The following is a 111855-nucleotide window of genomic DNA, read 5'->3' on the forward strand; positions in this document are numbered from 1 at the left end:
CTGCTGGGATTTACCTTCTGCGGCCCATTGCAGGATCTCTTTTTCCCGGGTCGACAGGGTGGGCGTTGACAGTGCCTTGGTCAGCAAACCGGATTGCATGACAGTGTCGTGTGCCTGAACCGCCGCCATCTGAAGGTCCCCCATTACATGGTTCTTCAGTTTTCCCCATTCGGTATCCGAGCAATCCCGGGTGACGTTCAGCAGGCCGCATTCTCCGTAGGGTCCGCGGATGGGAACGGTCAGACCGCGTGCGGTTATTCCGAAATCATGCGCGTCCCGGAAGACGGCGTTGAATTTTTCGTCGTGGTTGAAGCGTCCCCAATCGACCGGCGCAATGCTGAGCATCGATTGGTAAATGGTGGGGTCAAAGTGGTGATACCCATGACTTCCATAGTGAATCTTCCACTCATCCGGGTAATTCGCATAGCCCTGAACGTCCCCTTTTGTGGGGTTGAGGGTGGCGTAGGATGCATAGTCAAAACCCAGTTCATCGCAGACAGCATTAATGATGTCGGCGGCCGACTTTTCCTCATGATCAATAGCGGCCAAGTCTACGAGTTTCACCTGTCCAACCTTTTTGGCGGCAGTTTTCCCCAGAAAATCGCCTTATCTGTCCGTATCGCAGTGAAGGTTGCGTCAACACTGGTAGCGTTGCAAGGTATTTGTGCAAACCGTACCGGTAAATTGCGTGTTCAAAGCAACAGTTCACGCTGCGATATATGGCGATCTAGGGAATGGTTCCGTGTTTTGACGCCATCACGCGTCGACTACATTTTGCTTAAGACGATTGAGGCGGTCTGCCTATTCAGATCTCAGCCCGGTTTCGACCAGCATTCCCCGTGCTTTGGCTTCAGGATAAAATCCCTTGGCGTAGAGGAATATCGCGCGTTGCTGATCTCCGTCCGAAAGAAGCCACGCGCCGCGGAGGTACTTTCCGGCGAACTCGAGGTTTGTATCGGCATCCAGCAGCCCCTGCGCGTTTCCGGTGTATCCCATTGAGCGTGCCGTCGCAGGAAGGATTTGCAGCAGACCGTAGTAGGGACGATTGACAGCCCAGGGACGATGTGTGCTTTCCCGGATTGCAAGCTTGTGAACCAGCTCGCGCGGCAGTTCATAGTGATCCGCCCACTTGTTGATCGAAGCCCGCAGTTCAGGCGTTTCGTTTGGATAAAGCGGGGGAGAGAACGGCTCGGCTTCTCCGCGTGTGACGTCTGACGTACTGCAGGCGGCAAGGGTTGCCATCAGGCCAAGAGCGATAAAATTGCGGCGCGCGAATAGAGCCATGTGAAATCTCCAGAGTGAGAGTGGCGATGATACGGGACGAAGAGTCAATCGCAAGCTTAGGTGCGAAATCTGGCTGAATTTTGCTCGCGCCCGGTGAGCAAAGAAAAAAAGGGCCACGCAAATTGCGAGGCCCCGATTTTGGTCAAACCGCAACCCTATCAGGCTTTGGCTTCGTCCTCTTCGGCTGCCGTGTCTTCAGCAGGTGCGTCTTCGGTGATCAGATCTTCGTCTTCTGACGCAGCGGAACCGATGTCATCGAACAATTCCGCGATCTCGAATTCCGCTTCGGCTTCTTCTTCAGCGGCCAGTTCCTGAATCGACTTGCCCGAAGCCTGCAGTTCGGCTTCTTCCTGCGAACGGGCGACATTCATCTTGATCTCAACTGCGACCTCGGGGTGCAGGTTCACGGCGACCGCGTGCAGACCCAGTTCCTTGATCGGTGCGACCAAGGCGATCTGCTTCTTGTCGACGGTGAAACCTGCTTCGGTTGCGGCCTCAGCAGCGTCACGCGGGGTGACAGAGCCGTACAGGGCACCAGCGTCCGATGCCGAACGAATCACGATGAACTGCTGACCGTCCAGCTTTTCAGCCAGCGCTTCAGCTTCTGTCTTGGTTTCCAGGTTGCGGGCCTCAAGCTGCGCTTTCTGGGCTTCGAACGAGGCAATGTTGGCCTCGGACGCGCTCAGCGCTTTGCCTTGGGGCAGCAGGAAGTTGCGGGCAAAGCCGGGCTTGACGTCGACGACGTCGCCCATCTGACCCAGTTTCGCAACGCGTTCCAGAAGGATAACTTGCATGTCAGTCTCTCCTTACTTCACGGCGTAGGGCAGCAGGGCGAGGAAGCGCGCGCGCTTGATCGCACGGGCCAGTTCACGCTGCTTTTTCGCCGAAACGGCGGTGATGCGCGAAGGTACGATCTTGCCGCGCTCAGAGATGTAGCGCTGCAGCAGACGAGTGTCCTTGTAGTCGATTTTCGGCGCGTTCTCACCCGAGAACGGGCAGACCTTGCGGCGGCGGAAAAATGGTTTTGCGGCCATGGTTTATGTCCTTTCGTCAGGCGTTGATCAACGGCGCTCGCGGCGGCCTTCGCGCTCATCGCGCTTCTGCATCTGGACCGAAGGGCCCTCGTTGTGCTCGTCGACCTTGATGGTCAGAACGCGCATAACATCGTCATGCAGGCGCATCAGGCGCTCCATTTCCTGAACGGCGCCAGCGGGGGCGTCGGTCTTCAGGAAGGAATAGTGACCCTTGCGGTTTTTGTTGATCTTGTAGGCCATTGTCTTGACGCCCCAGTACTCGCTGTCGACGACGTTGCCGCCGTTGTCAGCCAGAACGGTGCCGAAGTGTTCGACAAGGCTTTCTGCCTGCGCGTTGGACAGATCCTGACGCGCAATCATTACATGCTCATACAGTGGCATGTGCACTCCTGTTTATATCAAGGCGCATTTCAAAGGCGGGGCCTGTTCACCCTTCGCGACCCTGCCACGAGAGGCTGCGCGATTCATACGTGATGCGAAGGATGGCCCCGTATACACGTTTGAGCGCCCGGCACAAGCCCCGCCACATATGCCTTTGAGACGCCGCCCAATTTCCTTTGGGGTGCCCAAATCCTGACGCTTTTCGGCTCAAAGTTGTTTGCAACACCGGGGACTAGCCGGAGTATCCAACCCCAAGGACGGCCACCTCAGACAGGGCAAAAGTTATGACCGCGATGAACACGAATACTTTCCAAGAACAGGCGACAGACGCACGCTTTGAAAACTCTGTGCCGGTCAAGATCGCGTTTGCGGCAAACTGGAAGGCCAGGATCGTATTGGCGAGAGCGATCGGTGCATTTCTGATCATCTCGGCCTTTTCCATGTGGCTGATGCCGGGTTCGGTGATCGGCGCCGATGTCTGGCCGATCAAACTGGCGGCCTCGATGCTGTTCCTGATTGTGGGTGTCAGCCTGCTGACTATTGAAGTCATGGATCCGCGCCCGGATGCCTATTTTGATCCGATCCGCCGTGAGGTTCGGGTGCTGCAAAAGAACGAGAATGGGCGTCCCCAAACCGTGTTGCGCCGCAGCTACGACACGCTGGGCGGTGCCCGGTTCGAGGATGATGAGGTGCAGCTTTATGATGTTGACGGCAGTCTGCTGATGAAACTGCCGCTGCAGTCGGCGGATGTCAGCCGAGCGCTCAAGGGTCAGCTGAGCCAAAGCGTAACAATTTTCGCCTGAATTTTATTCTGTTCAAAAAGGAACAGAATTTGTGAATCAAAAAAACTTGTGTGCCGCCGGTAGGCGGCACATTTTCTGTTTTGAGCAACCCAACAGGTTTGCATTCACAAAACTGCGGAGATTGACATGAAACCCATCCTTCTTGCTGCTGCTCTGGCCGTTACAGCCACCACGGCGCTCGCCAGCGCCGAAAAATACGTTCTGGACCCCAGCCACAGTCAGGTTCTTTTCAGCTACGACCACCTTGGCTTCTCCACGACCTACGGCATGTTCTCGGGGTTTGAGGGCGAGATCATGTTCGACCAGGAAAACCCGGCCGCCTCGAGCGTGAGTGTATCAATGCCGGTGCTTGAAATGATCACGGGCTGGAAGCCACGCGAGGATCATTTCATGACCGAAGATTTCTTTGGTGCTTCCGAAGGTGATCTGATCACGTTTACCTCGACCGCAATCGAAGTAACCGGTGAGGACACGGCCAACATTACCGGCGATCTGACCATGAACGGTGTGACCAAATCCGTGGTTCTGGACGCGAAGTTGAACAAGGTCGACCAGCATCCGATGGCGAACAAGCCCTGGGCCGGGTTCAACGCGACAACGACCCTGACACGCAGCGAATTCGATTTGGGTCAGTTCGCGCCATTTGTTGGTGACGAAGTTCAGGTCCAGATTTCTGTCGAAGCGCAAAAGGCTGACTAGGCCCGCACGCATTTATTTAGAAAAACCGCCGGTGGCATTTGCCCCGGCGGTTTTTTTGCGCACGTTACTGTGCGCGGGTCGCTGTCAATTCGACCGCGACACTCACCGCAAATGCGAGGGAATCTTCGGCTGGCATTGATGCGCCGATGTCGAAATTCAACCGATTAAGCTCTAGGGACCCCACCATGGTTGCCGTACCGTCCTGAACGTCCAGAGCAAACGGCATCACCACATCAATTGTTTTGTCCCGGATTGTCAGCGGTCCTCTTGCCTCATAGCCAGCTTCGGTTTTGAACAGATCTGCAGCAAAGCGCGCTGTGGGGAATTTTGCGCTGTCAAAAAAATCTGCCCCCATGGCCTGATCGGTCACGGTTCCCAGGCTCAGCGATCCGATCGCCACGGTGACATCAACAGCGCCTGCGAGCCCCGGCTGGGGTGGTTCGTCATAAGTAATTGCGGCGGTCCAGTCCGCAAATGTGCCGGCGACCGGACTGCCCAATTGGGTGATGGTGATTGACAGGTCGCCGTCTTGGACCTGCCAGTCGGATTGAACTTCGGTCAGTTCGGCAGTTTCAATGCCCGCATTTGAGTGGTTCGAAAAGACACCGATCACCCAGCCTCCCATCAGCACCGCGCCCCACAGAGCCAATGCGGCAAAAGCGGGAAAAACCGAGTGTTCCTGCGCCGGAGGTTCAGGCGCGCCAGAACGCCCGGGCAGCATTCGACGCAGCGTGCCGTCCCTGTCCACGACGTGATGTTTGAGCGCCCCCATTACATGCAACGCAAGTGACCCGACCAGGGTCCATATGAACAACCAGTGCAAGCCGGCTGTGAGCTCGGCCAGATGGGCCGACTTGGGGACAAACGGCAGGTTCTGACCAAACGGCCACAGGATTGGTGCAAACCCTTCGGCTGCGGCGTGGTGCAGCCAACCGGTCAACGGCACGAGAACCAGCGACGCGTAGAGCATCCAGTGCACCGTTTCGGCCGCAAAGGCTTCGGGCTTGTTTTCCGCATTCAGAAGGCCGGGCTTTGGCTGCGTCACCGCCCACAATATCCGCGCAAGGGCGACAAAGAACACTGTGACACCGACCGTTTTGTGGACCGAGAAGAGGCGGGCGGCCCACGCAATGTCCGCTTCGGTGGTCGGGATCGCCGGATCGAAAACGTCATGGGCAATATCGTTGGCGACCCAGCCCAATGGCAAGGCGGTCAAGATCAGCAACGCGGTCAGCCAATGGAAGGCTTTGGTGACACTGCCGTAGCTGGAAAAGGTATTTGAGGTGGGCATTGATTGAACGCTCCAGGCTTGGTTGGCAGGCACCAACCTATAGCCGCTTGGATATGACACAAGTCTGAGGATACGCACAGAATTGGTGCCGGAATGCAGAGCGCACGCAGCGCTTGTGCCGCGTCTTCAGTCAGTTTACACCCCGCCGCAACCAAACGTCATCCAAGAGGTTGCAATGACACTCGCGTTCGTATTCCCGGGGCAGGGCGCCCAGACCATCGGAATGGGCAAGGCTCTGGCCGAAGCCTACCCAGCGGCGCAGTCTGTATTCGACGAAGTGGACGAAGCGTTGGGCGAAAAGCTGAGCAACCTGATCTGGGAAGGTGACATTGCGGACCTGACACTCACACAGAACGCACAACCTGCACTGATGGCAACTTCGGTGGCAGCGATGCGCGCGCTGGAGGCCGAGGGGATTTCGGTCACAAAGGCGTCGTTTGTTGCTGGGCACTCTCTTGGTGAATACTCGGCACTGGCGGCGGCTGGCGCGTTGTCCGTTGCTGATACCGCGCGGCTTTTGCGGACACGCGGCCAGGCAATGCAAAGTGCCGTACCGGTGGGTGAAGGCGCGATGGCTGCCATCCTGGGTTTGGATCTCGATGCTGTGCGCGCCGTTGCGGATGAAGCCGCCCAAGGAGAAATCTGCCAAGCGGCAAACGACAACGACCCGACACAGGTCGTAGTTTCGGGGACCAAGGCCGCTGTGGAACGCGCGGCGGAAATCGCCAAGGAAAACGGAGCAAAACGCGCGGTTATGCTGCCGGTCAGCGCACCGTTTCATTGCGCGCTGATGCAACCTGCGGCGGATGCGATGGCCGAGGCACTGGCTGAGGTCGAGATCAAGGCACCGGTTGTTCCGCTGGTGGCCAATGTCCGTGCTGAGGCCGTGACAGACCCGGACCTCATCCGGCAATTGTTGGTCGAGCAAGTCACAGGATCGGTGCGCTGGCGCGAGAGTGTTCGGTTCATGGCCGAGCAAGGCGTGACCGAAACTTGGGAAATTGGCGCGGGCAAGGCCCTGTCCGGGATGATCCGCAAAATCGACCGCTCCATTGCTGGAAAAGCGGTAGGTACACCGGAAGATGTTTTAAACGCCATCGGGGCCTGATCATAGTCTCGAAACGCGTCACAATGAACGAACAAAAAGGGAAGCCGAATGTTTGATTTGACAGGGAAGAACGCGCTGATCACAGGGGCGTCGGGTGGAATTGGGGGTGACATTGCGCGTGCCCTTCATGACGCGGGCGCGACCGTCGGCTTGTCCGGAACAAGGGTCGAACCTCTACAGGCTTTGGCGGACGAACTGGGAGAACGTGCGCATGTGCTGCCCTGCAACCTGAGCGACCCCGAAGCGGTCGCGTCTTTGCCGAAACAGGCCGCCGACGCAATGGGGTCGGTGGATATTCTGGTCAACAACGCCGGGATCACGCGAGACAACCTGTTTATGCGGATGTCTGACGAAGAGTGGCAGAGCGTCATTGACGTCAACCTGACGGCCACAATGAAGCTGTGCAAGGGCGTGATCCGGGGCATGATGAAGGCGCGTTGGGGCCGGATCGTAAACATATCTTCTATCGTGGGCGCAACCGGTAACCCGGGACAGGCCAACTATGCCGCGTCCAAGGCAGGAATGGTGGGCTTTTCCAAAGCGTTGGCGCACGAGGTTGCCACGCGGGGCATCACCGTCAACGCGGTTGCGCCAGGGTTCATCACCACGGCCATGACAGAAAAGCTGACCGACGAACAGCGGGCCGGTCTGCTGCAGCAGGTTCCCGCCGGACGCATGGGCGAACCGTCCGAGATTGCGGCCGCCGTCCTGTACCTTGCCAGCCCCGAAGCAGGTTATGTGACCGGCAGCACCTTGCATGTGAACGGTGGCATGGCCATGTTGTGAGCGCTAATAGAGGCGGATGCGAAAGCGTTTGCCTCTTGCGTCGACTGTGCTATAGGCGGCTGCATCTATGCAGGGGCCGGTCGTTCAGGTCGGCCTTCTACTTTCCCGGAAAGCCGGGACCCAAACCGCCCGGAACGGGCAAACCAAGGCCATCCCGAGCGGGCAAGGGCAGAACCGGGCGGACCGCCCTGAAAAGGAATGAGGAATAGACATGAGCGACGTCGCAGATCGCGTAAAAAAGATCGTTGTTGAACACCTGGGTGTTGAAGAAGACAAAGTAGCGGAAAACGCGTCCTTCATCGATGATCTGGGCGCAGACAGCCTGGACACCGTGGAACTGGTGATGGCCTTCGAAGAAGAGTTCGGCATCGAGATTCCCGATGACGCAGCCGAGACCATCCAAACGTTTGGCGACGCCGTCAAATTCATCAGCGAAGCGTCCTAAACACTTCGAATCCGAGAAAAAGCGGCGCTTCCTGGCAACGGAAGCGCCGTTTTTTGTGCGCGGCCCGAATTCGCCCTTGCGCGGGGCCAGTTCCGTTCGCACTGTTTCGCCTGAGGCTATAATCCAAGCGGGCAGGGCATGATAAGAACCACCCCGATGATAAACACTGCTCGTTTGACGCTGTGCGCCATGCGGCCAGAAGATTTCGACCGGTTCGCCGAGATTTGGCGGGACCCCTGCGTGGTGCGTCACATCGGCGGGGCGCCTCGTTCGCGCGGCGAAGCGTGGGATTCTTTTTTGCGCAACGCCGGACACTGGCAGATGGCCGGATTCGGGCAATGGGGTGTCCTGCAGCAATCGAATCGAAAGCTGATCGGGCAGGCCGGGTTTTTCTACGGCAATCGCAATATGGGCGAGGATTTTGATCGTTTCCCCGAGGCCGGTTGGGTTCTGGCACCCGAAGCGCAAGGCCAGGGTTTAGGTTATGAAGCAGCGCAAGCGGCCCATGACTGGTTCGACCGCATCATGCCCGGACCGCTGGTTGCGATGGTTGATGCGACCAATTCCGCCTCGCAAAAGCTGGCCAAAAAGCTGGGCTACGTGCTGTTGCGCGAAAGCGAGTACAACGACACCGCAGTTCATTTGCTGCGCCGCAACGGACCGCCAGCCCGAGCGTGATTTCGCCGCTCTCCGGTTATGCCGCAAAACGTCCAAACTGTGCCGATCTTGATAGAATCAAGGCGTGTCGATGCGTGTATGGTACTCTGGATTTTCAGAGCGATTGAGCGGAGGAACAAGCTCATGAGGATTTACCCCACCATGGAGTTGCAGAACGGCCGGTGTGTTACACTGGACAAAGGCCGCCTGGAAGATGCGATGATCTGGCACGTGAATCCGACCGACACGGCGCGCAGCTGGTCTGCGGCCGGGGCCGAATGGATGCACCTGACGGATTTTGACGCGATCGAGGGCCGGGATACCAATACTGAACTGGTCGAAGAAATCATCCGCACCGCGGAAATGCCGGTGCAACTGGCCGGCGGTATGCGTACCCGCGAACAAGTTGAGCACTGGATCGACAAAGGGGCGGGCCGGATCGTAATCGGAACCCTTGCCGCCTGGGACCCGAACCTCGTGAAGGAACTGGCCAAGCTCTACCCCGATCAGATCGTACTGGCGGTTGATGTGTGGCGGGGCTTTGTGATGACCGAGGGATGGCGCAGCCAAAGCGCTTTCACTCCAGAAGCCTTCATCGATGCCTTCGCGGATGTCCCGTTTGCGGCCATACTGATCACCGATATCGATAGCGATATGGAAGATGTCGAGGCGCAGTTGGGCCTGATCTCGGGTCTTGCGCAGCATTCCCGCACACCCGTGATCGCAAGTGGTGTCGTTCGCACGGCGGACGACATTTCGAGATTGGCGTACATTCCGAACATTGCCGGAGCTTTGGTTGGTCGGGCGTTGTTCCGCAAGGCCATTGACCTGACCGAAGCGCTGGAGGTGGCGCGGGCCGCACACGAACCGGTTGCGCAGTTTCAGTAACATCTGATCCGTTGCTCCGATCCGCGTCTCACAGACAATGTGTAGAGGCGGATCGGGCGTTATTTCGGCATTTGCATTGTCTTGCGCTGTGTTTAGCGCAAGACCATCGGCAACAGGATGCCGGTGCGGAAGCGGCCGTTGCTCTTGCCCCCGGACCCCGGGCCGGGGTATGAGCGGTTCTCATAACAGGAAGCAGGCAAGAGGCACTTCATGCGCAGAGTCGTTGTAACCGGTCTTGGATTGGTCACTCCTTTGGCCAGCGGGGTCGAAGAAACCTGGTCGCGGCTGCTGGACGGAGAATCCGGCGCGGGACCGATCACCCAGTTCGATGCCGAAGCAAGTGGGGTCACCACGACCTATGCCTGCGAAGTCCCACGCGGTGACGGGACCAACGGGACGTTCAACCCCGATGACTGGATGCCGCCGAAAGAACAGCGCAAGATCGAAGACTTTATCCTTTATTCTATCGCGGCTGCTGAAATGGCGTGCAAAGATGCCAATTGGTTGCCGGAAGACGAAGAAGATCTCCTGAAGACCGGTGTCCTGATCGGGTCCGGTATTGGTGGCCTTGGGTCGATTGCTGACACTGCGAACCTGATCCGGGACAAGGGCCCGCGTCGCGTATCGCCCTTCTTTATTCCAGGTGCGCTGATCAACCTCGCCTCGGGCCAGGTGTCGATCCGGTTTGGGTTCAAGGGTCCGAACCACTCGGTTGTGACCGCATGCTCGACCGGTGCGCATGCCATTGGTGATGCGAGCCGCATTATTCGGGCGGGCGATGCGGATGTCATGATCGCTGGCGGAGGGGAGGGCTGTATCTGCGAGATCGGGATTGCCGGGTTCAACGCCTGCAAAGCGCTGTCCACAAAGTTTGCGGACGATCCCAAGGCGGCCAGCCGTCCGTATGACATTGATCGCGACGGCTTTGTCATGGGCGAAGGGTCCGGGATTGTTGTTCTGGAAGACTACGAGCACGCCAAAGCCCGTGGTGCGAAGATCTATGCTGAAGTTTTGGGCTACGGCATGTCCGGCGACGCTTATCACATCACCGCGCCCAGCGAAGATGGGGATGGTGCCGAGCGTTCGATGAAAGCGGCTTTGCGCAGCGCGGGGCTGGAACCAAAGGATCTGGACTACATCAACGCCCACGGCACGTCGACCATGGCGGATACGATTGAGCTGGGTGCAGTAGAAAGACTGCTGGGAGAGCATGCCAGTAGCGCGACCATGACGTCGACCAAGTCCGCGACAGGCCATTTGCTGGGCGCAGCAGGTGCGATCGAGGCGATCTTCTCGATCCTTGCCATTCGCGATCAGGTTGCGCCGCCTACAATCAACCTGGACAATCCGGCGGTGGAAACGCCCATCGATCTTGCACCCAACGCCAAGCGTGAACGTGAGATCAACGTCGCCCTGTCGAATTCCTTCGGATTTGGTGGTACCAATGCCAGCGTGATCTTCGGAAAGGTCGAGTAGATGTGGCGGGCTCTTGCGTCGAACATGCTGACCATTCTTGTGATCGGCCTGTTTCTGGGGGCCGGTCTGATCTTGTGGGGGCAATCGCAATACAAATCGGAAGGCCCGCTTGAGACGGCGATCTGCCTGCAGGTCAAGAGCGGAACCAATATGACAAATGTCAGCCGCGACCTCGAAGAACAGGGCGCAATCAGCAGTGCCACGATCTTCCGCATGGCGGCCGACTATACCGACAAGGCGCAGCAGCTGAAGGCGGGGAGTTTTCTGGTACGCGAAGGCGCCTCGATGCAACAGATCATCGATGACATCACCCGCAGCGGCGCCAGCACTTGCGGATCCGAAATCGAATACCGCATCGGTGTGACGCGGGCGCAAACCCGTGTGCGCGAGTTGAACCCCGCGACGCTGGACTTTGACGAGATCGCTTCGTTTGACGCCGTCGAAGAAGAGGCTCCGGCGGTCTACACCGAAAAACGTGCCGAACCCGATACACGGTATCGGGTTTCGCTGGCCGAGGGTGTCACGTCGTGGCAGGTGGTCGAAGCCTTGAAGGCATTCGAAGCATTGACCGGCGAAGTCGCCGAGATCCCGGCCGAGGGGATGTTGGCGCCTGACAGCTATGACATTTCCGCCGGTCAGGATCGAACCGAAGTATTGCAGGCGATGCAGGACAGGCAGCAGTTGCGGATCAACGCGGTGTGGGAAAGCAGGCGGGATGGCTTGCCGCTGGAAAACCCCGAAGAGATGCTGATCCTTGCATCAATAATTGAAAAGGAAACGGCGGTCCCCGAGGAGCGCGGACAAGTTGCCAGTGTCTTTGTCAATCGCCTGAATCAGGGCATGAAACTGCAAACGGACCCAACCGTGATCTACGGTGTCACCAAAGGCCAGGGCGTGTTGGGGCGTGGTTTGCGGCGAAGTGAATTACGTCGCGCAACCCCCTGGAATACTTACGTGATTGATGGGTTGCCGCCGACCCCGATTGCCAACCCGGGGCAAGCGAGCCTTGAGGCGGCTGTGGCTCCGGATGATACAAACTACGTGTTCTTTGTGGCAGACGGAACAGGCGGACACGCCTTCGCCGAAACGCTGCAGGAACACAATCGCAATGTTGCCAAGTGGCGTGAGATCGAAGCCGAGCAAAACTCTGGCAACTGATCCGGTTTTTTGAATTCGCACAGTGGATCGGTGTCAGATTGCTGACGCCGGTCCACTGCTGTTTTGAGCGGTTGTCACTTCATGACAAATCGGGCGACTAGGCTGCGGATTTACGCCCGTGGCGACGACGTCTGGATTGCGTCGGTTTCGCTGGCCCGTTGGCGGCCTTCGGTTTTGGTCCCCGACGCCGGTTTGTCTGACGTCGTGCGGGTTTTCTGACCTCGACGGCTTCCGGCATGGTGCCGCTGGCCACCGGAATCTCGATCTTCATCAGTTTTTGAATTTGACGCAGCAGGTCGACCTCTTCGCCCGAGCAAAAGGCGATGGCCTCGCCCTCGCGCCCGGCACGCGCGGTGCGGCCGATCCGGTGAACATAGTTGTCGGGCACCTCGGGCAGGTCATAGTTGATCACGTAAGCCACACCCGGAATGTCGATGCCGCGTGCGGCAACGTCGGTGGCAACGAGGACGTTGATTTCACCAGCCCGGAAGGCCTTGATCGCGCGGTCGCGCTGGCCCTGGCTTTTGTTGCCGTGAATCGAGGCGGCGTTGAAGCCGTCAGCGACAAGACCTTTCATCAGTTTTTCAGCGCCATGTTTGGTGCGGGAAAACACCAGTGTGAGAGCGCTCATGTCCTGTGACAGGATCTCACGCAGCTTTGCGGGTTTCTCTGGCTTACTGACGAAGTGGATCGATTGGGTGATTTTGTCTGCTGCTTTGCCCGGAGGCGAAACCTGCACCCGCTGGGGGTTGGTCAGGTAAGCGCGGCTGAGCTCTTCCATCTGTTTTGGCATGGTTGCCGAGAACAGCATGGTCTGGCGTGGCGTTCCCAACTCTGGCGCGATACGGCGCAAGGCGTGGATAAAGCCCATGTCGAGCATCTGGTCGGCCTCGTCCAGCACCAGATGGCGGACCGAACCGAGGTTGACCGCGCCGCGATCCATCAGGTCGATCAGGCGGCCCGGCGTGGCGACGAGGATGTCGGTCCCGCGCGACAGAAACATGATCTGTTTGTTGATCGATTGGCCGCCAACTACGGTTGCGACACGTAACTTGGTTTTCTTGGTCAGGTTGCGCAGGCTATCGGCGATTTGATTGACCAGTTCGCGGGTAGGGGCAAGGATGAGTGCCTTGGCGGTTTTGGGATCCGGCTTGCCGGGCTGGGCGAGCAGGTGGTCGATCAATGGCAGGCCAAAAGCCAGCGTTTTGCCGGTCCCGGTTTGGGCGAGGCCAAGGATGTCGTGACCGTTCAGCGCCAGTGGGATGGCTTGGTTCTGGATCGGGGTGGGTTGGGTGAAATTGGCGCGTTTCAGCGCGTCGTTCAGAGCCGGGGCGAGGCCCAGCATGTCAAAGTTGAACAAGTCATATTCCTTTGTGACCCGTGGGATTGTCCCGCGGATGAATCGTAACTGGCCACGCGGTATGCGTGACCGGCAGGGGTTGTGCGCGGCCTCGGGATGGGCAGGCGGGTCCTGCGGCATCCGGCCGTCGCGTCAAGAACCCTGCGTGAAGGGGAACTGGAGAATTCAGAGCGCTGTGGGACCAATGTTGTGGTCCGCCGATGCTCACGCGTCAGCGCCGTGTTGCGGTGCACATGAGGCTTGCGCAGAACTTTGTCAAGCGATGGTTGCGTGAATGCGGAGCTATTGGTCGGTGTCTTGTTGCTGTTGTGCACCCTTTGACAGGGTTGCATGAAGGCGCCATTCGCGGAGTGGGACGATCTTGGGAACGGACGTTTCGGCCTTTTCAGTCGAAGGCGCGAGGGCGATCACGATGCGGCGCAGATCGTCAGTTGCATCAAGATCGATCATCAGGCGCTGGATGCCCGTGTTCGGGTTCTGATCGGCGCAATGAGCATCATAGGCGGTGTCGCAGGGATTTGCCGAGCGTAGCGTGAACCGAGCGCCAGCGGGCGACAGGATCGACGCCGTCATCTTCTGGCCGTCCTGTTTCAAATGCGCGCGCTGGGCGTCTAGTGTGATATCCGCGCGGGTATGCATCGTCCAGGACAGCGGGCCCGGCTGCGCATTGGTGATTTCATCCTGGATCAGCACGGTTTCACCATCGACAAGGGCGATGCCACGTTTGACGGAACCGGTCTGCGACCCGTAGGGATCAGACAGGTCTGCAACGGCGTATTTAAAGTCTGCGAATTGGGCAAAATCAGTAATCAGGGCGCGATTGCTGACGTCCTGATTGGTTGCGTTGAACATAAGCGTATTCTGCCCGATGGTGGCGGTGCGATAATAGTCGAACCGGTTTTTGGTGAAATAGCCGGGCAGATGATAGTTCCCGATGCCAAGATCAATGGCCCACCGTACGCCTTTCGCGTCGATCACAAAGGTTCCAGCGTCGAGATTGTTGTGGTGGCTCAGCAACGGTCCGGCCTTGAACCCGACATAGGTCGCCTCGGGATCGTCCCAGGCCGAACGCATTGTAACCAGTCCCAGTCCGCCGAACCACAGCGCAGTCGGTTGCAGCACCGATGGGCTCCGACCACCGCCATGCCGCCAGATCAGATCGAGCGCGGGGTGGACCGGCGCGGGCGCGCCGGTGTCGCGCCAGTTGTAGTCCGGACGTCCGAAACGGGTCGACAACCAGGTCAGTGCGACAAGGTCGGTGCTGGTGTCGCTGTCGCCATAATTGAACAGCAGCCCGGTTGGGCCGGTCGCATGCATCAAGTAGTCGCCCGTGGAAGGCAGTCCGACCGCTTTGGAGAGATCAAAGTCATGCCCAAGCGTGCTTTCCAGGGACGACACCAGGATTGCTGTATCACGTGCAGACAAGGCGCCATACATGGGGCCTTCGGGCCAGGCACCGTCAGGGGCGAACATGGCCAGCCCGTTGCGCAGCGACACTTGCGCACGTGCAATGATCTGGTCGGCAAGATCAGGGTTCGTCCCTGAAACCGCAAGCGCAGCCGTGATCATGCCAGTGTTGCAAAGTATGTTCCAGTTGAAGGACGCCACCGGCCAAGTGATATCGGCTGTGGCGGTGCCGTCCGGCAGGGTATCGGGGACCGGCGTCGGATGCATCCAGCGTTGCGGCAGGACCCACCCTTTGTCGAAGTAATAGGAATCAAGAGCGTAAATCTCAGCCGCAGGATGCAGAGCTTTTGAGATCAGGGCAGACCTTATCGTCCCGTGGTCGTCAGAGCTTAGGGTCTCGCTTATCCAACTATAGCCAAGCGATACGGCGAGGGTGACGCGGCTGAGCCCGAGGAAATGCTCGGGATGCCAGGTCTCAAGCTGCGCAAGCTGCAACAGTTCGGTTCTGGCGCGTCGCGCGTAACGGGTGTCACTGGTCAGCCGCCAGGCCATGCCCAGCGTCGTCAGCCGCCGGACGGATTTGTGACCGAAAGCCTCCGGTGCCGTATTTGATCGGATATCCATCGCATCGACGAGTGTGGGCTGGTCAAAATAGGCATCTGCCGCTGTTATCAGCGCCTCGTAGTCCGCCTGAAGGTCGGCATCCTGCAAACGCCCTGTCTGTATCTGGTCTACGATCTGATCAGTCAGCATGATCCTGGGCACGTGATCGGCGGCCCGCGCCGCGAGAGGTGCGATAGCGGTCAGGAAGACCAAGGCGCCCGTACGAAAGTGCAAAAGAAACCGCCGGGATTTTGTGGGCATGAACTGCTCTGCTCTTGCTTGACCTGCGTCTTCACTCTGCCCGCCGATCCTCGCCGTGTCAAAGAACGAGGCGGGTTGGGATGATCAGGTTTCTACCGCACGGTTGGCGGCTGCCAGGAGTGGACCGGTGTACCGGGGTGTTCCTGTCCAGTTGATCAGAATTAAGTAAAAATTGACAATCACAGTGCGTTACCTGTTGCGCCTGTTGCGTCAAAGCTTGACATTGCGGTCGTTTTCACGTATAAGTTGTGCCATGCTAGAAGAAGTGGGCAGCGGCCCCGGGGAAACCCGGTGGCCGTTTTTCGTTTCTCTCGTGCGGAAACACTCACGCATGAGGTCACAAGCAAACATGACTTTGATTACCCCGGAAGAGCGGATTTCTCAGACGGCTGACTTGCTGCGGTCGCTTGAGACATCCATTCGCGATCTGCGCCAAGCAGCGGAAGAACTGCGTAAACAGATCGGTGCCGGGGAGGATGCAGACCTTGCCGGAACAGGCAAGCAACTGGGTCAGCTAGAGGGGCTGATCCGAAGTTGCCAGAAAGTGGAGACAAGTTTTGTCGAACAACATCACAGACAAGCCGGAATTGCCCAAGGGGGATATGCGCTCGACCTTGACCGGGCTCGGTTTGAGGTCGGGTGCAGGCTGGCTCGCCTCCGCACCTGTTGCGGTGCAGGACAGATTTCTGAGTGAGATCGGGGAGGGGGGGCTGTGTGCCCTCCCTTTCCTGTTCGAGTTCTGGGCGCTGCCGCATCAGTTGCCACCCGAGGGCGACTGGCGGTCCTGGGTGATCATGGGTGGTCGTGGCGCGGGTAAGACGCGGGCCGGGGCCGAATGGGTGCGGTCGATGGTCGAGGGGTCTTTGCCGTTGGATAAGGGTGAGGCCGGTCGCGTGGCTCTGGTGGGTGAGACCTTCGATCAGGTGCGCGATGTGATGATCTTTGGCGATAGCGGGATTTTGCAGTGCTCGCCGCCGGATCGGCGGCCTACATGGAAGGCATCGGAGCGCAAGCTGGTCTGGCCCAACGGGGCCGAGGCGCAGGCGTTTTCGGCGCATGATCCCGAGGGGTTGCGAGGGCCGCAGTTTGATGCGGCTTGGGTAGATGAACTGGCCAAGTGGAAAAAGGCGGGCGAGACCTGGGATATGTTGCAATTTGCTTTGCGATTGGGGGATCGTCCTCGGGTCTGTGTGACGACTACGCCGCGCAATGTGAAGGTTCTAAAGGACTTGCTGGCGTCGCCGTCCACCGTGCAGACCCATGCGCCGACTGAGGCGAACCGGGCCAATCTGGCGGGCTCGTTTCTGGAAGAAGTACGCGCGCGCTATGCAGGCACGCGGCTCGGGCGGCAGGAGCTGGACGGCGTTCTGCTGTCGGATGCCGAGGGGGCGCTGTGGACAGGCTCGATGCTGGAGGCGGCGCGCTGTGCGCATTTGCCCGCGTTGGATCGTATCGTGGTGGCGCTGGACCCGGCGGTGACGGCGGGATCGGATGCGGATGCCTGCGGGATCGTGGTGGTCGGTGCGCAGCTGCAGGGGCCGCCCGAGGAGTGGCGCGCCTATGTGTTGGCCGACCGCACGGTGCAGGGTGTTGGCCCGGCGGGCTGGGCGCAGGCGGCGATTGATGCGATGGATGAGTTCGGGGCCGAACGGCTGGTGGCCGAGGTCAATCAGGGCGGGCAACTGGTGGAAGAGGTCGTGCGGCAGGTGGACCCTCTGGTCCCATTCCGCGCGGTGCGGGCCTCACGCGGCAAGGTCGCGCGGGCTGAGCCTGTGGCGGCGTTGTACGAGCAGGGTCGGGTATCGCATGTGGCCGGGTTGGATGCACTGGAGGAACAGATGTGCCAGATGACTGCGCGCGGGTTCGAGGGGCAGGGCTCGCCCGACCGGGTCGACGCGCTAGTCTGGGCGCTGCATGAGTTGGTGGTGGGGCCTGCGGGGGTATATCGGCGGCCTAGGGTGCGGAGTTTGTGAGGGTAACCTCAACTGCAAAGTTCAGGCTACTGCTACGATTCCAAGAAGCGAACAAAGCCACCCGAGAAAAAGGTTGTGTTTGTTCGAATTATCGCGAGGCTTGGTTTGTCACAAAAAGAACCAACTCCGCTTCTACTCGTGTAATGAGAGACCTAAGAATTGGCTTTCGATAACTTTTTGAGAGATGTCTGAGTTGAAGAAGAAGTGTAACTTGGTAATTCTGTTGTCTTGCTTCCTAAGCGTACAGACAGAAGTACTTGCAAATCCATTGGATAAATCCGAAGTTTATGAGGACATCATAGGACGATGTGAAAATGTTGTGAGTTCGCGCAATACAGGCGCTGTTTTGGATTTGGAGCAGTTCTCCAAACGAAAGCAGTTTCCACAATTGAGGTTGCCTGGCAAAAACTTGCATCAAACGTTGTTCAAACACCCAAGTCACGAAACGTCGATAGTGGTTGTCGAGCGAGAAACTGATGGCTCGACCATTGAGTGGTCCTGCGGTTTTCTCACGGACTTTATGGATGACACAGAGGTCGAAGAACTTTCTCAATGGGTCTTCGAGTATTTTGAGAAAAAAGTTGAAGCGGGCACCTACGACCACTTGCCCAAGGAGAGAAAGTCTTCCATCAGCACCATCGGCAGCTGTGATCTTGGTTATTTGGTTGATGTCTGGCAGACGCGCAAATTCAAGGATTCAAGTGCACTTAAAATCGATGTCACTGAGCTAAGTTGTCCTTTAATGTCCTGATTTGGTACTGGTATTTCCTCTTCCTTTTTTTTTCGCCTGCATCTCGGTGAATTTGTGCCCCTGCCTTGAAAAAGACTGCTTAAGTTTCGTGCTTTATCCGTTTCAAAGCGGAAATTTCGCCGTTGCCCATCCCCCGTACGCCCCGTTCCCAAGCCCTAAACTTCTTTCCCTCATAACTCCTTTCAACAAGCCGGGCAGAGCGGCGGCAGAAAGGAGCACAGATGGTATTCGATTTCTTGCGTCGTGGATCGGCTGGCGAGGCGCCCGAGGCGAAGGCGAGCGCGGCGGGGCCTGTGGTGGCCTGGCAGACGGGGGGACGCGTGGCGTGGAGCCCTCGGGATGCGGTGTCGCTGACGCGGACGGGGTTTTCGGGGAACCCGGTGGGGTTTCGGTCCGTCAAGTTGATTGCCGAGGCGGCGGCGGCGTTGCCTCTGGTGCTGCAGGATCAGGCGCAGCGCTATGACGTGCATCCGATCCTGTCCCTCATGCGGCGTCCAAATGCGGCGCAGGGGCGGGCAGAGTTGATGGAGGCACTGTTTGGGCAGTTGCTGCTGTCGGGCAATGCCTATGTCGAGGCTGTCCAGACTGATGAAAGTCTGCCGGTTGAGCTGCATGTCTTGCGCTCGGACCGGATGAGTGTCGTGCCGGGTGCAGATGGGTGGCCCAAGGCGTATGATTACGCGGTCGGCGGCAAGAAGCACCGGTTCGCGGCGGAAAACATCTGTCATATCAAATCGTTCCACCCGCAGGATGACCACTATGGGTTTTCGCCGATGCAGGCGGCGGCGATGGCGATTGATGTGCATAACAGCGCGTCTCGGTGGTCGAAATCGCTGCTGGACAATGCGGCGCGGCCTTCGGGGGCGCTGGTGTGGAAGGGCGATGGCCATGGGGTGATGGCCGAGGATCAGTTCCGCCGGCTGTCCGATGAGATCGAGCAGAACTATCGCGGGGCGCGCAATGCGGGGCGACCGATGGTTCTGGAAGGAGGGCTGGATTGGAAGCCGATGGGTTTCTCGCCCTCGGATATGGAGTTTCAGAAGACCAAGGAAGCCGCCGCCCGCGAGATCGCGCTGGCCTTTGGGGTCCCACCGATGTTGCTGGGGATTCAGGGCGACGCGACCTATTCGAACTATCAGGAGGCTAACCGGGCGTTCTATCGCCTGACCGTTCTGCCCCTAGTGACGCGGGTGGCGGCGGCGGTGTCGGAGTGGCTGGCGGGTTTTACCGGTGAGGAACTGGCGCTGAAGCCCGATCTGGATCAGGTGCCTGCGTTGGCCGCCGAACGGGATGCACAATGGGCGCGGGTCAATGGGGCTGAGTTCCTGAGCGATGCCGAGAAGCGCGCATTGCTGGGGCTGCCGGAGCGTGCGGATGGGTGACGGGTATCCTCCGTTCGACTGCGCGCCGGGTCTGCGTCTGGCCGCGCATGAGCGGGTGGCCGAGATCCAGCACGCGCATTTGTGCAGGCGGTTGGATCAGATCGAAGAGATGATGGAGCGGTTGGAGCGGCGGTTATGGCTGACAGTCTATGGAGTGGCGGCGGTGATCCTGGCGCAGGCGTTTCAGTCATTCCTTGTGGTGTCGCCATAAAGTCAATGGGTTACATGGAGAAGTTCATGGATTTGGAACACAAGTTTGCACGGTTCGGAGACGGGCTTTCGGTCACCGATGATGCGGTGATCGAGGGGTATGCCAGCCTGTTCGGGCAGGTCGATCAGGGCAGCGACGTGGTGCAACGCGGGGCGTATCGCGGCTCGCTTGAGGGGCTTAAGGCCGCTGGTCAGCGGGTCAAGATGCTGTGGCAGCATGACCCGGCGCAGCCCATCGGTATCTGGGACGAGGTGCGCGAGGACAACACCGGCCTGTGGGTCAAGGGGCGTCTGTTGGAAAGCACCCAGAAGGGCCGCGAGGCGGCGGAGCTGATCCGGGCGGGCGCGATGGATGGCCTGTCGATTGGCTATCGCACCAAGCGGGCTGTGAGGAATGACAAGGGCCAGCGGGTCCTGACCGAACTGGAGCTGTGGGAGGTGTCGCTAGTGACGTTCCCGATGCTGCCCAGTGCGCGGGTGGCGGCAAAGGGGAGCGACCCTGAAGCCGAGGACACCTGGCGCAGTATCGCCGAGGTGTTTGACCACGCCCGGCAGGAGCTGGCGCGGATCTAGCGCGCCTCAAACCCCACCGAAAAACAGGACATGCTGATGAGCAAGACCGAGAGCCCGGCCTTGACCGGAGAGGGTGCGCCCCTGGTTCAGGAGGTGAAGCAGGCGATGGCTGGCTTCGTGAATGAATTCAAGGGCCTGAAGGCCGAAGTTAAAACCAAATTGCAACAGACAGAAGAGCGACTGACCATGTTGGATCGAAAATCAATCACTGCGGCGCGCCCGCATCTTTCGGCTTCGATGGAAGACGGTGCGCCGCATCAAAAGGCCTTTGACGCTTATGTGCGTTCAGGCGATGACGACGCGTTGCGCGGCCTCGAGATGGAGTCCAAGTCCCTGTCGAGCACGGTCAACAGCGAGGGTGGCTATCTGATAGACCCGCAAACCGCCGAGACCATCAAGTCAGTGCTGAATTCTACGGCGTCCATCCGGTCGATCGCGTCTGTCGTTAACGTCGAGGCGAACTCGTTCGACGTTCTGATTGACCACACCGATCTCGGAGCCGGCTGGGCGGATGAGACCTCGGCCTCTGCCGAGACCACGACCCCGATGATCGACCGTATCTCGATTCCGCTGCATGAGTTGAGTGCATTGCCCAAGGCCTCGCAGCGGCTGCTGGATGACAGTGCATTTGACGTCGAAGGCTGGCTGGCGGGTCGCATCGCCGACAAGTTCGCCCGGGCCGAGGCGGCCGCCTTTATCGCTGGTGATGGCGTGGACAAGCCCAAGGGCCTCATGATTCACCGCGCTGTGTCCGAAGACACCTGGTCCTGGGGCAGCCTCGGCTATGTTGCCACGGGCATTGACGGCGGCGTTGATGCCGATGCCATCGTTGATGTGGTTTATGCGCTGGGCGCACAGTACCGCGTCAATGGCACATTTGTCATGAACTCGAAAACCGCCGGCTTGATCCGCAAACTGAAGGACAGCGACGGCCGCTTCTTGTGGTCGGATGGTCTGGCGGCCGGCGAACCGGCCCGTTTGATGGGCTATCCGGTTCTGATCGCCGAGGATATGCCGGACGCGGCAACAGACAGTATCTCGATTGCCTTCGGCGACTTTCAGGCAGGTTACACCATTGCCGAACGCCCTGATCTGCGCGTGTTGCGCGATCCGTTCAGCGCCAAGCCGCATGTTCTGTTTTACGCGACCAAGCGCGTGGGTGGCGACGTGAGCGATTTCGCTGCGATCAAGCTGGTGAAATTCGGCATCGCATAAGCGGTGGCGAAGCCGGGGCGCGGGCAATCTGCGCTCCGGACGGCGGGCGCGGGCCGGGGTGAGATCCCCTGCGTTGTCTAGCTGCTCCCCTCCGTCCGAGCAACGTGGGGCGGCGCGTGCCCGTCATTTTCCAAGGATGCGGCCCCTGGAGGGGACCGAGATTGCGGAGTGAATGGATGATGTTGATCGAAGAGACCGCCATCGCGGATGCGGCGCTGCCGGTGGATCAGTTCAAGGCGCATCTGCGGCTGGGCACAGGGTTTGCCGAAGATAACGTGCAGGATGACGTGCTGAAGGGTTTCCTGCGCGCGGCGATGGCGGCCATCGAGGCGCGCACGGGCAAAGTGCTGATTACGCGGGAGTTTTCGTGGACCCTGAACGCGTGGCGCGATCGGGCCGGCGAGGTCTTGCCCGTGGCGCCAGTCAGGTCTGTCGATGACGTAACGATGAGCGATGCGTCGGGCAGTATAAGTGCCCTGGAAGACAGCGTCTATCGGCTAGAGCAGGACAGTCAGCGCCCGCGGTTGCGACCGATGAGTTCGGCTCTGCCCGCGATTGCCACCGGCGGATCAGTCAAGATTACGTTCACCGCCGGTATGGCGCCAGACTGGGACGGGTTGCCGGCGGATCTGGGCCAGGCGGTGCTATTGCTGGCGGCACATTACTATGAATATCGCGACGAAACAGCGCTGAGCGACGGGTGTATGCCGTTTGGCGTGACCAGCCTGATTCAGCGGTACCGCCTGGTGCGCTTTGGCGCCGGTGTAACGCAATGAGCGCGCCGAATTTGAACCGAAAACTGGTGCTGGAGGCACCGGTCAGGGTAGCCGATGGTGCGGGCGGCTATACGGAATCCTGGCAAGCCCTGGGAACGCTGTGGGCCGAAGTGACCGCGCGGAGCGGCGCGGAACGTGCAATCGCAAGTGTTCCGGTGTCCCGGGTCGGCTACCGCATCGTGGTGCGTGGTGCACCTGCGGGATCAAGCATGCGCCCGGCAACGGATCAACGGTTTCGCGAAGGAGAGCGCCGCTTTGTTATCCGCGCCGTGGCGGAACATGACCTGCGCGGTCAATACCTGACCTGCTTTGCAGATGAAGAGGTGGCGTCATGAGTTACGGAGTTTCAGCTGCTTTGCAGGCTGCGGTGTTTCAGCAGCTAACGGCGGATACCGAGGTCGACGCACTGTCCGGCGGCGCGATTTACGACGCAATGCCTGCAGGGGCCATCCCCCAGACCTACGTCATGTTGGGCCCAGAAGAGGTCCGAGAGGCCTCAGATCGGTCCGGAGCAGGTGCGATACATCGGTTCACGGTGTCCGTGGTTACCGAGGTCGCAGGATTCAGCGTGACCAAAACACTGGCCGGAGCGGTCTGCGATGCGCTGGAAGACGCGCCTCTGAACCTCAGCCGGGGTCGCCTGGTCGGGCTGTGGTTCGAACGCGCCTCGGCCCGGCGGACGGGAACCGGCGGTGCGATCCGCCAGATCGACCTGAGATTCCGCGCCCGCGTGGAAGACGACTAAGCAATCATTGGAGAGAGCATATGGGTGCCCAGAACGGAAAAGACCTGTTGGTCAAAGTGGATATGAATGGCTCGGGCCTGTACGAAACCATCGCGGGGCTGCGCGCGACGCGGGTCAGTTTTAACGCGGAAAGCGTGGACGTCACCAGCCTTGAAAGCCAGGGCGGCTGGCGCGAGCTGCTGTCCGGTGCGGGTGTCAAATCGGCGGCAATTTCGGGCTCCGGCGTGTTCAAGGACGCGGGTACCGATGAACGGGCGCGCCAGTTGTTCTTTGACGGCGAGACACCCGGTTTTCAGGTGATCATCCCCGATTTTGGCATCGTTGAGGGGCCGTTCCAGGTGACCGGCATCGAATACGCGGGCTCGCACAACGGGGAAGCCACCTATGAGATGAGCCTGGCAAGTGCCGGTGCTCTGACCTTTACGGCGCTTTGATCAGATGGCCAATCCGTGGACGGGCGAGGTGGCGCTGACCATCGATGGGGAACGGAGGGTGCTCAAGCTGACGCTGGGTGCCTTGGCGGAATTGGAACAGGAACTGGGTGCAAGTTCGCTGATTGAGCTGGTTCAGCGGTTCGAGGGCGGAGCCTATTCCAGCAGCGATGTGTTGGCTCTGATCGTGGCGGGACTAAAGGGCGGTGGGGTCCCGGTCAGCCGAGCCGATTTGCTGTGTGCGGACATCGAGGGCGGACCGATGGCGGGTGCGCGAGCGGCCGCTGAACTGCTGGCCCGGGCATTCATGGTAACGGCGCAATCATGAGCGGGTTCGACTGGCCTGCGCTGATGCGTGCCGGATTTGTGGGGTTGCGTCTGACGCCGGAGCAATTCTGGCGTCTGACCCCGGCTGAGTTGCGACTGATGCTGGGGCAGGGCGCGGGGATGCCCGCAATGAATCGTGCCGGTCTGGATGCGCTGTTGGCGGCCTACCCGGACAAGACAAAAGGAGAACATGATGACGGATCGTGACGGGTTTGACGACCTGCAGGAACGGGGCGATGCGCTGGGCGATTCGCTGGCGGATGCGGCGTCGATGGCTGCCGCTTTTGATGGGCAGATGAAGCGGATCAGTGCGGCCTTTGAAGAGACCGGCAAGGATGTTGCCACGCTTGAGCGTGGCATGTCCGGCGGGCTGCGCAAAGCGTTTGATGGCGTTGTCCTGGACGGAATGAACCTCTCGGATGCGCTGGATGTATTGAAGAACTCGATGATCCGAACGGCCTATTCGGCGGCCATCAAACCGGTGACGGACCATTTCGGCGGGATGCTTGCGAATGGGATTGGCGGTCTCGTGCAGGGGATTTTGCCCTTCGCCGATGGCGGCAGCTTTTCCCAGGGACGCGTCATGCCGTTTGCCAATGGTGGCGTGATCAGCGGGCCGACCACGTTTCCGATGCGCGGCGGCACGGGTCTGATGGGCGAGGCGGGACCAGAGGCGATCATGCCATTGGCGCGCGGGCCAGACGGCAAGCTGGGTGTGCGCAATTCCGGCGGGGGCCGGGCCGTGAATGTTGTGATGAACATCACCACGCCCAACGTGCAGGGGTTTCGCCGCAGTCAGGGCCAGATCGCGGCGCAGATGAGCCGTGCACTGGGCCGCGGCAATCGCAACAGGTAATTCCGGGAGACAATCATGAATTTTCACGAGGTGAGATTTCCGGCCAGCCTGAGCTTTGGCTCGGTTGGTGGGCCGGAACGGCGCACGGACATCGTGACGCTGGCCAATGGGTTCGAAGAGCGCAACACGCCCTGGGCACATTCCCGTCGGCGTTACGATGCGGGTCTGGGAATGCGGTCTCTGGACGATATTGAAGCGCTGATCTCGTTTTTTGAGGCGCGCCAGGGTCAGATGTTCGGGTTCCGCTGGAAGGATTGGTCCGATTTCAAATCCGGGGCCGCGACCGCAGATGTCGACAAAGGGGATCAGGTTATTGCTCGCGGCGATGGCACGCGCACCGAGTTCCAACTGGTCAAGACCTACAGTTCTGGCGGGGTCAGTTATGTCCGGCCTATTGCCAAACCGGTACTGGGCACGGTTCGGCTGGGCATCGATCAGGATGAGATGCGCGAAGGGGTTGATTTCGAAGTGGATCTGAACCGAGGGTCAGTCATTTTCTCCGATCCGCCGCCGGAGCAGGTCGAGATCACCGCCGGGTTTGAGTTTGACGTACCAGTGCGGTTCGACACGGACAAGATTCAAACCAGCGTGGCCAGCTTTCAGGCGGGCGACGTTCCGAATGTGCCGGTGGTCGAGGTGCGGGTCTGATGAGCGGGGACACTCAAGGATTGCAGGCCCATCTGCAAAGCGGGATGACCACCGTCTGCCGGTGTTGGGCGATCACGCGCTCCGATGGGCAAACGTTCGGCTTTACCGATCACGATCTGGAGCTGCGCTTTGAGGGGGTGTCGTTCAAGGCCAGCACGGGCCTGACTGCGGCTGCAATCGAACAGGCCACGGGACTGTCGATTGACAATTCCGAGGCCATGGGCGCCTTGTCGGATGCGGCGGTCCGCGAGGAGGATATTGAAGCGGGTCGGTTTGACGGGGCCGAGGTTCGGGCGTGGCTGGTCAATTGGGCGAACACCGATCAGCGCACGCTGCAATTTCGAGGCTCGATTGGTGAACTGCGTCGCGCCGGTGGCGCATTTCACGCCGAACTGCGCGGGTTGACCGATCTGCTGAACCGCCCGCTGGGGCGCGTGTATCAGAAGCCCTGCACTGCAGTGCTGGGAGACGAGGCCTGCGGGTTCAACACGGGTGCACCGGGTTATTGGGTCGAGGCGGAGATATCCGGTTTTGACGGTGGAACGCTGCTGCGCCTGACAGGCGGCGAAACCGCTGATGATGGCTGGTTCGAGCGCGGCAGGCTGGACGTTGTGTCGGGTCAGGCAGCCGGGCTTTGGGCGTCGGTGAAACAGGACCGTCGCATTGAAAGTGGGCGCGAGATTACCTTGTGGTCCGGTATCGGCGGCGGTCTGGCTGTCGGAGATCGTGTGAAACTCACTGCAGGTTGCGACAAGCGCATGGAGACCTGCCGGTTGAAGTTTAACAATTTGCTGAATTTTCAGGGTTTTCCGGATCTTCCGGGCGAAGACTGGGTGATGGCTGTTCCAAAGAAGAACAGCCCGAACACGGGGGGCAGCATTCGGTGACGATACGAAGACAGGATATTGTGGATGAGGTGCGTCTTTGGTTGGGAACGCCTTATGTGCATCAGGCCTCTCTCAGAGGGGCTGGTGCGGATTGCCTTGGCCTGCTGCGCGGGGTGTGGCGCGCGCTTGTCGGGGATGAACCGGAGACCGTGCCAGCATACAGCATGGATTGGTCCGAGCCGCAGGGTGAAGAGCGCATGTGGGCGGCCGCGCGACGCCATTTGATCGAAAAACCGGCCCAAACAATTGCGGCAGGAGATGTGTTGCTGTTTCGCATGCGGGACAGGAGCGTGGCCAAACATGTTGGGATTGTCAGCGACGCGGGTCCTGAGACTCGCTTTATCCACGCTTATTCCGGGCACGGCGTCGTCGAAAGTGCCCTGAGCGAACCCTGGCGGCGCCGGGTCGTCGCCTGTTTCGAATTTCCGTTGGGGGAACTCTGATGGCTACAATTCTTCTTTCTGCCGCTGGTGCCGCCCTTGGGGGCTCGATCGGGGGCACGGTGGCCGGTCTGTCGACCGCGATCGTTGGGCGCGCGGTTGGAGCTACCTTGGGCCGTGTCATCGATCAGCGGTTGATGAGCCAGTCCGTGATGGGTGGCGGCAGCGACGTGGTCGAAACCGGGCGACTGGACCGGTTTCGTCTGACAGAAACCGGCGAAGGTGCCCCCGTGGCCACCATTTTCGGTCGCATGCGCGTTGGCGGGCAGGTCATCTGGGCGTCGGACTTTTTGGAGACCCGCAGCACCTCGACCACCACTCAATCAAGCGGCGGGGGCAAAGGGAAACCAAAACCGCCAGAGGTCACTACCGTTACCTACAGTTACTCAATTTCGCTGGCCATCGCTGTTGGTGCCGGTGAAATCGCCGATATCGCGCGCATTTGGGCCGATGGTGAGGAGTTGGAGCGCGTTGGCCTGAACATGCGCGTCTACAATGGGACGAAAGATCAGTTGCCCGATCCTCTGATCGAGGCGATTGAAGGCGCAGGCAGTGTCCCGGCGTATCGCGGGACAGCGTATGTTGTGATCGAGGATTTCCAGCTTGCGGCATTCGGCAACCGCGTCCCGCAATTCTCTTTTGAGGTCGTGCGACCTGTGCAACCCGAGATGCCCGACCACGCGGAGGACTTGTCTAGAACGGTTCGGGGCGTGGCCTTGATACCCGGAACGGGCGAATACGCGTTGGCCAGCAGTCAGGTGAACTACGCCAAGGGGCGGGGCAAAAGCTGGGCGGCGAATGTGAATTCCACCTCTGGCTTGCCGGATCTGATCACCTCGACTCGCGCCCTGGAAAAGGAGTTGCCGGGCTGCCACGCGGCCTCGCTGATCGTATCCTGGTTTGGGAATGACCTTCGATGCGGGACTTGCCAGATCACGCCGAAAGTGGTGCGTGACGACGTTGACGGACAGAATATGCCGTGGTCCGTGTCCGGACTGAACAGGACATCGGCGGACGTCGTCGCGCATCAGGATGACCGCCCGGTCTATGGCGGCACACCGGCGGATGCCGCTGTGGTTCAGGCGATCCGACATCTGAAAGACACCGGCAAACGCGTGATGTTCTATCCTTTCATTCTGATGGATCAGTTACAGGGCAATGGACTGCCTGATCCATGGTCGGATGCGGCGGATCAACCGCATCTGCCATGGCGCGGACGGATCACGCTGGACGTGGCGCCGGGGCGGGAGGGGTCCCCGGACCAAACGGCTGAGGCAGAGACGCAGGTGGCTGCGTTTTTCGGATCTGCGCGTGCCGGCGATTTCGTGATCGGCAACGGGACAGTCAGCTATCGTGGGCCCAGCGAATGGGGGTTGCGTCGGTTTATTCTCCACTATGCCGCGCTGTGTCAGGCGGCTGGTGGTGTGGAGGCCTTCTGCATCAGTTCGGAAATGCGAGGCTTGACGCAGATTCGCGGTTTGTCCGGGTTTCCGGCGGTGGCGCGGCTGAAAGAACTGGCGGCGGAGGTCCGTCAGCTTCTGGGTCCGGATACCAAGATCGGATATGCGGCGGACTGGAGTGAGTATTTCGGTTACCAGCCCACCGGCAGTGGTGACAGGTATTTTCACCTCGACCCGCTATGGGCCGATGACAACATCGATTTCGTCGGCATCGACAATTACATGCCTTTGTCGGATTGGCGCGACGGCGAGGATCATCAGGATGCGGCCTCCGGCTCGATCTACGATCTGGCGTACCTGCGCAGCAATATCGAAGGCGGCGAGGGGTATGAGTGGTTCTACGCGTCTCCGGAAGAGGCGGCCGCGCAGATCAGGATGCCCATTGAAGATGGTGAGCATAACGAGCCGTGGGTCTGGCGGTACAAGGATGTGCGCAATTGGTGGTCAAATCTCCATCACGAGCGGATCGGAGGTATTCGGCAGGCGAACCCGACCGATTGGGTGCCAGGTTCAAAACCCATCTGGTTCACGGAATTGGGGTGCGCAGCAGTCGACAAAGGCACCAATCAGCCGAACAAATTTCTCGACCCGAAATCTTCCGAGTCCAGCCTGCCGCCGTATTCCAACGGTCTGCGCGATGATTTCATCCAGAATCGGTATCTAACGGCGATGCTGGGGTACTGGGGTGATCCACTGATCAACCCGATCTCGGACGTCTATGGTGGCCCTATGGTGGATTTGGACAATGCCTATGTCTGGGCCTGGGACGCGCGTCCTTATCCAAGCTTTCCCAACCTGCGCAGCCAATGGAGCGATGGTGAGAATTACGCCCGTGGTCATTGGGTGAACGGACGGTCCGGCAGCCGAACTCTGGCGTCGGTTGTAACGGAAATCTGCCATGGGGCCGGGGTCACGGATATCGACGTTTCGGCGCTCTATGGTGTTGTCCGCGGTTATGCCATCGAAGATGTCACGGACGCACGATCAGCGCTGCAGCCGCTCATGCTGCGTTACGGTTTCGACGCCATCGAGCGCGATGGGGTCTTGAGATTCCAAATGCGCAGCGGTCGCGGCGCAGTGGATGTGAACCCAGAACATCTGGCGGTCAGTTCAGACATTGATGGCAGCGTCGAATACCGACGCGAGGCCGAAGCGGAGATGACAGGTCGAGTCAGGTTGCGTTTTGTCCAATCCGACGCCAATCACGATCTGGTGGCCGAAGAGGCGGTGCTGCCCGACAGCCGCACGCACGCGGTCTCTATCAACGAGATGCCGCTGTCGATGACGCGTGCGGAAGGGCGGCAAACGGTGGAACGCTGGCTGAGCGAAGCGCGGGTTTCGCGCGAAACCGCACGTTTCGCTCTGCCGCCGTCGCTGATGCATCTGGGCGCAGGGGATGTCGTGCGTCTGTCAGGGGAAGAAACGGGCGCGCTCTATCGGATTGACCGCTTGGAAAAGGCCGAAATGCAATTGGCAGACGCGGTGCGCATCGAACGCGGGGTGTACACGCCCACCGGGTTGCCGGAAGATGCGGTGGCGGCAAAGCCTTTTGTTGCGCCGGTTCCCGTTGTCCCGGTTTTTCTGGATCTGCCGCTGATTACCGGATCCGAGGAACCGCACGCGCCGTATCTGGCAGTCTCTGCGGATCCCTGGCCCGGCAGTGTTGCCGTTTATGCCTCGGCCAGCGACGAGGATTATGTGCTGCGGGATGTGATTGCGGGGCAGGCTGTCGTCGGGTTCACGGAAACGCCGCTGAACCGGGCGAGTTCCGGGCTTTGGGACGAAGGCGCTGGCCTGCGGGTGAACCTGATCGACGGGGTGTTAGAATCCCGCCCGCGCACGGCGTTGTTGAACGGTGCCAACCTAGCCGCCATCGGGGACGGTACCCCGGGAAACTGGGAGGTTTTTCAATTCGCGGACGCCGCGCTTCAGGACCCGGGCATCTACACTCTGTCCGGCAGGTTGCGCGGACAGTTGGGCACAGATGCCGTGATGCCTGATACCTGGCCTGCGGGGTCAATGTTCGTGTTGCTGGATGAGCGCGTGTATCAGACCAGCCTGCAACGGACCGAGCGGCGCGTGGCCAAACACTACCGCATCGGGCCTGCGACACGCGGTTATGATGATCCGTCCTATGAGCATCTGGTGGAGGCGTTTGACGGTAACGGGTTGCGCCCTTACGCACCGGCGCATCTGCGGGTCAGTTCATCAGCATCCGGAGATGAATTCTCATGGATCCGGCGCACCCGGATTGATGGGGATGACTGGGCCGCTTTGGATGTTCCGCTTGGTGAAGAAAGCGAATCCTACCTGTTGCGCATCCGCGCCGATGGCGCCCTGCTGCGCGAAGTCGTGGTCGCGGCCCCGCAATGGCTGTACACGCCGGATCAAAAGGCGGCGGATGGTCTGAACGGTTCTTTTGAGGTCGAAATCGCGCAGATTTCGTCCACATACGGTCCTGGTGCGACAGCGCGGTTGGCGGTCGGGTCAGGCATGTGATGCGACCTTTGTAGCATGGTGATGTCAGCACTGCGGCACGCGCCCTTTTGGCCGTGCCGCAACCTGGTCGAGCGCGGCTGTGCCTTCGGATGATTGCCGAAGCTGAGCTGGCAGACGCGCATGTGGCGGCGGCGCGTAAGCGGTTCTTGTGGGAGGAGCCCGGATTCGGTAACCTCCAGTATTGTCAATGTTTTGAAGTGGTTCTGTGAGGCCTGATACGGTTTCACCTCAGCCGGCAGCGCAGCTGACGCATTTGCTGGCCGCCAGGTCCAGGTTCAGCCGACCCTGCGGAATCTCATCGCCGCAATCCTCGCAATAGCCGTACTCATCTTCCTTGATGCGGTTCAGAGCGGCGTTTAGTCGGCGCACCTCGAGATCGCGATTGGCCTGCTGGGCCTTGGCCATTGCCTGGTTTTGCAGCGCGTCCATTCGACTGAGCCGCCCAACGGCCTGTTGGTCCAACTCAACGATAGCCTGCGCCTGCTGACCCGAAGCGGACTGGGCTTCCAGTTCCGCCAGCCGATTGCGGATTTGAGCCTCAAAATGCGCGCGTTGGGATTCATTCATTTTCGTTGCTTCGGCGATCACGGGTTTGCGTTTGGCCTTTTTGCCACTAAATGGCATTCTAGGCGCAGCAAAGGATCAAAAGCCATGTTTGAAACGCGCAGCCAGGTTACGTCCGTCGATCCGGTCTGGGATCGCATCACCTCTGAGGCCACAGCGGCCGTCGAGAAAGAACCCCTGATGGGTGGGCTGGTGCACGCCTGTATCCTGCACCACCGCAGTCTTGAACGCGCATTGTCGTACAGAATCTCTGCAAAACTGTGTTCAAACGAAATGTCCATGATGGTTCTGCGCGAAATCGTGGATGAGGCCTATGCCGATGATGCCAATCTGATCGAAGCCGCCCGAGCCGACCTGATGGCCGTATATGAGCGCGATCCGGCCTGCCACCGTCTGCTGCAGCCGATTCTGTATTTCAAAGGGTATCAGGCGATGCAGGCCTATCGCGTGGCGCATTGGCTGTGGCGCAAGGGCCGTCATGATCTGGCGTATTTCTTCCAGATGCGCTCGTCTGAGATTTTTGGCATCGACATTCACCCAGCCGCGCAGATCGGCAAGGGCATCATGATCGACCACGCACATTCCATCGTCATTGGCGAAACGGCTATAGTTGGCGACAATGTCTCGATGCTGCACTCGGTTACGCTGGGCGGGACGGGCAAGGAAGAGGAACAGCGCCATCCGAAAATCGGCAATGGCGTTCTGATCGGGGCCGGGGCCAAGGTTCTGGGCAATATCGAAGTGGGTCATTGCAGCCGTATCGCTGCCGGATCGGTGGTGCTGCAGGAGGTTCCCGCCTGCAAGACGGTTGCCGGTATCCCGGCCAAGATCGTCGGTGAGGCGGGATGTGATCAGCCGTCGATCTCGATGGATCATATGCTGGGCAAGGACCAATAACCCGAGTTGAATGAAAAAAAGCCGCCTCGAAATCCGAAGCGGCTTTTTTGTTTGTGTGATGGTCGGTTCAGGCCAGCATGACCATCGGGTTTTCGAGGTTGTCCACGATGGCTTGCAGCAGTTGCGCCCCAAGCGCACCATCGATCACCCGGTGATCGACTGACATTGTCACTGACATCACGGTTGCAACCGTCAGCTCTCCGTCATCGCCAACGACAGGTTTCTTCAGGCCGGTTCCGACGGCCAGAATGCCTGCATGCGGCGGGTTCACGATAGCGTCAAAATTGTCGATACCGAACATGCCGAGGTTCGAAACCGCGAAAGTGCCGCCCTGATATTCATGCGGGGCCAGCTTGCGTTCGCGGGCACGGCCCGCGAGGTCTTTCATCTCGGTCGAGAGCGCCGAAAGCGATTTGGTGTCGGCATCCTGCAGGACAGGGGTAAACAGACCGCCCTCGATGGCCACGGCCACCGCAACATCCGAAGGTTTGAGCTGCAGGACCCGGTCACCCGCCCAGACTGCGTTGCATTCGGGGACCTGTTGCAGCGCGTTGGCGACGGCCTTGATGATGAAATCGTTGACGCTCAGCTTCACACCGCGCGCTTCGAGTTGCTTGTTCAACTGGCTGCGGAACTTCAGCAGGGCGTCCAGTTTGATGTCGCGGCGCAGGTAGAAATGCGGGATGGTCTGCTTGGCTTCGGCCAGGCGAGCCGCGATGGTTTTGCGCATGCCGTCGAGCTTGACCTCTTCATACTCCCGGCCTTCGTACATGCGCGCGACCATATCCGCAGAGGGTCCGGATGGCGCGGGGGCAGCGGCGGACGCGGAGGCGGCCTGTGCCGGTGCTGCAGCCGGAGCGGTCGCGGTTGCGCCCTCGACATCGACCTTGACGATACGGCCATGCGGACCCGAACCGGTGATCTGCGCGAGGTCCAGCCCTTTTTGAGCAGCGATGCGGCGCGCGAGCGGGGACGCAAAAATGCGACCGCCATCCGACTTGACCGGTGCCGCCGGAGCGGGGGCGGGCGCCTCGGGTGCCGCTGGGGCGGCAGCCTCGTTGCCCGCAGCGGCCGCAGGCGCAGCCGCCGGTGCCGCAGCAGGCGTTGCGCCAATGTCGTCGACGCTTTCCCCCTCTTCCAGAAGGACCGCTATGGCGGTGTTGACCTTGACGCCTTCGGTGCCCTCGGCGATCAGGATTTTACCGACAGTGCCCTCGTCAACGGCCTCGAACTCCATGGTCGCCTTGTCGGTTTCGATCTCGGCCAGCAAATCCCCGGAGGAGACGGTGTCGCCCTCTTTGACCAGCCATTTTGCAAGCGTGCCTTCCTCCATCGTCGGTGACAGGGCAGGCATCAGGATTTCGGTGGGCATCTCAGCGCTCCTCAATCAGAGTAATTTGGTCGTAGGGCGCTTTGGGGCGCCCCGTGCCACGTGCGAGAGTCGCAATCGCGGCTTCGATTTGTTTCTTGTTCTCAGCCATCCATTCATAGGCTGTCTGGTGGGATGGGCGCGTGCCGATCAACCGCATATCCGCCGCCAGCCGTTCGGGAACCATCGCCGTGACGGTGCGGTTGTCGATATTGATATCGACACGGTAGCATTCGGTTGCTGGATCGCGGCCCCTGATCTCCATCACGTTACCGGTAGGTCACCTGTTTCACCGCCGCAATCACCTCATCCGTGGTGATCAGGGCCAGTTTCTCCAGGTTCGCAGCATAGGGCATCGGGACATCCTTGCCGGTGAGGTTGATCACCGGGGCGTCCAGATAATCGAACGCTTGCTGCATCACCACCGAACTGATGTAGCTGCCAACGGACCCTTGCGGCCAGCCTTCTTCGACAGTCACCAGCCGATTGGTTTTCATGACCGAATTGATGATCGCGCCAGTGTCCATTGGACGGATGGTGCGCAAATCGATGACCTCGGCACTGATCCCTTCCTCGGCCAGTTTGTCGGCGGCTTCCAGCGCGTATTGCATGCTGATGCCGAAACTGACGATCGTGACATCCGCGCCTTCGCGCCAGACACGCGCCTTGCCCAGCGGGATGGTCAGGTCGTCAACCTGCGGCACGTCAAACGAGCGGCCATACAGGATTTCATTTTCCAGGAAGATAACCGGGTTGGGATCGCGGATGGCGGACTTCAAAAGACCTTTGGCGTCAGCCGCCGAATAGGGCATCACAACCTTGAGACCCGGAACCTGCATGTACCAGGCCGCGTAATCCTGCGAGTGCTGGGCCCCAACGCGGGCGGCCGCGCCGTTGGGTCCACGGAAGACGATGGGACAGCCCATCTGGCCCCCGGACATGTACAGGGTCTTGGCGGCAGAGTTGATGATCTGATCCATCGCCTGCATGGCAAAGTTGAAGGTCATGAATTCGACGATCGGTTTCAGACCACCAAATGCGGCGCCTACACCGATGCCGGCGAACCCGTGTTCGGTGATCGGGGTGTCGATCACGCGTTTTGCGCCAAACTCGTCAAGCAAACCTTGCGAGACTTTGTAGGCCCCCTGGTATTCGGCGACTTCTTCGCCCATCAGGAAGACGTCTTCGTCGCCGCGCATCTCTTCGGCCATGGCGTCGCGCAAGGCTTCGCGTACAGTATGCTGCGCCATTTCGGCATCTGCAGGCCAGTCGGGCGACAGGTCTACCTGTGGCGCGGCGGGTGCCGTTGCGACAGGAGCGGGCGCCTCAACCGCCGCAGGGGCGGCCTCGGTGACCGCTGCGGCTGCCGGTGCAGCCGCGGGCAGGGCGGAGGCGTCTTCACCCTCTTCCACCAGGATCGCGATGGCGGTGTTGACCTTGACGCCTTCGGTGCCTTCGGGGATGAGGATCTTGCCGACGATGCCTTCATCGACGGCCTCGAACTCCATCGTGGCCTTGTCGGTCTCAATCTCGGCCATGATATCGCCGGAGTTTACGGTATCGCCTTCCTTGATCAGCCATTTGGCCAATGTGCCTTCTTCCATCGTGGGCGAAAGCGCGGGCATGAGAATTTCGGTTGCCATGTCTGTTCGTCCTCTCAGGCGTAGATATCGGTCCAGAGCTCGTCCAGTGACGGCTCGGGGCTTTCTTTCGAGAATTCGGCGGCCTGGTTCACGACTTCCTTGATTTCCTTGTCGATGGCCTTCAGATCATCCTCGGTCGCATGTTTTCCCGTCAGAAGCAGTTCGCGCACGTGATCGATCGGATCGCTCTGTTCGCGGACTTTCTGCACCTCTTCCCGGGTTCGATACTTGGCCGGGTCAGACATTGAGTGACCGCGATAGCGGTAGGTGCGGATTTCCAGAATGTACGGCCCCTTGCCGGCCCGGCAGTGGGCGACGGCGGTTTCACCCGCCGCTTTGACGGCCAGAACATCCATGCCATCGACTTCCTGGCCGGCGATGCCATAGGCGGCACCGCGTTCCCAGAAATCGGGGCTCTTGGTGGCGCGTTTGACGGAGGTGCCCATGGCGTATTGGTTGTTTTCGATCACAAACACCACCGGCAGCTGCCAGAGCTCGGCCATGTTATAAGTCTCCGCGACCTGACCCTGGTTCGCGGCCCCATCGCCGAAATACGTAAAGGTAACGCGGTCGTTGCCTTTATACTTGTCCGCAAATGCGAGCCCGGCCCCGATCGGCACCTGAGCGCCCACGATACCATGCCCGCCATAAAAGTGCTTTTCCTTCGAGAACATGTGCATCGAGCCGCCTTTCCCCTTGGAATAGCCGCCCTCGCGTCCGGTAAGCTCTGCCATGACGCCGTCCGGGTTCATGCCACAGGCCAGCATATGGCCGTGATCGCGATATGAGGTCACGCGCTTGTCGCCTTCCTCGGTTGCGGCCTCGAGCCCGACAACAACAGCCTCCTGCCCGATATAGAGGTGGCAGAAACCGCCGATCAAACCCATCCCATAAAGCTGACCGGCCTTTTCCTCGAATCGGCGGATCAGGAGCATTTCGCGGTAGTAGGTTTTCAGCTCTTCCGCAGAAACGTTTGGTTTCTTTGTGGTTTTTCGCGCAGCCATCGTGGCGATCTCCCCCTTCCGGACAGATAGTTTAGCGTTAAACTATCTCTTAAAGCATTTGGGCCGATCTGGCGAGAGCAAATGTGACGCAGAGCCGGACCTGCGGGTTCCGGTGTTGAACGTCACACAAACCTGACCCAACCGTCATAGTGCGACCAAGGGCGGGGTGAACGCTCAACATCAGATGGCGCACCAGGCCGAAAAATCCTTTGCAATGAAAACAAGCGCAGAATCGAAAAAGTGCTGATGCGGAAGATCAGTGGTCTCTGACCTTCACGCCAAAGATTGACCCAAAATCTCGAAAATCAATCAGAGCTGACCTTGATGCAGATAGCAGCGATGATGCAGAAAGAGCCCGAAGTGACGGATGCTGCATTCTGTTGGAATGGAGGCTATGTCGTCGATGAGTCAATCCGGATGCCTGGCGCATGACGACCCGAGGCCGACCCGGTAAAAATTTCAAACCCATCGGCTGTCACGCCAATCGAATGCTCGAACTGAGCGGACAGGGATTTATCGCGGGTCACAGCAGTCCAGTCATCGGCGAGCATCTTCACTTCGCAGCGCCCTAGATTGATCATCGGTTCAACGGTGAAGATCATGCCTTCGCGCAACTCTAACCCTTCGCCAGCCTTGCCGAAATTCAGGATGTTTGGAGAGTCGTGGAAAACCTGACCGATGCCGTGGCCGCAAAAGTCTCGGACAACCGAACAACGCTCTGACCGAGCGTAGGATTGAATGGCATGGCCGATGTCGCCCAATCGCGCACCAGGGCGCACGATCTCGATCCCGCGCATCATCGCCTCATATGCGATTTGGATCAGGCGCTCTGCCGCCCGCTTCGGCTTGCCCGCCACATACATCCGGCTGGAGTCGCCATACCATCCGTTACGTATCAGCGTCACATCCACGTTGACGATGTCGCCGTCGCGCAACGTCTTTTCGTTAGGAAAACCGTGGCACACCACATGATTCACTGACGTGCAGCACGCGTATTTGTAACCCTTGTAGCCAAGAGTTGCCGGTAACGCATCGTGAGCGGAAGCGAAATCCAACACAAATGTGTTGATCTCAGAGAGTGGCAGACCGGGGCGGACCAAATCAGCCACGCCATCCAGACAAGCGGCCGTCAATGTACCAGCGCGACGCATCCCCTCGAAGGCATCCGGGCCGTAGAGCTTGATGCGTTCTGTTCTGCGGGCGTCTTTCGCAGCAGGCGCGACAGGGACGTTGATATAGCTGTCCATCTAAAATTCCGCCTCTATACTCGGTATAGATCATACTCTATACGAATCGTATATGTTTCGTATATTTCCAATTTGGAGGCGCTTCAATGGGCATCGTGAAGATTGGCGACGGACTGCACGAAGATATCCGCAAGGCCAGCACTGTCATGTGCCGGTCGATCAATGCTCAGGCTGAATTCTGGATAAAAGTCGGAATGCTGGCTGAAATAAACGCCGATCTCACCTTCAATGAGATTATCGCACGACAGCTCAAGGAAGCTGACGTGAAGGTGCCAGAGGTAGATGCAGCATAACCCGACCTTAGCGCAACCGCAGCGAATTCACCCTTTGTCCCGCAGCTTACCTATTCGAGTATGGCGCAGCGAACGGACGGTTTGGGTCAGAAACGCTTAACGTTTGGGCCAACATTGCATGGCGGGCAGTGCCGTTTTGATTCAGGAAACTTCGCATCGAGAGGCAGGAATTAGCGACGTTCCACATCCGGTCGGGAATACCGATCTGAAAGATATGAGAAAAGGCCTGAGATCTCTGCCATCGGCCCAGCTAGCGGATGACGATCTCGTCCGCGCGGATCATGCCCAGAACCGACCGTGCCTGCTGGTCCAGCAAGTCGAGGTCCAGGAAGGTATCGGACAGGCGGCGGGTCAGGTTTTCCATCTGGGCAATCTCGACCTCCAGTCGGGCCAGGTCGCGTGACAGAGCATCCCGTTCCGCCGCGATCTCAACCCGTCTGAACAGCCCATAATCCCCCTGCACGGCGGCAAAGGTGAAATAGACACCCAGCATGAATGCCACCGAGAAAAAGACCACTGCGCCCAGACCGGGCCTGTTGGAACGGGACACTCTGTTTACCGCCGTATGAAACTTGCCTCAAGAAACGTGCCCTTTGCGGGCATCTGGCCGCACTATGTCACAGGTGATTCGCGATGTGAATCCCCCGATTCGCAAAAAGCGTCGACGTGAGTCTTTCGGTTTCAGCGACGAGAACCTGAACGGTGCAGGTTAATGCTCCAGCGCGGCAACACCGGGCAATGTCTTGCCCTCCATCCACTCCAGAAAGGCGCCACCCGCGGTCGAGATATAGGAAAAGTCCCGCGCCGCGCCGGATGCGTTAAGAGCCGCAACCGTGTCGCCCCCGCCTGCGACCGAAATCAATTGCCCGGACCGGGTCAGCGCCGCCGCTTTGAGCGCGGCGGCATTGGTGGCGGCATCAAATGGCTCTAGCTCGAAGGCGCCCAGCGGACCATTCCAGATCAGGGTCCGGCTATTGGCAAAAACATCCGTGATTTCCGCGACGCTTTCGGGCCCCGCATCAAGGATCATGCCGTCATCGGTGCACTGATCAACGGCGAGCATCTCGTGGGGTGCATTGGCCTCGAATTTTTCCGCAACAACGATGTCGCGCGGAAGAACGATTTTGCATCCGCTCTTGTCTGCCTTGGCGAGAATATCGGCGGCTGTGTCTTTCATCGCGGTTTCAGCCAGCGACTTGCCGACGTTGACACCCTTGGCCACAAGGAACGTATTCGCCATCCCACCGCCGATCACCAGATAGTCGACCTTTTCGATCAGGTTGCCCAGCAATTCCAGCTTGGTCGACACCTTGGCCCCGCCAACCACCGCCGTCACCGGACGCTTGGGCGCGCTAAGCGCGCCTTCCAGAGCTTCCAACTCGGCCTGCATCAGACGGCCCGCACAGGCTGGCAGCAGGCGGGCGATGGCTTCGGTCGAACTGTGGGCGCGGTGCGCGGCGGAAAAGGCATCGTTGCAGTAGATGTCGCCCAGATGGGCCATTCCGGCGGCCAGGTCCGGGTCATTCTTTGTCTCGGCGGCATGAAAGCGGGTGTTCTCCAGCAACAGAACCTGGCCCGGCTGCAGTTCCTGGGCGGCCAGCTCGGCCTCGGTGCCCACGCAGTCGGCGGCAAACAGGACCTTGGCGCCAAACGCTGCCTCCAGCGTCGGAACAAGCTGTTTCAGCGACAGGCCCTCGCGCCGCTCGCCGCCCGGGCGTCCGAAATGTGCGAGCAGGATCGGTTTCCCGCCCGCCGTCAGGATGTCGCGTATGGTCGGAACGATCCGTTGAATGCGGGTTGCGTCGGTCACGGTGCCGTCCACGACGGGCACGTTGATGTCAACGCGCACAAGCACCCGTTTGCCGTTCAGCTCCATGTCGTCCAGCGTTTTCCAGCCCATCGCGCGATCCTTGTGTTTGAATCCGGTTTAGGCGGTTCTTTTCCTGCATTTTGTCGTCACGTCAATGCGTCACTTGGCATTCACGCGGCTGCGGCATAGGTATTTGGCCAAGACAAATCGACAGGAGGGCCTCATGGCCGAGATCAACGATCCCGAAAACACGATCATCATCGAGCTGAAGGACGGCAACGTCGTCATTGAACTGCTGCCGGACATTGCCCCCCAGCACAGTGCGCGGATGAAGGAACTGGCCCGTGGGGGCGAGTATGACAACGTGGCGTTTCACCGGGTAATTGACGGGTTCATGGCCCAGACCGGGGACGTGCAGCACGGCGATATGGAAGACGGGTTCAACCTGCGTATGGCCGGCACCGGCGGATCGTCCTTGCCCAACGTTCCGGCCGAATTCTCGAAACTGCCGCATGACCGGGGCACCCTGGGGGCCGCGCGCTCGCAAAACCCGGACTCGGCGAACTCGCAGTTTTTTATCAATTTCAAGGACAACCATTTTCTGAATGGCCAGTACACGGTCTATGGTCGCGTGATTGATGGAATGGAACATGTGGACGCAATCGTCCGGGGCGAGCCGCCTGCAAGCCCGGATCGGATGATCAGCGTCAAGGTGGCCGCAGATGCATAAACTTGCTGCCGCATTTGCCCTGTTGGCAAGCCCCGCGTTGGCGACCGGTCTGCAAATCGAGGTTGAGGGTGAAGGGGCCAACGGCATCATCACCATCGATCTGTTCGAGGATGTCGCGCCAAAACATGTCGAACAAATCTCGGCACTGGCTGGCGAAGGTCAGTATGATGGCGTCGTGTTTCACCGTGTGATCGACGGATTCATGGCCCAGACCGGCGATGTTGAATATGGCAATCAGGCCAATGAGAAGTTCAATGCCGGTTATGCGGGTCGCGGCGGTTCCAATCGTCCGGACCTGCCGGCGGAATTCTCGGACATCACCTTTGACCGGGGCGTGGTTGGCATGGCGCGGTCCCAGAACCCGGACAGCGCGAACTCGCAATTCTTCATCATGTTCGAGCCCGGACCGTTTCTGGACGGCCAGTACACGGTTGTCGGTCAGGTCACCGAGGGTATGGACATTGTCGACGCGATCAAGCGCGGCGAAGGCCAGAACGGCGCGGTCATTGGCCAGCCGGACATCATGAAGAAGGTGACCGTGACAGAGTAACCCCCAAGCCCGGCGCCAGAGCGCGTGCCGGGCCTACTCGTCCGAAGCCATCGCCTTCCAGATCAGGGCGCCGACCGCGCCACCGATCAGAGGCGCGACCCAGAACAGCCAGAGCTGGGCAAGGGCAGGACCGTCGGCAAACAGGGCCACGCCCGTAGACCGGGCCGGGTTGACCGAGGTGTTGGTCACCGGGATAGACACCAGATGGATCAGTGTTAGCCCCAGGCCGATGGCGATTGGGGCAAAGCCGGCAGGGGCCTTCGCCGACGTTGCACCCAGAATAATCAGGATGAAGAACGCGGTCATCACGATTTCAATCACCAGAGCCGACATCATCGAATAACCTCCGGGCGATGCCTCTCCGTATCCGTTGGTCGCAAAGCTTCCGACACCGGCAAAACCGGGCGCACCACTGACGATGAGGTACAGAACCGCCGCAGCTGCAATTGCTCCGATCACCTGCGCAACCCAGTAGGGCAACAGGTCCTTGGCCGGGAAACGTCCGCCAATCATCAGACCCAGGCTGACTGCAGGGTTGAAATGCCCGCCCGAGATGTGACCCACGGCAAAAGCCATGGTCAGAACGGTCAGGCCAAAGGCCAGTGAAACACCCAGCCAACCGATCCCAACATCAGCCACACCCGCCGCCAGCACAGCACTGCCGCAGCCGCCGAGGACCAGCCAGAAGGTCCCGAAAAACTCTGCCATTAGTTTCTTGGACATGAAATCGCCTCCTAAAATCAATGGGTTTGATCTTAATACAAATTGTACTTTTTGTGAAATTTCAGAGAAAACGGTAGTTTTTTTAGCTGAGTTCTGCCCAAATGGCGCTTGGTTTTGTTCGCACCGCACCTGGAGTAGACAACGTGGTTGCCGAAGCTCCTGATGTGTCAGTTCCAGGTAACGGGGTCCAGTTGGAACAGCTTTGACAGCTGGTCATAAACCTCTGGCACACTGTCCTTCAAACTGCCCGGTTTTTCGAAAAACACCTCGACGGACACCGCAAAGAACTCCTCGTGGCCTTCCGCGCCGTACGGGTCAATGACGGTTCTCTGCCCGGTTTCCACGGCGTGTACATGCGTTTCATAGGCCGTCAGAAAAACATGTTCCCATTCGTCATAGCTCTGATCCGGGTTCAATACCGGAACACCATTGGTGCCGCCTGACAGGTCATCGATCTGATGCGCAAATTCGTGGAAAACAACGTTCTGACCGTCGTGATCGTTCATCGCGCCCAGTTTACTGTGCGCCCAGGACAAAATCACAGGCCCGCGGTCCCAGCTCTCGCCCGTGCGCACGATTTCCTTTTCCGTCACGACGTAACCGCTGCGTCTGCTTTGACGGGATTTGAACGCGTTGGGGTAGATCAGGATGGTCGTCAGATTGTCGTACCACATGTCATTGTTTGCCACGAGCAGACAGGCCTGCGCCGCGATGGACAGTTGCATGTCCTCGGTCACTTCCAGCCCGTCGCAGCCAAAAAACCGGACCTGCTTTAGAAACAGGTTCATTTTGCCTTCCAGTTTTCTGCGCAACTCTGCTGGAAGCTTTTTGATCAGAGGCACTTCGGTCTCGATGGAGTGACGCTGATGGTCGGAAAGCGGTGTGGCCAGAAGGGTTTCGCGGGCCTGTTTTCTGGACCAGTAGAGATAGCCCAGCACACCCGCGGTCAGCGCCAGAATTAAGAAAAAGATCAGCATGCCAACAATCCTATCCACAACGAACCGGTCAGGGAATTGAAATCCAAACCATGTGCGCGCGGCATGGGGTACAAAAGCACCGGCTCCAAAAAAAACAACGCCGCAGGGTCTCCTGCGGCGTTCGTTCCGTCGTGTTGACAGATGCCTCGTTACTGTTTGACTTCCGCCGCCGGGTTGGCACCCGGTTTGCCGCTGCGGCCCGGGTTCAGGGGATCGTCCTGACGCTGGACCGAGCCTTCGAAATGCGCGCCGCTTTCGATGGCGATGGTCTTGTGAATGATGTCGCCTTCCACCCGCGCGGTTGAGGTCAGGCGGACCTTCAGACCGCGCACACGGCCAACGATGCGGCCATTGACGACCACGTCGTCAGCGGTCACTTCGCCTTTGATCGTGGCGGTTTCGCCAATGGTCAGCAGATGAGCCCGGATGTCACCTTCGACGGTGCCTTCGACCTGAATGTCGCCGGTGGTCTTGAGATTGCCGGTGATGTGCAGATCCGAGGACAGGACAGACGCAGGCGGCTTGGGCTTTGGCGGTGTGCTTGCAGCCTTGGTCTCGGTGGGGGCGGGGGCCGCTGGGGTCGCCGGCGCGGCAGGTTTTGCCGCTTCAGCTTCCTTGGATGCGGGTTCGTTGATTTTGCTCTTAGAAAACATTTCTCGCAGCCTTGATGTAAGTCATTGGGTTTACAGGTTTTCCGTTCACGCGTACCTCATAGTGAAGATGCGTGCCGGTGGACCGTCCGGTGCTACCCATATCAGCAATATGATCCCCGCGCGAGACCCTTTGGCCAACCTTTACGTTGATCTTGGTGTTATGAGCGTAAAGTGTCTCAATCCCGAAGGCATGCTGGATTTTTACAAGGCGTCCAAACCCCGATTGCCAGCCGGCATGAGTCACAACACCGTCTGCGGTTGCAAAGATATCCGTGCCCTGTGCACCGGCAAAATCCGCACCATTGTGCATACGACGGCCCCCGGTTTTGGGGTCGCGCCGCGTTCCGAAACCGCTGGTAAACCGTACGACCGCATTCACAGGACTTGCAAACGGCGCCTTCTCGGCTGCAATGCGGTACAGGTTCAGCTGGTCCATCTGCTTCAGCAGCGTGTTTGCGCGCACTTCGTCGGGGGACAGTTCCTCGCCGCGGGTGCTGAAGGAGATCGGGGTCAGTGGTCCGCCCATACCGCTGTACCCGCGCCGGACCTCTTCAAGGATGCGATCGGTGGGCATGCCCGCGCTGCGGAACATCTTGTCCAACGGCTCGACCGAGATCACCATGGCTTCTTCCAACTGGCGGAAAATCTCGTCGCTGCGTTCCTGCATCAGACGGATTTCCAGTTCTAGGTCATCCCGCTGTTCCAGGGCGTCCTGTGCATCGGCAGCAATCTGATCGCGCTCTTCCGCTGTGCGTGCCAGCGCATCGGTCATAAAGCTCATTTGCACGGGGTTCGCCGCAGCCGCCATGTACATGCCCGGGCTGTCGGCCTCTTTCTGCAACTCCGCCAACTCAGTCCGAACTGCTTCCCGCTGCTTCATGGTGGCGCGCAGGGTGGTCTGGATGACCTCGATCCCGGTTTCCAGCTCGCGACGGCGGTTTTCCGAGGCCAGCAATTCCGACTGCATGGACGAAATCTGATCAAGTGCCGCATTGAAGCGGTCTTGCGCGGCCAGCGCCTCCTGCGCGCGCGCGTCGCGCTCGGCCGACAGGATGTTCAGACGTTCCTGATATGTCGCCTGATCGCGTTTGGCCTGTTCCCGGAAATTGCCCGATCCGATGCTGTCCATCAGCAGGATCGCAGTGGACATGGCCGTCCACCCGAGCATCACCGCGACACCGGCTACGGCCACGACCTGGGTTTCCGAACTGAGCCGGATAAAACGTGTATCTTTGTCGGATTTCAGAAACACCCTCCGCTCCGGAAAGTGCCGTTCAAGCAGTGAGTGAAGTTTTATTGCCAGACGTGTTCTCACGCGTCTTCCCTCTCATCCCCAAGATCGGGACCGGTCGTGAGTGGATCGCCGCCCCTTGGGCCGATTGCATAAAGGGGCATCCGCGTTCGGGCAAGTTTGTTGACCAATTTGACCGACGGACAGGGGATTTCCTGCATGTAATCGGCGAGAAATCGCCGAAATTTACCCGCTTTGGGTCATTTTGATGCCGCACCCGGGGCAGGCAGGTCTTCGGTCAGCGGCCAGTAGAAATCCGGGGGCAACCCCGCCTCGGCCCGTTTTTCTTCGTTGAAGGGTGGTTTAAGTGCGCCGTGGAAATAGCGGCGGACAAGTTGATGAAAGACGTCCTTGGGATCTGCATTCTCGCGACCGCAGAGGAAATGGAACCATTTCGAGCCATAGGCGACATGGCCGACTTCTTCGGCATAGATCACCTCGAGGGCCGCTACCGCATCGTCGGCTTTGGCCTTCCGAAAGATATCGATCATCCCCGGGGTCACATCGAGGCCGCGCGCCTCAAGCACCATGGGAACCACAGCAAGACGCCCCATCAAATCTTCGGCGGTGTCGGCTGCAGCGCGCCACATTCCGGCATGGGCGGGCAGGGCACCGTAATGGCTGCCCATCTGTTCCAGACAATCGCACACCATTTCGAAATGGCGGGATTCCTCTTCTGCACATTTGACCCAGTCATCGAAGAATCCGATGGGCATTGGCACGTGGCCAAAGCGCGCAATGATGTCCCAATGCAGATCGACTGCGTTCAGTTCAATATGTGCAACGGCATGCAGCAGGGCGATGCGCCCGGCTTCGGTTCCCGGGCGCCGTTTCGGAACGTCTCGGGGAGACAGCAGTTCAGGTTTGTCGGGCCGGGCCGGGTTCAAGGGCGGCGTTGCTGTTCCGACCTCAATCGCCGGAGCCTCACCCGCGCGCGCTGCGAACCATGCGGCCGCGTGGCGCTTGGAACGGGCGGTTTTCTCCCGCCCGTCCGTTGTCTTGAGGACTTCGGTCGCCATCTGGGTCAGGGTTTTCGGCACGGCCATGCTCCGCCTTGTTGGGGTTATCTCGGCGCGTCCTAAACCGAATGGCGACACAGGTCGAGGATGTTACAGCGCCTTTACAGCGTCCAGCACCGCTTCAACATGGCCAGGCACTTTCACCTTGCGCCAGACATTGGCGATGCGGCCTTCGCCATCAATCACAAAGGTTGACCGCTCGATCCCCATCGACTTGCGCCCGTACATATTCTTTTCCACCCAAACACCATAGTCCTCGCACACGGTCGAGTTTTCGTCGGACAACATGGTTGTCGTCAGCCCGTGTTTCGCGACGAATTTGTCATGCTTGGCGATGCTATCACGCGAGATGCCAAAAACTTGAGCGCCCGCATCGGCAAAGTCCTGAAGTTGTTCCGAGAAACCGATGGATTCCTTGGTGCAGCCCGGCGTATCATCACGGGGATAAAAAAACAAAACGACGGTGCTGCCGCGCAGGTCCGAAAGTGTCACCTCGCCGCCGCCGTCCCGGGGCAGGGTGAAATCGGGTGCGATGTCTGAAACGTCGGGCATTGGAAACTCCGCTAAAGGTTTTTAAAGACTGCCCGATACCATAGGGCGATGCGGGCAGGTTGAAAGGCGTGGATAGCAAATTGGCACAGCAGACAGACGAAAGTGCCGAAACAGAGGGCAAACCACCGCGCCGCCGCTCTCGTCGTCGTGCCGCCGGGCTCTGGGCGATGCGCGGGACGGTTCTGCTGATTTTTCTGGCGCTGTTCACCGGTTTCATGGTCATCGGCCAGCGTCTGCATGCCCCGGCCTGGCTGCGGGATCGGGTTGAGAACCGACTGGAGCAAACGCTGGGCGGCCTGCAGATCCGCTTTGGCGATGTGAGTTTCATCATCCACGAAGGATGGCGCCCGCGGTTGCGTCTGACGGATGTCAGCATCAGCGATGCGGCAGGTGCGCAGATTGCGCAGGTGTCCGATATGCGGGCCAGCCTGGCCATGCGTCCCTTGCTGCGCGGTCATGTCCGACCCAAGCGGATCATTCTCAGTGGCGCGCAGATCGCCCTGACCCGCGGATTGGATGGCGCTTTGACCCTGACCGTCGGCGCCGGCAGTACACCGGTGCAGGAGGCGCCCGACCTCGCCCAGCTGATCGAGGCATCGGATGAGGTCTTCCTGTCTCCGGCCCTGTCCGCTCTGACGTCGGTCGAGTTGGATGCGATTACGCTGGACTACCAGGATCTGCGGCTTGGGCGCTCTTGGGTGCTGGATGGTGGGCACATTCAGGCCACCCGCAGCGCCAGCGAGGTGCGCCTGGCGACGGGGTTCTCGGTCCTGGCCGGGCGCGATTTCGCCAGCGCGATCGAGGCGAACTACACAAGTATCCTTGGAACACCCGAGGCCCGGTTTGGCATCTCCGTCACCGATTTTCCGGCCGAAGATATCGCCGGTCAAAGCCCTGCACTTGCCTGGCTGCAGGTACTGAAAGCCCCCATCTCGGGCGCATTGCGCGGCAGTATCGATGGCGAGGGCGCGGTTGGTCCCTTGTTTGCGACGCTCAATCTCGGGTCTGGTGCGGTGCAGCCCAACCCAGAGACCCGGCCTGTGCCATTCGAGTCGGCCCGCACGTATTTCACCTATGACCCGCTGCAGCAGGCCCTCGATTTCAACGAGGTGTCGGTCGTGTCGGCGTGGGGCTCGGTTCAGGCCGAAGGCCAGGCCTTCCTGCAGGGGGTTGAAAACGGGGTGTTGGACAGTCTCGCCACGCAGCTGCGTCTGACAGGTATCAACGTGAATCCGGCCAATCTGTTCCCGGAGCCGCTGAACCTGACGCGGGCGAACCTGGATTTCCAGATGAAGTTCAACCCGTTCTCGGTACGCCTTGGCGAGATGACTCTTGTGGATGCCGACCACCGGGTGCGGGCTCACGGAAACCTGATTGGATTGCCCGAAGGCTGGTCCGTTGATCTGGACGCCCATCTCGACCGCATGACATCTGATCAGGTTCTCGACTATTGGCCCGAATTACTTGCCCCGAAGCCGCGGAAATGGGTTACGGAAAACCTGTACGAGGGCGAGTTGTCGGACATGGATTTTGCCTTGCGACTGCGCCCCGGGTCGGAACCGGATGTCTATTTGGACTTCGGGTTCGACAAGGCAAAGATCCGGTTTGCCAAAACCCTGCCGCCGATCCAAGCGGCTCAGGGTCAGGCCATCCTGATTGACCGGCGATTTACGGCCACGGCGGAAAGCGGCGTGGTGATGGCTGACGCCGGCGGCGCCGTCGATGCCTCGGGCACGTCCTTCATCATTCCCGACACCGAAATCAAGGAAGCTGCACCGGCCATCGCCCGGATCACCGCAACCGGGAGTGTGACCGCCGCGTTGTCCCTATTGGATCGCCCCCCGTTGAGCTTGCTGACCAAAGCCGGGTTACCGGTCGATCTGGCGGATGGAACTGTCTCGCTGGCCGGGACGTTGTCGCTGCCCATGGTCAAGGGGTTGCAATACGAAGACACGCAGTTCCATTTCACGGGAGGCCTGGGAAACCTGAAGAGCGAGCGCTTGGTGCCCGGCTTCCCGGTCAGCGCAGATGTGCTGACCCTCAGTGGGGATCAGACCGGCGTTCAAATTCAAGGGGAAGGTCTGTTCGGCACGGTGCCGGTACAGGCGCTCTGGCGGCAACCGGTGGATGGCAAGACTGCGCAGCGCAGCGAGTTGACCGGTCAGATTGAGTTGTCGCCCCGATTGATGGATGAAATCAATGCGGGTCTGCCATCGGGTTTGCTGACCGGACAAGGGACTGCAGACATCGAGTTGGGGATCGGCGCAGGGGAACCTCCCAAGCTGTCGGCGTCTTCCGATCTGACAGGTGTCGCACTTGCCATTCCTGAACTGGGATGGCGCAAAGGTCCGAATGGCACGGGCACGCTGACGGCAGAGGCGACTCTGGGGGATCAACTGCGCGTGGACTCGCTGCGGCTGGATGCGGCGGGATTGCGTGCGTCCGCGTCGATCTCGTTCCGCGATGACGGCGATCTGGACCGGGTGCAGTTCAGTTCCTTCGATCTGGGCAATTGGTTGGCGGTTCCGGCGGAAATTGTCGGGCGTGGGGCGGCTGCGCCAGACATCCGTGTTCTCGGTGGCGTTGTGAATCTCGGGCGCGCCACGTTCGGCGAAGGCAGCAGTGGCGGGGGAGGAGGGGCGGCAACCGCCCCCAAACTCGACGTCACGCTGGACCGTTTACAGGTCACCGAGTCCGTTGCTCTGACGGGGTTCAAGGGCGGGTTTAACACCGGCGGAGGCGTCAGCGGGGCGTTCTCTGCCCAAGTGAACGGTGGCGCTTCGGTGCGCGGGCAGTTGACCCCGCGCGGAGAGCGTAGCGCTGTCCGTCTGACCTCGGATGATGCGGGTGCCGTGCTCAGATCAGCCGGGCTGCTCACACAGGCCCGGGGTGGCGATCTCGATCTTCAGCTGGAACCGGTGACGGCCCCCGGAAGCTATGACGTGATCCTGAAAATCGTCAACACGCGCATTCAGGACGCCCCGGCGATGGCGGCGTTGCTGAACGCAATCAGCCTGGTCGGGCTGCTGGATGAAATGGCCGGACAGGGCATTTTCTTTTCGTCCATAGACAGCCGCATGCGGATCACACCGACAGACGTAAAGGTTCTGAGTGGCAGCGCCGTGGGACCGTCGATGGGGTTGTCGTTTGACGGAACCATCGACACCGTGGCCGGAATCCTCGATCTGCGCGGTGCGATCTCGCCGGTCTATCTGGTCAATGCGATTGGCAGCATGTTCACGCGCAAGGGCGAGGGGGTCATCGGGTTCAACTATACATTGAAGGGGCCGCTGGCGCAGCCCCAGGTCTCGGTGAACCCCCTGTCCGGCCTTGCCCCGCTGTTTCTGCGCAATTTGTTGCGCGCGCCTGCACCCACCGTCACGGATGGACCGAATGCGCAACCGCAAAAACCGGACGAGCCAAAACGCACGTTTGGGTCCCCGCCCAGAGACAATTGATTGGCGTCTGGCCAAATCTGTTGTGGGCTTGTAAGGCGCGCCCATGAAACTCAGTGACTTTGACTTCCACCTGCCAGAAGACCTTATCGCCACGCGGCCGGCCAACCCGCGATCCTCGGCGCGTCTGTTGGTGGCGCAGGGCGATGCGATTACAGACAGTCATGTCTTTGACCTGCCCAACTGGTTGCAGCCCGGTGACCGGCTGGTGTTGAACGACACGCGGGTGATTCCGGCGCGGCTGAATGGCCGCCGCCATCGGGACAGCGCGCAGGGTGCGGTTTCAGCCGCCATCGAAGCAACTCTTTTGGACCCTCAGGCCGATGGAACGTGGGCCGCCCTGATCAAGCCGCTCAAGAAAGTGAAGCCAGGCGAGGAGATCAAGTTTTCCGACCAGCTGAGTGCAACGCTGGACCGGGTCGAGGACGGCCAGGCCTATTTGCGGTTCAACCTGACGGGTGAGGATTTCGATGCCGCGCTGGAGCAAGCAGGCGCAATGCCGTTGCCGCCCTATATCGCGGCCAAACGCCCGGCGGATGAACAGGACAAAACCGACTACCAAACGATCTGGGCCCGAAACTCCGGTGCCGTTGCCGCACCCACCGCATCGCTGCATTTTGATGAGGCATTGCTGCAGGCCTTGGAGGCACGTGGTGTAGCCTTTAGCCATGTCACGCTACATGTGGGCGCGGGCACCTTCCTGCCGGTCAAGGTCGAGGATGTGACCACGCACAAGATGCACGCGGAATGGGGCAGGGTCAGCGCCGCTGCTGCCGAAGAAATCCGGGCCACCAAGGCGGCCGGACATCGCGTCATCCCGGTTGGAACCACCGCCCTGCGCCTGATCGAAAGCGCAGCGCGCACCGGCAGAATCGAAGCGTGGGAGGGGGAGACGGACATCTTCATCTACCCGGGTTTCAGGTTCCACGTCACTGACGCGCTGATGACAAATTTCCATCTGCCGAAATCCACTTTGCTGATGCTGGTTTCTGCATTGATGGGTCAGGACCGGATGCGCAACGTCTATGCGCATGCCATTGAGAAAAGGTATCGTTTCTTCTCATACGGGGACTCGTCGCTTTTGATCCCCTGAAAGACGTGTTCACAGGATCAATCTTCGGGAATGTCGTAGACAAGCGCGACCAGTGCGGTTTTTGATCGCAGGAACGATACGTAACTCAGGTCGGCATATACCCGGAGGCCCCAATGATTCAGGTCCTGTCCAGCGCTTGGGCTTTGCTCCTTGGTATGGGGCTATTGATGGTCGGAAACGGCCTTCAGGGTACAATTCTGGGTGTCCGAGGTGAGATCGAGGGGTTCTCGACCCTTCAGATGTCGTTTGTCATGTCTGCGTATTTCGTGGGCTTCCTCGGCGGGTCTCGGCTGGCGCCGGAAATGATCCGACGGGTTGGTCATGTGCGTGTGTTCGCAGCACTGGCCTCGTTCATCTCTGCCGTCATGATCATGTATCCGATGCTGACCGACCCGGTCGCGTGGATTTTGGGGCGCGTCATCATCGGTTTCTGCTTTTCCGGCGTGTATGTGACTGCGGAAAGCTGGCTGAACAATGCGGCCAGCAATGAAAACCGGGGTCAGGCGCTGTCGCTCTACATGATCGTCCAGATGACCGGCATTATCAGCGCACAGGCTCTGATGCTGCTGGGTGACCCTGCAGGCTATGAGACATTCGTGATCGCATCGATCCTGGTCTCGGTGTCCTTTGCCCCGATCCTGTTGTCGATTTCGCCGACACCGGCCTTTGACACCACCAAACCGATGACCCTGCGCGAACTGATGGACAAGTCGCCAATGGCCTGTGTTGGCATGTTCCTGCTGGGCGGCGTGTTTTCCGCGCAATTTGGTATGTCGTCGGTCTACGGAGCCCGTGCCGGTTTGACGTTGGTTGAAATATCGACCTTTATCGCCGCTTTTTATGTGGGCGCCATTGTCCTGCAATACCCCCTTGGCTGGTTTTCCGACCGGATGGATCGGCGGGTCCTGATCCTCGTTGCCGCGGTCACCGGCGGATGCAGCGCACTGGCCGGCATGATACTGGGCGTAACCTTTCCTATCCTGTTGCTTGCGGCATTCGTCATCGGCGGTATGTCAAACCCGCTCTATTCGCTGCTTATCGCCCATGCGAACGATTTTCTGGAACACGAAGACATGGCGGCCGCGTCTGGCGGGCTGGTCTTTATCAACGGATTGGGCGCAATTGCCGGGCCGTTGATTACGGGCTGGCTGATGGGCGATGCGGTGTTTGGCCCGCCCGGGTTTTTCCTGTTCATCGCGGCGTTGTTGTTCGTGATGGGCGGGTACGCAATGTACCGCATGACTCAGCGCGCAGCGATCCCGGTGGACGAGACCGGAACAATGTCTCCGTTGTACCCGACGGCCTCGCCGGTCGCGCTTGAGGTGGCCCAGGAAGTTGCCATCGAGGCGGCCGAGGCGGAACAGGACGCGCAGGATACCGCCTAGGACACGAGTTTATGTCGTAAGTGTTGCAATATGTTACTGTAACACTTCTGTAAAACGGACTTAAATGACGCTACGTCCCTGGGGAGGGCACAAGACGGAGTTTAGGGCAATGGTAGGGCCTGAAGACGTATTGAGTTTTTGGTTAGACGAAGTTGGTCCAAAGGGGTGGTATCTGCAGGACGACGCGCTGGACGCGAAAATCCGGGATCGGTTTCTGGACACCTGGACCGCTGCAATCGAGGGCAAGTTCTCGCTCTGGCTGACCTATCCCAGCGGGTCACTCGCTTACATCATTTTGACGGATCAGTTTCCGCGCAACATGTTTCGTGGCGATGCGCGCGCCTTTGCATCGGACCGGGCTGCGCTGACGGCGGCAAAATGTGCGGTCGACAAGGGCTGGGATCTGAAGATCGACGAACCGGCCCGGCAGTTTTTCTACCTGCCGATGATGCACTCGGAAAACCTGTGCGATCAGGAGCGTTGCGTGCGTCTGATGTGTCAGAATATGACCAGCGGCGATTCCAGTAACCTGTTGCACGCACGGGCACATCGCGAGGTGATCCGCAAGTTTGGCCGGTTCCCATATCGCAATGAGGCATTGTCGCGCCCCATGACAGAGCATGAAGCGGCTTATGTCGATATGGGCGGGTATGGCACCACTGTGCGCGAATTGCAGGCCGCCGGTTAGGTCGCTGGCACGCAGCCCCGAATTGCAATCACCCGGTCGGCAATTGCGTCGGCCGAGGTGTTGATGACCTGATCAATCAGAACGTTCGGCGCCTGCGCCATATCGGCAAACCGGGCCTGAGTGGACTGCAGCGTGTCTTCGACGTCGTTCAGCCGGTCCAGGGCCGCAGTGATACGCTCAACCGTTGCGGTGTCGACCGTATCGCCTTCGAGCTTGATCGTCGCCAGATCACTGCGCAGCGCGGCCAGTTCGCCGCGTATGCCCTGCGCCTGATCTTGCAGGGGCGTGATGGTTTGCAGGGTCTCGGAAAACTGGGATGTGATACCGTCTACCGTGGATGCCAGTTTCCATCCCAGAAACAAACATAGGGCCAGTAGGATGAGTGTTGCGTTCAGCAATGCGAGCAAAAGGTCTTTGAGCGTTTTGGCCATGATGTGCTTTCGAATGACTTGTGATCAAGAAAAGCCGGGCAGGCCCGACCCTTCTGTTCTAGCCTTTGCTCTGCCCCGGGTATAGGCTCAAAGCTGCACCATCCGACGGTGCTGACCCCGCGTCGCTTTTGTCGCGGGAACATCGTGTTGATGCGCTGCGAATAATAGTTTAATGGTAAACTAATTTGCAATCGACCTGCGCCGAGAGGGACACATGGCTGCACAATCTTTTGATCTGATCGTAATCGGTGCCGGTCCGGGCGGCTATGTCGCGGCCATCCGCGCCGCGCAGCTGGGGCTGAAAACCGCCGTTGTGGAACGCGAGCATCTGGGCGGCATCTGCCTGAACTGGGGATGTATTCCGACCAAGGCGATGTTGCGATCTTCCGAAGTGTTCCACCTGATGGAGCGGGCCAAGGAGTTCGGCCTCAGCGCCGGCAAGGTCGGGTACGATCTCGACGCGGTTGTAAAGCGGTCGCGGGATGTGGCCAAGCAATTGACCAGCGGCGTGGGGCACCTGCTCAAGAAAAACAAGGTCACCGTTGTGATGGGGGAGGCGACGATCCCTGCCAAGGGTAAGGTCAGTGTCAAAACCGACAAAGGGACCGAGGATTTGACGGCCAAGAATATCATTCTTGCGACCGGTGCTCGGGCACGCGAATTGCCGGGGTTGGAAGCGGATGGCGATCTGGTCTGGACCTATAAACATGCCCTGATGCCGCCGCGCATGCCCAAAAAGCTGCTCGTTATTGGGTCCGGTGCGATCGGGATTGAGTTCGCAAGTTTCTACAACACGCTCGGCGCCGACACGACAGTGGTCGAAGTGATGGACCGGGTTCTGCCGGTGGAAGATGCCGAAATCAGCGCCTTCGCCAAAAAGGCCTTCACCAAACAAGGCATGACCATCATGGAAAAGGCGATGGTCAAGCAACTCGACCGCGCCAAAGGCAAGGTGACCGCGCATATTGAGGTCAAGGGCAAGGTCGAGAAACACGATTTTGACACCGTCATCTCGGCTGTGGGCATTGTCGGCAATGTGGAAAACCTGGGTCTCGAAGCGCTGGGCGTGAAGATCGACCGAACCCATGTTGTGACGGATGAGTACTGCCGCACGGGCGTCGAGGGCCTCTATGCCATCGGAGATATCGCGGGCGCGCCCTGGCTGGCGCACAAGGCCAGCCACGAAGGTGTCATGGTTGCGGATCTGATTGCGGGTCAGCATGCGCATCCGGTCAAACCCGAAAGCATCGCAGGTTGTACCTATTGTCAGCCGCAGGTCGCGTCAGTTGGTTATTCCGAGGCAAAGGCCAAGGAACTCGGCTATGACATCAAGGTCGGGCGCTTCCCGTTTATCGGCAACGGCAAGGCGATTGCGCTGGGCGAAGCTGAGGGCATGATCAAAACCGTCTTTGACGCCAAGACCGGAGAGTTGCTGGGCGCCCATATGATCGGCGCGGAAGTTACGGAGTTGATTCAGGGTTACGTGGTGGGCCGTCAACTGGAGACGACGGAAGAGGATCTGATGAACACCGTCTTCCCGCACCCGACACTGTCAGAGATGATGCATGAAAGCGTTCTGGACGCCTACGGGCGCGTAATTCACATGTAAGAAAAGGGGGGCTCTGCCCCCGCCGCGGCAAGCCGCGCCTCCCCCGAGGTACTTTCAGCCAGATGAAGCAAGGGATCCGGTCTTCATCTGGCCCTAAATACCTCGGAGCGCGAGGCAGAGCCTCGCAAACAAGTCTACTTGGTCAACGCATCCAGGATGCGCGCCCAGGACCGAATGCCCTTGTGAAAGCTTTTGACGTCATATTTTTCGTTCGGCGAATGAATCGCATCGTCGTCATTGGCATAGCCGACCAGCATCGAATCCAGCCCGAGCTCGGTATTGAAATAACCGACCACGGGGATCGATCCACCCATTCCCGTGAACACCGCTTCCCGGTTCCACTCGTCCGACAGTGCACCCCGCGCCGCCTCGAATTCCGGTCGGTCCAAATTCATGACCGAGGCGGGCGAGCCGTCGAGATCTCCGTCCCAGACAACCTTGGCATCCGGAGACAGGCGCGCTTCGACATGTACGCGGATCTTGTCGCGCAGCGAGTCGGGATCCATATCGCCGACGAGGCGGCAGGTGATCTTGCAATGGGCCTCTGACGGGATCACCGTTTTGGTACCCGCGCCGTTGTAGCCGCCCCACAACCCATTCACCTCGAGGGTCGGGCGCGCCCATTGTTGTTCGAGAGTTGAATAGCCCTTTTCCCCGTGAGCCTGGGTGTAGCCGACCGAGTTCAGATACTCGGCCTCGTCGAACCCGCAGCCTTCCCATTGCCGCAACTGTTCTGCCGGCACCTCGTGGACGCCATCGTAGAACCCGTCCACCGCAACCCGCCCTGTTTCTTCATCATGGAACGAGGCGACGATTTTCGACAACTCGCGCAGCGGGTTGAGGCCGGGGCCGCCATAGTGCCCGGAATGCAGGTCGATGCGCGGGCCAATGATTGTGAATTCGTCTTTCAGCATGCCTCTGAGTTGCGAGGCAATCGATGGCACGCCGCGGGACACCATCGACGTATCGCAGACCAGTGCCAGATCGGCCTTAAGCTCAGCCGCATTCTCCTTGAGAAACGGCACCAGCGACGGAGAGCCCGACTCCTCTTCGCCTTCAAAGAAAAAGGTGATGCGGCAGGGCAGGGTGCCGTGAACGGCTTTCCAGGCGCGGCACGCCTCGACAAAGGTCATCAACTGTCCCTTGTCGTCCGAAGACCCGCGCCCCCGAATGACCGGACCGTAGTCCGTGTCCTCGATTGCCGGATCGAACGGATCGCGGTTCCACAGATCCAGTGGATCAACCGGCTGAACATCGTAATGTCCGTAAAACAAAAGGTGAGGCCCATCGCTGTCTTCACCGACATGCCCAACAACCATCGGGTGGCCGGATGTGGCCCGTTTTTCTGCAGTGATTCCGATGCTTTTCAGATCTGCGACCAGCCAGTCTGCGGCCTGGCTGACCTGTTCGTCATAGGCCGGGTCGGTCGAGATGGACGGAATACGCAGCAGTTCCATCAGGCGGTCGATCGAGGTTTGCAGATCGTCATCGATCCGGCTCAGCACGGCGTCTAGCGACATGGCGGTCTCCTGCAGGGATTATGTGTTTGCGGCAACCTATCAGCGTGGTCAGCGCCGTCCAGAGGGCCGGACCCTGAAATTGGTCTCGCATCGGAAACCTGTTGATCCGATGCCTGGGTGCCTGCGTCGTTTCCTCGCGTCTGTTGGCCGTAACTTGACTTGTCGAGGCGGGCGCAAGCTTATATTTGATGCAAATCAAAGTTGGGTTCACCGGTTCGACTGTAGGCAGTTGGTATCAAAGAACGCAAAATATCGCCAAAGCAGTGTAAACTGTAACAGGTGGTAGACTAGTTGCCAGGTTCGGACCACCGCATCAGGCATTCAAGGAGGGTCCGTTGGACTATACTGCTCAGCTCGATTCAGCGATTGCCAGGCTGCATGACGAAGGACGTTACCGGACCTTTATTGATATTGAACGCCGGAACGGGCATTTCCCGCATGCGGTGCGGACCCGTCCCGACGGGACGCATCAGAATGTGACCGTCTGGTGCGGCAACGATTATCTGGGCATGGGGCAGAATCCTGTGGTGCTGGAGGCGATGCACGAAGCCGTCGATGCGGCCGGTGCAGGGTCGGGCGGCACCCGCAACATCTCGGGCACAACGGTCTATCACAAGCGTCTGGAGGCGGAACTGGCCGATTTGCATGGCAAAGAATCTGCCCTGTTGTTCACCAGCGCCTATATTGCCAATGACGCAACGCTGAGCACGTTGCCGAAACTGTTCCCCGGTCTGATCATCTATTCCGACGCGCTGAACCATGCCTCGATGATCGAAGGCGTGCGCCGCAACGGCGGTTCCAAGCGTATCTTCCGCCACAATGACGTCGCTCATCTGCGTGAATTGCTCGAGGCTGATGACCCCGCAGCGCCCAAGCTGATCGCTTTTGAATCCGTGTATTCGATGGATGGCGATTTTGGGCCCATCGAAGAGATCTGCGATCTGGCCGATGAGTTCGGCGCGCTGACCTATATTGACGAAGTGCATGCCGTCGGCATGTACGGCCCGCGTGGCGGTGGTGTGACCGAGCGGGATCGTCTGGCCCACCGCATCGACATCATCAACGGCACACTCGCCAAGGCCTTTGGCGTCATGGGCGGGTATATCGCAGCCAGCGCGAAAATGTGTGACGCGGTGCGGTCTTATGCGCCGGGCTTCATCTTCACGACATCTTTGCCGCCCGCTGTTGCCGCAGGCGCCGCCGCTTCGGTGGCCTATCTCAAACAAGCACCGGAACTGCGAGAGCAGCATCAGACCCAAGCCAAAATTCTCAAGCTGCGGCTGAAAGGATTGGGCCTGCCCCTGATCGACCACGGCAGCCATATCGTGCCGGTCATCGTCGGCGACCCGGTGCACACGAAAGTTCTCAGCGACCGGTTGTTGGAAGATTACGGCATTTATGTGCAACCGATTAACTTCCCGACCGTCCCACGGGGAACCGAACGCCTGCGTTTTACCCCATCCCCGGTGCACGGACCCGGCGAATTGAACCGTCTGGTACAGGCGATGGACGAACTTTGGTCACATTGTGCGCTAAATCGCGCCGAACTTGCCGGCTAACCTCACGCCAACGTGTGCAACTTGTTTGTCGCGTGTTAAGCTTACGCTAACAAAAGTAGCGGACGAATCGTTATGGGGACGAGTCACCGTTAGCGTGAAACACACGTGAAGGCAGAATGGGGCAGCAGGGATGATTGGGCGCAAACCACAGCGCGAATCCGAAGGCGAAACGGATGTCAGGCCGAAAGGTTTTGATGACTATGAGGTTCGGCTTGGTGACATGATGCGCGGCGAGCGCGCGACCATGGGAAAATCTCTGCTCGATGTCCAGCGAGAGCTTCGGATCAAGGCCAATTACATCGCCGCGATCGAAAATGCTGATCCCGATGCATTTGACACACCCGGTTTCATCGCCGGGTATGTTCGTTCCTACGCCCGTTATCTTGGAATGAACCCGGACGAGACCTTCAACTCCTTCTGTCAGGAAAGCGGGTTCGAAGTTGCCCACGGCATGTCCGCCGAAGCTTCGGTCGTGCGCAAAGGGTCCAGCGACCTGCCGTCGCGCGGGCCTATGGGCCGTGACCCGTTCATCTCACCCAATACGCCCTACATTCCGGGCAAGGAATCCCTGGTCAGCCAGATCGAGCCGCGTGCCATTGGCTCGTCATTGGTCCTGTTGGCCCTGATCGGTGGTATTGGATATGGCGGCTGGGCCGTGCTGAACAAGATCCAGCAGGTCCAGGTCAGCCCGGTCGAACAGGCGCCCGTCGTTCTATCCGATCTGGATCCGCTGGATGCTGCGCGCAACAGCAGCGCTGCGGTTGACACCGCCAACGCCCCGAGCACCGAGGCGCTGGATCGCCTGTATCGTCCGCAAGCGCTGGATGTGCCGGTTCTTGTGGCGCGGGATGCGCCTATTTCCACGCTCGATCCAAGGTCCGTCGGTACCTTCCGCCCACCGGAGTTGCCTGCGGTCGAATTGGCCGAAGTGCATACCGTCGACAGACCGGCCTTGCCGCAGGTGGTCGAGCAAATCGACACCACGCTTAGGATTGTCGCCGTTGACCCGGCCTGGATGCGCGTGACGGCCGCCGACGGCAGCGTGATCTTTGAGGGCACATTGGGAACGGTTGAACAGGGCAATGTATTCGAAGTGCCGCTGACCGAAGAACCGCCTCTGCTGCGCGCCGGGGCATCCGGTTCGGTCTTTTTCTCGATGAATGGCGCGCATTACGGACCAGCGGGCGCACCCGGAACGGTCGCCAAAGGCGTGGTTCTCTCCAAGGATGCGGTCGCCGAAGTGTATGCCGTGGCAGATCTCGAGGCCGAGCAGAACAGTGCGCTCAAGCAATTGGTGGCTGAACTGCGGACCGAAGCGACAGAAGAGCCCGCCGAGTAATCCAGCCATTGCGGTACCCCCGTTGCCGGACTATCTAAAAGCTCAACTCAGGTAGTTGCGGACCCATCTTCATGTCCCTTAATCACATACGTCCCTGGCGCGACATTTATCGCCGGAAATCCCGGCAGATCATGGTTGGCAACGTGCCGGTCGGGGGCGACGCACCCATCGCCGTCCAAACCATGACCAACACGCTGACCACCGATGTCGCGGCAACCGTGGCACAGGTTCAGGCGGCGGCGGAGGCGGGCGCGGATATCGTGCGTGTGTCCGTCCCGGATGAAGCGTCGTCTGCTGCGCTGAAAGAGATCGTGCGCGAAAGCCCGGTGCCCATCGTCGCCGATATCCACTTTCACTATCGCCGGGGGATCGAAGCCGCCGAGGCCGGTGCGGCGTGCCTTCGGATCAACCCGGGCAACATAGGCAACGAGGCGCGGGTGAAAGAAGTGATCCAAGCCGCCCGTGACCACAATTGCTCGATCCGGATAGGCGTGAACGCGGGCAGCCTGGAAAAGCACCTTCTGGAAAAATATGCCGAGCCGTGCCCCGAGGCGATGGTCGAAAGCGGTTTGGAACACATCCGTATCCTCGAGGACAATGACTTTCACAATTTCAAGATCAGCGTGAAAGCCAGTGACGTCTTTTTGTCCGCTGCGGCGTATCAGGGCATTGCGGACGCGACGGACGCGCCGATCCACCTTGGCATCACCGAGGCCGGGGGGCTGGTCAGCGGTACCATCAAATCTGCCATTGGACTGGGAAATCTGCTGTGGATGGGGATTGGCGACACGATCCGCGTCAGCCTGTCCGCTGATCCGGTCGAAGAGGTCAAGGTCGGCTTTGAAATCCTCAAATCGCTGGGCCTGCGCCATCGCGGCGTGAACATCATCTCTTGCCCGTCCTGTGCCCGTCAGGGGTTTGATGTGATCAAAACCGTCGAAGCGCTGGAATACCGGCTGGAGCACATCAAGACACCAATGTCCCTGTCGATCATCGGCTGCGTCGTGAACGGCCCGGGCGAGGCGCTGATGACGGACGTGGGCTTTACCGGCGGCGGGGCAGGGTCGGGCATGGTCTATCTGGCAGGCAAGGCCAGCCACAAGATGTCGAACGACCAGATGATCGACCACATCGTGGAAGAGGTTGAGAAGAAGGCGGCAGAGATTGATGCTGCTCAAGAGGCGGCAGAATAGACCCTAGAAAAACGTGGTTGTGTTCTGAACTTTGCGATACCGTCAGGATTGTGACTGTCGTTCTTCTATTAGGTTAGTGACCTTGCTCAAGAAAATCCAAGCGCTGATAGCTTTGATGATGTTGACACCGCCCGGTCCGGGTTTAGCCAAAGACTATCCTGCTCTTATCGGAGACAAGGTTCAACCCGAATGCCGAATAGCGAAGGAGATGGCTGATTGGGCTTACAATTCGACACTTCCCGACATCAGATGGCCTGATTTTGTGAATGACGGCGCTAGCGCACAGATTGTTTTGTCCCGCCTAAGCTATTCTCGCGAAAAAGCTGTTTCTCTGAAATCTGGCGGCTACACGCTGTTTGATCCTGGGTTTTTCGAACGGAAAGAACCGGATGAGAAACTTGCTCCATATGATGAGTACTATTGGCAGCGAGTCCCGATTAATGGCACTAGGCTATTCGTTTGGTCGTCAACCCGCGGTTGGCGGGGCAATTGGTTCTATCTGTACCTTGTCGATGAAGACCAGGAATTTGAGGACACCCTCGCAAGGTTGTGGCCATCAAGGCGTGGCGAAGTCGAGCTGTTACCGATACTGGAGGACAATCTGTGGCAAGCACCCACGATTTTGAAAAATTCGGACGAAACCGGCGGTGCGTTCTGGGTAATCAATCAGAGAAGACAGTTTGCAGAATGGGGCATATGGGATGTCTATATGCCTACAGCAGATGAGATGACAATGCCATGTTGGATTGAATTTGTGCCGGACCGCTCCACCGGGCTTGAAGCCATGCCAAAAGCAGTGAAACGCTTTGCGGCCCTGGCGGACGAGGCACTGGGGCCGGGAAAGGGAGAAGGCACGCTTGCCCCGACATCCCGTATTCGCAACCGGGTTGCAAAGAGCTGGACTTTGGTTAGCGAAAGACCTTGGGCAATATCGCGAAACCTGTATAACACGCGCGATGAGGTGGACGACGGTTTGGAAGTCTGGGCGGGTAAGACACCCGCCAGAGCAGTTCTTTTGCGCAATCTGAAACGTCAATACAAAACGGCCCAGCTGCAACTGACCGAGTTCCTAACGGAACGTTTTCAAATACAACCGGCACAGGCCGAGCGGTACAGCGCGTTTGCGATGGACTACATGCTGCGCAGCTATTTTGTTTTTCATAGTCCAAGCGGTGGAAAAGCTTCAACCACTACAAACCCTTGGCCGCAAAAAATCCGCTAATTCCTAGAGGATTACTCTCTGAGCGTGGGTGAGTGGCGGGGCGAAACGCCCCATCCGTTCACCCGCGTTCAGCCCGCACGCCATCAGCGATCTGTTGCATCTGATCAGCCGGCAGGAAGCCTCGCAGCATTTCCGTTCCCAATACAAATGACGGTGTGCCCGAGATCTGCATCCGCTGCGCCAAGGCACGGGTTCGGGTGATCTCGTCAGTGACCTGTTCGCTGTCCATCGCTGCGATGATCGCGTCGCTGTCCAGTCCCAAGCCGTCCGAAATACGGCGCAGTGTCACTTCGCTCGGTTCGCCGCTGAATTCCAGCAGCGCGTCATGCACCTGCTTGTAAGCGTCATCGCCAGCCACATGTTTGGTGGCGACAGCAAAGCGCGACGACATGACCGATGCGTCGCCCAGGATCGGAAACTCCTTGATCACCAGACGGATGTTGCCGTCCTCTTTCAACAGGGTTTCCACCTCGGGCACCGCGCGGCGGCAATAGCCGCAGCGGTAATCCATGAACTCGACCAGTGTGATGTCCCCGTCGGGATTGCCACCGACCCAGCTGTAGCCGTCGTTGAACAGCTCTTCGGCATTGGCCGCGACCAGTTCCTTGTCTGCCTGCGCCTCGGCTGCCGCTTTTTCCTGTTCGAGAATATTGATCGCCTCGATGATGACCCCTGGGTTCTCCAGAAGGTATTCGCGGACCTGCGCGCCGAACTCGGCCTTTTCAGCCTCGCTCATGGCCGAGAGGTCCAGCGCCTGTGCCGGGTTTGCGATCAGGGAAAGCCCCAGAAGGGCGGGTGCAGCATGTCTGAGGATCATTTCCGTTTCCTTTTGTCTTTGTTTGCGCGTTCCGAGGCAATCAACACATCCTGCGCCCTTTGCCAACCCGGTGAACCTTCGGGCAACTGTCCGACGGCCCGTCTTGCGTGAATGCCGGCGTCTTCCAGACGGCCTTGCAGGGCATAGCGTTCCGCCGTCACTGCCGACGCCATCCCATTATTGCCCACCTGTGCGTAGGCCGCGCCCAGATCCCGCATCAATCGCGCGTTGCGATAGTCGCGTGCCCGCGCTTTTTCCAGGACTTGTAAGGCCGCGTTGGTTTGACCCTGCGCCAAAAGCGCGCGGCCATAGCCTGCCAGGATCAAAGGATCGTTGGGCGCCATGTCCACCGCCTGCCCATAGGCTTTAACAGCTTCTTGTAATTGCCTGTTTTCCAGCAGGATTTGCCCCTTTAACTCATAATAGAACGGGTCATCGGGCCGAATGGCAAGCGCCTCGTCGATGGCCGCGCGTGCCTGAGCCAGATTGCGGTTCTGGTGATGCGCCGAAGCTTCGCGCATCATGCGAATATCGCGATCGGTTTCTTCCTTGGCACGGCGCAACGTCCACGAGGGCGAGCGCAAAAAGGCCGACAACTTGCCCTTGACCCGCGCAAACCAGTAATCGGCGTTCGGGTTCGGTTGCGCCTTGTCGCCAAATTCGTTCAAAAAAGCCTCGGCCGCGCGCAGACGCTCGCGGCTGGTGGGGTGCGACCGCATATAGGGGTCCTGGTTTGCAAAGCTCAGCAACTCCTGACCGGCGAATTTGCGGTGCAGCTTGACCATACCGCTGGGAGATATGCCCGCCCACCGAAGATAACTTGCCGCGCTGCGGTCGGCAGAGGCCTCCTCGGCCCGGGTATGGCCCAGAAAGCTGCGCAGGGCCGAGGCCTGCGTGCCGGCGGCAATCCCTGCTGCGGCTTCACCACCACCCGCCGCCGCAGCGATCAATGCAAGAGCGGTACCTAGACCGGCATTCCTCTGCGCGGCGCGCAGGTTTTCCGCCCGGCGCGCCAGATGTCCGTTGGCGATATGCGCGGCCTCGTGTGCGATGACGGCCTGCAGCATCTCAGGGCTTTCGACTGTCAAAATCAGACCATAATTCAGATAGATAGCATTGTAGTCGATGACAAAAGCGTTGAACGTGCTGTCATTGACAACCAGTATGCGCACCCGGTTGGTGTTCAGACCTGCCGCGCGCAGAACAGGAAAGGCCAGTTCGCGCAGGCCATGTTCGATGTCCGGGTCCCGGATCAGGCTTTGCGCATGGCTTTGTGCCGCTGCCGCCAGCCACACGACAACCGCCAGCATCAGGGCCGGGATTGACGCCAGCCGGGATACGCGTTCAAAAGCCATGGCTGCAACATGGGAGATGGGCATGAGAAACTCAACCCGGTCCGAGGTCGATCCCTTCATCGTGATGGATGTGATGGAGGCCGCGCGCAAGGCGGAAGAGGCCGGACGCCACGTTATTCACATGGAGGTGGGCCAGCCGGGAACCGGAGCGCCAAAGGGGGCCGTTCAGGACTTGGCGCGCGCCATGGAGCAGGGGCCGCTGGGCTATACGGTGGCGCTGGGTCTTCCTGCTTTGCGGCAGCGGATCGCCCGGATGTATGGCGAATGGTACAACGTCGACCTGAACCCCGACCGGGTGGTGATCACCCCCGGGTCGTCGGGCGGGTTTCTCCTGACGTTTACAGCCCTGTTCGACAGCGGCGATCGCGTTGGTATCGGGGCGCCGGGCTATCCGTCTTACCGGCAGATCCTAAAGGCGCTCGGCCTTGTACCTGTTGATCTGCCAACCGCGCCCGAGAACCGCTTGCAACCCGTGGCGGCGGATATTCAGGGTATGGACCTGAGCGGTCTGATGGTGGCCTCGCCAGCCAACCCGACCGGGACCATGCTGGACCACGCCGCAATGGGCGCGTTGATCGCGGCGGCACAGGGGCAGGGTGCGTCCTTCATCAGCGACGAGATTTATCACGGGCTGGAATACGAGGCCAAAGCCGTGACCGCTTTGGAACTGACGGACGAGTGCTACGTGATCAACTCGTTCTCCAAGTATTTCTCGATGACCGGGTGGCGCGTTGGCTGGATGGTTGTTCCCGAAGATCAGGTTCGCGTGGTCGAACGTATCGCCCAGAACATGTTCATTTGCGCCCCACATGCCAGTCAGGTCGCCGCTCTGGCGGCAATGGACTGCGAAGACGAATTGCAGGGCAATCTTGATATCTATCGTCGGAACCGGACACTGATGCTTGAGGGACTGCCAAAGGCCGGATTCACCAATATCGCGCCGCCCGACGGTGCGTTTTACGTCTATGCCGATGTCTCGGGCCTGACTGACGACAGCCGCGCCTTTGCAGCAGAGATCCTGGACAAGGCCGGTGTCGCGGTGACGCCGGGTCTGGATTTCGACCCGCAGCGCGGTCACACGACGCTGCGTTTTTCCTATGCGCGTGCGACTGCGGACATTCAGGAGGGGCTGGAGCGGTTGCGGAACTTCATGGCCGCGCGCGGGGTGGTGTCAGAGCGGGTCTAAACCGTTCACAAACCTGCTGTCTTGGTATAGGCTGGCCCTAACGATCTCGGGAAAACTTGAGGCCATGAGCAGGATTATTTATTGCATAGCGCTGATCTGCGCGCTGGCAGGTGGTGCCGCTGCGCAGGATTTCAGCGCTCTGGCGCGCGTTCAGCCGGACCAGAGCCGGATCGTGGACGCCGGACGGTCGGGCGTGCGGGTCGACATCGGCCTCAGCCAAGGCGTTCCGTACCGCATATTCACGCTGCGGGATCCTTACCGCATGGTGCTGGACTTTCAGGAGGTCGACTGGACGGGTCTGAACGGTCAGGAGTTCCTGCAATCCGAGCGCATCAGCGGTGTTCAGTTTGGAGCCTATGTTCCCGGCTGGTCGCGGCTTGTACTGGACCTTGGTGCCCCGATGGCCGTCGACACGGCGGGTATGCGGGTGGATGTTGCCTCAGGAGCCGCTGTGCTGTCCCTCAGCCTGACAGGAACCGATTTCGACGCGTTCAACGCCAGTGCCGGTGAACCCCGCAACCCGGATTGGGATTTGCCCGAACCGGCAGACACAGCCTACGTCTTTCCCCGCACCGGCGGAGCATCGTTGCGCGTGATGCTCGATCCGGGCCATGGCGGTATCGATCCGGGGGCCGAAGTTGGCGGTATCAACGAAAAAACCATGATGCTGACATTTGCACGCGAACTGCGCGAGTTGCTTTTGCGCTCGGGCGGATATGACGTGATGCTGACCCGTGTCGAGGATGATTTCGTGTCCCTGGAGCGCCGCATCGCGCTGGCGCATCAGGCCGGGGCGGACGTTTTCATTTCGCTGCACGCGGATTCGCTGTCCGAGGGTCAGGCGCATGGGGCGGCGGTTTACACGCTGTCCGAAGAGGCCTCGGATGTGGCCAGCCTGAAACTGGCCGAGCGGCACGACCGGGGCGATCTGATATCCGGAATTGATCTGAATGGCACCGATGATCAGGTGACCGACGTCCTGCTGGATATGGCGCGGCAGGAAACCAAGCCACGCACCAACGCGCTGGCGCAGGCGCTTGCCAATGGAATGGCGCAGCAGGGCGGGCCGATGAACAGGAAACCGCTGCGCACAGCCTCTTTTTCAGTGCTCAAGGCCGCTGACGTTCCGTCGGTTCTGGTCGAACTTGGGTTTCTGTCCAGCCCCCGGGACTTGAAGAACCTCAAAGACCCAGAATGGCGCGCCAAAATGGCGCTGGGGCTTTATCAGGGGCTGGAGGCCTGGCGCCAGCAGGATCTGGTTCGGCAGTCGCTGATTGGACAGTGACCTGACGGCGCAAAACGGCTAGAATGCGCCATCGTGTTTTGACCCTGCGACGGCGCGACACTATATAGGCGCCATCGCGAGTAAAAGGCAGTAACGTGATCCGGTTCATTCTTTCGATTTTCGGGGCTATTTTCAGCCTTGTGACCTTGGGTATCTTCATGGCGGCGCTGGTTGTCGGCGCGGTGTTCTGGATGTACGGGCGCGATCTGCCCAGCCATGAGTCGCTGGCGCAATACAAGCCACCCACGATCAGCCGGATTTATTCCGGCAAAGGCCAACTGATCGACGAGTTCGCGCAGGAACGCAGGTTGTTTACCCCGTCCGAGGAAATCCCGGACCTTGTGAAACAGGCCTTCATCTCGGCGGAAGACAAGAATTTCTACACCCATCAGGGTTACGACCCGCGCGGGATCATTGCTGCCGGTGTCGAAGCGGTCAGAACCAAGGGTGAAACCGTGCGCGGCGCTTCAACCATTACCCAGCAGGTGATGAAGAACTTCCTATTGTCGGGCGACCGCCGGGCCGAACGCAAAATCAAGGAGATCATCCTTGCCACCCGGCTTGAGGACACGCTCGACAAGGAACAGATTCTCGAACTCTACATGAATGAGATCTTTCTGGGCCAGAACTCGTACGGTGTGACCGCCGCCGCCCAGACATACTTTAACAAGACCCTTCAGGAACTGGCACCGCACGAGGCCGCGATGCTGGCCGCAATGCCCAAGGCACCGTCAGACTATCACCCGGTCCGCCAGAAGGAGCGCTTGCTGGATCGCCGCAACTACGTGCTGCGCGAGATGCGCCAGAATGGCTATATCGATCAGGCGGTGTTTGAAGCCGAGGTCGAGATGCCCCTGCGCTCGGTCCAGAACGGTGACTTTGAAAGCTTCCGCACCGCACTGCCGCCGCGTGACTATTTCACCGACGAAATCCGCCGCCAGTTGAGCGAGGATTTTGGCGAGGGTGAATTCTTTACCGGTGGTTTCACCGTCCGTGCATCGGTCGATGAGGAAATGCAGGTCGAAGCTGCGCGGTCCTTGCGCGAAGCCCTGGAGAAATATGACCTGTCACGCGGTGAATGGCGTGGCACCGGCGAGGTGATCCCCGAAGAAAAGCTGGCGGACGAAACCCAGTGGCGCGAGGCGTTGTCCATCATTGAAATCCCGCGCGACGTGGTGTTGCCGACGCAATGGTACCCGGCTGTTGTTCTGGATGTCGCGGATCAGCAACTGACCGTTGGGATCGAGGGCGGGCCTGCGGATGGCGTCATTCCGCGGTCGGACATCAAGTGGATGAAGGGCGATTTTGCCGCCAACTTCAAACGTGGCGACGTCATACTGGTGGTGGCTGGGGAAGAGGGTCAGTGGTCCGCGCGTCAGGTTCCCGAAGTGCAGGGCGCGTTTGTGGCGATGGATGTGAACTCGGGCCGTGTTCTGGCGATGCAAGGCGGGTTCTCGTATCAGGACACCGTGTTCAACCGTGCCACGCAGGCGCAGCGTCAGCCGGGATCCAGCTTTAAACCCTTTGTGTATGCGGCTGCCTTGGACAGTGGCTATAGCCCGGCGACGATCGTGGTGGACGCGCCGATTGAGGTGAACACCCCGCAGGGTCTGTGGCGCCCCAAGAACTCGACCAACAAGTTTTACGGACCCACGCCTCTGCGTACCGGGATCGAACAGTCCCGGAACCTGATGACGATCCGACTGGCTCAGGAAATCACCATGCCTGTTGTGGCAGGGTATGCGGAACGCTTTGGCGTTTACGACCGGATGGGTGCTTTTCTGGCGAACTCGCTGGGGGCCGAGGAAACCACGCTCTACAAGATGGTGGCTGCCTACGCGATGTTCGCAAATGGTGGTGAACGGGTTGAGCCCACGCTGGTCGACCGCATTCAGGACCGGTTTGGCGAGACCATCTACCGCCACGACGACAGACAGTGCCTGGATTGCAACTCAAGCTGGCTGGAACCGGATGAATCCCCGCAGATTGTGACGGATCGCGATCAGGTAATGGACGCGATCACCGCCTATCAGCTGACCTCGATGATGAAAGGTGTTGTGGATCGGGGAACCGCGTCCAGCCGCGTCAACCTGCCGGTTCCGACGGCTGGCAAGACCGGCACGACAAACGACAACAAGGATGCCTGGTTCATCGGCTTCACCTCAAACATCGTCGCGGGCTGCTATATCGGGTATGACCGCCCGCGTCCGATGGGGCGGGGCGGATATGGCGGCACCATGTGCGGTCCCGTCTTCCAGAGCTTCATGGAAAAAGCCGTTGAGAAATACGGTGGCGGTCCGTTTGAGGTGCCTCCGGGTGGTCACTTCATCAAGATCGACCGGTTCAGCGGCGCGCGACTGCCGCCGGATGCCACCGGAGACTACGTAGTGGCCGAGTATTTCCGCGATGGCGTCGATGGGTTCATCGACCGCGTCTATGACGGCGGCTTTGCCATCGGCTCTGACCTGCCTCTGTTCGAAGAGGTTCAGCGTGCAGGCGTTCAGGTGCAAACATCGACCGGGCAGACCGTTACCGTGGGACCGAAAGCCTCGCAGGGCGACGTGACGACCGGCGGTCTTTACTGATCGGCGACCTGTAAAAACAGCGCCAACAGATCGGCCTCTTTGTCCTGGGTGATCAGGCCGTTCGACCGCCAGAAAATCGACATCGCGCATTTCGCCGCAGCCCATTCGGCCAGACGTGCACGCGGTACTTCCAAGGCATTGGCATAAAGGGTGAGACAGGTGTCGATCTGGCTCATCTGGCGTACCAGATCGGGCATGCCTTTGGGATGGCGCAACGCATTGGCCAGTTCGAAGGCTGGATCGCCAACATACCCCTTGGCATCAATGACCCGAGGCCCGGCCTCCGTCAGGATGACGTTGTCGGGATGCAGGTCTCCATGCAGGGGTAAAACCGCCCCCTGTGTTTCCAAGAGCTTGCGGGCAATATCCATTGCACGCGCCATGTTCCGCCTCAGAGATTTGGCGCAGGTATCCTCAAATCGGCACTCAAAAAGCGGGGCAAATACGTCGGCCAAGGACTTTAGGCCCCGCATGTCAGAAATCGGGTTGGTATGAAGGCGCTTAGCAGTCTGCGCTAACGTGTTCAGGGCGAAACCCGGTTCACCGCCCCGTGCGACATCGCCGAGCGATGGGCCGTCCAGCCATTCCATCAAAAGCGCATTGTCAGCCTCTTTCAGGATCTTGACGGCACCTCTGTCTTGCCATCTCGTCAAAAGCGCGGAACCCGGCGCTTCGTTGCCCCGATCCGCGCGACGATACAGTTTCAACGCCGCGATGGTGCCATCCGCTTGCCTGACCTTCCAGATGCGGGCCGCGCCGGTATCTGCCACAAGGCTCAGCGGGGTTATGCCCCATCTGTTGAGAAACTCATTCGGTGCGTCCTGCAATCGCGTCTCGCCTGTCTTGTGGTGTCCTGCACCTCTTGCTATCACGCAGGCCTGATTGAGCAAGTTGGGACAAGACCATGCGCGCCGAAACCCAGAATACCGTGGCGGAAATCGAAAAGTCGCTGGAACTGCTGGCGCAGCGTATGGACTATGAGACCGCGCCGCATCGGTTAGAGGAGTTCAACGCGCGCGTTGAGGATCCGAACCTCTGGGACAGCCCCGAGAACGCACAGAAACTGATGCGTGAGCGTCAGATGCTGGTCGATGCCATCGAGACCTACGAGTCGATCAAGACAGATCTCAACGACAATGTTGAACTGATCGAGCTGGGCGAGATGGAAGAGGACGCAGAAGTTGTCCAGGACGCCGAAGACGCCATCCGGAAATTGCAGGCCAAGGCGGCCAAGAAAGAGCTTGAGGCCCTTCTGGACGGTGAGGCCGACGGCAACGACACCTTTCTCGAGATTAATTCTGGCGCAGGTGGCACCGAAAGCTGCGACTGGGCCTCGATGCTGGCGCGGATGTATGTGCGCTGGGCCGAAAAAAAGGGCTACACGGTCGAACTGCAATCCGAGACAGCGGGCGAAGAGGCGGGGATCAAGTCCGCCGCCTACAAGATTTCCGGTCACAACGCCTATGGCTGGTTGAAATCGGAAAGTGGTGTGCACCGGTTGGTGCGCATTTCACCCTTTGACTCGGCGGCCAAGCGGCACACGTCGTTCAGTTCGGTCTGGGTCTACCCTGTGGTGGATGACAATATCGAGATCGAGGTCAATCCGGCGGATATCCGAGTGGATACCTACCGCTCGTCCGGTGCGGGGGGACAGCACGTAAACACAACCGACTCAGCCGTGCGGATCACGCATATCCCCACCGGTATCGTCGTGACGAGTTCCGAGAAATCCCAGCACCAGAACCGCGACATTGCGATGAAGGCCCTGAAATCGCGCCTGTACCAACAGGAACTGGACCGCCGCAACGCCGAGATCAATGCGGCGCATGAGGCCAAGGGCGACGCAGGATGGGGCAACCAGATCCGGTCGTATGTTCTGCAGCCCTACCAGATGGTCAAGGATCTGCGAACCAACCACGAAACCTCGGATACCAAGGGTGTTCTGGACGGCGATCTGGATGAATTCATGGCCGCCACCCTAGCGCTGAACGTCGCTGGCAAAAGCCGGTCCGAGGCTCAGGGCGAGGAGTGATGCGCGGCGTTCGGACCCCGCGTCCATGACATTCGTGAAAGGCCACTGGCAACTGATCCTGATCACAGGTTTGGTGTTTTTGTTCTGGTCCATGCCGGTCGTGCTGCCGCTGAAAATCCTGGTGGTGTTCCTGCACGAACTGTCGCATGGCCTCGCGGCCCTTGTGACCGGCGGCTCCATCGAACGGATCTCGGTCTCGATCCATCAGGGCGGCTACGCGGTTACGCGCGGTGGAAACCTGTTTCTGATCCTGAGTGCGGGATATCTGGGATCCTTGCTGCTGGGGCTGGGGCTACTGGCCGTCGCGTTGCGGTCCCATGCGGACAGGGCGGTACTGGGCGCATTTGGCGGCGTCATGCTGTTGGTCACTTTGCTGTACATCCGCGAGCCGTTTGCAATGGCGTTTTGTGGGGCGGTGGGTGTCGGGATGTTGGTCATGGCCCGGTACTTGCAGCGCGGGGTCTGTGACATGGTATTGCGGGTCATTGGCCTGACCAGCATGATTTATGTTCCCTATGACATTTTCGACGATACGATCCGCCGGTCACACCTGCGGTCGGACGCATTCATGCTGGCAGAAAACTTCGGTGGGACAACGGTCTTGTGGGGTGGCTTGTGGCTGGTTCTGAGCTTTGTCGTGATCGTTTTCGGTCTGAAAAACATGCTGGGCAGCGACAGCAATCTGCGGTTTGATATCAAGGTCGGATAGCGATCCAATCGAACCGGCCTGTTCTGACGATCTGTTTCTGAAAACATGCATCTAAACAATGGGTTTAAATGGCACCAACCCGTCGTTAGGCTGCCGGGGAAGAGCCCGAGGACGCGTTTGAATGGACCTGACACGCAGATCAGCAACCGACCTTTTGGCGGACCTGTGCAGCCGACGGTGTTCCGCCTCGGATGTGATGCGCGCCACGTTGGATCGGATCAGTCAAATCAATGGTCAGGTCAACGCCATAGTTGCGCTGCGGACCGAGGCTGATCTGATGGCCGAGGCACAATCCATGGACGCAGGGCCGATCCGCGGGCCGCTGCACGGTCTGCCGATTGCAGTCAAGGATCTGGTCAACGTGGCCGGCATCGTTTCGTCGCAAGGCTCACCGGTCTATCGCAACCATATACCGGACAGCGATGACCTGATCGCAGCGCGCATGCGGGACGCCGGGGCGGTCCTGATCGGCAAGACCAACACACCGGAATTCGGGTTGGGCTCGCATACCTTCAATCCGGTCTACGGGGCCACGCGCAACCCGTATGACGCCTCAAAGACCTGCGGTGGATCGTCCGGGGGCGCGGCCGTCGCCCTGGCGACAGGCATGATCGCTCTTGCGGACGGCTCAGATATGATGGGCAGTCTGCGCAACCCTGCGGCGTGGAACAATGTTTACGGGTTCCGCCCCTCTTGGGGGCGGGTGCCGCCTGACCCGGTGGGCGACGGGTTCCTGCATCAGCTGTCCACGCTCGGCCCCATGGCGCGCAGCCCCGCCGATCTGGGGGTTCTGCTGGACGTGATATCCGGACCCGACCCACGCTTGCCGCTGGTTGGACCAAGTTTGGCCGCATCCCCTGTTGAGGCAGCTGATCTTGAAGGTGTCCGGATCGGCTGGCTTGGCGATTGGGGCGGCGCCTTTCCGATGGAGGACGGGGTCCTAAGCCTCTGCCAGGATGCTTTGGATGTATTCGAGAATCTCGGTGCCCATGTGGAAGCGCTCGCGCCACCCTTCGATGCCGAAAGGATCTGGGACAGCTGGATCGCCCTGAGGTCCTGGAGCGTCGCCGCCGGGCTGGAGCCTATAATTGAGCATCGCGCATCTTTGAAAGACACTGCACAATGGGAACTGGACCGGGGGCTGGCCATGGGTGCAATGGAGGTGCACCGGGCCAGTCTGGCACGGTCCGAGTGGTTCCGCGCTGCTGCAACGGTGTTCGAAAGCTATGATGCGCTGGTTCTGCCCGCTGCACAGGTCTGGCCCTTCGAAATAGAAACGCCATACCCCACTGAAATCGCGGGTCACGCCATGGATACCTATCATCGGTGGATGCACGTAACCCTGCCGGTCAGCCTGATCGGGTTGCCCTGTTTGGCAGCGCCTGCCGGGTTCGGCGCCACCGGCTTGCCAATGGGGTTTCAATTGTTCGGACCGCGCGGTGCAGATGCACGCCTGTTGTCGCTTGGCGCGGCCTATCACGCCGCGACGGAATGGCCGCAAAAGCGACCGGCACTGGCGTAACGCGTTAAAGCGAGGAGAAACAGTTTATGGAAAAACCCTTTGGTGTCCCTCAGATGAGGTCGGTTGATGCCGCGATGCTGCGTACCGCCCTCGGGCAGGCCTGGGTGGATTTTCGGCAGGCACCGCAGTTTGGTCTGATGTTTGCAGGTTTCTACGTCCTGGCCGGATGGGCCATGGCGTGGGTCACCGTTCAGACCGGCACGACATACTGGCTGGTGCTTGCCGCCATCGGCTTCCCGCTGATCGGACCGTTTGCGGCGGTCGGATTGTACGAGGTTTCCAACCGGTTGGAAAAAGGGGAACCGCTGGATTTCGGGGCGATTTTTGGAGTGGTGCTGCAGCAAAGTCGCCGCCAGTTGCCATCGATCTGCGCCATCATCGTTGTGATGTTTTTGTTCTGGTTTTTCCTGGGGCACATGATCTTTGCCCTTTTCATGGGTCTGACGACGATGACCAATGTATCGACTTCGATGGAGGTGTTTCTGACACCCAACGGTCTGACCATGCTGGCGGTCGGAACTGCGGTTGGCGCGGTCTTTGCGATCCTGCTGTACATGCTTACGGTCCTGTCGATCCCGATGCTGCTGGACCGTGAACTGGATTTTGTCACGGCGATGATCACAAGCTATTCCTACGTCGCCGCCAACCTGCCACTGATGCTAGGATGGGGCGTGTTCATTGCCGTCTTGACGTTTATCTCGATGATCCCGTGGTTTCTGGGCCTTCTGGTGGTGTTGCCGATCCTGGGTCACGCAAGTTGGCACCTGTACCGTCAGATAACGCAGGTCGAGGACAGTCAGGCCGGTTAACGGCCTGCTGCGCCTCTTCAGGTCCTCACGGTTCCGGAGGGCTGGAGGCTGGAGGAAGCTCTTTCCGCTATTTCAGCTGTCCTTCGTGCTTCGTTCAGCACGGCAGCAGTGTCCTGCCCGAGATGCCGTAATACAACCGGGTGGCTGTTGCCATCTGAGTTTGCAGGGTCGGACAGGTCAATCACCTTGCCTTGCCAATGGTTCAACTCGGATGTCACTTCTTTTGCAATCAGGTAGATCTGGCTGTTCTGACCGTTCCTGCGCGACATCAGCATATAGACCTGCTCTGCCGTACCGGCTGCAATGCCGCGAATTTCCCGCTCCATGGGTTTTGCGGCAGGCATCGCAGCCCGTGTCGCGTAACTGCGCACCAACGTGCATTGCGGCAACCGTCGTGCATGGAGGAGGCCGAGCCGAGGCACGGGCGGCGAGGGCGTTGCGGTTTCGGTCACTGCATAAAACCCGGGGGGAAATACATGTGTTGCCAGCGTGCCAAATCCCGAACACAGGAACTCTGTCAGAGTGGATGTCGCAGGGTGCTGAGATGAGCGTACAATGTCATCCAGGGGTTGCAGCAATATGCGGGCATCGGCACCGAAAAACCGGCAAATCCGGTCCAGAACATCGGGTCGTGGAAAGCTCTGACCAGAGAGGTATCTGTTAAACTGTGTTCGATTTATGCCCAGTTCCCGGCACAATTCTGATATGGATGGGTATTGTTGGGACAGCCGTCTGAGGTTCGCACCAAACATAGCGCGAAGCGCTGCCGGGCTGCGGATGTCGTCTGTCATGGCTGTCCCAAACTATATTATTCTTGTCTTGGGCAAAAACACGACAGCGCCGACCCGTGGACCGAACGCGCGTCAGCAATCGTAGAGATGACCCTAGGTAACGTATGTCCACGTCACCGGGGCGAAGCTACTCAGCTGATTGGCAAAGGCAATAGGCTTTACCCGAAAAAGCACAATCATTTTAGAGAAAATTGAACAGTATTGCACATTTAACGCAATATGTCCGGGCGCGCTGGGTCCTTCTCGATTGCGAGGCCGCGTAACATTTTACCACTTGCGGTGGTGAAGCATGTCCGTTTGACGCGGGTGTATCTGTTGATCAGTCGCCGCGCAACAGGGCGGCAACGCCGGTCCGGGCAACTTCGATCAGTCCCAGGGGCCGCATCAGATCGGCGAACGCGTCGATCTTGTCAGGTGCGCCGGTGATCTCGAAAATGAAAGAGTTCAGCGTGCTGTCAACCACATTGGCCCGGAAGATGTCGGCCAGCCGCAGCGCCTCTACCCGTTTGTCGCCTTCGCCGACAACCTTGATAATCGCCAATTCGCGTTCGACCGAGGGGCCTTCGACCGTCAGATCATGTACATCATGTACGGTGACGATGCGGCCCAGCTGCGCCTTGATTTGCTCGATCACCTGCGGTGTCCCGGTTGTGACAATGGTGATCCGGCTGAGATGGCCGGTGTGATCCACCTCGGCCACAGTCAGGCTTTCGATGTTATACCCACGACCCGAGAACAGGCCGATCACGCGGGCCAGAACGCCGGGTTCGTTTTCGACCAGAACCGCAATCGTGTGCCGTTCCTGCACGTCCGAAAACGTGGGTCGTAGGTTATACGCGGAATGGCGGGTGGAGCCTTTTTTGATGTGTAGTGCAGACATGGTTCTACCGTATCTCATTTTCAGTGAAATAGTCAGAGTTGCCGGGGGCAATTTCATCGGCAATTTCGGGCCAGAAAGCGGTTACTTCCACGCCGCGGAGGCGGGACGGATAGCGACCCTGGCCAACCCCTGAGATGTCGCCGCGGAAGAGCTGGCTTTCGCTCAGCACGAGAAGGAGGGCGTCAGGTTTGCGGCACCTCGATGATATTGGACGGGTCGGGTATGTTGTGCACAACTGCGGGTATGTCGGGCCGGACTTTTTGACGTCCCATGTCCCTTCCACGATTTCTGTTGAGGCCGAGGTGGCCCGAAGCACTCGGCCGTCGCTGTGGAAATATTCCACAGCACTGGCAATGGCCTCGGCCCGCCCCCGTTCATTCGGCGGTGGAATCTCGCGGTATATCTTTCCGTCACTTCCAACGTATTGATACACTTTCGAGATCAACGTCGTGTCGCTGTACACTGTTCGTGCCTTTTCGACTGTGTTCACTTCTTGGTAAGCTGGCAAATGGGAGTCCTGGGGGAGGTAGAACAGGAACGGCCTTTCGCACCCCGCAACAAGCATGGCACTGGCCAGCAATGCCGCTGCAGTCGAACCCTTCATTCTCATACAAGCACCGACCCTTTGGAATCGATCACGCCCTGCGTCTCAGACTCGCCCAGCAGCATCTCGTTATGGGCCTTGCCCGACGGGATCATCGGGAAGCAGTTCTCGTGCTTCTCGACCAGGCAATCAAAGATCACCGGTCCGTCATGATTGATCATCTCCATGATCGCGTCATCCAGATCAGCCGGATCCGAACACAGGATGCCCTTGGCGCCAAAGGCTTCGGCCAGCTTGACGAAATCGGGCAGGGCCTCGGACCATGAATGCGAATACCGCTCGCCATGCAGCAATTCCTGCCACTGGCGCACCATGCCCAACCGCTCATTGTTCAGGATGAACTGTTTGACGGGCAGGCGGTACTGCACGGCGGTGCCCATCTCCTGCATGTTCATCAGCCACGAGGCTTCGCCTGCGACGTTGATCACCAGCGCGTCGGGATGCGCCATCTGCACGCCGATCGAGGCCGGAAAGCCGTAGCCCATCGTGCCCAGGCCACCCGAGGTCATCCAGCGGTTGGGATCTTCAAAGCCCAGGTATTGCGCCGCCCACATCTGGTGCTGACCAACCTCGGTCGTGATGTAACGGTCGTGTTTTTTGGTCAGCTCTTCCAGACGGACCAGCGCATGCTGCGGTTTGATCGATTTCTCGCTCGCGGTGTACGCGAGGCAGTTGATCTTGCGCCACTCGGCAATCTGGTTTTGCCATTGCTGGACATTGGCGGCGTCGGTCTTCCGACCGCGCGCTTTCCAGACCTTCAGGATGTCTTCCAGAACGTGCGCAACATCGCCCACGATCGGGATATCCACGCGGATCACCTTGTTGATCGACGAGGGGTCGATATCAACATGCGCCTTCTTGGAATTCGGCGAGAACGCATCGATCCGACCGGTGATCCGGTCGTCGAACCGCGCGCCGATATTGATCATCAGATCGCAGTCATGCATCGCCATGTTGGCCTCATAGAGACCATGCATGCCCAGCATTCCCAGCCAGTTCTTGCCCGACGCCGGATAAGCCCCCAGACCCATCAAGGTCGAGGTTACCGGAAAACCGGTTGCATCCACCAACTCGCGCAACAATTGACTGGCCGCCGGGCCAGAGTTGATGACGCCACCGCCGGTGTAGAAAATGGGCTTCTTGGCGGTCTCCATCGCTGCGACGAGTTCCGTGATTTCCTCCAGATCGCCTTTCAGCACCGGTTGATAATGCGAGGTCGATGGTTTGGGCGCGCTGTATTCGCCTGTTGCAAACTGAACATCCTTGGGAATGTCGACCAGCACCGGACCCGGACGGCCCGAGGTGGCGACATGGAACGCTTCGTGCATAGTTGAAGGCAGCGAATTCGTGTCCTTGACCAGCCAGTTGTGCTTGGTGCAGGGGCGGGTGATGCCGACGGTATCGGCCTCTTGAAACGCGTCCGAGCCGATCATGAAGGTCGGAACCTGCCCGGTCAGAACCACAATCGGGATCGAGTCCATCAGGGCATCTGTAAGCCCGGTCACGGCATTTGTCGCGCCGGGGCCCGAGGTGACAAGGGCAACCCCCGGCTTGCCGGTCGCGCGGGCATAGCCTTCGGCGGCGTGCACAGCCCCCTGTTCGTGGCGCACCAGAATGTGGCGAATATCGTTTTGCAGAAAGATCTCGTCATAGATCGGTAGGACGGCGCCGCCGGGATACCCGAATACCGTGTCCACGCCCTGATCCTTGAGGGCCTGAACCACCATCTTTGCGCCGGTCATCTCACGTGTCATCTGCTTTGCTCCGTTCGCGACATGTGTCTTGCGTTTCGCATAAAAAAAGCCCCCGAAGTTTCGGAGGCGCATGGGTTCGATTATGGTTTACCGTTACCGGCCCATGCGCTTGGTTCCTACGATTACGACTAGCGTTCTCATCGCCAGAGGCTCCTTTCAGCTTGATGGCGACCTTATGGGCGGTCGCAGGGGGCGTCAACAGGCAATTGCACCAATTTTCTATCTCAGGGGCATGTTTTTGCGACACTTTGTTGCGCAGATTGTCGCATTCCCGGAATTTCTGCGAATTGTATGGGGCGACCTGCCGAAAATTACCGATGCGAATATGTCGAAAAGCGTCAGAGCGATGTCCGAAACAGGCATGATTGCCCCCTGTTTCTGCGCAACGCTGACCGAGACGGAACCACGCAAGGAGGCAAAGAGTGTTGCACGATCTGGTGGATCTGGGGCGGTATCCGATCGATCGCCCGGATTCGGCGGCCTATGACCAGCTGATCGGTGACTTGCGGCGGGAACTGGATCTGGATGGCTGTGCCGTTCTGCCGGGGTTCGTGCACCCGGCGGGAATTGAGGTGCTGCTGCAAGAGGCCAACTCGGTTGCCTCCCACGCGCATCGGTCGTTCACACGCACAAATGCCTATTTTACGCAGGATGACCCAAGCTATGGCGTGGCGCACCCGATCCGGCGGTTTTACGAGCGATCCAACGCGTTTGTGCCTGCCGATAATTTTCCGGCGGCGGGGCCTTTGCGCCGCATTTACGAGTTTGACGGGTTCATGCCTTTCATCCGCATGGCCCTGGACGAGCCTGAGGACCGGTTTTTCCGATATGACGATCCCCTGGCTGACGTGATCATCAATGTCGTGGAAGAGGGGCAGGGTTTCCCGTGGCATTTCGATACCAACAACTACACGGTGACACTGGCCATTCAGAACGGTGAGGCCGGAGGCGCATTTGAATACGCAGCGAACCTTCGCAGTCCAGAAGACGAAAACTTCGATGCGGTTGCCTCGGTTCTGGACGGCGATATGACACGGGTCCGCAAGCTGGATTTGCAGCCGGGTGATCTGCAGATCTTTAAGGGTCGGTATTCCCTGCATCGCGTGGCACCTCTCCGCGGTAGGCAAAGCCGCTATGTGGGGATCTTTTCTTTTGTCGAGGCGGAAGGGATGTGCGGCGGCGTCGAACGGACCCGACAGCTCTATGGTCGGGTGTTGCCGCACCATTACGAACGCGCCGGGCACAGGCAGGACCGGCTGTTGGACTGATCTGTGTTAACCTGTATCGGCACGATGGATCAGCGCCGGGAAATTCGATGCCCAGGATTTTGCAACTCACGCCTTTTGTTCTGTGTTCCTCGCTCGGAAGACAAATGGATTTCTATTGTGATCGCCTGGGGTTTGCCTGCGGGTTTGAACAAGAAAACTATGCGTACCTGTCGCATGGCCATGTTGCCATTCGTCTTTTGGAATGCCCTCCGCGCAGCGACGGCCGCCCGTTGGGTGACAACCAGTCCTTTTACATCGATGTCGACGACATTGACGCGCTGTATGACGATCTGAAAGGCGGATTGGCCGATCTGCCAGACGGTCGGGTACGGCCGCCGTTTGATCAACCCTATCTGCAGCGCGAGTTCCACGTTCTGGACGAAGACGGGACGCTGGTGTTTTTCGGCCAGGATATCAGGCCAAGGGCTTAGTGGCAGAGCCTCCCGCCCGTCGTTAACGCGCCGTCGGCGCATCTTCTCCGGTTGGGTCGGGCAGCGCTGCGCGCTGCGGTTCTCAGAACCCGACGCCGGTGCCCTGCAGCACCCCGTGCTCCAGCGCATAGCGGGTCAGGCCGGCGGTGGAGGAAATGCCCAGCTTGCGTTTGATATTCTTGCGGTGCGTTTCCACCGTGCGCACCGAGATGTCCAACACCTGTGCGACTTCCTTGTTCGATTTTCCCTGCGCCAGTTCCAGAAGGATTGTCTGTTCGCGCCCGGTCAGCGCTTCGCGCGTGCTGTCGCCCTTGGGTTTCAGGGACCCGCTGGCCCCGGTGCACAGATACTGTTCGCCCCGCATGACCGCGTCTATGGCCTGCTTGATCTCCTCGGTGGGCACGTCTTTGAGAACATAGCCCTTGGCGCCGTGGCTGAGCGCGGTCGAGATATACTCCGGGCTGTCATGCATCGACAGGATCAGGATGCGGGTTTCGGGCAGACGTTCGAGGATGATTTCGGTTGCGCTGAGCCCGCCGATTCCGGGCATGTTCAGGTCCATGAGAATGACATCCGGCATCAGCAGGGTGCTTTGTTCAACGGCGTCGCGACCGTTGCTGAGTGTTCCGACCACCTCAATCTCGTCATAGCTTTCGAGGATGGACTGAATGCCTTCGGCCACCATGGGGTGGTCGTCCACGATGAGGACTCGGATCGTTTCGGCGCTCATGTGCCGGCCTTTCGGTTTGGAGTTGCGTCTTCCTGCGGCGGAAGCAGATGGCTCAGCGGCAGGCTGGCTTCGATCACCGTGCCGCCACGCGGGCCACGTGATGACAGAATGCGCAGTGCCCCGTCAAGCTGCTCGATACGCTCCTGCATGTTGCGCAGGCCAATCCCCGTACTGGGTTTGCCGGGGTCGCTGCGCAATCCCTGGCCATTGTCGGTGATGCGCATGGTCGCCCCTTTCTTGTGGCCCCGCAGATCGATCGTGACCCGGGTTGCGTCAGCGTGGCGTTCGATATTGGTCAGCGCTTCCTGCGCAATGCGGTACAGCGCGATCTTGCTGTCCTGATCCAACCGGTTGCGGAACACCACGGTCGAAAACTCTGTCTCGATCCCGGTCCGGTCGCGAAAATCGTCCGTCAGCGCCTTGAGGGCCGGTCCAAGGCCCAGATCGTCCAACACGCCGGGTCGCAGGTCGCGGCTGATCCGGCGCACCTCGGTGATCGCGGTGCCCAGATGGTCGATGCCCTTGTCGAGGGGCTCCCGTGCGCCATCGTCGTCGCCCCGCATCAGGCGGCGGCGGGCGTTGTCGAGCGCATAGCGCACCCCCACCAGAATCTGGCTGATGCCGTCATGCAGTTCCCGCGCAACGCGGCCCCGTTCTTCTTCCTGCGCGTCAAACACACGCTGGGTCAGTTCCTTGAGCTTGGCATCGGCCAGCCGCCGTTCGCGGATGTTCAGCAGCATGCCCGAGGCAAAGACGATCAGAACGGCGGCCAGAACAATACCACCGATATACATGAAGGTCCTCTGCACCCGCGCTTCGACCTCGGCCCGCGCGTTGGCCACGGTGGCGACGATGTCGTCAATGAAAACGCCGGTGCCGACGACCCAGCGCCAGTCCTGCAGACCGACCACATAAGCAATCATCTGCGCTTCTTCCCCGGTCGACGGTTTTTGCCACATAAAGCTGTGCCAGCCTGCCCCCTGTCGGGCCAGACGAATGAACTCTTCGACAATCGGGGTCCCGTCACTGTCTGTCAGGCCCACCCAGTTTCGATTGATGAACTCGGTCTGACGCGGGCTGACCAGATTGTTGCCGTCGTAGTCATATACGAAAAAGAACCCATCCTGACCGTATATCATCGCCGACAGGATCTGAGTGACAAGGGTCTTGGCAATCTCATCATCCGGCTCGGCACGCCCGTAAATATAGGCGAACCCGTTGCGGGCCTGCGTCACGTAATTGCGCAGCTCATCCTTTTTGGCCTCAATCAGGCTGCGCTCCAGCGCCTGGATTTCGCGCTCTGCCGTGGCGCGCGATTCATATGCGACAAGCAGCGCAATGGCCGCCACCGCCAGAACCAGTGGGACCGCCGCCACAAGCGAAAGCTTTTGCGCAAGGGTCAAAGAGACCAGATTTCGGAAACCTCCCATAGTCGAATCGATACGCAAGCTGGGCCGTAAATGCAAAAAGATTGGGGTTAGGGATGTCTGAATGCCGGAAAAACAGGTCTCAATCTTTAAGAAACGCCGATATTTTCCAAGGAAGCCCCTGAGAAACCGGCGGCTCTACGCAGTAATAGGTATTTCCTTTCATATCCTCATCAGTAGGCTGGCGCGCACTGAAAGCGACAGGTCCGGACAGTGTCCGGGCAAGAATTACCAAGGGGAGGAACACTCATATGGATCGTCGTTCATTTCTGAAAAAATCCGCGCTGGGCGGTTCGGCTGCTGCGGCAACCGCTTTGGCGGCACCGGCCTATGCACAAGGACAGCGTACGCTGACCATGGTGACTTCGTGGGGCCGCGGCCTTGCAGGCGTGTTCGACGCCGCGCAGCGCAGCGCCGACAGCATCAACGCGATGTCGGATGGCAGCCTGACCGTCGAGATCAAGGCGGCCGGCGAACTGGTTGGTGCGTTCGAAGTGTTTGATGCGGTATCCTCGGGTCAGGCCGATATGTACCACGCAGCAGACTACTACTTTGTGGGTCAGCATCCCGGCTACGCCTTTTTCACCGCCGTTCCGTTCGGTATGACCGCGCAGGAACTGGTGAACTGGTACTACCACGACGGCGGCATGGAACTGCATGACGAACTGGGTTCGATCTTTGGTCTGAAGTCCTTCCTGGCTGGCAACACAGGCGCACAGGCGGGTGGCTGGTACGCGAAAGAGATCAACAGCCCCGAAGATTTCCAGGGCCTGAAGTTCCGTATGCCGGGCCTTGGTGGTCAGGCGCTGGGCAAGCTGGGCGCATCCGTTCAGAACATCCCGGGGTCGGAAGTGTACCAGGCCCTGTCGTCGGGTGCGATTGACGGGACCGAGTGGATCGGTCCGTGGGCTGACGAAAAAGCGGGCTTCCAGGAAATCACCAAGACCTACTACACCGCCGGCTTCCACGAGCCGGGCGCAGGTCTGTCCCTGGCCACCAACCGCGAGGTCTTTGACAGCCTGACACCGGCACAGCAGAAGATCATCGAGATCGCGGCTGCCGAAGCGCACCAGTGGAATCTGGCGCAATTCCTTGCCAATAACGGTGCCGCGCTGCAACGTCTGCAGTCTGGCGGCGTGAAGGTCATGGAGTTCCCGGACAGCGTCTGGGACGCCTTTGGGCAGGCCAGCCAGGAAGTGCTGGACGAAAACATGGGCGACGATCTGTTCAAGCAGATTCACGACAGCGCGATGTCCTCGATGGCTGCGTCGTCGGCTTGGCAGAACCTGTCTTCGGGTGTTTACACCGCACAGCGCGACCGCGTTCGCGGCTAACAGCCACGTCACCTATCAAACGGTTTCCCCGCCGCCGCGGGGAAACCTTTCCTGTTGCATATGCGCGGTCGCTTTAAGCCGCTATAATCAGCAGTGCAACTGATGCGACCTGGGGACAACATGCAGGACGAAAACGGTATCTCGTTCTTCGGCGCCCTGTGGAACGGACTGGTCTGGTTCGTTCAGAACATTGCCGAAGCCTTCTACAATTTCGGATACGCCATCACGCATCCGCAGCTCTGGCTGAACTGGTCGGACAACGAAGCAATCATGCGCTTTGTCTATTATGGCGGATCGGTCGAATTCTTCTTTGTGATCTTTGCCCTGTTTCTGGTTCTGACCGCCATCGGTCTCTATTACCGGAACTTCATGTGGGGCATGGTGCGGGGATTGGAAGGGTTCGCCAACACGACCGGGCGGTTCTTTGCCTGGGCAGGTCTTTTGATGGTGATCCAGCAGATCGTGATCGTGTTCATGCAACGGGTGTTTGCCCGTCCGGATATGGCCTTTGGTATGGGTATTCCGTTCCAGATGGACATCAGCTGGTATGCGGAAGAACTGAAGCTCTATAACGCCATGGTTGTCTGCCTGTGCTGCACCTACACGTTTGTGCAGGGCGGTCACGTTCGCGTTGACCTGATCTATGCCGGCATCAGCCATCGGGCCAAGCGCGTCGTGGATATGCTGGGCGCGGTCCTGTTCATGATGCCCATGGCGGTGCTGACCTGGATGTATGGCTGGTATTTCATGTGGCGGCACCTGATCGTGCCGAAACCTTCGGCCAGCGATACCCTGGACCGGCTGATCGCCAAGTCGCGTGCGCTGCGCTGGAACGTGGAAACCATCGGGTTCAGCCCCAACGGATTCAACGCCTATTTCCTGTTCAAAATCCTGCTGGTCGCCTTTGCCGGCATGGTGTTCCTGCACGCGATTGCGTTCCTGTATCGCTCGTATCTGGAATACGTGGAGGGCCCCGAAAGCACTGGAAAATACCTCGACAAGGATAGCCTTGGCGAGGGTGAAGAAGCCTACGAAGGCGCACATTAAGGACGGAGACTCAGACTATGCTATTCGGACTTGATGGCGTCGAGATAGGCCTCATTATCGTATTCTTTTGCCTTTTCGGAGGCATCCTGTCCGGCTTTCCGGTGGCCTTTGCCATCGGTGGGGCCGGGGTCATTTCCTTTGGGATCATCGCCGCGCTGGACAGCGCCGGGCTGCTGATCCATCAGGCAATCGATACCAGCTCGCAAGTGTATCGCGATCTGGTCGCGACGGGGGTCAAACCCGACACGATCTCTGTCTTCCGATACCCGGATTTACCAAGGATCGGCGAGCCTGTGTTCCCTTCGGGTTGGGAAACCGCGCTGGACCGGAACGTTTCCTTTATCGTGAACCGGATGAACGAGCGGGTTCTGGCCGGGCAATCCATCGAAACCCTGTTGGCGGTGTTGATGTTCGTTCTGATGGGCATCACGCTGGAGCGGTCCAAGATCGCAAACGATCTGCTGACCACAATGGCGCGCGTCTTTGGCCCGCTGCCCGGCGGTCTGGCCGTTTCCATCGTGGTTGTGGGCGCCTTTCTGGCCGCCTCGACCGGTATCGTCGGCGCGACTGTGGTGACGATGGGCCTGCTGGCTTTGCCGACCATGTTGCGGAACAACTATTCACCGGAACTGGCAACGGGCGTGATTGCTGCGTCAGGTACCCTGGGCCAGATCATCCCGCCGTCAATCGTGATCGTTCTGCTGGGGACGCTGGCTGGCGATCTCTATTCGACGGCGCAGGAGACCCGCGCGGTAACGGCTGGCTGCACCGATGCCCTGACGTATCTTGGGGAGCCCGCGGTTGTCTCCGTCGGAACCTTGTTTCAGGCGGCCTTGTTGCCCGGGATCATGCTGGCGCTGCTCTATGCGCTCTATGCGTTCGGATATGCGCTGCTCAATCCCGAAAAGGCGCCGGCTGTGGAACTGGCTGGTGGCTCCGGCGAGACGATCACGCGCTCCGAGGGTCTGACCTGGCTGCTCGGCGCGCCTGTTGCACTGATCGTTGGCGCAGTCCTTCTGGGCAGCGCCGGGGTAATCGGCAGTCAGAACGTTTCGGTATCCGGATTTTCGGATGTGGGTCAGGGCGCATCCCTGCGCACCAACGTGTCCGAAGAATGCCAGGCCTCGATGATTGACCTGCACGGACAAGCCGCCTGGGACCAGGCCGTTGCCGAGCAGGAAGAGATTGACGCTGCCGGAGGTGTTGCACAGGCACAGCGCTTGTCAGAGGAGGAGATCGCGGCAGAGCGTGAGGCCAAGATCGCTGGGGCAGCGCCTATCGGGAACGGTGTCGCCGTCATCGTCGTCTTGCTGGGCCTGACACTTGTCCTGGGTCGCGGTATTGCGCCGTCACGATCACCGCAGCCCTTGATCCTTGGGGCGATTGGCCTGTTGCTGGTCCTTCTGGTCGATGTCCTGTTCGTCGCGCCCACAACTTCGTCCGGGTGGACCCTTGTGTATCTGGCGGTTCCATTTGCGCTGGCGCTTTATGGCTGCAAAGAGGCCGCCGCGCGCTGTGCGACAAACGATCTGATCCGCGTGGTCTTTCCGCCTCTGGTTCTGATCATCGCGGTTTTGGGATCGATTCTGGGTGGTATCACCAACCCGACGCCCGCCGCCGCGCTGGGCGCAGGCGGGGCCATCATGTTGGCTGCCTATCGCAAACTGCAGGATCAGGGCCGGTCGGGCAAGGTGATCATCTGGTCGACCTTTGCAGTCATCATCTGTTTGTTGTTGGGCGTGAATTTCGACCTGCGCGTCAATCAGACAGGTGTCACCGCCGAGACATGGATTGCGTTCATTTTTGCCTACGCGACCTACCTCTATGCCTTGTTTGGCCTGATCTATGGCTGCTGGATTCTGTTCGCGAGCGGAGTGCTGACGCCCGTCGTTCGCGAGACGGCCAAAGTGACCTCGATGGTGTTTACCATCCTGATCGGGTCGCAGTTGCTGAACCTGGTAGTGATCTCGTTCGGGGGCGAGCACTATATCCAGCAATTCCTCAAGAGCTTCGACAACGAGTTCACAGTCTTCCTGATCGTGATGCTGGTGTTGTTCATTCTGGGCTTTGTGCTGGATTTCCTCGAGATCATCTACATCGTGATCCCCATCGTTGGTCCGGTGATCTATGGCGGGTCATTCGATCCGAAATGGGTGACGATCATGGTGGCGGTGAACCTGCAGACCTCGTTCCTGACGCCACCGTTTGGATTTGCCTTGTTCTATCTCAGGGGCGTTGCACCCAAAGAGGTGACAACAGGCCACATCTACCGAGGGATCATACCCTTCGTGGTCATACAGGTGGTCGGGATCGCAATTCTCTGGTTCTTCCCGACGATTGTGACCATCGTACCGGATCTGATCCCGAACTGATCCGGAATGCTTGGGATGACACACCGGAGGCCATGATTGGCCTCCGGTTTTTTCGGTTATGGCGCGGGTTTTGCGTGGGTCAGTTCGGCAAACTCACGCTCGGCCTCGTGATCGATCTCCAAATGCGTCAGATCGCATGTGCCGGCGTCAGGATCATTGAAAACGGCGCGATCCAGCTTGCCTACCTTGTCGGCCACAATCGTCGTGACAACCGCGTCTCCGGTCACGTTGACCACGGTCCGCATCATGTCGATGATCCGGTCAACGGCCAGAATGATCGCGATACCGTCCAGCGGCATGCCCAACTGGTTCAGCACCATCGCCAGCATGACCATGCCGACACCCGGAACGCCTGCAGTGCCGATGGAGGCCAGAACCGAGATGGAGATGACGGTCAGATACCCGCCCAGGCCAAGGTCGATGCCATATGCGTTGGCCAGAAACACCGTGGCGACGCCATGCATGATTGCCGTGCCATCCATATTGATGGTGGCGCCCAAAGGAACGCCGAAGGAGGCGACCGAGCGGTCCACGCCCACCCGCTGGGTCACGCATTGCATGCTCGCCGGGATGGTCGCATTCGAACTGGAGGTCGAGAACGCAAACACCTGAGCCGACCGCATTTTGCGGAGAAACGCCATCGGGTTCAGCCCGGTGAAAACATAGAGCAACACCATGAGCGTGACGCAGAGATGGAAGACCAGTGTCAGGCTGATCGTTGCAAGGTACCCAAGCACCGGGGCAAACAGGTCAAAGCCTTCCATCGCAAATGTCCTGGCGATCAGGCAGAACACACCAATCGGTGCAAAAGCCATCACAATCTCAACGATTTTCATCGCCAGTTCATTCATGAACTCACAGCCTTGGACAAAGGCCTTTGCGCGGCTTCCGATCATCAGAACCGCGATGCCGACAACGATGACGTAAAAGATGATCTGCAGCATCTCACCGTTTGCCAGGGCCTGTACCGGGTTCTTGGGAACGATATTGGCCAGAATCTGCCACGCAGTATCAGCGGACCCGACGGTTACAGTCTGATCTGCCAGTTGCATGCTCTCGAAGGCCGAACCGGGACCCATGATGTTTGCAAAAACCAGCGCCGTGGTCACGGCCAGAGCGGTCGTCGCCAGATAGGTGACAAAGGTCAGGCCGCCGACGCGCCCCAGCACTTTGATGTCGCCGATGCCGACCACCCCGCAGAGCAGCGAGAAGACAACCAATGGAACCACCAGCATCTGAAGGGCGTTCAGGAACATCTGTCCGATCATGGCGAACAGCCCGTCCACCAGATTGTCCTGCAACAGCGGAATGTCCAGATAGTTCAATACAAGGCCGAGAACCGATCCCAAGGCCAGCGCTGTCAGAATCTGGGTCGTCAGATGTGCGGACAGCAATCTGTGCATTGCATGTTTCATTCGTATTCCCCCAAAATAACTCAAACCATCAGGACGGGACCCTGATGCCGAAATCGTTAAGTCAGTGATGCCCAGCGATACTGGCCGTCTCAATCCAAACACGCGCTCTTGTGCACGGGTTCAGGGGTAATTGGTGACGCAAAGTCAGTTTTCAACTGCTAAGAAAATAATCACTCGATTTGGATCTTGCCAAAAAAATGGGCAGATGAGGGCAATCTGCTGTCGTCGCATTTAAGCTTGATATTGAAAACCTTTGAATTACAAACCCTTGGAGGGTTTTGCGAATTGGATCAGGTCCCACCTGTTTCCAAACGGATCGCGCCAAACGGCGACAGAGCCATAGGGTTCGTGCCGCGGCTCTTCTTCAAACTCAACGCCCATTGCCCGCATGTTGGCGTAGTCGCGGTCGAAATTGTCGGTTTGCAGGAAAAAGCCGACGCGCCCACCGGTTTGGTTGCCGATAGCTGCCACTTGATCGGACCCGTCCGCCTTGGCCAGCAAAAGCGCCCCGCCGCTCGATCCCGGCGGCGTAACCAGAACCCAGCGCTTGCCGCCGCCAAGATCAATGTCCTGTGTGAGGTCAAAGCTCAACGTGCCGGTGTAAAACGCGATGGCTTCATCGTAGTCCGGCACCACAAGGGTGACGGCATGAAGGCTCTGATGCATGCGGGTCAACCTTTGGTGGGGTGACGATCGGGCAGTTGGATGCTGGCCACCTGTTCCGCGATCGGAGCGGATGACAGGGGGTGATGCGCGGTATCCGTGAATGCGGACGGATCGCCCACTTTCTGCCACGCGCCCTGAACGTAGGCCTCAAGCCCCGCAAACTTGGCCTTGTATCCCATTTTGGGGCTGCCGGGCACCCAGTACCCCAGATACACATACGGCAGGCCAGCCTCGCGCGCGATCTCGATATGATCTAGGATCATGTATGTCCCCAGCGAGTTTTGGGGCTGCTGCGGGTCGTAGAACGAATAGACCATGCTCAGCCCGTCATCGAGAACATCTGTCAGGCTGACGGCGATCAGTTCGCCGCTTTTGGGGTCCGCATATTCGACGACCCGGCTGCGGATCGGGGTTTCTTCGATCATCGCGGCAAATTCAAACACATCCATATCGGCCATGCCGCCATCGGCGTGGCGCGAGTCGAGATAGTCACGGAACAGATCGTATTGCTCGTCGGTCGCCCAGGGCGAGGTGGCCCGGCGTTGCAGATAGCCATTGCGTCTGGCCGCGCGTTTCTGGCTTTTGCTCGGGCGGAAGGCCGAGACATCGATCCGGGCCGACAGGCAGGCCGCACAATCGGTACAGGACGGGCGGTACAGAACGTTCTGAGACCGGCGAAATCCCTGTTGGGACAAGGAGTTGTTGAGCTGATCCGCGCCTTCGCCCTGCAGGGCGGTGAACAATTTGCGCTCCATCCTGCCCTCTAGGTAAGGGCAGGGCTGGGGTGCCGTCACATAAAACTGTGGCGCAATTGGCAGCGTGTGTCGCATGAAGGTCCCATGTAGCCTAGGACCGGATGATAGCAACGGTTTTCAGAGCCGCCAAGTGATTAACCCGGGGATCAAATCACGCGCGCCGGTTGATCATGACCGTGCCAAGGAAGGCGTCGGTCAGACCCTGGCACCGGGCGCTGGTCAGCATCATGATCACCGAGACGATCTGAATCACCGGAAACGCCATGCTGATGAAATACCCTGCGGTATGGGCGACGGCTTTGCCGGTATCCAGTTTCTCACCAAAGGAGTCGCGCAGTTCAATTCCCATGAACCGCATGCCCAGCGTGGCCGAGCCGCTCGAGATGGTCACCACCCGGTAGACAAAGCTGATGATCGCGTAAATCAGGGCCAGGATGAGAAACCCAAATCCAAGCGTAAACAGGATCGCCACCGTGCAGAGCAGCGAGATAAAGGCAATATCGAACAGCCATGCGACAAAGCGCTTGGTCGCCACCGACTGATAGAATTCGGGTTGGCGATCGGGATCGGGCAAATGAGTCATGTCTGAGTGTCCGGCTAAAAAGGTCGCGTTACCCTGTCCCGAAAAGCCGGGACAGGGCAAGTGGCATCAGGCGGATTCGCCTTTGTCATCTTCGTCTGTGTTCTCGCGGGCGCGGTCATCCATGAACTGGTCGAACTCTGCCTTGTCCTTGGCCTCGCGCAGGCGGTGCAGGAAGGCTTCGAAGTCCTGCTGTTCACGCTCAAGACGTGCCAGAGTGTCGGCCTTGTAAGCATCAAACGCGCTGTTGCCCGACGGCTTCATTGCGCTCATGTGGCTCTGCCACGATTTGCGGCGGCTGCAGGACTTGCTGAACATGCGTTTACTCCAGATCATGTAGGCCAGAAAGGCGAGACCGATGGGCCATAAGAAGATGAAACCAAGGACCATGGCGGCGATCCACGCGCCTTTGCCCTTGTCGTCCAGCCAGGCTTCGGCGCGGTAGAACCATCCAGGGTTCTGGGGAACTGCGGGGTTGGACAGTGCGGTCATGTGGGCTCTCCAGGTTGATGTAAATTCCTTTCACATTGTCTAGATGGGGGTCCGCCCGTATGTTGCAAGAGGGGGATGTGAAAAAGATTTACATTTTCTGAGATGGTTGACCTTGAACCGGATCAAACGCAGATTTCACGCATGAATATGACTGAAAAACACGCCGCTCCAACGCTCGAAGAAATGCTCGATTTGGAAAAGCAGGTTTGGGCGGCACTTGTTGACGGAAACGCGCAAGCAGACCGCGCCTTGCTGAGCCCGGATTTTCTGGGCGTCTACCCGTCGGGCTTCGCCAACCGGGATGACCATGTGGGCCAGTTCGCAGACGCGCCAACAATGGCACGGTTCGAACTGAGCGACGCCAGGTTGAGGGTCCTGACGCCCGACATTATCCTGCTGTCTTACCGCGCTGACTATCAAAGGCCCGGTGCCGCGGATTGGGAGGCGATGCTGATTTCGTCGCTCTGGGAACGACGGCATGAGGTCTGGGTCAACAGTTTCAGTCAGGACACACCGCTCGAGGCGGGTTGACTGGAATGACCCATTGACGCCACGGCGCACCAATGCGCAGGTTGCCCCCATGATCGATGCCCTGACCATTGCCCGCCTGCCACGCGCGTTCGACCCCGCTCTTGGGGCCGAGGCGCGCGAGATGGTGCCGGATCTGTCGTCAGAGCACGCCGAACTGATTGCCGGAGCGGCAGGGTCCAGTCCGTATCTCAAAGGACTTATCGAGCAAGAGGCCGCGTGGCTGCCGGCCGCCTTGCACCACCCCGATGTGGCGCTGACCAAGGTTATGGCCGCCGCGCGGGAACTGCCGCCGGATCAGTTGAAACCGGGCTTGCGACAAGCCAAGCGGCGCGTGGCACTGCTGACAGCGCTGGCCGATCTGGCCGGCGCCTGGCCCCTTGAGAAAGTGACCGCTGCGCTGACGGATTTTGGCGGGCTGGCCGTCGATCTGGCGGCCAAGGCAGAGATCGCGGCCTTGGTGCGCCGCGGTAAACTGCCTGGCATGACCGAGGAGGATGTCGAAACGGCTGCCGGAATGGTGGTGCTCGCCATGGGCAAGATGGGTGCGCATGAGTTGAATTACAGCTCGGATATCGATCTGATCGTTCTGTTTGACGAGACACGTTTCGACCCCGATGACTTCTACGAGGCGCGGCACGGTATGGTGCGCGCCACGCGGAATTTTTGCAGTACGCTCAGCGACAAAACCGCCGACGGATATGTCTTTCGGACCGATCTGCGTCTGCGCCCCGACCCGGCGGTCACACCGGTCTGCATCGCGATGGAAGCCGCCGAGCGATACTATGAAAGCCTGGGCCGCACCTGGGAGCGCGCCGCCTATATCAAGGCACGCCCCTGTGCCGGCGATATCGCGGCCGGCCATCGGTTTCTCGAGGCATTGCGCCCGTTTATCTGGCGACGTCATCTGGATTTTGCCGCGATTCAGGACGCGCATGACATGCGCCTGCGCATCCGCGAGACCAAGGGGACGGGCGGGCCGATCACCATCCCCGGTCATGACATGAAACTGGGGCGGGGCGGCATTCGCGAGATCGAGTTCTTCACGCAGACCCGGCAGTTGATCGCGGGGGGGCGTGATCCTGATTTGCGGGTGCGCGGCACCGTTGCGGGTCTATCGGCGCTGGCCGCCAAGGGTTGGGTACCCGAAGACGTCACAACCAAGCTCACCGATCACTACCGTGCCCATCGCGAGGTCGAGCATCGCATCCAGATGGTGCATGACGCGCAGACCCACAAAGTGCCGCAATCCGAGGACGGAATCGAACGTATCGCCTGCCTGATGGGCCTTGGCAGTGCCGAGCTGACACGCGAACTGACACATCGTCTGACCGAGGTGCATGACCTGACCGAAGGATTCTTTGCGCCCGGCCATGCGACCCCGCCGGGTCAGGCGCAAGAGGTTGACTTCGACCAGAGTATCCTCGCCCGCTGGACAACCTATCCCGCCCTGCGCTCGCAACGCGGCAGACGGATATTCGACCGCCTCAAACCCGAAATTCTGGCGCGCCTCGCCAAAACCGCCCAGCCCGAAGAGGCGCTGCTGGCCCTGGACGGCTTTCTGGCCGGGCTGCCTGCGGGGGTACAGCTGTTTTCCCTGTTCGAGGCCAATCCCCAACTGATCGACCTGCTGATCGACATTGTCGGCACATCGCACGCGCTGGCCTCGCACCTGTCGCGCAATGCACTGGTGTTTGATGCGGTGATCGGCGGCAGTTTCTTTGCCGATTGGCCGGGGCAGGCGGCCCTTCAATCCGAGCTTTCGCAGGCGCTGTCTGCGGAACCCGATTATGAAACCCAACTCGATTACGCGCGCCGGTGGTGCAAGGAATGGCACTTTCGCGTCGGTGTTCACCATTTGCGCGGGCTGATCGACGGCGCGCAGGCCGGACGTCAATATGCGGAACTGGCGCGGGCGGTCATCGCCGCAATCTTCCCGCACGTCGCTGCCAATTTCGCCCACAAGCACGGGCCGGCGCCGGGACGCGGGGCGGCTGTTCTGGGGATGGGCTCCATGGGGGCAGGGCGGATCAACTCGCAATCCGATCTGGACATGATCGTGATCTACGATCCGCAGGATCAGGATATGTCGGAAGGCCCGAGGCCTCTGGCCACCCGAACCTATTACGCCCGTTTCACCCAAGCACTCATCACCGCGCTATCAGCGCCGATGTCTCAGGGGCGGCTATACGAAGTCGATATGCGGCTGCGCCCGTCCGGCAATCAGGGCCCGGTCGCGACAAGCTGGGCGAGTTTCACCAATTATCAGCAGAATGAGGCCTGGGTCTGGGAACACCTTGCCCTGACCCGCGCCCATGTGGTGGCAGGGGACGCCGGTCTGGCCGAAGATATCGAGCACTTTCGCGCCGAATTCCTGTCGCGCCCGCGCGATCCTGAAAAAGTCCTGCACGAAGTCGCCGAGATGCGCACGCGACTGGCGGCGGCCAAATCGCCCGCCGGGATATGGGACGCCAAGAATGGTGCCGGGCGCCTGATGGATATCGAACTGATGGCCGAGACCGGGGCGCTGGTGTCAGGTGCAGCACAACGCGATGTGCATTCGGGTCTCGACGGGGCCGTCGCTGCCGGACTGCTGAATGTCGCGCAGGCACAAACGCTCAAAGACAGCTATGACCTATGCTGGTCAGTGCAATGCGCGGCTCGTCTGCTGTCCGGCAAAGTGATCGAGGCCGACAAGATCGGCGAGGGCGGCGCGGCGTTTCTGTGCCGGGCGACAGGTTTTGAACAGGTCGACCAGTTGCAGGCCGCGTTGCAGGACAGTTACACGGCCGCTGCTGCACTGATCGGCGGCGTAATCAAGGAGGGCGACGATGGCACGCAGCACTGATCCCAACGACCCTAAAGGGTTGATCCGCGAAGCTTATCGCATTGATGGAATCGCCTTGCCCGAATGCCGCAGCATCTTTCTGGATTGGGCGCTCAGCCTGCCCGAAGGCTTGGATCAGAAACAGGCCCTGACAGACCTGCATGACGCCTATTCCGCGCAGGATGCAGATCACCCGATGACCCATGTTCTGGCCGCGGGGCTGCAGTCGGCACAAGCCCCGAAACGGCGCGGCGGATGGCGCGCCCGCGACCGATAGCCGTCGGGGCTTTCCCATCCCCGGCTTGGCGATTAAGAGGGCGTCATGACCCAAACTGCCCAAACTGACCGCCCTCGCATCCGCCTTAAACCCAAAGCCAACGCGCGCAGCCTGCGGCACGGGTTCCCGTGGGTCTATGCCAACGACATTGTCGCCGACCGCCGCACCCGGAAACTTGCGCCTGGCGCGCTGGCGGTGCTGGAGGATGACAACCGCGCGCCCATCGCACTGGTGGCGGTCAATCCGGTCTCCAAGATCATGTGCCGGGTGCTGGATCGCGATCTGGGCGCCGACCTGAGCCCAGATTGGTTCGAATCCCGCCTGCAACGCGCGCTTGAGATGCGCGCGCAACTGTATGACGCGCCCTATTACCGTCTCGTCCATGCCGAGGCGGACGGATTTCCCGGTGTCATTGTCGATCGCTTTGGCGACGTCTGTGTGATTCAGCCCAATGCGGCCTGGGCCGAAACGCATCTCGAGGTGTTGACGGAGGCACTGGTGGCCGTCACAGGTGCCACGACCGTCCTCAAGAATGCATCGGGCCGCACCCGCGGGCTTGAGGGTCTGGACGACGTCAACCTGACACTGCGCGGAACCGCACCGGATGCACCGTTGCCGGTGCCTATGAATGGCGCGACCTACATGGCAGACCTCACCGAGGGGCAAAAGACCGGTTTATTTTACGACCAGCGCGCCAATCATGCCTTTGCCGCGCGGCTGGTACATCCGGACGCGCAGGTGCTGGACGTCTTCAGCCATGTGGGCGGGTTTGGGTTGGCCATGCTGGCGGGCGGCGCGGCACAGGCGCTGGCCGTCGACGGATCGGCGGTTGCCCTGGCGCTGGCCGCGAAAGGCGCCGAGGCCTCGGGGTGTGCGGATCGGTTCCAGACCCGGCAGGGGGATGCATTCGAGGTCCTGACGCAATTGGCCGAAGAGGGGGCGAGCTTCGACGTTGTCATCTGCGATCCGCCCGCTTTCGCGCCATCCAGACAGGCTTTGGATGCCGGGCTGCGCGCCTATGAACGCATTGCCCGTCTGGCGGCGCCATTGGTCAAACCGGGCGGATATCTGGGGTTGTGTTCATGCTCCCACGCGGCGGATCTGGGGCGATTCCGAGAGGCCTCGTCCCGCGGCATAGGGCGTGCCGGGCGGCAGGCTCAACTGATCCATACCGGCTTTGCCGGCCCTGACCACCCGCAACTGCCACAGCTGGCCGAGAGCGGATATCTCAAAGCCGTGTTCTATCGCCTGTGAAAGCGGTTCTGGATACCTGCGTCATCTACCCCACGGTGATGCGAGAAATGCTGCTGGGCGCGGCCCGCCTGGGTCATTTCACCCCCATCTGGTCGGCCCGCATCCTCGAAGAATGGGCCCGCGCCGCCCGCAAGCTGGGGCCCCAGGGCGAGGCACAAGCCCGCGCCGAGATCGCCCTGACCCAAGCCAACTGGCCGGAGGCTGAGCGCGCACCGACACCGGGTCTGGAGCAACGCCTGTGGCTGCCCGACAGCGCCGACATCCATGTTCTGGCCACGGCCATCGCGAGTTCGGCAGATCTGATCGTTACCCTCAATGCCAAGGACTTCCCGAAAAACATTCTGGCAGAGGAAGGTCTGGACCGCCGCGACCCTGACAGCCTCTTGCATTCTATCTGGTTGAACGATGCAACGGGTATGGGTGATGTCGCAGCCCGTGTTCTGTCCAAAGCCAACAGCTTATCGGGGTCTGAATGGACGATACGCGCCCTGATGAAAAAAGCGCGCCTGCCGCGCCTGGGAAAAGCGCTCTCCCAGTAACGGGATCCCTTTCATCTGGCTCAAAATACCTCGGAGAGCGCGAGAGGCTGGCCTCTCGCTGCGCTGTAATCAGCCACCCGCCCAACGCTGTTCAAGCACTTCGAGCGCGGCAATGCGCTCATCCGTCTTGGGGTGGCTCATCAGCCAGGCGGGCACCATCCCCGCGCGCTGCTGGGTCAGGTCTTCGAGCTTGTGAAACAGGGATTTCTGGGGCCCGATCCCGATCCCCGCCTTGGTCAGCAGGGCGGCGGCATATTCGTCCGCCTCATACTCATCCGCGCGCGAAAGGCGCGAGGCCAAAAGCGAGGTCAGCGCATTGGCGATGATGGCGCCGACAAACGGAATGAACCGGTTCAGTACCATGATCAGGGCGGTCCGCATGGCATTCTGTCCGGAAAAGTCGATCATCCGGCGTCGGGCATGACCCAAGGCGACATGCCCCAGCTCATGCGCGATGACGCTGGCCATTTCCTCGGCTGAAACCTCGCCATTGCGGAATTTGCGATAGAAGCCGCGCGTGATGAAGATGCGCCCGTCCGGCGCGGCCAAACCGTTCACCGGATCGATTTCATAGATATAGACCGGCACCCGCGACACTTCGAGCGCCGCCGCCAGCCGATCCGTCATCCGTTTCAGCGCCGGATCCGCCAACTCGGTGGATTTGGCATCCAGCTCGCGATGCGTGCGCCAGACGGAAATCCGGTACATCACGAAGGCGTAGGCAATGGCCAGCAGGATCGGGGTCAGACGCAGCATGGTTTAGATATGGGATCGCCGTGCGCCAAGAGCAAATGGAAAGTTGCGTATTGCTGAAAGGCTGCGTCCGGCGACCAGATGGTGTCGGTTGCCATTTGGTTTCGGCCCGGCTGTCATTATTAGCCCTGTCCCGGAAATGGCAGAGTAAACCCGATGTCATAACTTCTGTCCAATAGCGCCTGTCGCCGTTTTGCCGATCCGGTCGCTCCGTGGAGGACCTCGATTTTCCGAGGGGAGAGCCCGAAGTAGCCGAATGTACCCTTGGTCCACATGATTTCAAGCGCATCATGGTATCCATCGGCTTTCATTTCATCCGATCGCGCCCCGGCCGGGACGAGCAAAACCCCTGATCGCGGTTTTTGCAGCGATTTTTCCGGATCGTCCAACTGGTCATAGGCCCAACCCCACGTCCACACACGATCCACCCAACCCTTCATCATCGAAGGCATACCCCACCAGAATAAGGGAAACGCGAGGCAGATGGCATCGGCGCGCGCGATCCGGGCCTGCTCGGCCGCTATGTCACCCGGCGCTGTCGCATTTGCGTCGCCTTCTATATCCGCCATTGACCAGCGCGGATCAAACCCTTCGGCATGCAAATCTGCAAGCTCGGTGGTGTGGCCAGCCGCCTTGGCCCCTTCGATGAACTGCGCGGCACTCGCAGCGGTGAACGCGTTTGGGTCCGGGTGATCGAGAACTGTTAGGACGTGCATGTGGGAGCTCTACGACAGTGGTTGGTCAACTTGGCACTGTGAAAGCTCAACCTAGCTTGAGGTCAAGAAGTAAATGCGACACGTGATCGAGATGAGCGAGGGGCACGCGTTACCGCGTCAGTTCCCGCATACCCTGCTCCAAACCGGCCAGCGTCATCGGAACCATACGGTTCTCGAATATCTCCTGAATCATGCCGATGGAATGGGTGTAGCCCCAGTATTTTTCCGGAACGGGGTTGATCCACAAGTTCGATGCCCATTGCTCCCGCGCCCGGTTCAGCCAGACCTGTCCGGCCTCTTGATTCCAATGCTCATTGGCGCCTCCGGGATAGGCGATTTCGTAGGGGCTCATCGAGGCGTCGCCGACGAAGATGCACTTGTAGTCGCCGCCATAGGTGCGCAGCACCTCATGCGTTGGGGTCTGCTGGTCCCAGCGGCGGCGGTTGTCGCGCCAAACGCCTTCGTAGAGGCAATTGTGGAAGTAGTAGTATTCCAGGTGTTTGAACTCGGTGCGCGCGGCCGAGAACAACTCTTCGACCACCTTGATATGCGGGTCCATCGAGCCGCCCACATCCAGAAACAGCAGCACCTTGACCGCATTGTGCCGCTCGGGGCGGGTTTTGACGTCAAGATAGCCATGCTCGGCCGTTGCGCGGATGGTCCCGTCCAGATCGAGCTCTTCCGCCGCACCCTCTCGGGCCCACCGGCGCAAACGCTTCAGGGCGACCTTGATGTTGCGCGTCCCGAGCTCGACTGTGTCGTCCAGATTCCTGAATTCACGCTTGTCCCAGACTTTCACCGCGCGCTGATGGCGGCTTTCCTTTTGGCCGATGCGCACACCTTCGGGATTATAACCATAGGCCCCGAACGGCGAGGTGCCGGCGGTGCCGATCCACTTGTTGCCCCCCTGATGGCGACCCTGCTGTTCGGCCAGACGCTCGCGCAGCGTCTCCATCAGTTTCTCGAAACCACCCAGCGCTTCGATCTCGGCCTTTTCGGCGTCAGACAGGTGCTTTTCGGCCATTTTGGCAAGCCAGTCGGCGGGGATATCGACTGCCTCGAGCACCTGATCAAAGCTGATCTCATCCAGCCCTTCAAAACTGGCGGCAAAGGCGCGGTCGAACTTGTCGATATTGCGCTCATCCTTCACCATCGACACGCGCGCGAGATAGTAGAACGCCTCGACATCGTAGGTTGCAAGACCCTTCTTCATGCCCTCCAGAAAGGTCAGGTACTCGCGCAGCGATACCGGGATGCCCGCTTTGCGAAGGGTATCGAAGAAGGGCAGAAACATCCTGTCAAAACACCAGGCGGACCAGCATCATCGACAGGATCAGACCAACAAGCGCGAAGGCGATTCCATACCCTGCTGCATACTGGGCCATGTCTGCCGTATTGCCGTTGCGTTTTTTTGCGGTCAAAGCGCCCAGGATTGCCCCCAATATCGCCATTCCCAGAACCACTAACATTGTTGTCTCATCCGCCTGTGCTGTTGTCCGGTTGCCTGATCGCGGCGTCCTGCACAAGGGATCGCGCCACCGGATCCGAGCCAAAGCCGTACCGCGCCCACCCCAGACTGTCCACCCTGACCGAAGCGGCTTCTTCAATCCTGCCAGCTTGCAGCAATGCCTCAGACTTGAGCAACAAAAGCGTCGCCAATTGCCCTGCATTTTCAGCTTGAAGCATTAGGTCGATTGCAGCATTTAACTGCGGCAAGTTTTCGGCACCCTTTCCCTGCGCAAGGGCATAGCCTGACAACTGCGCGGTCAAATGGGCTTGGTGCAACTCTGTGCCCGGAGAGTCGCGCAGAAACTGAAGCGCAATCTGATAGTGGCGCAATGCCGTTGCGGGATCTTGAAACTGCGCCATTCGACCCATCAAGTAGTACGGGTAAGAGAGGCGGTGATCGGCCCAACCAAGTTGCCGTGCGATCTTGGCTGCTCTACGGGCATCCCGCATGCGCAAGAATTTTGCCCTATTTGGTCGCAGAGATTTTTGAATTGCTTTGGACCAACTCATAGGTGTGTTCGAGATAGGGTGCGCCGGTAATCTTTCACCTCTTGGGTTCAGGCGGCTGAGCACGCCCGGAATGACGGCTGCGACCTGATCCCGGGTCATGCCGCTGTGCAGTTCCGGCGCGTAGGCGGCACGCAGAATCAACATGTCGAACCCGGTCAATACCGTGTGGATGTTGTCGTCGTTGAACACGGAATCCGGCAGGTGGTAGAGGTCATTCAACGGTCCCAAGGCCTGTGCCAGTTCCTCGTGCAGGCAATCGCGCATTTCTTGCGGGCTGACGTCGTAGGGGATGAAAATACCCAGCCGTTCGCGGTTGCGCAGTTCGGTCCAGCTGCTTTTGCGCTTGCGCCGATCCTGGCGATATTCCTCAAGGCTCGAGGCATTGGGCACCACAAAGCAAGCGGCCTGGGGCAGGATGCGGTGGATCTGTTTCTGACTGACCGCCTCGATCGTGATATTGGCCTGACCTTCGCGGATCTGACGGATATCTATTCCAGCTTCGCGTTGCAGACGCCGCAGCAGGCGGGTCAGGTCGGTCTGCATACTTTGTGTGGGCGCACCCGTCAGCCGCACGGTTACCGGTTCTTCAAATCTTGTAAAAACGGGCAGTTGCGCGCCGCTTTCCAACTCGAAATGCAGGGACAGGAAATCGGCAGCGATGTTCCTGTTCGATCTCGCCGGCGGTGATGGGTGCGAGGTCGAGAATGCCTTGGCCGGTGGAAGAGACACTTCGACGAACTTGATGTCCTCTGGCAGCTCGATGGTTTCGACGGTCGTGCAACCCGCCAGAATGATCGCCAGACCAAGAGCACCCCACCGCATCATCGGCGCTGATACTTGATAAACGGGGTCTGAACACCGATGCGATCATATAGCTGGCGCGCTGTGTGATTGAACTCCTGTGTCAGCCAGTAGACCGTCGGGGCACCTTTGCGATCTGCTTCGTCGTAGACAGCCTGGATCAGGGCACGCCCCACGCCTGTGCCGCGCGCCTCGGGCCGGGCATAGAGGTCCTGCAGGTAACACACGTTTTCCACCTTCCAGGCGTGGCGGTGAACCAGGTAATGGGTCAGTCCGACCAGTTGACCGTCCACCTCGGCAACAAAGCAGCAAAAATCCTGTGGATCATCTCCCAGCAGGCGATCGAACGTGGACTGGTAGATCGTGTCCGGCAATTCGGTCTCATAAAAAGCCAGATAGCTGTGCCACATTTCGGACCATTGGTCCCTGTCTTCGGGACGCAGGGGGCGAATTGTGGGAGGATTGGTCAATCGGGTGTCCTGAACTTTCGCGTGTTAGGCCGCCCGAACTGAAAAAACCGAGCCGCGTCGTCTGATGCTGACATCCGGCCCGCCGCATGGCAAGCCGTGATCACCTGATGTTCAACCGGGGAGGCGGAATTCAGCGTTTGCTGCGCGCCATAAAGGCAAGGCGTTCGAACAAATGCACATCCTGCTCGTTCTTCAGCAATGCACCGTGCAGTTTTGGCAGCGCATTGGCGCCGTCGCGCTTTAGATCCTCTGCGGACAGGTCCTCGGCCAGCAGCAGTTTGAGCCAATCCAGAACTTCAGAGGTCGAGGGCTTTTTCTTTAACCCCTGCGTTTCCCGGATTTCATAGAACTGGGTGAGGGCGGTGGTCAGCAGCGCGTCCTTGATCCCGGGGTGATGCACGTCGACGATCCGGCGCATCGTCGCTTCGTCGGGAAACCGGATGTAGTGAAAGAAACAGCGGCGCAGGAACGCGTCCGGCAGCTCTTTTTCGTTGTTCGACGTGATGATCACGATCGGACGGTTCTTGGCCTTGATGGTCTCGCCGGTCTCGTAGACATGGAACTCCATCTTGTCGAGTTCCTGCAACAGATCGTTTGGAAACTCGATATCGGCCTTGTCGATCTCATCAATCAGCAAAACCACCTTTTCATCCGTCTCAAAGGCCTGCCACAGTTTGCCCTTGCGGATGTAGTTGGACACGTCATGCACGCGCTCTTCGCCCAACTGGCTGTCCCGCAGGCGACTGACCGCATCATACTCGTACAGGCCCTGCTGCGCGCGGGTGGTGGATTTGACGTTCCATTCGATCATCGTCAACCCCAGCGCGCCGGCGACCTGCTTGGCCAGTTCCGTCTTGCCGGTGCCGGGTTCGCCTTTGACCAAAAGAGGACGTTCCAGGGTCACGGCGGCGTTCACGGCGATGGTCAGATCGTCGGTGGCAACATATTCTGCCGTGCTTTGAAATCGTGCGGTCATGGGCGCCTCATCTGGTTTCGCGCGATGTGCGGGTATTCAGTCGGGTCCGGGTTACAGACAGGCACGGGTGTTGACAAGCGGGACCGCTGCGTCGGGAACCGCGATTTTTCGCAACAACGCCAGACCCTTTCGCTTGATTCGGACGCGATCCGATGCCCCTTTGGTTGCAGGCTGCCTTGAAATGGCCCGCTGAAGTTCACAGAAAAACAAGGTTTTGTTGTTTTAAGCCTCGCATTTAGACCGTACGGAGTGGTGGCGCGCGGGTGCGACGTTTGTGTAGTGACATTCCTGTGCCCGTCGGTTACACGCTCCGCAGAAGGGGGTGCCGAATGTCAGGTGAAACAACAGCAACCGACGTTTCAGCCCGTACCGAGGGAGCAAAAATGAAGCAGGAAGTTTTTCTGCCGGAGGATTATCGCCCGGCTGAAGATGAACCTTTCATGAACGATCGTCAGCTTGAATATTTCCGTCGCAAGCTGCTGGATTGGAAGAACGAGCTTTTGGCAGGCAGCCGCGACACGATCGAAGGGCTTCAGGACAACACCCGCAACATTCCGGACGTGGCCGATCGCGCAAGCGAGGAGACCGACCGTGCGCTGGAACTGCGGACCCGGGATCGTCAGCGCAAGCTGGTGGCCAAGATCGACTCGGCCCTGCGCCGGATCGACGAGGGTGAGTACGGGTATTGCGAGAAAACCGGTGATCCGATCTCGCTGAAACGCCTCGATGCGCGACCAATTGCGACCATGACACTCGAGGCGCAGGAGCGCCATGAGCGTCGGGAAAAAGTCCACCGCGACGATTGATCGCCGGGACATCGTAGAGCATTTGCGCCGGGGCCTGTGGCTCCGGCGTTTTTTGTGGGGTAAGTCAGGGCCATGGGTATCGAAGGTTTGAAATTCGGCATAGTCGGCGCGGGGATCGGCGGGTTGGCGGCGGCTGTCGCGTTGCGCAACAGAGGGGCCGAGGTCATCGTTCTCGAACAAGCCCCAGAGATAGCCGAAGTGGGTGCCGGGCTTCAAATCAGCGCAAACGGTCTGGCAGTTCTGAGGGCGCTTGGGGTGATCGGAAACTCTCCGAAACTGGGCCAAAGATCTTACGGCACGATCCTGCGCGACTATAAGTCTGGGAGATTTATCAGCCGCATAGGTGAACCTGCTGCGGGTCCGACCTACTATTACCACCGGGCTGACCTGATTACCCTCCTGCATGAGGCCGCAAAAGCGGCCGGTGTCGAAATATGGTTGAACAGCAAGGTTTGCGATCTTCGCCAAGACACTGACAAAGCTGAACTCGAATTGGGCAACGGGGATGTTTTGTCGGTCGATTGTGCGATTGCAGCGGACGGTGGGCGCAGCGCGATCCGACCCTCACTGAACGGGGAAGAAATTCTGGGCTTTACAAATCAGGTTGCCTGGCGAGCCACCATTCCCTGGAACCGGGTGTCGAAATTGCCCAAAGCACATCTGACCATGGGACCCGGTCGTCATGTGGTGACCTATCCGCTGCGTGATCAAAGCCTCTTGAACATCGTCGCCATTGAGGAGAGATCGGATTGGCAGGAAGAAGGGTGGCGCCTGAAAGGCGACCCCGATGAGCTGCGCGCCCGGTTCTCGGATTTTGGTGGCAAGGTACACGACGTGCTGCAGGAGGTGCAGGAGACCTACCTTTGGGCGCTATTCCTGCGCCCGGTCGCCCGGAAATGGCAAAACGGGCGCATCGCGTTGTTGGGCGATGCGGCACACCCGACATTGCCCTTCATGGCGCAAGGCGCGTGCCTGGCGCTTGAGGATGCATGGATTCTGGCGCGATCTTTTGAGGAGGCCAGCGTTCCCACGGCCTTGGCGTCTTATGAAACCACACGGGCCGGGCGCGCGCGCAAGGTTGTGGACGCAGCGTCGGCCAATGCGCGGAACTTTCATCTGCGTGGGCCAGCGCGGATCGCAGCGCAGATGGCTCTGACCGCATTTGGGGGCCGGTTGGGACGGCGCTATGAATGGATCTACGACTACGACGCCACAGCCTGACGTCTTACAGGTCGAGATCAACCCAGACCGGCACGTGATCCGAGGGTTTTTCGTGCCCGCGTATTTCGGCGTCGATCTGGCAATCCCGCATCAGATCGGCGGCTTGCGGGGTCAGCAGGAAATGATCGATACGTATGCCGTCATTTTTGTTCCAGGCCCCGGCCTGATAGTCCCAAAACGAATAGTGACCGGGCCCTTGCGTGCGCGCCCGAAAGGCTTCGGTAAACCCGAGGTTCAGAATCCTGCGAAACGCCGCGCGGCTTTCGGGGCGAAAAAGCGCATCCTCGCGCCACGCATCCGGGCGTTTTGCGTCTTCGGCCTGCGGGATGATATTGTAATCCCCGGCCATCAGCGCGATGTCTTCACTGGCCAGCAGATCGCGCGCCCGGTTGTAAAGGCGCTCCATCCAGGCCAGCTTGTAGTCATATTTGGGGCCCGGAACAGGGTTGCCATTGGGCAGGTACAACCCGCATATCCGCAATGCACGTTTGCCGATGACAGTGGCCTCGATCCAGCGGGCCTGTTCGTCTTCGTCATCACCGGGCAGGCCGCGCGTCACGTCCTCGAGCGGCAGTTTTGACAGGATGGCAACACCGTTGAAACTCTTTTGCCCATGGGTTTCGACGTTATAGCCTCGCTCCGCGAACATCTCGCGGGGGAAGTTTTCGTCGATGGATTTGATTTCCTGAAGCAGAACAATATCGGGATTCGCATCGTCCAGCCATCGGGGCAGAGCCTCAGCCCGCGCTTTGATGCCGTTGATGTTGAACGTGGCGATTTTCATCGGCGATCCTCCGGTCTCCTTGGCCACCTATCGCGCAGAATTCGTCCAACGGCAAGGAGCACAGGGGAGGGTTAGCGAGGCTCTGCCTCGCGCTCCGAGGTATTTTTGGCCAGATGAAGAAACGGATCCTTAAACAAACTGCTTGAACACAGACTTGCGGTACAGGCGGAGGCGCCGATGACCGCGCCAGGTGAAGCTCTCTGATTTCAACGTCAGAGAGCGGATCCCTGCTTCATCTGGCCAAAAATACCTTGGGGGTTTGGGGGCAAGGCCCCCAATGGCTGTTACATTGAAAAAGAGGTGCCACAGCCGCAGGATGAGGTGGCGTTTGGATTATTGATCACAAACCGCGCGCCGATCAGTTCCTGAGTGAAATCAATCACGGCGTTTTCGAGAAACGGCAGTGAGATAGCATCCACAATCACTTTCTGACCTTTGCCTTCCAGCACAAGATCGTCTTCTTTCGGCTCATCCAACGCAATTTCGTATTGAAAACCGGAACAGCCGCCGCCCTCTACCGCGACGCGCAGGGCTTGCCCCTGATCCGCTGCGCCGATCTCGGCGAGGCGGTCAAAGGCCCGTTCGGTGACTGATGGCGGCAGATTCATGCCAAACTCCAAAGGTTTATTTCCCCTACGCCGTACAATATAGAAAGCGCAAGGACAGGCGACAAGGACAAGACCATTGGAGCGAGCGGGTTTTGCCTCGAATCCAGGCCGAGCGCGCGGGCGGCTTGTGCCGGAGGAAGAAAGCAGCTTCCGGTCATGCTTTCAGCGTGACAGGGATCGGATTATTCACGCCAGCGCCTTTCGGCGGCTCAAGCACAAGACACAGGTCTTCGTCGAACATGAGGGCGACAGTTACCGCACCCGTCTGACCCATTCCATCGAAGTGGCGCAGGTCGCCCGCACAATCGCCGGTGCGTTGGGCTTGAACCCTGAACTGACCGAAGCGGTTGCACTGGCCCATGATCTTGGGCACACGCCCTTTGGCCATACCGGTGAAGACGCCTTGCACGCCCTGATGAAGCCCTATGGCGGGTTTGATCACAACGCACAAGCCATTCGAATCGTGACGAAACTGGAACGTCACTATGCCGATTTCGATGGCTGCAATCTGACCTGGGAGTGCCTGGAAGGTATTGCCAAGCATAATGGCCCTGTGTTGGGTGAGTTGCCCTGGGCACTGGCCGAGTGCAACGGCGGTTTCGACCTCGAGCTGCACACCCATGCCAGCGCCGAGGCCCAGGTGGCGGCCCTGTCCGATGATATCGCCTACAACAACCATGATTTGCTGGACGGGCTGCGCGCAGGTTTGTTCACGGATGATGAAATTCAGCAATTGCCCATCGTCGGGGAGTGCTATGCCAACGTGGATCAAAAGTATCCCGGGTTGGACCCCTATCGGAGACGGCATGAAGCCTTGCGCCGGGTTTTTGGAGTGATGGTGTCTGATGTGATCGACACCTCTCGCGATCTGATTGCTCGGTCAGGTGCCCAAACTGTCGAGGATATCCGGCATCTTGGCCGTCCTGTGATCCGCTTTTCGGACGGATTGTGGGCACAACTCAGGGAAATTCGGGCGTTTCTGTTTTCCAAGATGTATCGCGCGCCCAGTGTCATGAAAGTTCGCGCAGAGGTCAGCCAGGTTGTGGAAGACCTGTTCCCCATATACCTGAACGACCCAAGGCAAATGCCGGAACGTTGGCACGGCGATATCGAGGCTGCCACCGACGAAACAGCGCTGGCCCGCATCGTTTCTGATTATATTGCCGGAATGACCGACCGGTTCGCCCTCCAGGATCACGCACGGCTGACCGGCGACTGATTACTCGACCCCGATATAGGCCAGTGCCCAGACCTGTTGGCCGGATTGTTCCTGCGCCAGATCAGGGTCATCGGTGGGCGGAAACACAATCATCGTTGGGCCGTATCCACCGATCCCCATTGGAGCGCCATCCGTATGCGTGGCCACGATTGGCTGGTGCGTTTCGATGCTGGCCCAAGGGATTTCCGATTGGTAGCCGTCCATCGCCATGGGTTTTGCGGTCTTCCCCTGTGCACCGGCCAGGGTCATGATGTCGGACAGAAGTGGACCCGAAAATGCGATGTCGCGCTGGTTTCCTTCGGGCCCATAGGGGATGGTGATCTCAATCTGCTCCAACCCGTCGAGAATGGCCGCGTCGAACCCGGCTGCGCCGTCATGCTGGACTTCGAGATAGCCCAACAGCCCGCCGTCAGTCTCGCCCCGCGCGGGTAGGTTGGTTTCGGTGACGGCACCCCCAACGGTAAGCAGCACGTGGCCCTTGAGGGCAGGCATTTCGGCCCAGGTTGGCATGGCACCGGACACCATCAGGATAAGGGGCAGGGCAAGGCGCATGGATCAGGCTCCGTAAGTGGGTCTTTTACAACCCTAATCGGCTGCGGCGCGAAACCAAGCTCAAACTGAGGGCGTCCATTGACCTTGCGGCCTTGCGTGATAAACCGCGCGGCAAGCATAAGGACATCCGAAATGAACCTGTTTTCCGAGATCCGCAGCCTGGTGCTGGACGCGCTGGTGCAGATGCAGTCCGAAGGCGCTCTGCCCGAGGGGCTGAGCTATGACAACGTGGCGGTTGAGCCGCCGCGCGATGCGGCGCATGGGGATATGGCCACCAATGCGGCGATGGTGCTGGCGAAACCGGCCGGGATGAAGCCGCGCGACATTGCTGATGTGCTGGCGGGTAAACTGGCGATGGATGACCGGATCACCAGCGCCGAAGTGGCAGGGCCGGGCTTCCTGAACCTGCGGTTGGCACCGCCGGTTTGGCAGGGTGTCCTGGCGGCTGTGCTGGAGAAGGGCACCGATTATGGTCGCTCGACCATGGGGCACGGACAGAAGGTCAATGTCGAGTATGTCTCGGCGAACCCCACCGGTCCGCTGCACGTGGGTCATACGCGGGGCGCGGTGTTCGGGGATGCGCTGGCAAGCCTGCTGGCCTATTCGGGGCATGACGTGACCCGTGAGTATTATATCAACGACGGCGGTGCGCAGGTCGATGTATTGGCGCGGTCGGCTTATGAACGGTATCGCGAGGCCAACGGGCTGAGCCCCGAAATCGCCGAAGGCCTTTACCCCGGTGACTACCTGATCCCGATCGGTGAAGCACTGAAAGAAAAGTACGGCGACAGTCTGATCGACAAGCCCGAGAGCGAGTGGCTGCAAGACCTGCGCAACTTCGCCACCGACGCGATGATGGACCTGATCCGCGCCGACCTGAAGGCGCTGGGTGTCGAGATGGACGTGTTCTTCTCGGAAAAATCGCTCTATGGCACGGGCCGGATCGAGGCTGCGCTGCAGTCGCTGACTGACAAGGGCCTGATCTATGAAGGCGTGTTGGAACCGCCCAAGGGCAAAAAGCCCGAGGATTGGGAACCGCGTGAGCAGACCCTGTTCAAATCAACCGAGCACGGCGATGATGTCGACCGCCCGGTCAAGAAGTCGGACGGTAGCTGGACCTATTTCGCCCCGGATATCGCTTATCACTATGACAAGGTAAGCCGTGGTTTTGACGCGCTGATCGACGTGTTTGGCGCGGACCATGGCGGCTATGTCAAACGGATGAAGGCTGCGGTGTCGGCGCTGTCCGATGGCAAGGTGTCGCTGGATATCAAACTGACCCAACTGGTGAAGCTGTGGAAGAACGGCGAGCCGTTCAAGATGTCCAAGCGGGCAGGGAACTTCGTGACTCTGCGCGACGTGGTCGATCAGGTTGGCCCTGACGTCACCCGGTTTGTCATGCTGACCCGCAAGAACGACGCGCCTCTGGATTTCGATTTTGACAAGGTGCTGGAACAAAGCCGCGAAAACCCGGTGTTCTACGTGCAATACGCCCATGCCCGCGTCATGAGCGTGCTGCGCCGGGCTGCCGAGGCCGGAATTGCAGCGGACGACGCGACCCTTGTCAGTGCTGACCTGAGCATCAACACGCACCCGTCCGAGCTGACCGTTGCCAAGAAACTGGCGGAATGGCCGCGTTTGATCGAGATCGCCGCGCGTACCAATGAACCGCACCGCGTTGCCTTCTATCTCTATGAGCTTGCTGGCGATTTCCACGCGTTGTGGAACAAGGGCAATGACGAAACCCAGCTTCGGTTCATTCAGGATGGCGATGTTGCCACAAGCCAGTCGAAAATCGCGCTTGCCCGGTCTGTTTCTGTTGTGATTTCAGCGGGCTTGGGTATTCTTGGCGTCACTCCGGCGCAGGAGATGCGGTAACCAATACCGCCCGAACCGCCGGTCTGAGGTAGGCAAGAAATGACCCGCGCGCCATGTTTTCCGGTGCGGAACGGGCAGTGAGGCGGACATGACGAGTTACAATTACTCGGGGCAACACAGTCCCGAGCAAGGGCATTACACGAATCATACGCATCCGGAGGATGCGTATGAATACTCCGATGACATCCAGGACTATGATGCGCCACGTGGCGCGACGGCGGTCGGTCGTGTCGTGAATGCGATGGGTGCGATCGCGTCACTGGCGCTGGTCGCCGGGGTTGCGGTCTGGGGCTACAATCTGGTGATGCGCGATGTCAGCGGCGTTCCCGTGGTGCGTGCCGTCGAGGGTCCGATGCGTATTCAGCCCGAGAAACCCGGGGGAACGCCCGCCGATCACCAGGGCCTCGCCGTCAACGCCGTGGCAGCCGAGGGCTCGGCCGCAGCTCCTGCGGATCGCCTGATCCTGGCGCCGCGTCCGGTTTCGCTGACGGACGAAGACCTGCCGGGTGGCGCGTTGCAGCCGACCCAGGCCGTGCATGTCGTGGAAGAGCCGATCTCGAACCAGCAGGCGGCCGAACTGCGCCAGAACGCGGTCGATGCGCTGGTTGCTGAACTGGCCGGAGAAGCCGCCCGGGCCGAGCAGTCTTCGGAACAGGGCGTTCAGCTTGCGGCACTCGCCACGCCTGAAGAAGAACCCGCAATCGATCCTGCGGATCTGGCGGCACATCTGCCGGATCCGGCTATTGCCGAGTTGCCGGGCGTGCGCCGGTCGCTGCGGCCACATACCCGTCCGGCCCGCTCCATCGGCAGCGGTGTATCGCCCAGCGAAAACTCAGAGTCTGCGATCAATGCAGCCGTCACAGCTGCCGCCGGTCTGGACGTCGACCCCGATACCCTCGGCAAGGGCACGCGCCTGGCCCAACTTGGCGCCTATGAAAGCGTTGATGTGGCACAGGCTGAATGGGGCCGCCTGTCTGGCCAGTTTGGCGAATACATGGATGGAAAACAGCGCGTTATCCAGAAAACCTCAAGCGGTGGACGGACATTCTATCGCCTGCGCGTGCTGGGATTTGAGGACCTGAGCGACTCCCGCCAGTTCTGCGCGGCACTGGTCGCCCAGGGTGCCGACTGTATCCCGGTTGCCGTGCGGTGAAGTTTGGCGCTGCGATCACAGATGCTGAAGGTCTGCGCCTGACACCGGATGAGAGGGAGCTGTTCCGCCAGATGAACCCGTTTGGGTTCATCCTGTTTGCCCGGAATATCGAAAGTGCCGATCAGGTGCGCGCGTTGTGTGATGATTTCCGCGAGGCTGTCGGACGCAATTGCCTCATAACAGTCGATCAGGAAGGTGGGCGCGTACAGCGCCTGCGCGCCCCATTGGCCCGCGAATGGCTGCCGCCTCTGGACCACGCGGAGCGGGCCGGTGAGGACGCCGAACGCGCCATGTACCTGCGCTATCGTTTGATTGCGGATGAGCTGTTCTCGCTGGGCATCGACAGCAATTGCGCCCCGATGGTGGATCTGGCCCGCGCAGAAACGCATGCCTTTTTGCGCAACCGGTGTTACGGCGGTGATACGGATTCGGTTGCCCGCATTGGGCGCACGGTGGCAGAGGGCCTTTTGGACGGTGGTGTGCTGCCGGTTCTAAAGCATATGCCGGGCCACGGGCGCGCAACATTGGACACCCATTTTGACTTGCCACGTGTGGATCTGCCGCTTGAAGAGCTCACCGGGACTGATTTTGCGCCGTTCCGTGCACTGAACGATCTGCCGATGGGCATGACGGCGCATCTGGTATTTGAACAGATCGACTCGGCACCGGCTACGATCTCAGCCCCGATGATGCGGGTGATCCGCCACGATATTGGTTTCCAAGGGCTGATCATGACCGACGACATCACGATGAAAGCGCTGAGCGGTTCGGTGCCTGAACGCGCGACACAAGCGTTGCAGGCTGGGTGTGACGTCGTATTGCATTGCAATGGCAGCTTTGCCGAGCGGCGTGCCGTGTTGGAAACCGTCGGCCAAATGTCGGATGTGGCGCAGTCTCGCGCAGACCGTGCTCTGGCGATGCGCAAAGCCCCGGCAGAACTTGACATCGAGGCCGCCGAGGCGGAACTATCTGCCCTAATGGGCGGGCAGGTGTATGAACGATAACCTTTTCAGCGAAGACCCGGTCTCAGTCGCGGATCGTCTGGCGGCCGAAGCGCTGATTGTAGATGTGGACGGGTTCGAAGGCCCGCTGGACGTTTTGCTGATGCTGTCGCGGACGCAAAAGGTCGATCTGCGGAAAATCTCCGTTCTGGCCTTGGCACAGCAATATCTCGCCTTTGTCGAGAAAGCCCGCGCCCTGCGCATCGAATTGGCCGCGGATTACTTGGTTATGGCCGCGTGGCTGGCCTTTCTGAAATCCCGATTGCTGTTGCCACCGGATCCCGACGACGAGGGCCCATCCGGTGAAGAGCTGGCGGCGCATCTGGCGTTCCAGCTTGAACGGCTGCAGGCCATGCGCGACGCCGCCGCAAGGTTGATGGCGCGCGACCAGTTGGGGCGCGACTTTTTCAAACGCGGGCAAGGCGAGGATGTCACCCGCATCCGCACGGTGACTTATTCCGCCACGCTGCTGGACCTGATGCAGGGCTATGCCCGTATCCGCACCCGCGACGAATTCCGGCCCTTTACCATGGATCGCGACGCGGTGTTCACAATGGAACAGGCGCTGGAGCGGATGCGCCCGCTGATTGGGTTCGCAGGCACCTGGACCGATATGGAAACCTATCTCCCCGAGGGTTGGGATGCAGACCCGGTGCGCCGTCGTTCGGCCACTGCGGCGACCTTTGCAGCCTCGCTGGAGCTGGTGAAAGAAGGACATATGGAAATCAAGCAGAGCGAAACCTTTGCTCCGATCCGTTTGCGCAAGAGGACCGATACACGTGACTGACGCCCCAAAAGACGATGGCTCCGGCACCCTGTTCGAAGCGCCCCCCCTGGCCGAGCAGGAACGCATGGTCGAGGCCGTGCTGTTTGCCAGCGCCGAGGCGGTGACGATTGCGGACCTCGAAGCCCGGATGCCGCATGGCAGCAATGCGGCACAAGCTGTTGAACTGCTTCAAAAACGGTATGAGGGGCGCGGAGTGCGTGTGGTCAAGGT

Annotated in this window: 112 protein-coding genes and 1 pseudogene (2 of these 113 only partly in view); 65 read left to right on the forward strand and 48 right to left on the reverse strand. The window is 59.5% G+C overall.

Annotated elements, in window-relative coordinates; translation table 11 throughout:
- From ACR3E0_RS08375 to rpsF, 5 genes are all read right to left on the reverse strand, one after another.
- A protein-coding gene (locus tag ACR3E0_RS08375; protein WP_170432816.1) for a LuxR family transcriptional regulator crosses the window boundary here: on the reverse strand, positions 1–564 show its 5' portion. Its footprint begins 138 nt before the window's first position; the window shows 564 of its 702 coding nt (coding positions 1–564); the start codon lies at positions 562–564; its stop codon lies off the left edge, out of view.
- 237 nt (positions 565–801) lie between these two features.
- Complete coding sequence (locus tag ACR3E0_RS08380; protein WP_480480986.1) at positions 802–1242, reverse strand: transglycosylase SLT domain-containing protein; 441 nt, start codon at positions 1240–1242, stop codon at positions 802–804.
- A 200-nt stretch (positions 1243–1442) separates the two neighbouring features.
- Entirely contained in the window at positions 1443–2078 is a 636-nt protein-coding gene (rplI, locus tag ACR3E0_RS08385) for a 50S ribosomal protein L9 (RefSeq protein ID WP_480478002.1), read from the reverse strand.
- 12 nt (positions 2079–2090) lie between these two features.
- A complete protein-coding gene (rpsR, locus tag ACR3E0_RS08390; RefSeq protein WP_005608650.1) occupies positions 2091–2318 on the reverse strand; it encodes a 30S ribosomal protein S18 in 228 nt (75 codons plus the stop codon).
- A gap of 27 nt (positions 2319–2345) precedes the next feature.
- Positions 2346–2699, reverse strand: coding sequence for a 30S ribosomal protein S6 (gene rpsF, locus ACR3E0_RS08395; RefSeq protein WP_170750863.1), 354 nt, complete (start codon positions 2697–2699; stop codon positions 2346–2348).
- Positions 2700–2983: 284 nt separating this feature from the next.
- Between rpsF and ACR3E0_RS08400 the strand changes: the two genes are divergently transcribed.
- Both ACR3E0_RS08400 and ACR3E0_RS08405 read left to right on the forward strand, forming a co-directional pair.
- Positions 2984–3502, forward strand: coding sequence for a hypothetical protein (locus tag ACR3E0_RS08400; protein ID WP_480478005.1), 519 nt, complete (start codon positions 2984–2986; stop codon positions 3500–3502).
- A gap of 126 nt (positions 3503–3628) precedes the next feature.
- On the forward strand, positions 3629–4201 hold the full coding sequence (locus ACR3E0_RS08405) for a YceI family protein (RefSeq protein ID WP_480478007.1): 573 nt from the start codon (positions 3629–3631) through the stop codon (positions 4199–4201).
- A 64-nt stretch (positions 4202–4265) separates the two neighbouring features.
- Here ACR3E0_RS08405 and ACR3E0_RS08410 read toward each other — a convergent pair whose 3' ends face one another.
- Positions 4266–5492, reverse strand: coding sequence for a cytochrome b/b6 domain-containing protein (locus ACR3E0_RS08410; RefSeq protein ID WP_480478009.1), 1227 nt, complete (start codon positions 5490–5492; stop codon positions 4266–4268).
- Positions 5493–5667: 175 nt separating this feature from the next.
- Here ACR3E0_RS08410 and fabD point away from each other — a divergent pair, with 175 nt between their 5' ends.
- The 7 genes from fabD (at position 5668) to mltG (ending at position 12010) form a co-directional block, all read left to right on the forward strand.
- Positions 5668–6600, forward strand: coding sequence for an ACP S-malonyltransferase (gene fabD / locus ACR3E0_RS08415; RefSeq protein ID WP_480478010.1), 933 nt, complete (start codon positions 5668–5670; stop codon positions 6598–6600).
- Between the two features lie 48 nt (positions 6601–6648).
- The gene (gene fabG, locus ACR3E0_RS08420) at positions 6649–7386 is read left to right on the forward strand and encodes a 3-oxoacyl-[acyl-carrier-protein] reductase (protein ID WP_480478012.1); all 738 of its coding nucleotides are present in this window, start codon (positions 6649–6651) and stop codon (positions 7384–7386) included.
- 211 nt (positions 7387–7597) lie between these two features.
- Positions 7598–7831: an acyl carrier protein gene (locus ACR3E0_RS08425; protein WP_008756330.1), complete on the forward strand. Its 234-nt coding sequence runs from the start codon at positions 7598–7600 to the stop codon at positions 7829–7831.
- A 138-nt stretch (positions 7832–7969) separates the two neighbouring features.
- Complete coding sequence (locus ACR3E0_RS08430) at positions 7970–8509, forward strand: GNAT family N-acetyltransferase (RefSeq protein WP_480478014.1); 540 nt, start codon at positions 7970–7972, stop codon at positions 8507–8509.
- A gap of 123 nt (positions 8510–8632) precedes the next feature.
- Positions 8633–9376: a 1-(5-phosphoribosyl)-5-[(5-phosphoribosylamino)methylideneamino]imidazole-4-carboxamide isomerase gene (locus ACR3E0_RS08435; protein WP_480478016.1), complete on the forward strand. Its 744-nt coding sequence runs from the start codon at positions 8633–8635 to the stop codon at positions 9374–9376.
- Between the two features lie 210 nt (positions 9377–9586).
- The gene (gene fabF / locus ACR3E0_RS08440) at positions 9587–10852 is read left to right on the forward strand and encodes a beta-ketoacyl-ACP synthase II (protein ID WP_480478018.1); all 1266 of its coding nucleotides are present in this window, start codon (positions 9587–9589) and stop codon (positions 10850–10852) included.
- A complete protein-coding gene (mltG, locus tag ACR3E0_RS08445; protein ID WP_480478020.1) occupies positions 10853–12010 on the forward strand; it encodes an endolytic transglycosylase MltG in 1158 nt (385 codons plus the stop codon).
- Positions 12011–12107: 97 nt separating this feature from the next.
- On the opposite strand, the gene ACR3E0_RS08450 is transcribed toward mltG, so the two are convergent.
- Both ACR3E0_RS08450 and ACR3E0_RS08455 read right to left on the reverse strand, forming a co-directional pair.
- Entirely contained in the window at positions 12108–13370 is a 1263-nt protein-coding gene (locus ACR3E0_RS08450) for a DEAD/DEAH box helicase (RefSeq protein WP_480480988.1), read from the reverse strand.
- A 282-nt stretch (positions 13371–13652) separates the two neighbouring features.
- A complete protein-coding gene (locus ACR3E0_RS08455; RefSeq protein WP_480478022.1) occupies positions 13653–15641 on the reverse strand; it encodes a heparinase II/III domain-containing protein in 1989 nt (662 codons plus the stop codon).
- Positions 15642–16243: 602 nt separating this feature from the next.
- Here ACR3E0_RS08455 and ACR3E0_RS08460 point away from each other — a divergent pair.
- The 18 genes and pseudogenes from ACR3E0_RS08460 to ACR3E0_RS08545 form a co-directional block, all read left to right on the forward strand.
- The gene (locus ACR3E0_RS08460; RefSeq protein ID WP_480480989.1) at positions 16244–17614 is read left to right on the forward strand and encodes a DNA-packaging protein; all 1371 of its coding nucleotides are present in this window, start codon (positions 16244–16246) and stop codon (positions 17612–17614) included.
- Positions 17615–17882: 268 nt separating this feature from the next.
- Positions 17883–18365, forward strand: coding sequence for a hypothetical protein (locus tag ACR3E0_RS08465; RefSeq protein ID WP_480478024.1), 483 nt, complete (start codon positions 17883–17885; stop codon positions 18363–18365).
- 221 nt (positions 18366–18586) lie between these two features.
- Complete coding sequence (locus ACR3E0_RS08470; RefSeq protein WP_480478026.1) at positions 18587–19747, forward strand: phage portal protein; 1161 nt, start codon at positions 18587–18589, stop codon at positions 19745–19747.
- The gene (locus ACR3E0_RS08475; protein WP_480478028.1) at positions 19740–19958 is read left to right on the forward strand and encodes a GTA head formation protein, RCAP_rcc01685 family; all 219 of its coding nucleotides are present in this window, start codon (positions 19740–19742) and stop codon (positions 19956–19958) included. The genes ACR3E0_RS08470 and ACR3E0_RS08475 overlap by 8 nt, the downstream gene beginning before the upstream one ends.
- A 26-nt stretch (positions 19959–19984) precedes the next feature.
- Positions 19985–20530, forward strand: coding sequence for an HK97 family phage prohead protease (locus ACR3E0_RS08480; RefSeq protein WP_480478030.1), 546 nt, complete (start codon positions 19985–19987; stop codon positions 20528–20530).
- Between the two features lie 36 nt (positions 20531–20566).
- A complete protein-coding gene (locus tag ACR3E0_RS08485; protein ID WP_480478032.1) occupies positions 20567–21745 on the forward strand; it encodes a phage major capsid protein in 1179 nt (392 codons plus the stop codon).
- Between the two features lie 176 nt (positions 21746–21921).
- Positions 21922–22521, forward strand: coding sequence for a head-tail connector protein (locus ACR3E0_RS08490; protein WP_480478034.1), 600 nt, complete (start codon positions 21922–21924; stop codon positions 22519–22521).
- The gene (locus tag ACR3E0_RS08495; protein ID WP_480478036.1) at positions 22518–22856 is read left to right on the forward strand and encodes a phage head closure protein; all 339 of its coding nucleotides are present in this window, start codon (positions 22518–22520) and stop codon (positions 22854–22856) included. Before ACR3E0_RS08490 ends, ACR3E0_RS08495 begins: the two co-directional genes overlap by 4 nt.
- Positions 22853–23266: a DUF3168 domain-containing protein gene (locus tag ACR3E0_RS08500; protein WP_480478038.1), complete on the forward strand. Its 414-nt coding sequence runs from the start codon at positions 22853–22855 to the stop codon at positions 23264–23266. Before ACR3E0_RS08495 ends, ACR3E0_RS08500 begins: the two co-directional genes overlap by 4 nt.
- 20 nt (positions 23267–23286) lie before the next feature.
- Positions 23287–23700, forward strand: coding sequence for a phage major tail protein, TP901-1 family (locus ACR3E0_RS08505; RefSeq protein WP_480478039.1), 414 nt, complete (start codon positions 23287–23289; stop codon positions 23698–23700).
- Positions 23701–23704: 4 nt separating this feature from the next.
- Positions 23705–24025, forward strand: coding sequence for a gene transfer agent family protein (locus ACR3E0_RS08510; protein WP_480478041.1), 321 nt, complete (start codon positions 23705–23707; stop codon positions 24023–24025).
- Positions 24022–24231, forward strand: coding sequence for a rcc01693 family protein (locus ACR3E0_RS08515; RefSeq protein ID WP_480478043.1), 210 nt, complete (start codon positions 24022–24024; stop codon positions 24229–24231). Before ACR3E0_RS08510 ends, ACR3E0_RS08515 begins: the two co-directional genes overlap by 4 nt.
- Positions 24218–24880: a phage tail tape measure protein gene (locus ACR3E0_RS08520; protein ID WP_480478045.1), complete on the forward strand. Its 663-nt coding sequence runs from the start codon at positions 24218–24220 to the stop codon at positions 24878–24880. Before ACR3E0_RS08515 ends, ACR3E0_RS08520 begins: the two co-directional genes overlap by 14 nt.
- Positions 24881–24895: 15 nt before the next feature.
- A complete protein-coding gene (locus tag ACR3E0_RS08525) occupies positions 24896–25528 on the forward strand; it encodes a phage distal tail protein, Rcc01695 family (protein ID WP_480478047.1) in 633 nt (210 codons plus the stop codon).
- Positions 25528–26415 carry a DUF2163 domain-containing protein gene (locus ACR3E0_RS08530; protein WP_480478049.1) on the forward strand — a complete coding sequence of 296 codons (888 nt, stop codon included), beginning with the start codon at positions 25528–25530 and terminating at the stop codon, positions 26413–26415. Before ACR3E0_RS08525 ends, ACR3E0_RS08530 begins: the two co-directional genes overlap by 1 nt.
- On the forward strand, positions 26412–26858 hold the full coding sequence (locus tag ACR3E0_RS08535) for an NlpC/P60 family protein (protein ID WP_480478051.1): 447 nt from the start codon (positions 26412–26414) through the stop codon (positions 26856–26858). The genes ACR3E0_RS08530 and ACR3E0_RS08535 overlap by 4 nt, the downstream gene beginning before the upstream one ends.
- Positions 26858–30814, forward strand: a complete 3957-nt coding sequence (locus ACR3E0_RS08540; protein ID WP_480478053.1) for a baseplate multidomain protein megatron — start codon at positions 26858–26860, stop codon at positions 30812–30814. Before ACR3E0_RS08535 ends, ACR3E0_RS08540 begins: the two co-directional genes overlap by 1 nt.
- A 26-nt stretch (positions 30815–30840) precedes the next feature.
- Positions 30841–31023 (forward strand): annotated as a pseudogene (locus ACR3E0_RS08545) (DUF7742 family protein); the annotation flags it as partial.
- A gap of 19 nt (positions 31024–31042) precedes the next feature.
- Here ACR3E0_RS08545 and ACR3E0_RS08550 read toward each other — a convergent pair.
- Positions 31043–31381 carry a TraR/DksA family transcriptional regulator gene (locus tag ACR3E0_RS08550; RefSeq protein WP_480480991.1) on the reverse strand — a complete coding sequence of 113 codons (339 nt, stop codon included), beginning with the start codon at positions 31379–31381 and terminating at the stop codon, positions 31043–31045.
- An 84-nt stretch (positions 31382–31465) separates the two neighbouring features.
- On the opposite strand from ACR3E0_RS08550, the gene cysE reads away from it, so the two are divergent.
- Positions 31466–32275, forward strand: coding sequence for a serine O-acetyltransferase (cysE, locus tag ACR3E0_RS08555; RefSeq protein WP_480478055.1), 810 nt, complete (start codon positions 31466–31468; stop codon positions 32273–32275).
- 67 nt (positions 32276–32342) lie between these two features.
- On the opposite strand, the gene ACR3E0_RS08560 is transcribed toward cysE, so the two are convergent.
- The 5 genes from ACR3E0_RS08560 to map form a co-directional block, all read right to left on the reverse strand.
- The gene (locus ACR3E0_RS08560; protein WP_480478057.1) at positions 32343–33647 is read right to left on the reverse strand and encodes a pyruvate dehydrogenase complex dihydrolipoamide acetyltransferase; all 1305 of its coding nucleotides are present in this window, start codon (positions 33645–33647) and stop codon (positions 32343–32345) included.
- 1 nt (position 33648) lies between these two features.
- Positions 33649–33909, reverse strand: a complete 261-nt coding sequence (locus tag ACR3E0_RS08565) for a hypothetical protein (protein WP_480478059.1) — start codon at positions 33907–33909, stop codon at positions 33649–33651.
- A gap of 4 nt (positions 33910–33913) precedes the next feature.
- Complete coding sequence (locus tag ACR3E0_RS08570) at positions 33914–35287, reverse strand: pyruvate dehydrogenase complex E1 component subunit beta (protein WP_480478061.1); 1374 nt, start codon at positions 35285–35287, stop codon at positions 33914–33916.
- Positions 35288–35301: 14 nt separating this feature from the next.
- The gene (gene pdhA / locus ACR3E0_RS08575; protein WP_480478063.1) at positions 35302–36291 is read right to left on the reverse strand and encodes a pyruvate dehydrogenase (acetyl-transferring) E1 component subunit alpha; all 990 of its coding nucleotides are present in this window, start codon (positions 36289–36291) and stop codon (positions 35302–35304) included.
- Between the two features lie 392 nt (positions 36292–36683).
- On the reverse strand, positions 36684–37538 hold the full coding sequence (gene map, locus ACR3E0_RS08580; RefSeq protein ID WP_171557575.1) for a type I methionyl aminopeptidase: 855 nt from the start codon (positions 37536–37538) through the stop codon (positions 36684–36686).
- A gap of 86 nt (positions 37539–37624) precedes the next feature.
- Between map and ACR3E0_RS08585 the strand changes: the two genes are divergently transcribed.
- The gene (locus ACR3E0_RS08585) at positions 37625–37831 is read left to right on the forward strand and encodes a ParD-like family protein (RefSeq protein WP_171557577.1); all 207 of its coding nucleotides are present in this window, start codon (positions 37625–37627) and stop codon (positions 37829–37831) included.
- 250 nt (positions 37832–38081) lie between these two features.
- Here the strand turns inward: ACR3E0_RS08585 and ACR3E0_RS08590 are convergent, their stop codons facing one another.
- Together ACR3E0_RS08590 and ACR3E0_RS08595 are read right to left on the reverse strand one after the other, a co-directional pair.
- On the reverse strand, positions 38082–38381 hold the full coding sequence (locus ACR3E0_RS08590) for an FtsB family cell division protein (RefSeq protein WP_480478065.1): 300 nt from the start codon (positions 38379–38381) through the stop codon (positions 38082–38084).
- A 159-nt stretch (positions 38382–38540) separates the two neighbouring features.
- On the reverse strand, positions 38541–39731 hold the full coding sequence (locus ACR3E0_RS08595; protein WP_480478068.1) for a phosphoglycerate kinase: 1191 nt from the start codon (positions 39729–39731) through the stop codon (positions 38541–38543).
- 133 nt (positions 39732–39864) lie between these two features.
- Between ACR3E0_RS08595 and ACR3E0_RS08600 the strand changes: the two genes are divergently transcribed.
- Complete coding sequence (locus ACR3E0_RS08600) at positions 39865–40371, forward strand: peptidylprolyl isomerase (RefSeq protein ID WP_480478070.1); 507 nt, start codon at positions 39865–39867, stop codon at positions 40369–40371.
- Positions 40364–40921, forward strand: a complete 558-nt coding sequence (locus ACR3E0_RS08605) for a peptidylprolyl isomerase (protein WP_480478072.1) — start codon at positions 40364–40366, stop codon at positions 40919–40921. The genes ACR3E0_RS08600 and ACR3E0_RS08605 overlap by 8 nt, the downstream gene beginning before the upstream one ends.
- Positions 40922–40954: 33 nt before the next feature.
- Here the strand turns inward: ACR3E0_RS08605 and aqpZ are convergent, their stop codons facing one another.
- From aqpZ to ACR3E0_RS08635, 6 genes are all read right to left on the reverse strand, one after another.
- Complete coding sequence (gene aqpZ, locus ACR3E0_RS08610; protein ID WP_480478074.1) at positions 40955–41644, reverse strand: aquaporin Z; 690 nt, start codon at positions 41642–41644, stop codon at positions 40955–40957.
- A 167-nt stretch (positions 41645–41811) separates the two neighbouring features.
- The gene (locus ACR3E0_RS08615) at positions 41812–42621 is read right to left on the reverse strand and encodes a M90 family metallopeptidase (protein WP_480478076.1); all 810 of its coding nucleotides are present in this window, start codon (positions 42619–42621) and stop codon (positions 41812–41814) included.
- Between the two features lie 149 nt (positions 42622–42770).
- Positions 42771–43274 (reverse strand): bactofilin family protein, encoded by a 504-nt coding sequence (locus tag ACR3E0_RS08620; RefSeq protein WP_480478078.1) that lies wholly within the window; start codon positions 43272–43274, stop codon positions 42771–42773.
- Positions 43264–44589 (reverse strand): DUF5930 domain-containing protein, encoded by a 1326-nt coding sequence (locus ACR3E0_RS08625; protein WP_480478080.1) that lies wholly within the window; start codon positions 44587–44589, stop codon positions 43264–43266. Before ACR3E0_RS08625 ends, ACR3E0_RS08620 begins: the two co-directional genes overlap by 11 nt.
- A 176-nt stretch (positions 44590–44765) precedes the next feature.
- Positions 44766–45611, reverse strand: coding sequence for a ferritin-like domain-containing protein (locus ACR3E0_RS08630; protein WP_480478082.1), 846 nt, complete (start codon positions 45609–45611; stop codon positions 44766–44768).
- Between the two features lie 63 nt (positions 45612–45674).
- Complete coding sequence (locus ACR3E0_RS08635; protein WP_480478084.1) at positions 45675–46136, reverse strand: peroxiredoxin; 462 nt, start codon at positions 46134–46136, stop codon at positions 45675–45677.
- A gap of 80 nt (positions 46137–46216) precedes the next feature.
- On the opposite strand from ACR3E0_RS08635, the gene ACR3E0_RS08640 reads away from it, so the two are divergent.
- From ACR3E0_RS08640 to ACR3E0_RS08655, 4 genes are all read left to right on the forward strand, one after another.
- Positions 46217–49594 (forward strand): YhdP family protein, encoded by a 3378-nt coding sequence (locus tag ACR3E0_RS08640; RefSeq protein ID WP_480478086.1) that lies wholly within the window; start codon positions 46217–46219, stop codon positions 49592–49594.
- 43 nt (positions 49595–49637) lie between these two features.
- Positions 49638–50684 carry a tRNA preQ1(34) S-adenosylmethionine ribosyltransferase-isomerase QueA gene (queA, locus tag ACR3E0_RS08645; protein WP_480478088.1) on the forward strand — a complete coding sequence of 349 codons (1047 nt, stop codon included), beginning with the start codon at positions 49638–49640 and terminating at the stop codon, positions 50682–50684.
- 113 nt (positions 50685–50797) lie between these two features.
- Positions 50798–52069 (forward strand): MFS transporter, encoded by a 1272-nt coding sequence (locus ACR3E0_RS08650; RefSeq protein WP_480478090.1) that lies wholly within the window; start codon positions 50798–50800, stop codon positions 52067–52069.
- 109 nt (positions 52070–52178) lie between these two features.
- Entirely contained in the window at positions 52179–52757 is a 579-nt protein-coding gene (locus tag ACR3E0_RS08655; RefSeq protein ID WP_480478092.1) for a DUF924 family protein, read from the forward strand.
- Here ACR3E0_RS08655 and ACR3E0_RS08660 read toward each other — a convergent pair.
- Positions 52754–53188, reverse strand: coding sequence for a hypothetical protein (locus ACR3E0_RS08660; RefSeq protein ID WP_480478094.1), 435 nt, complete (start codon positions 53186–53188; stop codon positions 52754–52756). The two genes, ACR3E0_RS08655 and ACR3E0_RS08660, sit on opposite strands and share 4 nt — an antisense overlap.
- A 214-nt stretch (positions 53189–53402) precedes the next feature.
- Between ACR3E0_RS08660 and lpdA the strand changes: the two genes are divergently transcribed.
- Positions 53403–54797 carry a dihydrolipoyl dehydrogenase gene (gene lpdA, locus ACR3E0_RS08665; protein ID WP_480478096.1) on the forward strand — a complete coding sequence of 465 codons (1395 nt, stop codon included), beginning with the start codon at positions 53403–53405 and terminating at the stop codon, positions 54795–54797.
- A 134-nt stretch (positions 54798–54931) separates the two neighbouring features.
- Here lpdA and ACR3E0_RS08670 read toward each other — a convergent pair whose 3' ends face one another.
- Complete coding sequence (locus ACR3E0_RS08670; protein WP_480478098.1) at positions 54932–56317, reverse strand: dipeptidase; 1386 nt, start codon at positions 56315–56317, stop codon at positions 54932–54934.
- Between the two features lie 335 nt (positions 56318–56652).
- On the opposite strand from ACR3E0_RS08670, the gene hemA reads away from it, so the two are divergent.
- The 4 genes from hemA (at position 56653) to ACR3E0_RS08690 (ending at position 61630) form a co-directional block, all read left to right on the forward strand.
- Positions 56653–57876, forward strand: a complete 1224-nt coding sequence (hemA, locus tag ACR3E0_RS08675; protein WP_480478100.1) for a 5-aminolevulinate synthase — start codon at positions 56653–56655, stop codon at positions 57874–57876.
- 130 nt (positions 57877–58006) lie between these two features.
- Positions 58007–59215 carry a helix-turn-helix domain-containing protein gene (locus tag ACR3E0_RS08680; protein ID WP_480478102.1) on the forward strand — a complete coding sequence of 403 codons (1209 nt, stop codon included), beginning with the start codon at positions 58007–58009 and terminating at the stop codon, positions 59213–59215.
- A gap of 71 nt (positions 59216–59286) precedes the next feature.
- Complete coding sequence (gene ispG, locus ACR3E0_RS08685; RefSeq protein WP_480478104.1) at positions 59287–60408, forward strand: flavodoxin-dependent (E)-4-hydroxy-3-methylbut-2-enyl-diphosphate synthase; 1122 nt, start codon at positions 59287–59289, stop codon at positions 60406–60408.
- Between the two features lie 82 nt (positions 60409–60490).
- Positions 60491–61630: a hypothetical protein gene (locus ACR3E0_RS08690; protein ID WP_480478106.1), complete on the forward strand. Its 1140-nt coding sequence runs from the start codon at positions 60491–60493 to the stop codon at positions 61628–61630.
- A 58-nt stretch (positions 61631–61688) separates the two neighbouring features.
- Here ACR3E0_RS08690 and ACR3E0_RS08695 read toward each other — a convergent pair whose 3' ends face one another.
- Entirely contained in the window at positions 61689–62447 is a 759-nt protein-coding gene (locus ACR3E0_RS08695) for a DsbA family protein (protein WP_480478108.1), read from the reverse strand.
- Complete coding sequence (locus tag ACR3E0_RS08700) at positions 62444–63826, reverse strand: M48 family metalloprotease (protein ID WP_480478110.1); 1383 nt, start codon at positions 63824–63826, stop codon at positions 62444–62446. Before ACR3E0_RS08700 ends, ACR3E0_RS08695 begins: the two co-directional genes overlap by 4 nt.
- Between ACR3E0_RS08700 and ACR3E0_RS08705 the strand changes: the two genes are divergently transcribed.
- The 3 genes from ACR3E0_RS08705 (at position 63825) to ACR3E0_RS08715 (ending at position 68858) form a co-directional block, all read left to right on the forward strand.
- On the forward strand, positions 63825–64988 hold the full coding sequence (locus ACR3E0_RS08705) for a pyridoxal phosphate-dependent aminotransferase (protein WP_480478112.1): 1164 nt from the start codon (positions 63825–63827) through the stop codon (positions 64986–64988). The two genes, ACR3E0_RS08700 and ACR3E0_RS08705, sit on opposite strands and share 2 nt — an antisense overlap.
- Before the next feature lie 64 nt (positions 64989–65052).
- Entirely contained in the window at positions 65053–66273 is a 1221-nt protein-coding gene (locus ACR3E0_RS08710) for an N-acetylmuramoyl-L-alanine amidase (protein WP_480478114.1), read from the forward strand.
- Positions 66274–66368: 95 nt separating this feature from the next.
- Positions 66369–68858 (forward strand): penicillin-binding protein 1A, encoded by a 2490-nt coding sequence (locus tag ACR3E0_RS08715; RefSeq protein WP_480478116.1) that lies wholly within the window; start codon positions 66369–66371, stop codon positions 68856–68858.
- Here ACR3E0_RS08715 and ACR3E0_RS08720 read toward each other — a convergent pair.
- Entirely contained in the window at positions 68852–69685 is an 834-nt protein-coding gene (locus ACR3E0_RS08720; protein WP_480478118.1) for an aminoglycoside phosphotransferase family protein, read from the reverse strand. The genes ACR3E0_RS08715 and ACR3E0_RS08720 overlap by 7 nt on opposite strands.
- 77 nt (positions 69686–69762) lie before the next feature.
- Here ACR3E0_RS08720 and prfB point away from each other — a divergent pair, with 77 nt between their 5' ends.
- The 4 genes from prfB to ACR3E0_RS08740 all read left to right on the forward strand — a co-directional run bounded on the left by prfB (position 69763) and on the right by ACR3E0_RS08740 (position 73930).
- Positions 69763–70890 carry a peptide chain release factor 2 gene (prfB, locus tag ACR3E0_RS08725; protein WP_480478120.1) on the forward strand — a complete coding sequence of 376 codons (1128 nt, stop codon included), beginning with the start codon at positions 69763–69765 and terminating at the stop codon, positions 70888–70890.
- Between the two features lie 25 nt (positions 70891–70915).
- Entirely contained in the window at positions 70916–71599 is a 684-nt protein-coding gene (locus ACR3E0_RS08730) for a M50 family metallopeptidase (RefSeq protein WP_480478122.1), read from the forward strand.
- 121 nt (positions 71600–71720) lie between these two features.
- Positions 71721–73121, forward strand: a complete 1401-nt coding sequence (locus ACR3E0_RS08735; RefSeq protein WP_480478124.1) for an amidase — start codon at positions 71721–71723, stop codon at positions 73119–73121.
- A 26-nt stretch (positions 73122–73147) separates the two neighbouring features.
- Entirely contained in the window at positions 73148–73930 is a 783-nt protein-coding gene (locus ACR3E0_RS08740; protein WP_480478126.1) for a DUF2189 domain-containing protein, read from the forward strand.
- 17 nt (positions 73931–73947) lie between these two features.
- Here ACR3E0_RS08740 and ACR3E0_RS08745 read toward each other — a convergent pair whose 3' ends face one another.
- From ACR3E0_RS08745 to ACR3E0_RS08760, 4 genes are all read right to left on the reverse strand, one after another.
- The gene (locus ACR3E0_RS08745) at positions 73948–74721 is read right to left on the reverse strand and encodes a helix-turn-helix domain-containing protein (protein ID WP_480478127.1); all 774 of its coding nucleotides are present in this window, start codon (positions 74719–74721) and stop codon (positions 73948–73950) included.
- Between the two features lie 319 nt (positions 74722–75040).
- Positions 75041–75601, reverse strand: a complete 561-nt coding sequence (gene ilvN / locus ACR3E0_RS08750; RefSeq protein ID WP_171130023.1) for an acetolactate synthase small subunit — start codon at positions 75599–75601, stop codon at positions 75041–75043.
- Between the two features lie 4 nt (positions 75602–75605).
- Entirely contained in the window at positions 75606–76205 is a 600-nt protein-coding gene (locus ACR3E0_RS08755) for a hypothetical protein (protein ID WP_480478129.1), read from the reverse strand.
- Between the two features lie 2 nt (positions 76206–76207).
- Positions 76208–77959, reverse strand: coding sequence for an acetolactate synthase 3 large subunit (locus tag ACR3E0_RS08760; RefSeq protein WP_480478131.1), 1752 nt, complete (start codon positions 77957–77959; stop codon positions 76208–76210).
- 422 nt (positions 77960–78381) lie between these two features.
- Between ACR3E0_RS08760 and ACR3E0_RS08765 the strand changes: the two genes are divergently transcribed.
- Both ACR3E0_RS08765 and ACR3E0_RS08770 read left to right on the forward strand, forming a co-directional pair.
- Positions 78382–79227 (forward strand): HalD/BesD family halogenase, encoded by an 846-nt coding sequence (locus ACR3E0_RS08765; RefSeq protein ID WP_480478133.1) that lies wholly within the window; start codon positions 78382–78384, stop codon positions 79225–79227.
- 47 nt (positions 79228–79274) lie between these two features.
- Entirely contained in the window at positions 79275–79658 is a 384-nt protein-coding gene (locus ACR3E0_RS08770; protein WP_480478135.1) for a bleomycin resistance protein, read from the forward strand.
- Between the two features lie 82 nt (positions 79659–79740).
- On the opposite strand, the gene ACR3E0_RS08775 is transcribed toward ACR3E0_RS08770, so the two are convergent.
- A complete protein-coding gene (locus ACR3E0_RS08775; RefSeq protein WP_480478137.1) occupies positions 79741–80388 on the reverse strand; it encodes a response regulator transcription factor in 648 nt (215 codons plus the stop codon).
- Positions 80385–81818 (reverse strand): cache domain-containing protein, encoded by a 1434-nt coding sequence (locus ACR3E0_RS08780; RefSeq protein WP_480478139.1) that lies wholly within the window; start codon positions 81816–81818, stop codon positions 80385–80387. Before ACR3E0_RS08780 ends, ACR3E0_RS08775 begins: the two co-directional genes overlap by 4 nt.
- Positions 81819–82066: 248 nt before the next feature.
- On the opposite strand from ACR3E0_RS08780, the gene ACR3E0_RS08785 reads away from it, so the two are divergent.
- The 3 genes from ACR3E0_RS08785 to ACR3E0_RS08795 all read left to right on the forward strand — a co-directional run bounded on the left by ACR3E0_RS08785 (position 82067) and on the right by ACR3E0_RS08795 (position 86568).
- On the forward strand, positions 82067–83149 hold the full coding sequence (locus ACR3E0_RS08785) for a TRAP transporter substrate-binding protein (RefSeq protein WP_480478141.1): 1083 nt from the start codon (positions 82067–82069) through the stop codon (positions 83147–83149).
- A gap of 120 nt (positions 83150–83269) precedes the next feature.
- Positions 83270–84196: a TRAP transporter small permease subunit gene (locus ACR3E0_RS08790; protein ID WP_480480993.1), complete on the forward strand. Its 927-nt coding sequence runs from the start codon at positions 83270–83272 to the stop codon at positions 84194–84196.
- Positions 84197–84213: 17 nt separating this feature from the next.
- Positions 84214–86568, forward strand: a complete 2355-nt coding sequence (locus ACR3E0_RS08795; protein WP_480478143.1) for a TRAP transporter large permease — start codon at positions 84214–84216, stop codon at positions 86566–86568.
- 56 nt (positions 86569–86624) lie between these two features.
- On the opposite strand, the gene ACR3E0_RS08800 is transcribed toward ACR3E0_RS08795, so the two are convergent.
- The 5 genes from ACR3E0_RS08800 to ACR3E0_RS08820 all read right to left on the reverse strand — a co-directional run bounded on the left by ACR3E0_RS08800 (position 86625) and on the right by ACR3E0_RS08820 (position 90476).
- Positions 86625–87983 carry a dicarboxylate/amino acid:cation symporter gene (locus tag ACR3E0_RS08800; protein ID WP_480478145.1) on the reverse strand — a complete coding sequence of 453 codons (1359 nt, stop codon included), beginning with the start codon at positions 87981–87983 and terminating at the stop codon, positions 86625–86627.
- Between the two features lie 258 nt (positions 87984–88241).
- Positions 88242–88649: a VOC family protein gene (locus ACR3E0_RS08805; protein ID WP_480478147.1), complete on the reverse strand. Its 408-nt coding sequence runs from the start codon at positions 88647–88649 to the stop codon at positions 88242–88244.
- A 5-nt stretch (positions 88650–88654) separates the two neighbouring features.
- Positions 88655–89479: an arginyltransferase gene (locus ACR3E0_RS08810; RefSeq protein ID WP_480478149.1), complete on the reverse strand. Its 825-nt coding sequence runs from the start codon at positions 89477–89479 to the stop codon at positions 88655–88657.
- A 76-nt stretch (positions 89480–89555) separates the two neighbouring features.
- Positions 89556–89987 carry an RDD family protein gene (locus tag ACR3E0_RS08815; RefSeq protein ID WP_480478151.1) on the reverse strand — a complete coding sequence of 144 codons (432 nt, stop codon included), beginning with the start codon at positions 89985–89987 and terminating at the stop codon, positions 89556–89558.
- A gap of 66 nt (positions 89988–90053) precedes the next feature.
- Positions 90054–90476 (reverse strand): DUF2852 domain-containing protein, encoded by a 423-nt coding sequence (locus tag ACR3E0_RS08820; protein ID WP_480478153.1) that lies wholly within the window; start codon positions 90474–90476, stop codon positions 90054–90056.
- Between the two features lie 147 nt (positions 90477–90623).
- On the opposite strand from ACR3E0_RS08820, the gene ACR3E0_RS08825 reads away from it, so the two are divergent.
- Genes ACR3E0_RS08825 through ACR3E0_RS08845 form a run of 5 tightly spaced genes read left to right on the forward strand, consistent with a single transcriptional unit; the run spans position 90624 to position 95901 of the window.
- Positions 90624–91007 carry a DUF4440 domain-containing protein gene (locus tag ACR3E0_RS08825; RefSeq protein ID WP_480478155.1) on the forward strand — a complete coding sequence of 128 codons (384 nt, stop codon included), beginning with the start codon at positions 90624–90626 and terminating at the stop codon, positions 91005–91007.
- 49 nt (positions 91008–91056) lie between these two features.
- Positions 91057–93852 (forward strand): [protein-PII] uridylyltransferase family protein, encoded by a 2796-nt coding sequence (locus tag ACR3E0_RS08830; RefSeq protein ID WP_480478157.1) that lies wholly within the window; start codon positions 91057–91059, stop codon positions 93850–93852.
- On the forward strand, positions 93836–94108 hold the full coding sequence (locus tag ACR3E0_RS08835) for a hypothetical protein (protein ID WP_480478159.1): 273 nt from the start codon (positions 93836–93838) through the stop codon (positions 94106–94108). The genes ACR3E0_RS08830 and ACR3E0_RS08835 overlap by 17 nt, the downstream gene beginning before the upstream one ends.
- 45 nt (positions 94109–94153) lie before the next feature.
- A complete protein-coding gene (locus ACR3E0_RS08840; protein WP_480478161.1) occupies positions 94154–95362 on the forward strand; it encodes an RSP_2647 family RNA methyltransferase in 1209 nt (402 codons plus the stop codon).
- Entirely contained in the window at positions 95359–95901 is a 543-nt protein-coding gene (locus tag ACR3E0_RS08845) for an RSP_2648 family PIN domain-containing protein (RefSeq protein ID WP_480478163.1), read from the forward strand. The genes ACR3E0_RS08840 and ACR3E0_RS08845 overlap by 4 nt, the downstream gene beginning before the upstream one ends.
- A 69-nt stretch (positions 95902–95970) precedes the next feature.
- Here ACR3E0_RS08845 and ACR3E0_RS08850 read toward each other — a convergent pair whose 3' ends face one another.
- The 7 genes from ACR3E0_RS08850 to ACR3E0_RS08880 all read right to left on the reverse strand — a co-directional run bounded on the left by ACR3E0_RS08850 (position 95971) and on the right by ACR3E0_RS08880 (position 101636).
- Entirely contained in the window at positions 95971–96657 is a 687-nt protein-coding gene (locus tag ACR3E0_RS08850; protein WP_480478165.1) for a M48 family metallopeptidase, read from the reverse strand.
- Positions 96658–96776: 119 nt separating this feature from the next.
- A complete protein-coding gene (locus tag ACR3E0_RS08855) occupies positions 96777–97370 on the reverse strand; it encodes an NAD(P)H-dependent oxidoreductase (RefSeq protein WP_480478167.1) in 594 nt (197 codons plus the stop codon).
- 109 nt (positions 97371–97479) lie between these two features.
- Positions 97480–98664 (reverse strand): vWA domain-containing protein, encoded by a 1185-nt coding sequence (locus ACR3E0_RS08860; protein ID WP_480478169.1) that lies wholly within the window; start codon positions 98662–98664, stop codon positions 97480–97482.
- A gap of 4 nt (positions 98665–98668) precedes the next feature.
- The gene (locus ACR3E0_RS08865; RefSeq protein WP_480478171.1) at positions 98669–98839 is read right to left on the reverse strand and encodes a hypothetical protein; all 171 of its coding nucleotides are present in this window, start codon (positions 98837–98839) and stop codon (positions 98669–98671) included.
- Between the two features lie 7 nt (positions 98840–98846).
- Complete coding sequence (locus ACR3E0_RS08870; protein WP_480478173.1) at positions 98847–100214, reverse strand: DUF2927 domain-containing protein; 1368 nt, start codon at positions 100212–100214, stop codon at positions 98847–98849.
- Positions 100211–100660: an N-acetyltransferase family protein gene (locus ACR3E0_RS08875; protein ID WP_480478175.1), complete on the reverse strand. Its 450-nt coding sequence runs from the start codon at positions 100658–100660 to the stop codon at positions 100211–100213. Before ACR3E0_RS08875 ends, ACR3E0_RS08870 begins: the two co-directional genes overlap by 4 nt.
- A 130-nt stretch (positions 100661–100790) precedes the next feature.
- A complete protein-coding gene (locus tag ACR3E0_RS08880) occupies positions 100791–101636 on the reverse strand; it encodes an AAA family ATPase (RefSeq protein ID WP_480478177.1) in 846 nt (281 codons plus the stop codon).
- Positions 101637–102019: 383 nt separating this feature from the next.
- Between ACR3E0_RS08880 and dksA the strand changes: the two genes are divergently transcribed.
- The gene (gene dksA / locus ACR3E0_RS08885; protein WP_170432517.1) at positions 102020–102442 is read left to right on the forward strand and encodes an RNA polymerase-binding protein DksA; all 423 of its coding nucleotides are present in this window, start codon (positions 102020–102022) and stop codon (positions 102440–102442) included.
- Positions 102443–102514: 72 nt separating this feature from the next.
- Positions 102515–103663, forward strand: coding sequence for an FAD-dependent monooxygenase (locus ACR3E0_RS08890; protein WP_480478179.1), 1149 nt, complete (start codon positions 102515–102517; stop codon positions 103661–103663).
- Positions 103664–103667: 4 nt separating this feature from the next.
- Here the strand turns inward: ACR3E0_RS08890 and xth are convergent, their stop codons facing one another.
- Positions 103668–104447 (reverse strand): exodeoxyribonuclease III, encoded by a 780-nt coding sequence (xth, locus tag ACR3E0_RS08895; RefSeq protein ID WP_480478182.1) that lies wholly within the window; start codon positions 104445–104447, stop codon positions 103668–103670.
- Between the two features lie 284 nt (positions 104448–104731).
- A complete protein-coding gene (locus tag ACR3E0_RS08900) occupies positions 104732–105055 on the reverse strand; it encodes a HesB/IscA family protein (RefSeq protein ID WP_480478184.1) in 324 nt (107 codons plus the stop codon).
- Between the two features lie 76 nt (positions 105056–105131).
- Here ACR3E0_RS08900 and ACR3E0_RS08905 point away from each other — a divergent pair, with 76 nt between their 5' ends.
- Entirely contained in the window at positions 105132–106274 is a 1143-nt protein-coding gene (locus ACR3E0_RS08905; RefSeq protein ID WP_480478186.1) for a deoxyguanosinetriphosphate triphosphohydrolase, read from the forward strand.
- Here the strand turns inward: ACR3E0_RS08905 and ACR3E0_RS08910 are convergent, their stop codons facing one another.
- A complete protein-coding gene (locus ACR3E0_RS08910) occupies positions 106275–106826 on the reverse strand; it encodes a putative pterin-binding protein (RefSeq protein WP_480478188.1) in 552 nt (183 codons plus the stop codon).
- A gap of 132 nt (positions 106827–106958) precedes the next feature.
- Here ACR3E0_RS08910 and argS point away from each other — a divergent pair, with 132 nt between their 5' ends.
- From argS to scpB, 5 genes are all read left to right on the forward strand, one after another.
- Positions 106959–108704: an arginine--tRNA ligase gene (gene argS, locus ACR3E0_RS08915; protein WP_480478190.1), complete on the forward strand. Its 1746-nt coding sequence runs from the start codon at positions 106959–106961 to the stop codon at positions 108702–108704.
- An 88-nt stretch (positions 108705–108792) separates the two neighbouring features.
- Positions 108793–109857 carry an SPOR domain-containing protein gene (locus ACR3E0_RS08920; protein ID WP_480478192.1) on the forward strand — a complete coding sequence of 355 codons (1065 nt, stop codon included), beginning with the start codon at positions 108793–108795 and terminating at the stop codon, positions 109855–109857.
- Positions 109854–110861: a beta-N-acetylhexosaminidase gene (nagZ, locus tag ACR3E0_RS08925; RefSeq protein ID WP_480478194.1), complete on the forward strand. Its 1008-nt coding sequence runs from the start codon at positions 109854–109856 to the stop codon at positions 110859–110861. Before ACR3E0_RS08920 ends, nagZ begins: the two co-directional genes overlap by 4 nt.
- Positions 110851–111645, forward strand: coding sequence for a segregation and condensation protein A (locus ACR3E0_RS08930; RefSeq protein ID WP_480478196.1), 795 nt, complete (start codon positions 110851–110853; stop codon positions 111643–111645). Before nagZ ends, ACR3E0_RS08930 begins: the two co-directional genes overlap by 11 nt.
- Positions 111638–111855, forward strand: partial view of an SMC-Scp complex subunit ScpB gene (gene scpB, locus ACR3E0_RS08935; RefSeq protein WP_480478198.1) — the beginning only. 439 nt of this gene lie beyond the right edge of the window; only the first 218 of its 657 coding nucleotides appear in the window; it begins with the start codon at positions 111638–111640; its stop codon lies off the right edge, out of view. The genes ACR3E0_RS08930 and scpB overlap by 8 nt, the downstream gene beginning before the upstream one ends.

Source organism: Ruegeria sp. AJ12 (genome assembly GCF_056536245.1).

Excerpts from the sequence above, each read along its gene's own strand:
- ACR3E0_RS08380 (WP_480480986.1), bottom strand. The coding sequence starts at position 1,242 with ATGGCAACCCTTGCCGCCTGCAGTACGTCAGACGTCACACGCGGAGAA.
- rplI (WP_480478002.1), bottom strand. The coding sequence starts at position 2,078 with ATGCAAGTTATCCTTCTGGAACGCGTTGCGAAACTGGGTCAGATGGGC.
- rpsR (WP_005608650.1), bottom strand. The coding sequence starts at position 2,318 with ATGGCCGCAAAACCATTTTTCCGCCGCCGCAAGGTCTGCCCGTTCTCG.
- rpsF (WP_170750863.1), bottom strand. The coding sequence starts at position 2,699 with ATGCCACTGTATGAGCATGTAATGATTGCGCGTCAGGATCTGTCCAAC.
- ACR3E0_RS08400 (WP_480478005.1), top strand. The coding sequence starts at position 2,984 with ATGACCGCGATGAACACGAATACTTTCCAAGAACAGGCGACAGACGCA.
- ACR3E0_RS08405 (WP_480478007.1), top strand. The coding sequence starts at position 3,629 with ATGAAACCCATCCTTCTTGCTGCTGCTCTGGCCGTTACAGCCACCACG.
- ACR3E0_RS08410 (WP_480478009.1), bottom strand. The coding sequence starts at position 5,492 with ATGCCCACCTCAAATACCTTTTCCAGCTACGGCAGTGTCACCAAAGCC.
- fabD (WP_480478010.1), top strand. The coding sequence starts at position 5,668 with ATGACACTCGCGTTCGTATTCCCGGGGCAGGGCGCCCAGACCATCGGA.
- fabG (WP_480478012.1), top strand. The coding sequence starts at position 6,649 with ATGTTTGATTTGACAGGGAAGAACGCGCTGATCACAGGGGCGTCGGGT.
- ACR3E0_RS08425 (WP_008756330.1), top strand. The coding sequence starts at position 7,598 with ATGAGCGACGTCGCAGATCGCGTAAAAAAGATCGTTGTTGAACACCTG.
- ACR3E0_RS08430 (WP_480478014.1), top strand. The coding sequence starts at position 7,970 with ATGATAAGAACCACCCCGATGATAAACACTGCTCGTTTGACGCTGTGC.
- ACR3E0_RS08435 (WP_480478016.1), top strand. The coding sequence starts at position 8,633 with ATGAGGATTTACCCCACCATGGAGTTGCAGAACGGCCGGTGTGTTACA.
- fabF (WP_480478018.1), top strand. The coding sequence starts at position 9,587 with ATGCGCAGAGTCGTTGTAACCGGTCTTGGATTGGTCACTCCTTTGGCC.
- mltG (WP_480478020.1), top strand. The coding sequence starts at position 10,853 with ATGTGGCGGGCTCTTGCGTCGAACATGCTGACCATTCTTGTGATCGGC.
- ACR3E0_RS08455 (WP_480478022.1), bottom strand. The coding sequence starts at position 15,641 with ATGCCCACAAAATCCCGGCGGTTTCTTTTGCACTTTCGTACGGGCGCC.
- ACR3E0_RS08460 (WP_480480989.1), top strand. The coding sequence starts at position 16,244 with ATGCGCTCGACCTTGACCGGGCTCGGTTTGAGGTCGGGTGCAGGCTGG.
- ACR3E0_RS08470 (WP_480478026.1), top strand. The coding sequence starts at position 18,587 with ATGGTATTCGATTTCTTGCGTCGTGGATCGGCTGGCGAGGCGCCCGAG.
- ACR3E0_RS08475 (WP_480478028.1), top strand. The coding sequence starts at position 19,740 with ATGGGTGACGGGTATCCTCCGTTCGACTGCGCGCCGGGTCTGCGTCTG.
- ACR3E0_RS08480 (WP_480478030.1), top strand. The coding sequence starts at position 19,985 with ATGGATTTGGAACACAAGTTTGCACGGTTCGGAGACGGGCTTTCGGTC.
- ACR3E0_RS08485 (WP_480478032.1), top strand. The coding sequence starts at position 20,567 with ATGAGCAAGACCGAGAGCCCGGCCTTGACCGGAGAGGGTGCGCCCCTG.
- ACR3E0_RS08490 (WP_480478034.1), top strand. The coding sequence starts at position 21,922 with ATGATGTTGATCGAAGAGACCGCCATCGCGGATGCGGCGCTGCCGGTG.
- ACR3E0_RS08495 (WP_480478036.1), top strand. The coding sequence starts at position 22,518 with ATGAGCGCGCCGAATTTGAACCGAAAACTGGTGCTGGAGGCACCGGTC.
- ACR3E0_RS08500 (WP_480478038.1), top strand. The coding sequence starts at position 22,853 with ATGAGTTACGGAGTTTCAGCTGCTTTGCAGGCTGCGGTGTTTCAGCAG.
- ACR3E0_RS08505 (WP_480478039.1), top strand. The coding sequence starts at position 23,287 with ATGGGTGCCCAGAACGGAAAAGACCTGTTGGTCAAAGTGGATATGAAT.
- ACR3E0_RS08510 (WP_480478041.1), top strand. The coding sequence starts at position 23,705 with ATGGCCAATCCGTGGACGGGCGAGGTGGCGCTGACCATCGATGGGGAA.
- ACR3E0_RS08515 (WP_480478043.1), top strand. The coding sequence starts at position 24,022 with ATGAGCGGGTTCGACTGGCCTGCGCTGATGCGTGCCGGATTTGTGGGG.
- ACR3E0_RS08520 (WP_480478045.1), top strand. The coding sequence starts at position 24,218 with ATGACGGATCGTGACGGGTTTGACGACCTGCAGGAACGGGGCGATGCG.
- ACR3E0_RS08525 (WP_480478047.1), top strand. The coding sequence starts at position 24,896 with ATGAATTTTCACGAGGTGAGATTTCCGGCCAGCCTGAGCTTTGGCTCG.
- ACR3E0_RS08530 (WP_480478049.1), top strand. The coding sequence starts at position 25,528 with ATGAGCGGGGACACTCAAGGATTGCAGGCCCATCTGCAAAGCGGGATG.
- ACR3E0_RS08540 (WP_480478053.1), top strand. The coding sequence starts at position 26,858 with ATGGCTACAATTCTTCTTTCTGCCGCTGGTGCCGCCCTTGGGGGCTCG.
- ACR3E0_RS08550 (WP_480480991.1), bottom strand. The coding sequence starts at position 31,381 with ATGAATGAATCCCAACGCGCGCATTTTGAGGCTCAAATCCGCAATCGG.
- cysE (WP_480478055.1), top strand. The coding sequence starts at position 31,466 with ATGTTTGAAACGCGCAGCCAGGTTACGTCCGTCGATCCGGTCTGGGAT.
- ACR3E0_RS08560 (WP_480478057.1), bottom strand. The coding sequence starts at position 33,647 with ATGCCCACCGAAATCCTGATGCCTGCCCTGTCACCGACGATGGAGGAA.
- ACR3E0_RS08565 (WP_480478059.1), bottom strand. The coding sequence starts at position 33,909 with ATGGAGATCAGGGGCCGCGATCCAGCAACCGAATGCTACCGTGTCGAT.
- ACR3E0_RS08570 (WP_480478061.1), bottom strand. The coding sequence starts at position 35,287 with ATGGCAACCGAAATTCTCATGCCCGCGCTTTCGCCCACGATGGAAGAA.
- pdhA (WP_480478063.1), bottom strand. The coding sequence starts at position 36,291 with ATGGCTGCGCGAAAAACCACAAAGAAACCAAACGTTTCTGCGGAAGAG.
- map (WP_171557575.1), bottom strand. The coding sequence starts at position 37,538 with ATGGACAGCTATATCAACGTCCCTGTCGCGCCTGCTGCGAAAGACGCC.
- ACR3E0_RS08585 (WP_171557577.1), top strand. The coding sequence starts at position 37,625 with ATGGGCATCGTGAAGATTGGCGACGGACTGCACGAAGATATCCGCAAG.
- ACR3E0_RS08595 (WP_480478068.1), bottom strand. The coding sequence starts at position 39,731 with ATGGGCTGGAAAACGCTGGACGACATGGAGCTGAACGGCAAACGGGTG.
- ACR3E0_RS08600 (WP_480478070.1), top strand. The coding sequence starts at position 39,865 with ATGGCCGAGATCAACGATCCCGAAAACACGATCATCATCGAGCTGAAG.
- ACR3E0_RS08605 (WP_480478072.1), top strand. The coding sequence starts at position 40,364 with ATGCATAAACTTGCTGCCGCATTTGCCCTGTTGGCAAGCCCCGCGTTG.
- aqpZ (WP_480478074.1), bottom strand. The coding sequence starts at position 41,644 with ATGTCCAAGAAACTAATGGCAGAGTTTTTCGGGACCTTCTGGCTGGTC.
- ACR3E0_RS08615 (WP_480478076.1), bottom strand. The coding sequence starts at position 42,621 with ATGCTGATCTTTTTCTTAATTCTGGCGCTGACCGCGGGTGTGCTGGGC.
- ACR3E0_RS08620 (WP_480478078.1), bottom strand. The coding sequence starts at position 43,274 with ATGTTTTCTAAGAGCAAAATCAACGAACCCGCATCCAAGGAAGCTGAA.
- ACR3E0_RS08630 (WP_480478082.1), bottom strand. The coding sequence starts at position 45,611 with ATGGCCGTGCCGAAAACCCTGACCCAGATGGCGACCGAAGTCCTCAAG.
- ACR3E0_RS08635 (WP_480478084.1), bottom strand. The coding sequence starts at position 46,136 with ATGCCCGACGTTTCAGACATCGCACCCGATTTCACCCTGCCCCGGGAC.
- queA (WP_480478088.1), top strand. The coding sequence starts at position 49,638 with ATGAAACTCAGTGACTTTGACTTCCACCTGCCAGAAGACCTTATCGCC.
- ACR3E0_RS08650 (WP_480478090.1), top strand. The coding sequence starts at position 50,798 with ATGATTCAGGTCCTGTCCAGCGCTTGGGCTTTGCTCCTTGGTATGGGG.
- ACR3E0_RS08655 (WP_480478092.1), top strand. The coding sequence starts at position 52,179 with ATGGTAGGGCCTGAAGACGTATTGAGTTTTTGGTTAGACGAAGTTGGT.
- ACR3E0_RS08660 (WP_480478094.1), bottom strand. The coding sequence starts at position 53,188 with ATGGCCAAAACGCTCAAAGACCTTTTGCTCGCATTGCTGAACGCAACA.
- lpdA (WP_480478096.1), top strand. The coding sequence starts at position 53,403 with ATGGCTGCACAATCTTTTGATCTGATCGTAATCGGTGCCGGTCCGGGC.
- ACR3E0_RS08670 (WP_480478098.1), bottom strand. The coding sequence starts at position 56,317 with ATGTCGCTAGACGCCGTGCTGAGCCGGATCGATGACGATCTGCAAACC.
- ACR3E0_RS08680 (WP_480478102.1), top strand. The coding sequence starts at position 58,007 with ATGATTGGGCGCAAACCACAGCGCGAATCCGAAGGCGAAACGGATGTC.
- ispG (WP_480478104.1), top strand. The coding sequence starts at position 59,287 with ATGTCCCTTAATCACATACGTCCCTGGCGCGACATTTATCGCCGGAAA.
- ACR3E0_RS08695 (WP_480478108.1), bottom strand. The coding sequence starts at position 62,447 with ATGATCCTCAGACATGCTGCACCCGCCCTTCTGGGGCTTTCCCTGATC.
- ACR3E0_RS08705 (WP_480478112.1), top strand. The coding sequence starts at position 63,825 with ATGAGAAACTCAACCCGGTCCGAGGTCGATCCCTTCATCGTGATGGAT.
- ACR3E0_RS08700 (WP_480478110.1), bottom strand. The coding sequence starts at position 63,826 with ATGCCCATCTCCCATGTTGCAGCCATGGCTTTTGAACGCGTATCCCGG.
- ACR3E0_RS08710 (WP_480478114.1), top strand. The coding sequence starts at position 65,053 with ATGAGCAGGATTATTTATTGCATAGCGCTGATCTGCGCGCTGGCAGGT.
- prfB (WP_480478120.1), top strand. The coding sequence starts at position 69,763 with ATGCGCGCCGAAACCCAGAATACCGTGGCGGAAATCGAAAAGTCGCTG.
- ACR3E0_RS08730 (WP_480478122.1), top strand. The coding sequence starts at position 70,916 with ATGACATTCGTGAAAGGCCACTGGCAACTGATCCTGATCACAGGTTTG.
- ACR3E0_RS08735 (WP_480478124.1), top strand. The coding sequence starts at position 71,721 with ATGGACCTGACACGCAGATCAGCAACCGACCTTTTGGCGGACCTGTGC.
- ACR3E0_RS08740 (WP_480478126.1), top strand. The coding sequence starts at position 73,148 with ATGGAAAAACCCTTTGGTGTCCCTCAGATGAGGTCGGTTGATGCCGCG.
- ACR3E0_RS08745 (WP_480478127.1), bottom strand. The coding sequence starts at position 74,721 with ATGACAGACGACATCCGCAGCCCGGCAGCGCTTCGCGCTATGTTTGGT.
- ilvN (WP_171130023.1), bottom strand. The coding sequence starts at position 75,601 with ATGTCTGCACTACACATCAAAAAAGGCTCCACCCGCCATTCCGCGTAT.
- ACR3E0_RS08755 (WP_480478129.1), bottom strand. The coding sequence starts at position 76,205 with ATGAAGGGTTCGACTGCAGCGGCATTGCTGGCCAGTGCCATGCTTGTT.
- ACR3E0_RS08760 (WP_480478131.1), bottom strand. The coding sequence starts at position 77,959 with ATGACACGTGAGATGACCGGCGCAAAGATGGTGGTTCAGGCCCTCAAG.
- ACR3E0_RS08770 (WP_480478135.1), top strand. The coding sequence starts at position 79,275 with ATGCCCAGGATTTTGCAACTCACGCCTTTTGTTCTGTGTTCCTCGCTC.
- ACR3E0_RS08775 (WP_480478137.1), bottom strand. The coding sequence starts at position 80,388 with ATGAGCGCCGAAACGATCCGAGTCCTCATCGTGGACGACCACCCCATG.
- ACR3E0_RS08780 (WP_480478139.1), bottom strand. The coding sequence starts at position 81,818 with ATGGGAGGTTTCCGAAATCTGGTCTCTTTGACCCTTGCGCAAAAGCTT.
- ACR3E0_RS08785 (WP_480478141.1), top strand. The coding sequence starts at position 82,067 with ATGGATCGTCGTTCATTTCTGAAAAAATCCGCGCTGGGCGGTTCGGCT.
- ACR3E0_RS08790 (WP_480480993.1), top strand. The coding sequence starts at position 83,270 with ATGCAGGACGAAAACGGTATCTCGTTCTTCGGCGCCCTGTGGAACGGA.
- ACR3E0_RS08795 (WP_480478143.1), top strand. The coding sequence starts at position 84,214 with ATGCTATTCGGACTTGATGGCGTCGAGATAGGCCTCATTATCGTATTC.
- ACR3E0_RS08800 (WP_480478145.1), bottom strand. The coding sequence starts at position 87,983 with ATGAAACATGCAATGCACAGATTGCTGTCCGCACATCTGACGACCCAG.
- ACR3E0_RS08805 (WP_480478147.1), bottom strand. The coding sequence starts at position 88,649 with ATGCATCAGAGCCTTCATGCCGTCACCCTTGTGGTGCCGGACTACGAT.
- ACR3E0_RS08810 (WP_480478149.1), bottom strand. The coding sequence starts at position 89,479 with ATGCGACACACGCTGCCAATTGCGCCACAGTTTTATGTGACGGCACCC.
- ACR3E0_RS08815 (WP_480478151.1), bottom strand. The coding sequence starts at position 89,987 with ATGACTCATTTGCCCGATCCCGATCGCCAACCCGAATTCTATCAGTCG.
- ACR3E0_RS08820 (WP_480478153.1), bottom strand. The coding sequence starts at position 90,476 with ATGACCGCACTGTCCAACCCCGCAGTTCCCCAGAACCCTGGATGGTTC.
- ACR3E0_RS08825 (WP_480478155.1), top strand. The coding sequence starts at position 90,624 with ATGACTGAAAAACACGCCGCTCCAACGCTCGAAGAAATGCTCGATTTG.
- ACR3E0_RS08830 (WP_480478157.1), top strand. The coding sequence starts at position 91,057 with ATGATCGATGCCCTGACCATTGCCCGCCTGCCACGCGCGTTCGACCCC.
- ACR3E0_RS08835 (WP_480478159.1), top strand. The coding sequence starts at position 93,836 with ATGGCACGCAGCACTGATCCCAACGACCCTAAAGGGTTGATCCGCGAA.
- ACR3E0_RS08840 (WP_480478161.1), top strand. The coding sequence starts at position 94,154 with ATGACCCAAACTGCCCAAACTGACCGCCCTCGCATCCGCCTTAAACCC.
- ACR3E0_RS08850 (WP_480478165.1), bottom strand. The coding sequence starts at position 96,657 with ATGCTGCGTCTGACCCCGATCCTGCTGGCCATTGCCTACGCCTTCGTG.
- ACR3E0_RS08855 (WP_480478167.1), bottom strand. The coding sequence starts at position 97,370 with ATGCACGTCCTAACAGTTCTCGATCACCCGGACCCAAACGCGTTCACC.
- ACR3E0_RS08860 (WP_480478169.1), bottom strand. The coding sequence starts at position 98,664 with ATGTTTCTGCCCTTCTTCGATACCCTTCGCAAAGCGGGCATCCCGGTA.
- ACR3E0_RS08865 (WP_480478171.1), bottom strand. The coding sequence starts at position 98,839 with ATGTTAGTGGTTCTGGGAATGGCGATATTGGGGGCAATCCTGGGCGCT.
- ACR3E0_RS08870 (WP_480478173.1), bottom strand. The coding sequence starts at position 100,214 with ATGATGCGGTGGGGTGCTCTTGGTCTGGCGATCATTCTGGCGGGTTGC.
- ACR3E0_RS08880 (WP_480478177.1), bottom strand. The coding sequence starts at position 101,636 with ATGACCGCACGATTTCAAAGCACGGCAGAATATGTTGCCACCGACGAT.
- dksA (WP_170432517.1), top strand. The coding sequence starts at position 102,020 with ATGAAGCAGGAAGTTTTTCTGCCGGAGGATTATCGCCCGGCTGAAGAT.
- ACR3E0_RS08890 (WP_480478179.1), top strand. The coding sequence starts at position 102,515 with ATGGGTATCGAAGGTTTGAAATTCGGCATAGTCGGCGCGGGGATCGGC.
- xth (WP_480478182.1), bottom strand. The coding sequence starts at position 104,447 with ATGAAAATCGCCACGTTCAACATCAACGGCATCAAAGCGCGGGCTGAG.
- ACR3E0_RS08900 (WP_480478184.1), bottom strand. The coding sequence starts at position 105,055 with ATGAATCTGCCGCCATCAGTCACCGAACGGGCCTTTGACCGCCTCGCC.
- ACR3E0_RS08910 (WP_480478188.1), bottom strand. The coding sequence starts at position 106,826 with ATGCGCCTTGCCCTGCCCCTTATCCTGATGGTGTCCGGTGCCATGCCA.
- argS (WP_480478190.1), top strand. The coding sequence starts at position 106,959 with ATGAACCTGTTTTCCGAGATCCGCAGCCTGGTGCTGGACGCGCTGGTG.
- ACR3E0_RS08920 (WP_480478192.1), top strand. The coding sequence starts at position 108,793 with ATGACGAGTTACAATTACTCGGGGCAACACAGTCCCGAGCAAGGGCAT.
- ACR3E0_RS08930 (WP_480478196.1), top strand. The coding sequence starts at position 110,851 with ATGAACGATAACCTTTTCAGCGAAGACCCGGTCTCAGTCGCGGATCGT.